The following is a 112962-nucleotide window of genomic DNA, read 5'->3' as shown; positions in this document are numbered from 1 at the left end:
GTCCACGAACCCGCCACCGTGATCGCGGAGACGGCCCGGCAGATCGGCGTCCACCACCCCGGCCTCCGCACCTCCTTCGAGGCGCTCGCGGACGAGTGCGAACGGACGGCGGCGGCCCAGCGCGGCGAGCGCACCGAACTGGACGAACTCCGCGGTCTCGCCGGCACCCGGGCCACGCTCGCCCGCGACTACTCGTCCGACTTCCACACCCGTGCCAGCGCCCGCGAGCAGGAACTCGCCCACCGGCTCGCGTCCCTGGTCGCCGAGGCGGTGCGCCCGGAGCCCGGTGGGCACCCGCCGCCGTTCGTCGTCGTGATCGACTCCTTCGAGGAGGCCATGTACCGCGGCTCCCCCGTCATCACCCGGATGTGGGCGATCTGGACGGCGCTCAGGGCCGCCTACTCGCGCCTGCGGTTCATCGTCTCCGGGCGCGCTCCGATCGACCACCCGGCCCGGGTGCTCACCCCGCGCTCGATGGAACTGACCGAACTCGACCACCAGGCGTCGGTGGACCTCCTGATGTCGTCCGGGGTCCTCGACGAGACCCTCGCGGAGGACCTCGCGGACCGGATCGGCGGCCATCCGCTGAGCCTCAAGCTGGCGGCCCGCACCGCCGTCGCCCTCGGCACCGGCTCCCCCGCGCTCGGTGGTCTCCTGCGCGGACTGCCGTCCCGGCGGCGGTACTTCGACCGCCAGGTCGACCAGATGCTGATCCAGGGCACGCTGTACGACCGCATCCTCAAGCACATCGCGGAGGACGACCTCAGGGCCCTCGTCCAGGCGGGTCTCGCCCTCCGCTTCATCACCCCCGACCTGGTCCGGGAGGTGCTCGCCGGTCCGGCGGGGCTGACCGTCACGACGGCCGGGGAGGCCCGCCGGCTGTACGGTCTGCTCACCTCGCGGGTCGACCTGATGGAGTCGGCGGGGCCGGACGCCATCAGGCACCGGGCCGATCTGCGGGCCATCATGCTGCGCCTCTCGGACAGCGCGCGGACCGACCTGATGCGGGCCGTGGACCGCGGCGCCGTCGCGTACTACGCGGTCCGCGAGGGGGCGGGGAACCGCGCCGAGGAGATCTACCACCGGCTCCGGCTCGGCGAGAACCCCCGTACCGTCGAGGAGCGTTGGGAACCCGACGTCGCCGCCTACCTCGGCGGGGAGACGCACCGGGAGATGGCTCCCCGCTCGGCCGCGTTCCTGCTCGGCAGGATCGGCGGCCACGTACCCGACCAGATCATGATCGAGGCCGACCAGGAGGACTGGGAGCGGATCGCCGCGCGCGAGGTCGAGGACCTCCTCACCCAGGGGTACGTGGAGGCCGCCTCGCAGCGCCTCGCGGAGCGGCGCCCGTGGACACCGTGCAGCCGGCTGCACGCACTGCTCGCGGAGACCCTCGCCCGCTCCGGGCGGACGGCGGAGGCGCGCGCGGGCGCCGAGCGGGCCGTGGACGGGGCGGCGGAGGCGGGCTGCGCGGAGACCCAGCTCGAACTGCTCCAGCTGTCCGCGCGGCTGGCGCAGGACACGGGCGATCTCGCGGCCGCGGACCGGAACCTCCAGGAGGCGGAGGAGATCGCGGCGGGGCTCGGGCTGCGGTACGAGTCCCTGGGCGTGCTGGTCGCCCGCTCACGGCTCGCGGCGCTCGCGGACGTCGACGCCGCTCCGGCGCGGGAGCGGCTGGCCCGGACGCTGCGCGGGATGCCGGACGCCGACCTGGCGCGGCAGCCCTCCCTGGCCCGTACGGCGGCGGCCGCCGCCTGCCGATCGGACCCCCAACTCCTGGAGCACACCCTGAGGTTGGTGGGGCTACCGGCGGACGAGGACACGGTGGTGACCGAACTCGCCCACTGGATCGACACCACCCTCACCGACGAGCCCGGCCTCCGCGAGCCGCTGACCCGCATCCTGGAGGAGGCGGCGGGCGGGGCGTCGACCGCCGGGGAGCGTTACCCGTCGACCGCCGGGGACCGGTACCCGTCACCCGCCGGGGACGCGTATCCGCCGGCGGCCGGGCCGGGCCACCCGACGGCCGCCGAGGAGGCCTATCCCGTCCCCGGGACGGCCGCTCCGGGGACGGACGCCCCGCTGGACCTCGCCCGGATCGAGCGGGACCTGGCGGAGGCCCGGCGCCGCGGCACTCTGGACAGTGTCGCCCGGCAGGTGCTGACGCTCCGGGACGGCAGCGGGGACCTGCTGCTCGGGGTCGCCGCGGCGATGGACTCGGGTCCGCTGCCGCGGGGCGCGGCACGGCGGGCCGCCGCCGGCCGCGGCGCGTCCTCGCGCGGCCTCTCGTCGACCGGCGGGGAGCCGGGCCCCTGGGCATCCACCCGCCCGGGCCACGACGGCGCGGGCCTGTGGACCCGGCCTCCCCCGAACGCCGCCGGAGCCGCGCTCCGCTCGGAGCCGTTCCTGCCGCAGCGGGAACTCGTCCGCCTCCGGAACGCCGCCATGGAAGCGGGGCTCGCGGACCGGGCCCTGCGCGCCGCCCTGCACAAGGGCATCCCCCGCTACTTCACGGCCACGCTCGAACCGCTGGACGACCCCCGGGAGCAGGTCCACGCCGACCTGAACGCGATGAACCAGGTCGAGCGGCTGATCGACGGCCTCGTCCCGCTGGAGATCTGGCTGCACAACGCGATCGAGAACACCCATGAACCGGGCCCGCGCGCCGTCCTCCAGGGCGCCCTCGACACCGTGGCCCGCGCGATCACCGGCGAGGCGGAGCTGCCGGCGGACATGATGCCCGGGGAGATGAAGGAGGAGATCGTCCTCCAGGACGACACCGTGCCGTACGAGTTCCTGCACGGCGGCATCCGGGCCGGGGCCTGCGTCGCACTCCTGCGGATCCCCCCGTACGAGTCGGGCGCCCCGCTCCTCCCCTCGTATCCGCACGGCGGTACGGGCTGGATGATCGCCCCCGGCCTGCTGATCACCAACCACCATGTGGTGATGGCCCGTTCGCACGAGCCGGGTGTCCGTCCGTTCGTGAGCGACGAGGACCTACGGCTCCAGGCGCTGATGTCCCGCTCCCGCTTCGACTTCGTCGAGAACGCGGCGGCGGCGCCGGAGGCGACGGCCGGTGAGCTCGCCGCGTGGGACGCGACGCTCGACTACGCCATCGTGCGGCTCTCCCCCGACCAGGAGCAGCGCCCGATGCTCAGGGTCGCCACCCGGCCGCTGCTCGTCCGGGAGCGGCAGCGCGTCCCGGTCAACATCATCCAGCACCCGGGCGGCCTGCCGAAGCGGGTCGCGCTGCGCAACAACCTGGTCTACCGGGCGGACGAGCACGACATCCTCTACTTCACCGACACCCGCGGCGGCTCCTCCGGCTCGCCGGTCTGCCTCGACGACTGGACGGTGGTGGGGCTGCACCGGGGGACGCGGAAGGTCGACGAGGTCGAGTTCCAGGGCGCGCGGACGCGGTTCGTGAACGTCGGGACCCAGATGAGCAGCGTCCTCGCCCATCTCCGGGAGTTCCGGCCGAAGTTGTACGAGGAGATCATGGCGGCCCAGTCGGGGCGGCCCGGCCCCACGGGCGCGACGAACGGAAGGCCGAGGTGAGGGACCATGCCGAGCGGATCACGGAGGGTGTCGCCGGTCGCGACCGCCACCGAGCAGATCTTCGGTGACCTGCGGGAGGTCGCCGCCCGGGTGCGCGGGGACCTGGAGGCGGAGATCGCCGAGTCCACGTTCGAGCTGCCCGCCGACGTGGCACCGGCGGCCGAGTTCTCCCGCTTCGCCCGTGAGGAGCGGGCCCGCGTCCTGGAGGCCGGGGTCAGCGGTCTGGAGAAGCTGGCCGCGCACCGGGAGGACGAGCTCGACGGGGACGAGGTCTTCGGGGTGGAGGCGATCGTCCTCCTGGAAGGCCGTCCCGCGATCCTGGTCCAGCGCCAGGACTTCGCCCCCCAGCGCGACGAGTGGGCCGTCCTCGACGCCCAACGGCCCTCCATCCGCGAGTCCCTGGCGCGGGTCGGCCGGGTCGAGGTCACCGGGCACCCGCGGCTCGACTGGGTCGGCACGGCCTTCCTCGTCGGCCCGCGCACGGTGATGACGAACCGTCATGTGGCGGTGGAGTTCAGCCGTCTCCAGGGCGACGGTGCCCCCTGGGTCTTCGAGTACGGCATGTCGGCGCGGGTCGACCCGGCGGAGGAGCTGCCCGTCGACGGCGGGCCGCCGGGGGCCGCCGCCCCGTACGAGATCACGGAGATCATCGGCATCCACGAGGACGTCGACATGGCCGTGCTGCGGGTCGAGCCCTCGGCCGACGGCGGCCTGCCCACCCCGCTCGCGGTCGCGGCGGACGCCCCTGCGAGCGTCCCTGGCCGGCCGGTGTACGTGGTCGGCTATCCGGCCTGGGACGGCCGGCGCAACGAACCGGAGTCGATGCGCCGGATCTTCATGGACGTCTACAACGTGAAGCGGCTGCAGCCGGGTGTGGCGACCGAGTTCACGCCGGGCGGTCTGGTGCTTAAGCACGACTGCTCGACGCTCGGCGGCAACAGCGGGTCCCCGGTCTTCGACCTCGGTGACCACCGCGTCCTCGGCCTCCACTTCGGCGGCCGCTACCGGACGGGGAACTTCGCCGTCCCGCTCTGGGAGCTGGTGGACGATCCCCTGCTCGCCGCGGCGGAGGTCAACTGGGTCTGAGGACCGCGCGGACGGTCACCCCTGCCCGGCGTCGGTGAGGACGACGGCGAACTCGCCGCGGGCAGTGGTCCCGTCGGGGAGCAGCCACTCTGCGACGACCCGGCCGGCGCCGTCCGCGGCCGGGACGGTGCCGGCGCGGAGGACCCGCCGTACCCGCACGGTCAGCGGGGCGGCCGCGCCGGGCGCCCGTACCACCACGTCGGTGTGGTCGGCGCCTTCCGTGACCCGTACGACCTCCACGTCGTCCGCGTCCTGCGCCGGGATCGGCGAGACGGCGACGGTGGGGTCGGGGACGCCGGTCTCGGACTGGGCCTGGGCCTGCGCCCGGCCGGTGAGGAGCGCGTACAACTGGGTGACGAACACCGGGTCGTGGGTGGCGTCGTGGACCCAGCGCTTGCCGAGGACGCCGTGCTCCATGGTCCCGATCAGGGCGTGCTCGGCGCCCGCCACGGGCCCGGAGCGGTACGTCATGGGGGCGAGGTACGTGACGGCCGCGTCGCCCTCGCCGTCGGTCACCACCATGATTTCGATGCCGACCTCGCCCGCCGGGTCGTCGAGCCGGAAGCCCCCGGCCTTCACCGGGCGCGCCTCCGTGCCGGTGTACCACTCGCGGGCGGGGAGCCACTCCGTGAGCAGTTCCAGCTTGGTGGGCTGCAGGGTGGTCTGGTGGATGACGGCCATCGTGCGGTCTCCCTCTCCTCCGTGATCCGGGCCTCCGCAACGTAACAGAACGCGTCGGGGGGTCCAGCCGACCCCGTCGACCGTGCTCGTGGCAGAGTCTTGGGGGTACGGCCGAACCGTTGGAGGAGCGAATCATGGGGCGAGTGACCGTGCGGCGGCGCGTCCTGCGCGTGCGGGAAGGAGAAGCCTCCTACCGCCCGGACACGCTGGCCGCCGAGGAGCCGATGGAGATCCGCGTCGGCGGACGCCCCCTGACCGTGACGATGCGGACCCCCGGCGACGACTTCGACCTCGCCGTCGGATTCCTCGTGAGCGAGGGCGTGGTGCATTCCGCGGAGGACGTGGCCGGAATCCGCTACTGCGCCGGCGCCACCGCCGACGGGAGCAACACCTACAACGTGGTCGACATCGGCCTCGCCCCCGGCGTGGCCGCTCCCGACGCGTCACTGGAGCGGAACTTCTACACGACCTCGTCGTGCGGCCTGTGCGGCAAGGCCAGCCTGGACGCGGTCCGCACCACCGCCGCCTGGACCGTCGCCGAAGACCCCCTGCGGATCAGCACCGACACCCTCGCGGCGCTCCCCGACAAGCTACGGGCGGCCCAGCGCGTCTTCGACACCACCGGCGGCCTCCACGCCGCCGCGCTCTTCGCGCCCACCGGCGAACTCCTCTGCCTCCGCGAGGACGTCGGCCGCCACAACGCCGTCGACAAGGTCGTCGGCCACGCCCTCCGCGAGGGACACCTGCCCCTCCGCGGCACCGTCCTCATGGTCAGCGGCCGCGCCTCCTTCGAACTCGTGCAGAAGGCCGTCATGGCCGGCATCCCCGTCCTCGCCGCCGTCTCGGCCCCCTCCTCTCTCGCCGTCGACCTCGCGGCCGAAACCGGACTCACCCTCGTCGGCTTCCTCCGCGGCGCCTCCATGAACGTCTACACCCACGACGACCGCCTCGACACCGCATAGGCCCCTGGCATGTACGCCGTCATCCGGCGGGGTACATTTCCGTGTTACGGCGCGTCGAGCGGGGGGTCCCAGCTCCGCGCCGCACATCGGAGGGAACGAATGCGCATATCTCTGCACCGACGCATGGCCACGGCGGCCATGGCGCTCGGTCTCACCACGCTCGGCGTCCTCGGCGCGGGCGCGGCCCCCGCTCAGGCGGCACCAGCCGACTGCCCGGTGGGCTACTACTGTGCCTGGAAGACCGAGAACGCCACGGGCACGATGTTCAAGACGAACAAGTCCCTGGCGACCCTGGGCACGTGGAACAACACGTTCAGGTCCCAGATCAACCGCACCTCGAAGATCGCCTGCCTCTACGACCTGGCGAACTACGAGCTCGGCACCCACTGGTCGCTCGACCCGAACCAGGACCCCCGCCACGGCTACGACATCGACGTGAACCCGACCACGAGCTCGGTGGAGCTCGTCGCCACGGAGCGCGAGTGCGGCGGCGACGCCTACCCGACGTGGTACGCGGAGACGTCGCCGAAGGCGGCCGGGTTCGGCGACCTGAACGGCGACCGAAAGGCGGACGTCCTCGTCCGCGACCGCGTGGGCCGGCTCTGGTACCTGCCCGGCGACTTCACCGGCAAGCTCGTGGGCTCCGGCGGCTGGAACACCCTGAACGCCATCGTCCGGCACGGCGACTTCAGCCGTGACGGCAAGGAGGACGTCATCGCCCGCGAGGCGTCCACGGGCAAGCTCTGGCTGTACCCCGGCACGGGCACGGGCTCGCTCGGGGCCCGCAAGCTGATCGGCGCCGGCGGCTGGAACACCATGTCCAGGATCGCCGCCGTCGGCGACCTCTCCCGCGACGGCCGCGCCGACCTCCTCACCGTGGAGAAGTCCACGGGCAAGCTGTGGCTGTACCCCGGTACGGCCGCCGGCGGGCTCGGCGCGCGCAAGCTGATCGGCTCCGGTGGCTGGAACACCATGAACGCCCTGAGCGGACCCGGCGACATGAACAGCGACGGTCGCGTCGACCTGATCGCCCGCGAGGCGTCGACCGGCAAGCTGTGGCTGTACCCCGGTACGGCCACGGGCACCCTCGGGGCCCGCAAGCTGATCGGCTCCGGCGGCTGGAACATGATGGGCACGTTCCTCTCCGTCGGCGACTTCACCGGCGACGGCAAGGTCGATCTGGCGACGATCGCCAACGACCCCCGGCTGACGCCCGAACACCAGGGCGAGCTGCGCTTCTACCGAGGCCTCGGTACGGGCGCCCTGGCGGCCGACTCCCAGATCGACGGCAACTGGTGGGGCCTGAACGGCGCTTTCTGACGGACCGGACACCCGGAGGGCCTCCCTCCCGGCTTCGCCTCCTCCGGGAGGGGAAGCCGGGAGCGGGCTACCGCCAGTCGTCCCAGGGCGGCGGCTCCTCCATCCCGTCCAGGTCGTAGGGCGGCTCCTCGTCGTACGGCGCCGCGGACTCCGAAGCCGCGGGTACGGGCTCGGCAGCGGCGACGCCTGACGAGTGCGTGGCGGTGGGCGCGGCGGCGGGCGCGGGCTCGGGACCAGCGGTGGCACCGCACTCCGCCAAGGCAGCCAGGACGCCCTCGGCGTACTTGGTGAGCTTGGCCTCGCCGACGCCACCGACGGTGCCGAGTTCCTCGACCGTGGTGGGCAACCGCGTCGCGACCTCCCGCAGTGTGGCGTCGTGGAAGACGACGTACGCCGGTACGCCCTGCTCGCGTGCCGTCGCGGCCCGCCAGGCGCGGAGGGCCTCGAAGACCGGCACGGCGGCCGCCGGCAGGTCGACCGGCACCCGGGCGCCCTTCCCGGAGCGCCCCCCGGACTCCTTGCGGGCGGGGGCGGCCTGCGCCTTCTCCTTGCGCATCGTGACGGTGCGGCTCCCGCCGAGCACCTCGCCGCTGTCCTCGGTGAGCACGAGCGTCCCGTAGTCGCCCTCCACCGCCAGGAGCCGCAGTGCGAGCAGCTGACGGACGACCCCGCGCCACTCCGCCGTACCCAGGTCGGCGCCGACGCCGAACACCGAGAGGGCGTCGTGGTCGAACTGGATGACCTTGGCGGTCTTCTTGCCCTGGAGGATGTCGATGATCTGTCCGGCGCCGAACTTCTGGCGCCGCTCCTTGGCGAGGCGCCACACGGTGGAGAGCAGCTTCTGCGCCGCGACGGTGCCGTCCCAGGACTCGGCCGGCGTCAGACAGGTGTCGCAGTTGCCGCAGGGCTCGCCCGTCTGCCCGAAGTACGCGAGGAGCCGTACGCGGCGGCAGTCGACCGTCTCGCAGAGCGCGAGCATGGCGTCCAGGTGCATGGCGAGTGCGCGCCGGTGCTGCTCGTCGCCCTCGGAGCCGTCGATGAGCTTGCGCTGCTGGACCACGTCCTGGAGGCCGTACGCCAGCCATGCCGTCGCCGGTTCGCCGTCACGTCCGGCGCGGCCGGTCTCCTGGTAGTAGCCCTCGACCGACTTCGGCAGGTCGAGGTGGGCCACGAAGCGCACGTCCGGCTTGTCGATGCCCATGCCGAAGGCGATCGTCGCCACCACGACGACCCCGTCCTCGCGCAGGAAGCGGGCCTGGTTCGCCGCGCGCGTACGGGCGTCCATGCCGGCGTGGTACGGCACGGCGTCGATGCCGTGCTCCACGAGGAGGGCCGCGGTCTTCTCCACCGAGGCGCGGGAGAGGCAGTAGACGACTCCGGCGTCCCCGTCGTGCTCGGTCCGGATCAGTTCGAGCAGCTGCTTGTGCGGGCTGTTCTTCGGGACGATGCGGTACTGGATGTTCGGCCGGTCGAAGCCGGCGACGAAGTGCCGGGCGTCCTCGAGGCCGAGCCGCGCCGCGATCTCCTTGTGCGTGGCCTCGGTGGCCGTCGCGGTCAGCGCGATGCGCGGCACCTTGGGCCAGCGCTCGTGCAGCATGGACAGCGCGAGGTAGTCGGGGCGGAAGTCGTGGCCCCACTGGGCGACGCAGTGCGCCTCGTCGATCGCGAACAGCGACACCTTGCCCCGGTCGAGCAGCCGCTGGGTGCCCTCGGTGCGGAGGCGCTCGGGGGCCAGGTAGAGCAGGTCGAGCTCGTCGGCGAGGAAGGCCTGCTCGACGGCCTGGCGCTCGTACGGATCCTGCGTCGAATTGAGGAATCCGGCCCGCACCCCGAGGGCCCTGAGCGCGTCCACCTGGTCCTGCATCAGGGCGATGAGCGGCGAGATCACGACGCCTGTGCCGTCTCTGACCAGGGCCGGGATCTGGTAGCACAGCGACTTGCCGCCGCCGGTCGGCATCAGCACGAGGGCGTCGCCGCCGCCGACGACCTGCTCGATGATCTCCTGCTGCTCCCCTCGGAAGGAGCTGTAGCCGAAGACGCGGTGGAGGGCGCCCGCTGCCTCGGAGATCTCGGCGGAATCGTCGGTAAGGACCATTCACCCACCCTATCGGCCGACACGGACACCCTCGGCGCCTCCGCGGGAACCTGTGGACAACCGGAACCTGTGGACAACTCTCCGGGCGGCAGGTCACCCTCTGAGGCAACGTGCGGGGCCAACCCCGCGTCCTTCCGGACAGGGACGCGTCGGCCGACACGACACCCCGGCCCCACGGAAGAGGACACACCATGAGCGACAAGGCCCGCACTCTCTTCGACGCGCTCGACCTCGACCACGACGGGACGCTGACCCGCGCCGAGGTGATCAGCGCCCTGCTGGCCAAGGGCCCGACCCTCGCCGCGCAGGGAGTGATCCCCGCCTGGGGCGTGGGGAACGCCGACGACTCCTCGGCCCTGTTCGACGCGGCCGACCAGAACGGCGACCGCGTCCTGTCGTTCGAGGAGTTCGCCGCCCTGGTCGACCGCCGCTTCGGCTGGTGACCCGGGGACGCCGTGCACCACCGCCCGCTCACCTGCCCGGGAGCGTGTACGTATTGACCGGAGCGGCACCTCAGGGGCTACAGTCCTAAAAACTTGCGCCGCTAGTTTAAGGCCTTCGCCACCCCTTGGAGCCGTGACCATGCGCCCCGTGTACTTCGCCGCCGCCAGACGCACCCCGATCGGCCGCCTCCGTGGCGCCCTCTCCGGCGTCCGGCCCGACGACCTCGCCGCGACCGCCGTCCGCGCGGTCCTGGACACGGTGCCGGCGCTCGACCCGGCGCGGATCGACGACGTCTACTGGGGCGCCGCCAACCAGTCCGGCGAGGACAACCGCAACGTGGCCAGGATGGCGGTGCTGCTCGCCGGACTCCCGGACACCGTCCCCGGCGCCACCCTCAACCGGCTCTGCGCCTCCGGCCTGGAGGCGGTCACCACCGCCGCCCGCGCCATCGCGTCCGGCGAGGCCGACATCGTGCTGGCCGGCGGCTCGGAGTCGATGAGCCGCGCCCCCTTCGTCCTCCCCCGGGCCGAACAGGCGCTCCCCCACCACCAGACGATCCACGACACCAAGCTCGGCTGGCGGATGACCAACCCCCGGATGGCGGAGCTCCACGGGGTGCTGTCCATGGGCGAGACGGCCGAGGAGGTCGCCGCCCGGTACGGCGTCAGCCGCGAGGACCAGGACGCCTTCGCCCTGCGCAGCCACCGGCTCGCCGCCGCGGCCCGCAAGGACGGCCTGTTCGACGCCGAGACCGTCCCCGTCACCCTCCCGGACGGCACCGTCGTCACCCACGACGAGTCGATCAGGCCCGACACCACCGCGGAGAAGCTGGCCGCCCTCAAGCCGGTCTTCCGGCCCGACGGCACCGTGACCGCCGGCAACGCCTCACCGATGAACGACGGCGCCGCCGCGCTGCTGCTCGTCACCGAGGACGTCCTCCACGAGCTGGGCCTCGAGCCGCTCGGCCGCTACGTGGCCGGCGCCAGCGCCGGCGTCCACCCGGACGTCATGGGCATCGGCCCGGTCCCCGCCGTGCGGCGGGTGCTCGCCCGGACGGGCCGCGCCCTCACGGACATCGACACCGCCGAGTTCAACGAGGCCTTCGCCGCCCAGGCCCTGGCCTGCGTCCGCGAGCTCGGCATCGACCCCGACCGGGTCAACCCCCAGGGCGGCGCGATCGCCCTCGGCCACCCGCTGGGCGGCTCCGGCGCCCGCCTGCTCACCACCCTCCTCCACCGCATGCACCGCACCGGCGACCGCCACGGCCTCGCCACCATGTGCGTCGGCGTCGGCCAGGGCACCGCCGTCCTGGTCGACCGGGACTGAACGGCCCCGCCCCTGCGGTGTGACGGGGCTCACGCACCCTCTTCGGGATCGCTGTAGACCGTCGAGGCCCTGCCAGGCGTATGCCCGGTGAAGCGAGAGACCCGGGAGTTGCCGTTGACCGTCGAAGAGTTCGAAGCGTTCTACGTCCAGGCGGTCGGGCGGCTCACCGGGCAGCTCTACGTCATGCTCGGCGACCTGCAGGAGGCTGAAGACGTTGTCCAGGAAGCGTTCATCAAGGGCTGGAACCGGCGACGGCAGCTCGACCGCGACGGCGGACCGGAGGCGTGGGTCCGGAAGGTCGCCTGGCGTCTGGCCGTGAGCCGATGGCGCTTTCGGCGCCGTACGGCCGAGGCCTGGAGCCGCCGAGCGGCCCCGGCCGACATGCCAGGCCCTGGGCCGGAGCACGTGGTGCTGGTCGAGGCACTGCGCACGCTTCCGGCCCAGCAGCGGCGCACCATCGCCCTCCACTACCTGTGCGACCTCACCGTCGAGCAGATCACGGGCGAGACCGGGCTGTCCGCCAGCACGGTCAAGACCCACCTCGGCCGCGGGCGCGCCGCCCTGGCCGACCGGCTGCGGGACAACGTGCAGGAGGCTCCCGGTGCATGACGACATCGACGACCCGTCCCTGAGGAACCTGTTCCGGGCAGCCGCCGATCACGGCCGACGGCACGCCGCGCCCCTGCCCGTCGCGCAGGTCGTCGAGCGGGGCAGGCGATCCCACCGGCGTCGCGTGACCCTCGCCCTGGTCACGGCGAGCGCCGTCGCCGCCCTCGGCGTGGTCACGGCGGTCGGACTCGTGCCCGCGGACCCCGGCCCCACCCTGCCGGCGACCAGTCCTTCCCCACCTCAGCCGGGATCCACCACGACTCCCCCGGGGCCCCGGCCCACGGAGACGGAGGCGGACCGCTCGTTCCCGCCCACGACCCCGGGCACGACGACCCTCCACAGCTGACACCTCGCGCCCCCGCTTCCGGACGACCCACACGTGTGGCGCCGCCCGGCCCTTCCCCGTACCCACGGAGAGACCTCACCCATGCCTGTCACGGCACCCGCCTCCCCGAGGCATGCCCCCGTAGGGGCGGACCCCGCAGCACCCCGCGGGGAGACGCTGCCCGGACCCGCCCTGTCCCGTCTGCGGCCGGTCGACCGCGAGGTCCTGGGGCTGTACCTGCTGACAAGAGCGGCCCTCTGGACGACCGCGTACTGCACCCGCTGGCTGTTCCCCTCCGACGGCGACGCCCGAGCGCCCGAGCCGGTGCTCGCGTCCTTCGAGCGCTGGGACTGGGGGCACTTCCTCCACATAGCCCGGGACGGCTACTTCCCCGGCGAGGACGGAACCGGCCCCGGCCCCGGCCCCGGCCACGGGGACAACAGGGAGGCCTTCTTCCCCGGCTTCCCGCTGCTCCTGCGGGCGGTGCACACCGTGGTCGCCGACTGGACCGTCGCCGGTCTGCTCATCTCCTTCGTCGCCGGCGCGGTCGCCGTGGTGGCGCTGGCCCGGATCGCCGAACTCCACCTGCCCGGCGCGCACGCGGGAAGACGCGCCGCCCTGTTCCTCCTGCTGTCCCCCTGCGCGGTCTTCCTCGCCGCCGGATACAGCGAGGCCCTTTTCCTGGCTTTCGCCCTGCCCGCGTGGCTCGCCGCCCAGCGGCACCGCTGGCCGCTCGCCGCACTCCTCGCCGCCGGTGCCACGACCGTCCGCATCAGCGGTCTCTTCCTCGCCGCCGCCCTCGCCGTCCACTTCCTCATGACCGTACGCACGCGGCGGCGGCGCGCGGCACTCCTCGCGCTGCCGGCACTGCCGGCGCTCCTCTACTTCTGGTACCTGTACGAGCGGACCGGCGACTGGACGGCGTGGAAGCACGCCCAGGAGCGCGGCTGGTACCGCCACTTCCGCGCCCCCTGGGAAGCCTGGGCCCAGACCTGGCACGAGGCCTTCGCCCACACCCAGGCCACCGGCTACGCCGCCCTCTTCCAGGCGGACCTCGCCGCCATGGTCCTCGGCCTGGTGCTCCTGGCCCTTCTCGTCCGCCGGCGCCGCTGGCCGGAAGCCGTGTACATCGCGCTGACGCTGTGGGCGCTCGGCACCTCGTACTGGTACATGTCCGTCGCCCGCAGCACCCTGCTGTGGTGGCCCCTGTGGATCGGCCTCGCCGTCGGGACCCTGCGCGGCAGAACGACGACGACGGTGTACGTCTGCCTGGTCGCCCCCCTGAGCACGGTCCTCACCCTCACCTTCCTGACGGGCCGCTGGGCCGGCTGACGGGACATCCCCGCAGGTTCAGACCGGCTGATGCGACACAGCCGCAGAGGCCGTCACCTCCCGCCGATCGAGCTTCTCCGCCACGCGGTCGCGGAGAAGCTCGTACTCCTGACGAAGCCTGCGCCATTCGGTCACGGGCGGGCGGGCGATCACGACGCCTCCCGTGACGGTCTCCTCCGGCCCGAACTGCTCGCGGGTGAGGTCGATCTCGACACCCATGCCCAAGCGGTTCCACCAGTGGTAGTCCACCCGCTCCCCGTCGACGTGGACCTCCCCCCGGATCAACTCACCTCCCGACAAGTCGTTGAGCACCATCCTGCCAGCGGGCACTGACGACGCCCCGGCCGTGACCGGACTCGGCGACAACAGAGGCGCGGTCGGACCGGACGAGGGAGAGGTCGCGTTGATCAACTGCGATGGCTCATGACAAGGTGTTCGCACTTGCATTCCGCGAACAGACGTACGCACGGGGGAATTTCCATCATGGCAGTCACGGTGCCGGACTGGGCGGACACACTGCTCGACCTGGTGGGGGTCAACTGGCCCAACGTCGACGAGGACGCCTACCGGGAGATGGCGGACGCGCTCCGGGAGTTCGCGGACGACCTCGCCGACGACGGCCAGCTCGCCAACAACCATATGGAGCGTCTGCTGTCGTCGGGCCACGGCGAGGCGATGGACGCGCTGAACGAGCACTGGGGCAAGGTCAAGGGCAAGCACCTCAACGACATGGTGTCCGCGGCCCGGACGATCGCGGGCGCGCTGGACATGGCGGCCGGTGCGATCGAGGCCATGAAGTGGAAGGCGGTCGCGGAGCTCGGGGTCCTGGCGGGCCAGACCGGCCTGGCCATGGCGCTGATCCCGGTGACCGGTGGCCTGTCGGCACTGCTGGGTGCCGGTGCGATCGCCTTTACGAAGAAGCAGCTGCTGAAGTTCATCACGGGCGCGATGGAGGAGGCGGTCGGTCACATCGTCGGTGTGATGACCGAGCCGGCCGTGGCGGCGCTGGAGAACATGGCCGCGGACCTGGTGGTCCAGGTCAGCATGGACGCCCTGGGTGTCCAGAACGGTGTGGACCTCGACCAGACGAAGCAGGCCGGGAAAGAGGGTCTGAACCTCGCCTCCGCCGGAAGCGGCGCCGGAGGCGGAGGCGGAGGCGCCAAGGGCAAGGGCTTCCACATCGAGCACGACGAGCACGACAACGCCGGCACGAAGCTGAGCGGCGTGAGCGTCGGCATCCACGGCAAGACCACCGGCAAGCTCACCAAGGCGAAGTCCGCGCAGGGCCGTAACAAGGGCCGCGACGACATCGCCAACGCCCTCGACCCCGTCATCGAGAAGGCCATGGGCGCCCTCGTGAAGTCCGCCAAGACCATGGGCGACCACGTCGGCGAAACCCTCCCCAACGCCGTCAAGCGCATATCCAAGGATCACAAGAGCAACGACGACGCCGTCCGCGACCGCCTCGCCCGCGAACGCAAGGACGACGACGGCAAGGGCAAGGACTCCACCGGACACGGGAAGGGCGGCAAGGGGCCCGGCTCCGACACGCGCGCCAGGCCGGAGCCTCTCAAGGACAGCACGTCCGACCCCCGCGGCAAGAGCATCGAGATGCGCGACCGCACCTGCGAAGGCGACCCCGTCGACATCGCCTCCGGTGAGATGACGATGGAGCAGGTCGACCTGTCCTTGGCGGGCGTCCTGCCGCTGCTCCTGCGGCGCACCCATCTGTCGACGTACCGCTACGGCCACTGGTTCGGTCCCAGTTGGGCCTCGACCCTCGACGAGCGGCTCGAACCGGCCCCGTCCGGGCAGGGCGCCTTCTGGGCGCGCGAGGACGGATCGGTCCTGTGGTTCCCGGCGCTCCCCGCGCCCGGTGCGGCGGACCCGGTCCTTCCCGTGGAGGGTCCCCGCGTGGCCCTCCGGCACGGCGACCAGGACGATGCCGTGACCACGTACCGCGTCACCGACCCGCGCACCGGAGTGATCCGCACCTTCGCCGGAAGCCCGTACCACGAGTCCTCGGCGTACTGGCTCACCGAGATCGAGGACCGCGGCGGCAACCGGATCACCATCAGCCGGCGGGGCGACGGCGCGCCCACCGCCGTGTCCCACTCCGGCGGATACCTGGCGACGCTCGCGTCCGAGGACGGCAGGCTGCGGGAACTCGCCCTCCGCACGCCCGACGGCCCCCGGACCGTGATGCGCTACGGCTACGACGAGTCGGGCCGGCTCACCCAGGTCATCAACTCCTCCGACCTGCCGATGCGGTTCGGCTACGACCCGGACGGCCGCATCACCTCGTGGACGGACCGGAACGGCTCCACGTTCCGGTACGAGTACGACGTCGAGGGCAGGGTCGCCCGTACGATCGGCCCGAACGGCTATCTGTCGTCGACGTTCGCGTACGACGTCCACCCCTCCACCGGCGACCGGATCACCCGGTTCACGGACTCCACCGGCGGGTCCAAGGTCTACGTCCTCGACGACCGCCTCCGCGTCCTCTCCGTGACAGACCAGTCCGGCGGCACCGTCCGCCAGACGTGGGACCGCCATGACCGGCTGGCCACCCGCACCGACCCGGCCGGGCGGACCACGGCGTACACCTACGACGAGCGCGGCAACCTCACCGGCGTCGCGCACCCGGACGGCAGCTCGGCCGGGGTCGAGTACAACGAGCTGAACCAGATCACGGTCGTCACCGGCCCGGACGGTTCGGTGTCCCGGCAGGAGTACGACGAGAACGGCAACCCGGCCCTGTTCACCCGCCCCAACGGGACGACGACCAGACTCAGTTACGACTCCCGCGGCCGACTCACCGGGGTCGACGACTCGCTGGGCGCCGTGGACCGGGTGGAGAACGACCCTGCGGGTCTCCCGCTCGCGGTGCGCGGTCAGCACGGCGGGGTCACCCGTTACCTCCGCGACGCGTTCGGCCGGCCCGTGCGGATCACCGACCCGCAGGGCCGCAGCACCGAACTGGAGTGGACCGTCGAGGGCCGGCTCGCCCGACGTACCGAACCGGACGGGGCCACGCAGACCTGGGCGTACGACGGCGAGGGCAACTGTGTCCTGCACATCGACGCGATGGGCGGCGAGACCCGCTTCGAGTACACCCACTTCGACCTGGTGAGCGCCAGGACGACACCGGACGGGGCGCGCCACGAGTTCACGCACGACACCGAACTGCGCCTGACGCACGTCACGAACCCGCAGGGCCTCACCTGGTCCTACAGCTACGACCGTGCCGGTCTGCTGACCGCCGAGACCGACTTCGACGGGCGCACCCTCGGCTACACGTACGACGGGTTCGGGCGGCTCGCCTCACGGACCAACGGGGCGGGGCAGACGGTCCGTTACGTGCGGGATGCCGGCGGCCGGCTCGTCGCGAAGGACGCCGAAGGGGCGGTCACCCGCTTCCGCTACGACGCCCTGGGCCGTCTGGCCGGTGCCATCGGCCCCGACTCCGAGTTGTCGTACGTCCGCGACGTCTCGGGCCGGGTGCTGGAGGAGACGGTCGACGGCCGGACGCTGACCCGCGCGTACGACGCGGCGGGGCGCACTGTGCGGCGCACCACGCCGTCCGGGGCGGTCAGCTCCTGGTCCTACCCGGCCGGCTCCACCGCGCGCCTGGACGCCTCGGGGTACCGGGTCGACTTCGAGTTCGACGCGTCCGGTCTTGAGACCACGCGGCGCGTCGGCGCCACGCTCACCATCGACCACGCCTATGACGCCGTGGGCCGCCTCACCGGCCAGCACGTCCGGACGGCCGAAGCCGGGCTCGTCCAGCAGCGCGCGTACACCTACCGTCCAGACGGCCACCTCACCGCCGTCGACGATCGTCTGGCCGGTCACCGGCAGTTCGAACTGACCGCACAGGGCCGGGTCACCGGCCTCAGGGCCGAGAACTGGACGGAGCGGTACGCCTACGACGAGGCCGGCAACCAGACGCACGCCTCCTGGCCCGGCGCGGGAACGGCCGATGGCGCCCGGGAGTACAGCGGCACCCGCATCGTCCGCGCCGGCGCGATCCGCTACGAGCACGACGCCCAGGGCCGGGTGGTGCTGCGGCAGAAGGCCCGCCTCTCCCGCAAGCCGGACACCTGGCGTTACGACTGGGACGCCGAGGACCGGCTGATCGCCGTCACCACCCCGGACGGCACACGCTGGCGGTATCTGTACGACGCGCTGGGCCGGCGCGTCGCCAAGCGGCGCCTCGCGGACGACGGGGTCACCGTCGTCGAGGAGACGCTGTTCACCTGGGACGGCGACACCCTCTGCGAGCAGTCGACCCGCGCTCCGGGCGCACCGGAGAGCGTCGCGATCACCTGGGACCACGACGGCTCCAAGCCGCTCACCCAGGTCGAACGCCGGTTCCTGGACAGCGCGGAGGTCGACCGCCGCTTCTTCGCGATCGTCACGGATCTGGTCGGCACTCCCCGCGAACTCGTCGACGAGTCCGGCGGCATCGCCTGGCGCACCCGCGCGACCCTGTGGGGAACCACCACCTGGAACCGGGACGCGACGGCGTACACCCCGCTGCGCTTCCCCGGCCAGTACTTCGACCCGGAGTCCCAGCTCCACTACAACCGCCACCGCCACTACGACCCCGCGTCGGGCCGTTACGTCTCCCCGGACCCGCTCGGCCTCGTACCGGCGCCGAACTCGGTGTCGTACGTGGAGAATCCGACCAGGTGGATCGACCCGCTGGGCCTGGCAGGATGCCCGCACCGGGGCGCGGACAAGCCCCGGCACAGCGTCGTCCTCGGGCCGAACCGGCCGCCCACCCACGCGTCGAACGAATTGGCCCGGTATCTGCGCAACGACCCCGACGACCCGGATCACGACCCCGAGCGCGAGAGGGATCCGGGGGCCCACACGTACAACGGCAACGACTACGCGTACGGCACGCCGCCGGACTGGATGACCAATGTCTCCGGCGCGGTCGCCGACCGGGGGACGAGGCTGTCCATCACGCTCGACGGGATGCCGAACAGCCGTGGCGAGGTGGGGAATTGGAACACGCCGGAAACCATCGTGGAGGCCTTCCGGGAGGCCGCGGTCTTCGGCTCCCAGTTCAACATGAGCCACGAGGACAACTACCCGCCCGCCGGTGTGGGCGGAACCGCGTGGGAGATGAGTGTGGTCGCCCGTGCCGTGCGGCAGTACGACGGGGACGCGGCCTGGGGGGAGCCGGACGAGGAGCGTCTCGGCCGCCCCTGGGAGGAGATCGACTGGTACTCGAACAATGAGAGGATCGAGGTTCCCAAGCCGGATATCCCGGAAATCCAGCCCGACCTTTCGAAGCTTCCGAAGCACATGAGATGAGAGCGGAGAGATGACGGACGACGCCGACACGCGGAGTGCCGCGGAGATCGTGGCCGAGGAGTGGCGCTTGCTCCTCGACGGAGGCCAGGACCTGATCGACACGGAGACCGTCCGCGCGGCTCACGCGCGGCCGCGGCTGCGGCAGCTCTTCCCTCTGGTCAGTCATGGAGTCATGTACTTCAGCAGCTGCACCGGGATGCCGGCCGCCCACGTCGGCGGGCAGGTCCATCCGCGGGGTGCCGACGGGCGGTACCGGGTGGCCGGCCCCAAGGGCGTGGGGACCCTCGGCAGGGCGGAGACCCTGGAGGAGGCGTTCGCCCTGGTCGTCGGCAACCTCCCGGAGGAGTGCGGGCCGGCCGCGCTCGGAGGCGCGGGCCGCGTCTGACCGCGGGGCCGAGGTGCGCCCGGCCCCGAAAACGATCGAGGGGCCGCTTCAGATCACTCTGAAGCGGCCCCTCGATCTACGACTCTTTCGAGTCGGGACGACAGGATTTGAACCTGCGACCCCTTGACCCCCAGTCAAGTGCGCTACCAAGCTGCGCCACGTCCCGTTACCCGCCTGACCTGGGGTTTCCCCCGGCTGAGCGCGCATGAGAACAATACCGCACTTTCCCTGGTGGTCACGAACCCTTTCCCGGCGCCCGGAAAGGGGCGCGCGCCGGGTACCGGACGTTCACTCTCCGTGACGCGCCTTCACGCCGGGGGGTGCGCCCGCGCGCCCGCCTCGGCGGGCCCGGAAGGGCGTGCGGGAGGTCGTGAGGGCGTTCCACCTGGGCAGGAAGAGGGCGTGCGGATTCCGGAATCGAGGGTTCCTTGGGGACGAAGGTGCTCATGTGGTGATCCGGACGCTCTCATGGCCATATGACCGCCGGTTCGTTGCCGTTGGCATGTGGCAGAAAGATGCCCACGGGGAATGGACTGCGGATCGGGCCGAGCAGGCCAAGACCACGCGAAACACAGTCAGTATCAATCGTCAACCGCTCGGGTTTCGGACAAATCTCGTGGCGATATTGATCCGTCCCGGAAAGATCAACACCATGAAGTGGTCGGCCTGTTCGGGACGGGACCACTGCCGATGCACCACCTGGTCGGACAACCGATCAGGCGTTTCGCAGGGGAGGGACTCGTAATGGACGGCTACTTCAGCAGTCGACTGCATCATCAGCTCAGGGAGACGGTCCGTGACTTCGCAGAGCGTGAGGTTCGGCCACGGATAGCCGAGATGGAGGCGTCCCGCACGGTCCACCACGAACTGTCACGGCTGATCGCCGAGCAGGGCTGGCTGGGCGCGACTATCGGCCAGGAGTACGGCGGCATGGGCGCGGGCCATCTGGCCAAGACCATCATCATCGAGGAGCTGTCCCGGGTCAGCGGCGCCATGGGTGCCATGGTCCAGGCCTCTCAGCTGGGCACCGCCAAGATCGTCCACTTCGGCAGCGACGAGCAGCGGAAGACCTGGCTCCCGGCGATCGCCGCCGGTGAGTGCCTGCCCACCATCGCGGTCACCGAGCCCGAGTCCGGCGGACACGTCCTCGGTATGAGCGCCAGCGCGGTGCGCGACGGTGACGACTACGTCCTCAACGGCAGCAAGGTCTTCGTCGGCAACAGCCACGTAGGCGATCTGCACGGCGTCGTGGTCAGGACCGGTCCCGGTTCGAAGGGACTCACGGCCTTCCTGGTCGAATCCGATCGCCCGGGGTTCAGGACCGGTCCCCAGCAGCAGGCCATGGGACTCCACGGTTTCAGCTTCGGCGAGCTGATCTTCGAGAACTGCCGGGTTCCGGCCTCGAACCGACTCGGCGACGAGGGCGACGGCCTCTCCGTCGCGTACTCCTCCAGCGTGCTCTACGGCCGGGCCAACCTGACCGCGGTCTCGCTCGGCATCCACCAGGCGATCCTCGAGGAGACCACCCGGTTCGCCTCCGAGCGCATCCGGTACGGCAAGCCGCTCCACGACCTGCCCACGGTCAAGCTGAAGCTGGGCCAGATGCAGTCCCGGCTGATGACCGCCCGGCTCGCCGCGTACCACGCCGTGCACCTGCTCGACCAGGGTCTTTCCTGCGACGCCGAGCTGATGAACGCCAAGCTCGTCAACGTCGAGTCGGCGATCGACTCCGGCCGCAACGCCATGGAGATCCACGCCGCCGCCGGTCTCTTCACGGACCGGGCCATCGAGCGGTACCTCCGGGACGCGCACCACATCTTCGCCCCGGCCGGCACCTCCGACATCCAGCTGCTGCGCCTGGCCGAGGTCGCCCTCGGCCAGGACAAGGGCAGCTGGTCGGAGCGGCTCTCCGAGCTGGTCCGCACGCCGGAACTGGAGCCGGTGCACGCCTGACACCCGTGCGCGCCCGGCACCCGGGCCCGACATCCGTGGAACGCCGGGAGCCCCGGTACGGCGTCGGCCGTACCGGGGCTCCCGGCATCTCGGGTGGAACCGGTCAGAACATGCCGTCCTCACGGCGGTGGATCTGCTCCATCAGCTCGGCGGCCATCGCCTTGATCGTCTCGAGTCCGGCGCGCCCCCACGGCCGGACGTCGGTGTCGACGACGCAGATGGTGCCGAGGGCCACTCCGGTGCGGTCGATCAGCGGCGCCCCCATGTAGGAGCGGATGCCGATCTCGTCCACGACCGGGTTCCCCGCGAAGCGCGGGTAGTCGCAGACGTCCTCGAGGACGAGTGCCTTGCGCCGCACGACGACGTGCGGGCAGTAGCCGTGGTCGCGGGCCATGAACCGGCCGACGCCGCCGGCGCCCGCGGCGGCCGCGCCCAGGTCGCTGCCCGAGTGGGTGCCCTCGGGGGTGTGCAGGCCGGCGAAGAACTGCCGGTTCTCGTCGATGAAGTTGACCATCGAGAACGGGGCCCCGGTCACGTCGGCGAGGCGGTGGGCGAACTCGTCGAACGCCGGCTCCGGCCGCTCCCCGAGACCGAGTTCACGCAGCCGCTGCACACGGGCGGGCGCGTCCTTGTCGACGGGGGTCAGCAGGAGGTGACCGGTCGGGTCGTACGTCATGGCGTGGCTCCATAGCTCGGCACGGTGGCCGGGATGGTGGTGAGGAGATGCTGGACGAGGGTCAGCAGGGTGCGGATGCCGGAGCTGGAGATCCGGGCGTCGCAGAGGACGACCGGCACCTCCGGCTTGAGGTCGAGCGCGGCCCGTACCTCGTCCGGTTCGTAGCGGTAGGAGCCGTCGAACTCGTTGACCGCCACGACGAACCGGATGCCCCGCCGCTCGAAGAAGTCCACGGCGGAGAAGCACTCCTGGAGCCTGCGGGTGTCGGCGAGGACGACCGCCCCGAGCGCGCCCTCGGAGAGTTCGTCCCACATGAACCAGAAACGTTCCTGGCCCGGGGTGCCGAAGAGGTAGAGCACATTGCGGTCGTCGAGCGTGATGCGGCCGAAGTCCATGGCGACGGTGGTCGTGGTCTTGGACTCCACGCCCTCCAGGCTGTCGGTGGCCGCGCTGACCGAGGTCAGCAGCTCCTCGGTGCTCAGCGGTTCGATCTCGCTGACGGCGCCCACGAGGGTCGTCTTGCCCACCCCGAATCCTCCCGCCACGAGGATCTTGAGCGCGGTGGGGAAGGGGTCGGCGGCGAAACTGTCGTGGCGCTCAGAGCCGTTGTCGTAGGCCATCGAGCACTGCCTCCAGCAAGGAACGGTCGGTTGGGTTGGCGTGGAACCGGGGGGCGCGGGCGGTGAGCGCCCCGCAGTCCACGAGGTCGGAAAGCAGGACCTTGGTCACCACGGCCGGGAGCCGTAAGTGCGCCGCGATCTCGGCCACCGAGGTGGGCCCGTCGCACAGCCCGAGGGCCAGGCTGTGCTCGGGGCCCATGTGCGCCTGGGGTGACGATCCGGTCGCCATCACCATCGACAGCAGGTCCAGGGCGGTGGTCGGCTTGGTCCGGCCACCGCTGACGGTGTACGGGCGGATCAGCCGGCCGGCCGCGTCGTCGAGCCAGGGGCCTTCCTGAGGGGACGTCACGTTCACTGCCCGATGCCACCCACCGCTCCGGCGGCCTGCCGGGCGGGGGTGACCAGGTACGGCCGGACGCTCTTGACGAGCATCGCCATCTCGTACCCGAGGACCGCGGCGTCCGCCTCCCGCCCGGCGAGGACCGCCAGGCAGGTGCCGGATCCGGCGGTGGAGACGAACAGGAGGGTGGAGTCGAGCTCCACGACCACCTGCCGGACCTCACCGCCGTCGCCGAACCGGGCGCCCGCGCTGCGACCGAGCGAGTAGAGCCCGGAGGCGAGGGCCGCCATGTGGTCGGCGGCGTCGGGGTCGAGACCGTGGACGGATTTGACGAGGCCGTCGGAGGAGAGCAGAACCGCGTTGCGGGTGTACGGGACCCGCTGGACCAGTCCGCTCAGCAGCCAGTCGAGGTCCGAGGAATGGCCGGTCGGCACATTGCTCGCCATGGTGCATCTACTCCTTGTGCGCGTCGCCGGGACGCAGCGGTTCATGGGGGGCGGGCTGGGATTCGGCGAGACCGATACCGCGCTGGAACGCGGCCATCAAGCCGGGGTCGTGCAGGGCGTGCTCCTCGGGCTTGCGGGCCGCGGGCTCGTCGCGCAGCTGCGGGACGAGATGCTCCTGGGCTCGCCGCTTGGGGAGCAGGGGCCGGCCGTTGGCCTCGGGCGCCGGGGGGAGCGGCGACAGGAGGGAGGCCGGCGGGCCCGTGGGTGCGGCGCCGGCCGACTGGGCCGGTATCACGGGGGTGCGGTCGGAGTCCGCGTACCCGTTCGACCGCTCGCTCGTACGGGGGTAGGTGAGCGGGTCGGCGGCGGGGCTCTCCGCGTGGCGGGCGGTGGCCCGCTCCGGGGAGGGGGCCGGCTGCGGTACGGGTGCGGTGGCGGCCGCACTCATGGCCGCGGGCACGGGGGCCTGGGGGTGGGCCGGTGCCGGGGCCGTCATCGGAGCCGTCGTCGGAGCCGTGAGAGGGGCCGTGAGGGGGGCCGGGGCCGCCGTGGGGGCGGTGACCGCGGGCGCGCTCGTGGCCGGCTGGTGCGACGGCGACTGCGTCGCCTGCTGGGGCTGCAGCTGCACCTGGTTCGGCGGGACCGCGGCGGAGCCCGCGGCCGCGGCGACCTGGCGCTCGTGCTGGGCGAGTCCCTCGGGGTCGGCGCCGAGGAGTCCCTGCGGTAGCACGAGGACGGCCTGGACCCCGCCGTAGATGTTGGACTGGAGGCGTACGGCGATGCCGTGCCGGCGGGCGAGCGCCGAGACGACGAAGAGGCCGATCCGGCCGTCCTGGAGCAGATGCGCGACGTTGACCTGGTCGGGATCGGCGAGCAGGGCGTTCATCTTGTTCTGCTCGGTGACGGGCATGCCGAGGCCGCGGTCCTCGACCTCGATGGCGAGGCCGGCCGTGACGTACTGCGCGCGGAGCAGCACCGTGGTGTGCGGCGCGGAGAACAGCGTCGCGTTCTCGACGAGTTCGGCGAGGAGGTGGATGACGTCGGCCACGGCATGGCCCCGGAGCGTACCGTCGATCGGCGGCACGAGCTTCACGCGCGGGTACTGCTCGACCTCGGCGATGGAGGAGCGCAGCACCTCGGTCATGGTGACCGGGTTGGACCACTGGCGCCGGGAGATGGCGCCACCGAGCACGGCGAGGTTCTCCGCGTGCCGGCGGATACGGGTGGCCAGGTGGTCGACGTGGAACAGGCCCTTGAGCAGCTCCGGGTCCTCGACCTCGTTCTCCAGCTCGTCGAGGAGCTGGATCTCGCGGTGGACGAGGGACTGCAGGCGCCGGGCGAGGTTGACGAAGACCTCGACCTTCTGTTCGTTCCCGACGCTGCTGGAGAGTCGTGACGCCTGCACGACGGCCGCGACCGCGGCTTCGTGGGAGCGCGTCAGCTCGTGGGAGAGCAGGTCGAACTCGTCGCCGGAGGGGGTGCCGGCCGGCGGCGCCGGGCGGGGCGGCGGCCCCTCTCCCCTGCGCAACTGTTCGACGACGGTCCGCAGTTCGCTCTGGCCGCGGGCGCTGGAGCGGCGCAGGGCGTTGCAGCGGTCCAGCACCGACTTGGCGACCCTGTCCGCGCCGAGCGCGGCGGCCGTCACGGAGGCGACGGTGAGGGCGGCGGCGCCGGTGAGCGCGGCCCAGAGGCCGGGCGTGGGGGTGGCGCCGGTGGAGCGGATGGTGAAGAGGACGGCCGCGGCCCCGCCCAGTGCCACCGCGACGGCGGGGAGCACGGAGGTGCGCAGGAGTTGGGGGCGTATGCGGGCTTCCGTCGTGTGCTGCGCGGACGGCGGTGCCGGGGGGTTGGTGTGGGTACCGGGGGCGGAGCGGGCGCCTGACCGGCCGTGCCGCCCGCCCTCGCGTCGATCTGACCGCGAGGCGGGTGCGCGAAGTTGAGACATGAGTGTCCTTGGTACGTGCCCAGGAATCGGTGTACTGCGGGGTGTGCTGCGGGGGTGGTTCCGGAGGTGATTCGGGGGGACTTCAGGGGGTGGACGACAAGGGTGCGATGAGCCTATCGATGATCACCGACCACACACTGTAGTCGTCAACCGTTCATGTGCGGTGCGCAGTTGGCAAACTTACCCGTACAGCGGCCCGGTCTGGTATCGCCCGTCGCACGACAGGCCGAGAACGTTCGGCCGAAAGTCGATGCCGCGGCGGGAAAACGTGGGCGGGATCCGGGAACGGAAGAGGGCGGAGGCGCTCCCGCGCCCCCGCCCTCTGCGGAAATCGACCCCTACCGGAATCCCCCGGAGGGGTACGGACCGCCGCGGTCCGCTCGCGCCGTCAGGGTGTCCGTGCGGTCTCCGGCGTACCCAGGCCGCCGTCCGCGCCGGGCTCCCCGGACACCCGTCCGGTGTCCGCGCGGGTGTTCAGGTCCGCGGTCACGTCGGCCGCGCCCGTCAGCGGCATGTGACCGTCGGTGAGAGCCGGGACTCCCCAGCCGCCGGCCGGGATCCGGGCGACCGGACGCCACCAGGGAGTCTCGGGCAGCCGCTCGGCGCCCGGCTCGAAGGGTTCGCCGGGAACGGGCAGGGCGACCCGCTGGGAGGCGCCGGCGGCGGCCTCGACGGTGCCCTCCCCCGGCTCGGCCCACGGGTGCGGGGCCAGGTTGAAGGTGCCCCAGTGGATCGGCAGCATCACACCGGCCGGCCCGCCGCCCTGGAGGTCCAGGTGGGCCCGCATGCCCTCCGCCGGGGTCATGTGGATGTCGGCCCAGAACTCCGAGTAGGCACCGATCTGGATCATGGTGGCGTCGAAGGGGCCATGGGTCGCGCCGATGTCCTTGAAGCCGGAGAAGTAGCCGGTGTCCCCGCTGTGGAAGATCCGGTGGGCGGGCCCCGTCACCACCCACGAGGCCCAGAGCGTCATCTGCCGGTTGCGCAGCCCGCGGCCGCAGAAGTGCCGGGCCGGGGTGGCCGTGAGCCGCAGCTCGCCGACCTCGGTCGACTCGTTCCAGTCCAGTTCGCGCAGGCGGGAGGCGGGCACGCCCCAGCGCTCCAGGTGCGCGCCGACGCCGAGGGGCACCGCGAAGAGCGTGTCGGTGGTGGCGAGCGCCTTGATCGTCGGCAGGTCGAGGTGGTCGTAGTGGTCGTGCGAGATCACGACCACGTCGACCGGACCGAGCGCGGCGAGCGGCGCGGGCACCGGGTGGAGGCGCTTGGGCCCGGCGAAGGGGAAGGGGGAGCAACGCTCGCCCCAGACGGGGTCGAAGAGGACCCGGTGGCCGTCGATCTCCGCGAGGACGCCGGAGTGCCCCATCCAGGTCAGGCGCAGGCCCGTGACCGGCGGCCTGGCCAGGTCGGCCAGGGTCGTGGGGTGGACGGGGATCGTGCCGGTGGGGGCGCGGCGCGACCGTCCGTCCTTGTCGAAGTAGATCTTGGCGAACTCGACGCCGGAGCCGGAGGGGCCGCGTCGGGCCGGTTCGGGGTTCTGGAAGATCCCGTCCGCGAAATTCGGCGAGCGGCGGATGCGGGCGAGGCGCTCGCCCGTGGGATCCGCGCCGAAGGACTCGGGGCGCAGCGCGCGCAGCCGGGCCCGCGGCGAACGGTCGGAGCCGGTACCGGTCACAGGACCTCCTGATCCATCGGGTCGTTCCATTATGGGCGGCCCGCGCCGGAACGGCCGGGGCGGCCCGTCATACTGAACGGTGGTTCAGTACGACCTTCCGGTCCCGGCCCCCTTCCCGAGGAGACGCACGATGAGTTCCGCCCCCCTGCTTTCCGTCGGCTGGACCGACCACGTGACCGGCCGCCGGGGCCATCTGGTGGTCGACCGGCTGGTGCGCGGAGTGGCCAGCGGCGGCCTCCGGATGCGGGAGGGGTGCACGGCCGAGGAGGTCGCGGGACTCGCGCGGGGCATGACCATGAAGGAGGCCCTGCACTACGACCCGAGCGCCCGGTACGTGCCGCTGGGCGGCGCCAAGGGCGGCATCGACTGCGACCCCCGCTCCCCCGAGGCGTACGGCGTCCTGGTGCGCTACCTGCGGGCCATGCGGCCGTACGTCGAACGGTTCTGGACCACCGGCGAGGATCTGGGGCTCACCCAGGACCTGGTGGACCGGGCGGTGTCCGAGGCCGGTCTCGTCTCCTCGGTGCAGGCCGTGTACCCGCTCCTGGACGACGAGGCGGCGGCCAGGAAACGGCTCGCCGACGCCTTCGCGATCGAGGTCGACGGCGTCGGGCTCGACGAGCTGGTCGGCGGCCTCGGGGTCGCGGAGTCCGTGCTCGTCGCCCTCGACCGGGCCGGCCGCGAGTACGCCGGGACCCGGGTGTCGATGCAGGGCTTCGGCACCATGGGCGCGGCCACCGCCCGGTTCCTCGCGCGGGCCGGGCTGCGGGTGGTGGCCGTGGCCGACGTCCGCGGCACGATCGCGAACCCCGACGGCCTCGACGTCGAGTCGCTGCTCGCGGCCCGCGACGCCCACGGGACCGTCGACCGCTCCGCGCTCCGGCCCGGCGACCGGGAGGAGGCCGGGGACGCCTGGCTCGCGGCCGAGGCGGAGGTCCTGGTCCCGGCGGCCGTCTCGTACGCCGTCGACGCCGGGAACCAGGGACGGATCACGGCCCGCTGGATCGCGGAGGCCGCCAACATGCCGGTCCTGCCGGAGGCCGAGGAGGCGCTCTCCGCACGCGGGGTGACCGTGCTGCCCGACGTGGTCGTGAACTCCTGCACCAACGCCTGGTGGTGGTGGACGCTGTTCGGCGACATCGAGGCCGACGCCGGCCAGGCCTTCGACCGGGTACGGCGGGCCATGCGGGTACTCGTCGGCGGGATGCTCGACCGGGCGGAGGCGGACGGCACGAGCCCGCGCGCCGCGGCGCACGCACTGGCGGAGGAACGGCTGCCGCTGATCGCCGAACGCTACGGCTGGTACTGACTCCCCCACGGAGCACGACCATGGACGATCATGCCCACGTCATGTGCTGCTGTGTAGGCTGCACGGCGTGGCAAGAGTGCGGTTGAGCGTGGCCGAGCGGCGGGAGGAGCTGCTGCGGGCCGCCGTCGAGCAGATCGAGGCGCGCGGTGTCGCGGCCGTCCGGATCTCCGACGTGGCCTCCGCGCTCGGAGTGAGCAACGCCCTGGTGCTCTACCACTTCTCGTCCAAGGAACAACTGGTCGCCGCGGCCTTCGCGCACGCCGCCGAGGCCGACCTCGCCCACCTGCGCAGGCTCCTCGGGCGCCGCTCCACGGCGGTGCGGCGACTGCGGGCGGCGGTGCGCTGGTACGCGCCGACCGGTCAGGCCAAAGGCTGGCGGCTGTGGATCGAGGGCTGGGCGGCCTCCCTGCGCGACCCGGAGCTGCGCCGGGTCGCCGCCTCCCTCGACCAGGAGTGGAAGGCCGCGCTGACCCGGGTGATCGCGGAGGGGTCCGCCGCCGGGGAGTTCCGCTGCCCGGACCCGGCCGCGGCGGCCTGGCGCCTCACCGCCTTCCTCGACGGCCTCGCCGTCCAGACGACGGCCTACGCCGGCTCCCTCTCCCGCCCCGCGATGCTGCGCTGGGCGGACGCCGCCCTGGCCCGGGAACTGAACCTGCCGGAGGAGGACGGGGACGCGGGCGGGGACACCGACGGGGACACGGGCGCGGTCGGCGAACAGGACGGAGACACGGGCCAAGGCGGCGAACCGGGCGGCGGCGACCGGTCGGGAGAGCGCTGACCGGCCTGATCACACCGTCAGGGACCGACCCGGCGGGCGGCGTTGTCAGTGCCGCTTGGTAGAACTCTCGGCATCAGCCGATCCACGCCAGTTCGCCGTCCGGGAGCGCAGTCATGACCGTTGGCCACCACATGCGGGAATTCCACGACCTGCCCGTGTTCGACTTCCCGGCCGAGGACGCGCGGGTCGAGCTGCCCGACGCGGCGGCCGTCGCCTGGCGGATCTCCTCGCCGACCTACTGCGAGCCCGAGGACGAGCAGTGGGGGCCGCTGTTCGAGCGGTTCCTGAAGACGGTCGACACGGGGCGGGTGCGGGCGCTGGTCGTCGGCGGCTGGGACGAGGCGTACGAGACCTCGTCGGCCGGCATCGTGGCGGCGCTCATCGGCGCCAACGACCGGCTCACCGCTCTGGAGGCGGTCTTCCTCGGGGACATGACGTCCGAGGACTGCGAAATTTCGTGGATCATCCAATCCGATGTGACACCGCTGCTCGCCGCCTACCCGGCGCTGCGGGAGTTCGCGGTGCGCGGTGGCATGGGACTGGTCTTCCCCTCCGTCCGGCACACGGCGCTCGAGACCCTCGTCGTGGAGTCGGGTGGCCTGGGCGCCGAGGTCGTGCGCGGGATCGCCGGCAGCGACCTGCCCGCCCTGGAGAACCTGGAACTCTGGCTCGGTACCGACACGTACGGCGGCGACAGCACCCCGGCGGACCTGGCGCCGCTGCTCTCGGGAGCGGCGTTCCCCGCTCTGCGCAGTCTCGGCCTGTGCAACAGCGTGGTCCAGGACGAGATCGCCGCCGCCGTGGCGAGCGCCCCCGTCGTCGCCCGGATCGAGCGCCTCGACCTCTCCATGGGCGTACTCACCGACGAGGGCGCGGCGGCCCTGCTCGACGGCCGGCCGCTGACCCACCTCTCCCACCTCGACCTCTCCCACCACTTCCTGTCGGACACCATGCGGGAGCGGGTGCTCGCCGCGCTCGTCCCGCACGGTGTGACCGTCGTCCTCGACGACCCGCAGGAACCCGATGAGTACAACGGCAAGGTCTACCGGTACGTCGCGGTCGCCGAATGACCGCGGCCCCGCGTCTCGTGGTCGTCGGCGATCCGGCGGGCCGCCGCGTGGCGTTCTTCCAGGACGCGCTGCGGACCGCCGGGCTGCCCGAGGCGCGGGTGGTGTCCTGGCCCGAGGTGCTGCGCGGTCGCGCGCGGTTCGCGGTGGGCGAGACCGTACGCCTGGACTCGCCCGGCGAGGACGCCGAGGCCGACCGGCTGCTGCGGGGCGTGGACGATCCGTCCCGGGTCGAGGGCTCCGACCGCTGGTACCAGCGGTTCGTCGAGGCCGTGGCGGGTCTGGCCAGGTCCGTCACCGAGGCGGGCGCCGTCCTCGTCGACGACCCGGCCGAACTCGCGGGCCTGTTCGACAAGCGGCTGAGCCACGGCCTGCTGCGCGCGGCCGGGGTGCCGGTGCCCGACTCCCCGACCTCCGGGCCGTCCGCCCCGGTGGTCCGCGGCTGGGAGCACCTCGGGTCGCTGACCACCGAGGCCGGGCTGCGCCGGTTCTTCGTGAAGCCCGCGCACGGTTCCTCCGCCTCCGGAGTCCTCGCCGTGGAGACGAACGGCGCGGGCCGGGTCCAGGCCACCACCTCGGTGGAGCGCGGGCCCGGCGGACGGCTCCACAACTCCCTGCGGGTACGGCGCTACACGAGCGAGCGCGAGGTCGCCGCCCTCGTGGACGCCCTCGCCCCCGACGGTCTGCACGTCGAGCGCTGGCTGCCCAAGGCCTCCCAGGACGGCCGGGCGGCGGATCTGCGGGTGGTGGTGATCGACGGGCGGGCCACCCACGCCGTGCTCCGCACCAGCCGCTCCCCCATGACCAATCTGCATCTGGGCGGCGCCCGGGGCGACCTGGACGCGGCCCGCGCCGCGATCGCCGCGGCCGGCGGGCGGTGGTCGGACGCGCTCGACGTGTGCGAGCGGGCCGCCGCCGTGTTTCCCGGCACCCGGTGCGTGGGCGTCGATCTGCTGCCGGCGACGGGCTGGCGCCGCTTCGCCGTCGCCGAGGTCAACGCCTTCGGCGATCTGCTGCCGGGCCTCACGGGCCTGCCCGGCAGCGGCGCCGAGGGACTCGACACGTACGCGGCGCAGGTCGCCGCGCAGTTCCCGCACCCCCCTCGGCCCCTGAAGACCCCGCACCACCGCCCCACCCCCCGCGCCACAGGAACGAGCACCGCGTGAACCAGCAGCCCGACATGAACGCGATCGTCGGCAGCCACGACCTGCTCCTGGTCACCCTCGACACCCTGCGGTACGACGTGGCGGCGGAGCTCGCGGCCGCGGGCCGGCTCCCGAACCTGGCCCGTCATCTGCCCGGCGGCGTCTGGGAGCAAAGGCACGCCCCCGGGAGCTTCACCTACGCCTCCCACCAGGCGATCTTCGCGGGCTTCCTGCCGACCCCGGCCGCCCCGGGGCCCCACCCGCGCCTGTTCGCCGCGCGGTTCGCGGGCAGCGAGTCGACCGCCGGCGGCACCTACGTCCACGACACCCCGGACCTGGTGTCCGCGCTCGCCGGCGAGGGGTACCGGACGGTCTGCGTCGGCGGTGTCGGCTTCTTCAACAAGCAGCCGCCCCTCGGCGCCGTGCTCCCCGGCCTGTTCCAGGAGAGCCACTGGGAGCCCGCCTTCGGCGTCGCCTCCCCGACCTCCTTCGAGTCCCAGGTCACGCGCGCCGAAGAGGTCGTCGCCGGTCTCCCCCACGGGCGCCGGCTCTTCCTCTTCGTCAACGTGTCCGCACTGCACCAGCCCAACTGGTTCCATCTGCCGGGGGCGACCCGTGCGGCGGGTGACTCCCGGGCCACCCACGCGGCGGCCCTGGAGTACGTCGACCGGCACATCGGGCGGCTCTTCGCCGCGATGAGCAGCCGGCGCCCCTGCTTCGCGATCGTCTGCTCCGACCACGGCACGGCGTACGGGGAGGACGGCCACACCGGGCACCGGCTCGGTCACGAGGTCGTGTGGACCGTCCCGTACGCGCAGTTCGTCCTCGCCGGCCCGGAGCGGGGGGCTCTGGCATGAGCGACGCCATCCGCCCGTACCGCAGCTACGTCTACGCCTACCCGCACAAGACGGCGTACCGGCCGCTCCCCGACCCCGCGCCGGCCCTGTCCGCGCTCTGGCGGGACGAGCCGAAGGACGCACTCTCCCTCTACGCGCACATACCGTTCTGCGAGGTCCGCTGCGGCTTCTGCAACCTCTTCACCCGGATCGGCGCCCCCGACGAGCTGACCGGCCGGTACCTCGACGCCCTCGACCGCCAGGCCACGGCCGTGCGCGAGGCCCTCGGGGACGCGGCGCCGGTGCGGTTCGCGACGGCCGCGTTCGGCGGGGGGACGCCCACCTTCCTCACCGCCGGCGAGCTGGAGCGGCTCTGCGACATCGCCGAGAAGCGGATGGGCGTGGATCTGCGGGCGGTGCCGCTCTCCGTGGAGACCTCGCCCGCGACGGCGACCGCGGACCGGCTCGCGGTCCTCGCCGACCGGGGCGCGACCCGGCTCAGCATCGGCGTGCAGAGCTTCGTCGAGGCCGAGGCACGGGCAGCCGTCCGGCCGCAGCGGCGCGCGGACGTCGAGGCGGCGCTCGGCCGTATCCGGGACACGGGTGTCCCCGTGCTCAACATCGACCTGATCTACGGGATCGACGGCCAGACCGAGGAGTCCTGGCGCTCCTCGCTCGACGCGGCCCTCACCTGGCGCCCCGAGGAGCTCTACCTGTATCCGCTGTACGTGCGTCCCCTCACCGGCCTCGGCCGGATCTCCCCCGCCGACCGGCTGCGGGCCGACCGGGCGTGGGACGAGCAGCGGCTGCGTCTGTACCGGCACGGCCGGGACCATCTCCTCGCGCACGGCTACGAGCAGGTGTCCATGCGGATGTTCCGGCGGACCGACGCGGCACCGCTCGGCCCGGACGACTACGCCTGCCAGACGGACGGCATGATCGGCCTGGGCTGCGGGGCCCGGTCGTACACGTCGGCGCTCCACTACTCCTTCGACTACGCGGTGGACATGCGGGAGATCCGCTCGATCATCGACTCCTACACGGAGACCGAGGACTTCTCCCGCGTCGAGGTGGGCCGCTGGGTCGACGCCGGGGAGGCCCGCCGCCGTCATCTGCTCCAGTCGCTGCTCCAGGCCGGGGGCATGCCGGTCGCGGGGTACGAGGAGCGGTTCGGGTCCTCGCCGTTCGCGGACTTCCCCGAGGAACTGGGCCGGTTCGAGGCGCTCGGCTGGCTGGACGCGGAGGCCCCGGAAGGGATCCTGAGGCTGTCGCCGGAGGGACTCGCGTACTCGGACGGGCTCGGTCCCGAGCTGTTCTCCCCCTCGGTGCGGGCCGCGATGGCCGCGTACGAGCCGAAGTAAGGGCCGGCATGGATCTGACGCTGCTCTACCGGGGGCCGCTCTCCTCCTGCGACTTCGACTGCCCGTACTGCCCGTTCGCCAAGCGGCGGGACAGCCGTGAGCAGTTGCGCGCGGACCGGGCCGCGCTCGAACGGTTCACCGGCTGGGCCGCCGGGCAGACCGGCGACCGGCTGCGGATCCTCTTCACCCCGTGGGGCGAGGGCCTGGTGCGCTCCTGGTACCGGCGGGCGCTCGTCGAGCTGTCGCGGCTGCCGCAGGTCGAGCGGGTGGCGATCCAGACGAATCTGAGCTGCCGGACCGACTGGCTGGCGGAGGCGGACCCGGAGCGCGTGGCGCTCTGGTGCACGTACCACCCCGGGCAGACGGCTCCCGAGCGTTTCCTCGCCAAGTGCGGGGAACTGGCGGAGCGGGGCGTCCGATTCAGTGTCGGCGTGGTCGGTCTGCCCGAGCACGCGGAGCACGCCCGGCGGCTCCGCGCCGCGCTGCCGCCGCACGTCTACCTCTGGGTGAACGCGGCGGAGGGGCACACGTACACCGACGCGGAGGCCGGGGAGTGGACGGCGATCGACCCGCTGTTCCCGTACAGCCGCCATCCGCACCGCTCGGCGGGGCTGCCCTGCCGGACCGGGGAGTCGGTGATCTCGGTGGACGGTGAGGGGACGGTGCGGCGCTGCCACTTCGTCAAGGCCGAGCTGGGGAACCTGTACGACGGTTCGTACCGTGCCTCCTTGCGTCCCCGGGCCTGCCCCCTCGCCGTCTGCGACTGCCACATCGGCTATGTCCACCTGGAGACGCTGCCGCTGTACGACGTGTTCGCCGGCGGGGTCCTGGAGCGGATCCCGGCCGGCGGTCCGTCGTCCCTCAGAGGGGCATGAGGTCGGGGCGCTTGGCCTCGACGTGGTCGCCGGAGCTCTCGCCGCGCAGCCGGCGCCCGATCCACGGCACGAGGTACTCCTTCGCCCAGTTGATGTCGTCCCTGCGCAGCTCCAGCGAGCCGCGCGGGGGCACCGGCGGCCAGGCCTGGTCCGGGTCGGCGGGCACCGGCAGGCCGAGGACCTGGGCGGCGCGGAGGGCGACCCGGGTGTGCCCCTCGGCGGAGAGGTGCAGCCGGTCGAGGTCCCAGGCACGACGGTCCTGCACGGACCTGAGGGACCACAGGTCCAGGACCGGGCAGTCGTAGCGGTCCGCGATGGCCCGGACGTGGGCGGTGTAGGTGGCGATCTTGCCGCGCAGGTGCCTGAGCACGGGCACGTCACGGGTGTCGAAGCCGGTGGTCACCATGACGGTGCCGACGGCGGAGGTCAGTTCGGCGACGGCGCGCTCGAAGCGCTCGGCCACGTCGTCGGGGTCCGAGCCGGGGCGGATGATGTCGTTGCCGCCGGCGCAGAAGGTCACCAGGTCGGGGGCGAGTTCCTTCGCCCGGGGGACCTGTTCCGCCACGATCTGGTCGAGGAGGCGCCCGCGTACGGCCAGGTTGGCGTAGCGGAAGGCGTCGTGCTCCGGCAGCTGGTCGGCGAGCAGGACCGCGAAGCGGTCCGCCCAGCCGACGTACGCCCCGTCGGGACCGGGGTCCCCGACGCCCTCGGTGAAGCTGTCACCGATCGCCGCGTACGACCCGAATGCGTTCTTGTCTCTTGATCTCGAATCGTCTGCCACGGGAGCACATCCTTCCCTTTTGGATGTGACCTACGCGACCGTAAGGAGGGGTTGACGCCGGGTGACATATGCCACCGATAAAGAAATTGCCAAGCCGGAATAGATGGGGAAACGCCGGTGGCCCGGCACAGGAGTGCCGGGCCACGCGGGGTGTCGGTGCGTCAGAGGGAGACGCCGTGCTGGCGGAGGTAGCCCAGCGGGTCGATGTCGGAGCCGTAGCTCGGGGAGGTGCGGATCTCGAAGTGCAGGTGCGGGCCGGTGGAGTTGCCGGTGGAGCCGGAGAGGCCGATCTGCTGGCCGCCGGTGACGGTCTGGCCGGACGAGACGGAGAGGGAGGAGAGGTGGGCGTACTGGGAGTAGTTGCCGTCGGCGTGCTGGATGACGACCTCGTTGCCGTACGAGCCGCTCCAGCCGGCCGAGACGACCGTGCCGGCGCCGACGGCGCGGACGGTGGTGCCGGAGGAGGCGATGAAGTCGGCACCGGTGTGGTAGCCGGAGGACCACATGGAGCCGGAGGCGCGGTACGGGGTGGAGACGCCGCCGTCGACCGGGGCGACCCAGCCGGCCGCGGAGGTCGAGGCGCCCGTGGACTCCTGCGAAGAGGAGGACGAGCCGGAGTCCGACGACGTGCCGGCGTCCGAGGACGGGGCGGCGGTGGCCGGGGCGGCGACGCGCTCGCTGCCGCGGGAGGCGCGCGGGGTGTCGCCGTTCTTCGAGGAGGTCTCGGCGGACGGCTTCGGGGCGCTCTCGGGGGCGGCCGCCCGGGGCTCGGCGCTCTTCGGGGCGGCGGCCTTGGCGGTGCTCTTGGCGCCGAGCGTGAGCTTCATGCCGGGCAGGATGAGCGAGGGGTCCTCGCCGACGACCTGGCGGTTGTCGGCGTACAGCTTCTGCCAGCCGCCGGCGACGCGGTGGTCGGCGGCGATCTTCGACAGGTAGTCGCCCCGCACGACGGAGTACGTCTTCGGCGCGGCCTTGGCGGCGGGCGCGGCCTTGGCGGCGGCGGGGGCCTTCACCTGGGCAGCGGCGGTGACGGCCTGGCCGGCGGCGGCCGTCTGCTCGGCGGCGTGGGCCCCGGTGGCGCCGAAGAGCGGGAGGGCGACGACGGCGCCTCCCGTACCGGCGGCGGCGATTCCGCGGGTCAGTCGGTTGGTCTTGGTACGGCGGTGCTTACCCGTCGCGGGCATGGCGAATTCCTCTCCGGCGCCTACGAGGTGAGCTGTCGGGTTCGGACTGGAGATGCCCGGCCGCGTTCTCACGCGGCTTCACCCCAAGCCGTCCTGCGTCGCGGGACCGGCGTTTTCCTGGGTCCCCCGCTCCTGCCACACATGGGATGAGTGGGAATTCCGGACGGTGGCAGGATTCGGCGGTCCGACCGGATTGACGGTGACGCTAGACGAGGGGGTCGGCACGGACAAGCCGCTGATTTCCACCGGCTTTCCCCGCCCCGTCTTCCGGCCGGAATTCCGGTCACCCTCTGTGGATGACGGTCCTTCGACGTCCTTTTTCCGTACGGCAATTGGTTCCGGCCGTCGGCCACGATCCGTCACTTCTATGACCCTGCTCACGCGTCCTTGCTCATCTCGCCTGTAAACAGGGCGCGTTATATGTAAGGCCTCAATTCGGACAGATCACCCATTCCCGTCCAGGGGGCTGCGCCGACACCCTCGCGCCTGGATGATTGCCCCAGGAACCGATCTCGCTTCGGGCACCCGAACGCCGACCACCAGGAGCATCCGTGACGCAGCAGCTGCCGCAGGTCCCGCCCATCGAAATGACCGAGCCCGAGCTGGCCGAGGTCCGCAACTTCCGGGACGTGGGCGGCCTGCCGACGACGGACGGCCGGGCCGTCCGCACCGGGCGCCTCTTCCGCAGCGGCCACCTCGCCCACGCGACGGCGGCGGACGCCGCCTTCCTCGACTCGCTGGGGCTGCACACCGTGTTCGACTTCCGGAACGTGGCCGACCGGAAGGTCGAGGGTCCCGACGTCGAGCTGCCCGGCGTACGGAACGTGAACATTCCCCTCAACGATCCGGCGGAGGGCAAGGAGTTCTGGAAGCTGGTGCGCGGCGGCGACATCGCCCAGCTGCGGGAGATCCTCGGCGACGGCAAGGCGGCCGCCAATATGTCCGACTCGTACCGGAAGATGGTGATCGAGCGGACCGCGGAGCACAGCCGGATCCTGCACGCCATGGCGGAGGACAGCCTCCCCGCCCTGATGCACTGCGCGGCCGGCAAGGACCGCGCCGGGCTCTCCATAGCGATCACCCTGCTCGCCCTCGGGGTCGAGCGGGCGGCGATCGAGGCCGACTACGTGAAGTCGAACGACCCACACCGCCGCTACAAGGTGCGCCGCAGCTCCACCGCCCCCGACGCCATGTCGCCCGAGGTGATGGAGCTGCTGAGCCCGCTCTTCGACGCGCGGGTGGAGTACCTGCGGGGCGCCTTCGAGACGATCGAGGCGACCTGGGGCTCGGTGGACGCCTACCTCACCACGGGCCTGAAGCTGGCCCCGGAGACCCGCGAGCGCCTGCGGGAGCGTCTGCTCACCGAGGTGTGAGCCCGCCGCCTACTGGTTCTGGCCGCCCAGCGCGAAGAGCAGGTAGAGGAAGCCGGCGAAGAGGTGGCCGGCGACCAGGTAGGCGAAGAGGCGCAGCACGAGCCCCTTGGGGAACTTGCCCTCCCCGCGCTCCTCACCGGTGACCGGTCGGGACTTGTCGGACATGTCGGTCCTCTCGAAGGAATGAAGAGCCACGAGGAAGGATGCGCCACGGGGCTCAGCGCCGGTGCGGGGTCCCGTCGCCGAGGCACAGCTCGGCCGCGGGGCTCTGCATCAGGGTGTGGACGAACAGCAGCTCCGCCCCGCCGGGGGTGGCGGCGCCGATCCGGTGCGGGGTGAGCGAGTCGAAGTGCGCGCTGTCCCCGGGGTCGAGGACGTGCACGGCCTCGCCGAGCGCGAGCCGCACCCGGCCCTCCAGGACGTGGATCCACTCCTCCCCCGGGTGGACGCGCACGATGTCGGCCCTGGTGGCGTACGGCACGTGGACCCGCAGACACTGCAGGGCGCGCCCGGCACCGCCCGCCTGGCGGTAGACCCAGCCGTCGGCCTCGACGGGTTCGGAGCGGCCGGCCCGGACGACGGGGTCGCGCTCGGCCGGTGCCTCACCGAGGAGCTCGGAGACCGTCGTACCGTAGATGCGGGCGAGGGCGAGCAGCATCGGCAGCGAGGGCTGCCGGTTCCCTGTCTCCAGGCGCGAGAGGTGGGCCGGCGAGAGGCCGGCCCGCTGGGCGGCGGCCTCCAGGGTGAGGCCCCGGCGGCGGCGCAGGCCCCGCAGCTGCGGGGCGACGTCCGGCAGGGCACTCGGGGCGGCGACGTCCGGCAGGCCGCCGGTGGCCGCGACGTCCGGCGGTGCGCCGGAGACGGCAGGGTCCGGGGAGATCTCCCCGGGGACGTGGTCCATGCGTCCATTCCGCCAGCTTCGTGCCTCTGAGGCAAGTTTCTTGCCTCAGAGGCAAAAGCCGCGAGCTCGCGGTGTCAGCGCTGCGCCACCGCCTGCTTCACCAGAGTCTTCCCGAAGTCCCACATCAGCCCGCCACCGCCGTGGGCCTCGTCCATGACCGCCGTGAAGGCGGTGACGAACCGGTCCACGTCCGCCTCGTCGATGATCAGCGGCGGGATCAGCTTGATCACCTCCAGGTGGTCCCCGGAGACCTGGGTGAGGATCCGGTGCCGCTGGAGCAGCGGGACGACGACCATCTGCGCGAAGAGCCCCTTGCGGGCCGCCTGGAGCATCGTCCAGCGCCCGCGGAGCCCCAGCGAGGACGGCCGGCCGAACTCGATGCCGATCATCAGCCCGCGCCCGCGGATCTCGTGGAGCAGTTCGTACCGGGGCACGAGCTCCTCCAGGCGGGAGCGGAGCAGGCCGCCGATCCGCCGGACGTGGGCGATCGTGTCCTCGCTCTCCATGACCGAGAGGACGGCGAGCCCGGCCGCCATGGCCTGCGCGTTCGACCCGAAGCTCGCCGAGTGGACCAGGACCCGGTCCATCGACGAGTAGACCTTCTTGAAGATCCAGTCCTTGCCGAGGGTGGCGCCGACCGGCACGTAGCCGCCGGAGAGCGCCTTGGCCACGCAGACCAGGTCCGGTTCGACCCCCTCCTCGTGCTGGTACGCGTAGAAGTCGCCGGTCCTGCCGAGGCCGGTCTGCACCTCGTCGGCGATCAGCAGCGCCCCGTGCCTGTGCAGCAGCTCCTGGGCGGCGCGCAGGAACCCGGGCGGCGCCTCGTGGACGCCCTTGCCTTGGATCGGCTCCACGACGAAGGCGGCCACGTCGCCCCGGCGCAGCTCCCGCTCCAGGGCTTCGAGGTCGCCGAGCTCGATCGCCGTGTCGGGCAGGAGCGGGGCGAAGCCGTCCCGGAAGCCCTTCTCCCCGTTGACGGAGAGGGAGCCGGTGGTCAGGCCGTGGAAGGCGTGGGAGCAGTAGAGGACCCTGGGCCGCCCGGTGGCGTACCGGGCGAACTTGAGGGCGGTCTCCACGGCCTCCGTGCCGCTGTTGCCGAAGAAGACCCGGTCGAGGTGCGGGCTGTGGCCGAGCAGCCGTTCGGCGAGGAGTCCGGGCAGCGGCGGGCAGTCGAAGCGGGTGAGGTCGGCGAGCTGGGCGTCCAGGACGTCGTGGAGGGCCTTGCGGACGACGGGGTGGTGCCGTCCGAGGCCCATCACGCCGAAGCCGGCGAGCATGTCGAGGTGGTCGACGCCGTCGGCGTCCCAGAAGTGGGCGCCCTCGGCCCGCTCGTACACCTTGTCGAAGCCGATGGTGTGGAGCATCCGCGGCAGCTGGTGGTTGAGGTGCTTGGCGTGCAGCTCGTACCGCTCGCCGCCGCGTTCGGAGAGGAGCGCCCGCAGGTCGAACGCGCCCTTCGCCAGACGCTCGTCCTCACCCTTCACCACACGCTCGTCCTCGCCCTTCACGGGGCACTCACCCCTTGTCCCCGGACACGGTCTCCCTGATCGCGCGCAGGGACTCCTTGAGGGAGCCCATGGTGGCGAGGACGGCGGTGGGCTCGTAGCCGCAGTGCGCCATGCAGTTGGCGCAGCGCGGGTCCTTGCCGCGGCCGTACTTGTCCCAGTCGGTGTCCTCGATGAGTTCGCGGTACGTGGGGACGTAGCCGTCGCTCATCAGGTAGCAGGGTCGCTGCCAGCCGAAGAGGGAGTAGTTCGGAATGGCCCAGGCGGTGCAGGGGAAGTCCGCTTTCCCTTCCAGGAAATCCAGGAAGAGCGGCGAGTGGTTGAGCCGCCAGCGGCGCCGGTTTCCGCCGGCGAAGGCCTTCTTGAAGAGTTCGCGGGTCTGCTCGACGCCGAGGAAGTGCTCCTGGTCGGGGGCCTTCTCGTACGCGTAGGCGGGCGAGATCATCATCTCGTCGACCTGGAGGTCGTCGTTGAGGTAATTGAGGACCTCGATGATGGTCTGCGGGGTGTCGGTGTTGAAGAAGGTCGAATTGGTGGTGACGCGGAATCCGCGTCGCTTCGCCTCCTTGATGGCCGCCACCGCCTCGTCGAACACGCCTTCCTTGGCGACGGATTCGTCGTGCCGCTCGCGCAGGCCGTCGATGTGCACGGCGAAGGCGAAGTACGGGGAGGGCGTGAAGTCCTCCAGCTTCTTGCGCAGCAGCATGGCGTTGGTGCACAGGAAGACGTACTTCCTCTTCGCCACCAACTGGCGGACGATCTCGTGGATCTGAGGGTGCATCAGGGGCTCGCCGCCCGCGATGGACACCATGGGGGCGCCGGACTCCAGGACCGCGCCGACCGCCTGGGCGACCGGCATGCGCTGCTTGAGGACGCCCGCGGGGTGCTGGATCTTCCCGCAGCCCTCGCACTTGAGGTTGCACGCGAAGAGCGGCTCGAGCTCGACGATCAGCGGGAACTTCTCGCGCTTGCGGAGCTTCTGTTCGAAGAGGTAGGTCCCGACCCGGATGGACTGACGGAGCGGCATGGCCATAACTCGTTCACCTCCTGGGGAGCAGCAAAGAACGGTGCCATTCGAAGAAAGCGGGAAGGACGGCACGAAGAACACGGAAGGCCGATATTCCCCCGCGTACCGTGCCGATCCGGACCAGTTCATGTTCTGGAGCGTCCACGACCACCCGGACGGCCGCAACCGGGCGGGCGTCCGGCCCCTCGCCGACGCCCGCGAAGGCTCCCCGGGCCGTCCGGAGCGTCGCGGCGGACTCCATGTCGACGGCGATCGCGCCGGTGGCCCGCAGCGCGGCGCGCTCGGGGCCGCGCACCACGTGGTCGGAGCCGGTCAGCGGCCCGGTGTGCACGGCCCGCCCCGGAACCGCCCTGACCAGGGCCTTCACCAGGAGCTCGGTCCCGGTGCAGACGGTCGTGCCGTCGGGGCCGCGGGTCTCGTCGGCGACGATCAGGTCCCCCGGGTGCATGCCGGGGGCGAGCCCCGCGCAGAAACCGGAGGCGATGACGGCGGCGTCCCGCCACCGCTCCTCGCCGAGTGCCCCGGAGACCGCCCGGCGGGCCCGGTCGGGACCCATGCCCGTACGGAGCACGGTGACGGGTCCCGGGGCGCCGCCGCGGTCCCCGCTGCGCAGGGCGAGCTGCTCGATGCCCAGCGCGCAGGCGATGAGCAGCGGTGGTGGGGCGCCGGGGCCCGGCTCGCGCCCCATCAGCGTCCCTTGCCGGGTGCCGGCTCCCCGTACACGTAGCGTCCGAGCGCCGTGAGGGGGAACACCTGCCGGTAGAGGTGGTAGTTGATGGAGAAGTCCCAGGGGAACCCGGTGCCGGTGAAGTACGGCTCGTCCCAGGAGCCGTCCTCGCGCTGGGTCTCCGCGAGCCAGGCGACTCCCCGCCGTACCGGCGCGGAGTCACGTTCGCCCGCGGCGAGCAGGGCGATCAGCGCCCAGGCGGTCTGGGAGGCGGTGGAGGCGCCGCGCCCGATCCACTGCGGGTCCGAGTAGGAGCGGAGGTCCTCGCCCCAGCCGCCGTCCTCGTTCTGGGTGGAGCCGAGCCAGTCGACGGCCCGGCGGATCGCGGGGTGGGAGACGGGCAGCCCGGCCGCGGTGAGCGCGGGGAGCACCGAACCGGTGCCGTACACGTGGTTGACGCCCCAGCGGCCGAACCAGGCGCCGTTCGGCTCCTGTGCGGCGAGCAGCCACTCGATGCCGTCGCGGGTCCGGGGGTCCTGGGCGAGTCCCTCGTACGCCAGCATCTCCACCACGTGGGCGGTGACGTCGGCGGAGGGCGGGTCGATCACCTCGCCGAAGTCGCAGAAGGGCAGTTTGTTGGGGAAGGCGCTGGTGTTGTCGGCGTCGAACGCGCCCCAGGCGCCGCCGCGCGACTGCATGCCGAGCGTCCAGCGCGTGCCCCGGGCGACGGCCGCCTCCACCCGGGCGGGCTCGGGGTGTCTGACCCGGCGCAGGGCGAGCACCACCTCGGCGGTGTCGTCGATGTCGGGGTAGTTGTCGTTGTGGAACTCGAACGCCCAGCCGCCCGGGGGAAGTTGGGGACGCCGTACGGCCCAGTCCCCGGTCCGGGTGATCTCCTCGTCGAGCATCCAGTCGACGGCCTTCACGAGGGCGGGGTGGTCCGGCGGGAGCCCCGCGTCCGCGAGGGCGATCGTGGCGAGGCAGGTGTCCCAGACGGGCGACTGGCAGGCCTCGACCATCCGGGAGCCGTCCTCGCGCCACACCGCGAACCGGTCGAGCGACTCGAGGCCGGCCCGCATGACGGGGTGCTGGAGGTCGTAGCCGAGGAGGTGGAGGGCGATCACCGAGTAGACGGCGGGGGGCTGGATGCCGCCCCAGCAGCCGTCGTTCTCCTGCCGCTCGACGATCCAGCGCGCGGCGAGGTTCATGGCGGTCCTGCGCAGGGCGCGCGGCGCGACCCGGTGGTAGACGTGCAGCGCCTTGTCGAGCCGCTGGAAGATCCCGTCCCAGCCGGTCGCCGGGGCGAGGGGCCGGGGCGGGTTCGGCCGGGCCGGGTCGGTGTGCAGCTCGTCGAGGGGGAAGGGCGCGGGGCGGACCGGGCGCTTCGCGGAGACGACGGTGAGCGGCACGATCGTCTGCCGGGCCCAGCAGCCGAAGTCGTAGATGTTGAGCGGGAACCACTTCGGCAGGAAGAGCAGTTCCGGGGGCAGCTCGGGCAGGTCCTCCCAGCGCCACCAGCCGAAGAGGGCGAGCCAGATCCGGGTGAAGACCCGGGCGGCGGCGATCCCGCCCCTGGCCCGGACCCAGGCGGCGGCGCGTGCCATGTGCGGGGCCTCGGGCGGGTCTCCGGCGAGCCGGAGGGCCACATAGGCCTCGACGGTGGCGGAGACCTCGCCGGGTCCGCCGTAGAAGGTGGCCCAGGCGCCGTCCTCGCGCTGCTCGCGGCGAATGTGGAGGGCCGCGGCGCGGGCGGTGTCGGCGTCGAGGACGCCCAGGAACTGGCGGAGGAGGAGGTCCTCGGCGTCCATGGTGACGTTGGTCTCCAGGTCGCCCTTCCACCAGCCCTCGGGGTCCTGCCGGGCGAGCAGGTGCTCGACGGCCCGTTCCGCGGCCCGTGCGGCGGCTTCGTCGAGGTCAGGAGCTGAGGCGTCGGTGTGGTGCGTGGTGCTGGCCGCGGCCGCCCGGGGGCCCACGGCCCCGGCGTTCCCGTCGGTCGTCGCTGTCATGGCTTCCCCTTTGGCAGTAGGTTCATCTGCTTCTACGGGTCTGCCGTCGGCCGGCGCCGAAAGGCACCGGCCGGCGACCGCGCACTCATATCAGGGTGATGGTGATCATCTCTTCCGTACGACCACGAAGTCGGCGAGCGCGGTGAGCTGCGCCCGGACGCGGGCGGGCATGTCCACCTCGTCCAGGGCCTCGATCGCGACGGCGTGCTGCCTGCGGGCCTCCTGGGAGGTCCACTCGCGTCCGCCGGCCTCCTCGATGAGGGCCGCCCGGTAGGCGAACTCCTCCTCGGAGAAGGTGTCGAAGTCGTTGGACTTGGCGTCGGCGGCGAGCAGTTCGCCGAGCCGCTCGGAGGCCTCGCCGCCGGCGGCGAGGGCGGCGACGACCGGCAGGGACTTCTTGCGCTGGCGCAGGTCGCTCCAGGTCTGCTTGCCGGTGGCCTCCGGGTCGCCCCAGATGCCGAGGAGGTCGTCGACGGCCTGGAAGGCGAGGCCGAGGTGGTAGCCGTACTCCTCCAGCTTGTCGGCGGTGCGGTCGTCGGCGCCGCCGAGCACGGCGCCGATGGAGACGGCGCAGGCGAGCAGGGCGCCCGTCTTGTTGCCCTCCATCTCCAGGCACTCCTCGACGGTGACCCGCTCGCGGTGCTCGTACGAGATGTCCTGGGCCTGCCCGTCGATGAGCTTGCGGGAGGCCGTGGTGAGCCGGCGGGTGGCCCGGCCTGCCTCGACGGTGCCCAGTTCGAGGAGCAGCTCGTTGGCGAGGGCGAACAGGGCGTCGCCGACGAGGATGGCCTGCGCGGGGCCGTGCACCTTCCACACGGTGTCGCGGTGGCGGCGCTGCTCGTCGCCGTCCATCAGGTCGTCGTGGAGCAGCGAGAAGTTGTGGACGAGTTCCACGGCGACGGCGCCGGGGATCCCGACCTCGGGCGCGGCGCCCGCGGCCTCGGCCGACAGCAGGGCGAGCGCGGGGCGTACGGCCTTGCCGCCGTCGCCGTCGGCGGGGTTGCCCTGCGCGTCGATCCAGCCGAAGTGGTAAGCGGCCACGGTGTCCATGGGCGGCGCGAGGCGGTCGACGGCCGCCCGCAGTACGGGGGTGGACAGGGTCCGCCCCCGCTCCAGCAGTGCGGACACGTCCGCGGTGTCGACGGCCGGATTACCCGGCGGCACAGTCGGCACGGTCTCTCCTCTTGTTCCGGTACTCACACTCATGCCGCCTCCTGCAGCGGATGGTCATGGCGGCGGCCGAGGGCGGAGAGCGCGGCGCCCGCCGCGCTGAATCCGCTGCGGACGGCACCCTCCATGGTCGCGGGCCAGCCGGTGGCGGTCCAGGCTCCGGCCAGGTAGAGGCCCGGGGCCCGGGTGCGGGCGCCGGGGCGGAGCCGGCCGACGCCCGGGGTGGGGGCGAACGTGGCCGTCCGCTCCCTGGTGACGAAGAAGTCGCGGATCCCGGCGCCGCGGGCGGCGGGCAGCAGCCGCTCGAGCTCGGGGAGGTACTTCGCGCGCAGGGCGGCGACGGGTTCGTCGATCTCGTCCTGGGCGGCGGACTGGGAGACGGCGAGGTACTGGCCCCCGCCGGTGAGCCCCGAGGAGTCGGTGCGGTCGAAGACCCACTGCACCGGGGAGCCGAGCGTGGTGAAGAAGGGCTGCTTGAGGACCTTGCGGTCGTAGACGACGTGCAGGTTGAGGATGGGCGCGACGGTGATGTCGAGGAGCCGGTCGGGGTCGTCGAGGGCGCCGTCGGGCAGCAGGCCGTGGGTTTCCTGCTGGGGTACGGCGAGGACGACGGCGTCCGCCGTGAGCGTCTCGCCGGGTACGTCGACGGCCCAGCGGCCGTCGTCCGTACGGGAGATCCGCTCGGCCTTGGTGCGGAGCAGGGTGCGGACGCCGAGGGCGTCGAGCTCCTTCGCGGCGCGGGTGTCGTGGAGTTCGCCGAGGGGGACGTGGGCCCAGCCGATGTCGGCGGCGCCGGGCTCGGTGAGGAGCGCGGTCTTGAAGACCATCGCGGCCAGTCCCATGGAGGCCTCGGGGGCGGGGGCGTTGAGGGTGGGGATGCCGATCAGGTCCCAGAGGGCCTCGACGGCCCGGGGGGACTGTCCGTGCCGGCCGAGCCAGGTGCCGAAGTCGATGCCGTCGAGCGCGGGGTCGGCGGGGTCGAGCTTCTTCAGGGCGAGCGCGGCCCGGCCGACGGAGGCACGTTCGGCGAGGGAGAGGTGCGGGTACATGGCGAGGGTCCGCGCGAGGTGCAGCGGTACGGGGAGGTTGTCGCGGCTGATCCGGCCGAGCCTCGGTCCGCGGGGGTGGCCGACGTCGAGGACGGGGACGTCGAGGCGGTCCTGGAGCGGCGCGAGCCGGGCGCCGTCGATCCGGTCGAGGAACCAGCGGTACGCGGTGCAGCACCGCAGGTAGACGTGCTGGCCGTTGTCGACGGTGAGGTCGCCGCGGCGGAAGGAGAAGGCGAGGCCGCCGAGCCGGGGGCGGCCTTCGAGGAGGGTGACGCCGGTGCCCGCCTCGGCGAGCCGGAGCGCGGCGGTGATCCCGGCGAGCCCGCCGCCGACGACGACGGCGTGGGGCTGCCGGGCGTTCTGCTCGGTTCCGTCGTGGGTCACGCGGCCTCCGCTCGGGTCGTCTCGGGCAGGGACGCCGGAACGGCGCCCGGGGTTGCCCGGCGCTCGGTGGCGTACGGGCTCATCAGGCTCGCCCCCTGACGGTACGGCGGGCGATGTGGCGGGTGTCGAGGCCGGAGAGGCCGCGGACGGCGACGTACGCCTTCTCGCGGCCCGGCAGCGAGACCCGGCCGCGCAGCACGGCGCCGGGGTCGCGTTCGATCCGGTCGAGGAGGCGGCGGTAGATGCCGGCCATGGCGGCGACGCAGGCGCCGCTGCGCCGGTCGAGCATGGGCAGCAGCCGGTAGCCCTCGGCGAACAGGGCGCGGGCGCGCCGTACTTCGAAGTGGACGAGGCCGGCGAAGTCCGCGCCGGGGGGCGGGGTGTCGCTCCCGAAGCCGTCCCCGCAGCCGAACTTGGCGAGGTCGTCGGCGGGCAGATAGGTCCGCCCGTTGGCCGCGTCCTCGCGTACGTCCCTGAGGATGTTGGTGAGTTGCAGCGCGAGGCCCAGGGTGTCGGCGTACTCGGGAGCCCGGTCGGCGCCCGCGGCGCCGGGCTGGGTGCCGAAGACGCCGAGGGAGAGCCGGCCGATCGCCCCGGCGACGCAGCGGCAGTAGACCTTGAGGTCGTCCCAGGTCTCGAAGGTCGCGCCGTGCACGTCCATGAGGACGCCGTCGATGAGTTCGTCGAGGCCGTCGAGCGGGAGCGGGAAGCGGCGGGCGGAGTCGGCGAGGGCGACGGCGACGGGGTCGGTGTCGTCCTCGTCGACCTCGCCGGCGCGGACCCGGCCGAGCAGGGCGCGGGTGGCCTCCAGGCGTTCCCGCTTGACCTCGGACGCGAGGGTGCCGTCGCCGATGTCGTCGACGCGCCGGGAGAAGGCGTAGAGGGCGGACATGGCCTGGCGCTTCTCGGTCGGCAGCAGCCGGATCCCGTAGGCGAAGTTGCGTGCCTGCTGTCCGGTGACCGCCTCGCAGTAGCTGTAGGCGGCCTGTACCGGTGCGGACGGCTGGGGCTGTGCCTCCACGGTCGCGCTCACCCCTCTCTCCGCGCCCGGAGCAGTACCGCTCCCACCTGGCGCATCAGGCTCGGCTTGGTGGATTTCGGTGCGCCGCTCAGTACGTCGAACCCGGCGTCGGTGACCGCGTCGAGCGCGGCGAGTCCCCCGGCGGTGAATCCCGCGAGGAGGAGGCGGAGCCGGCCGTGGACGCTGCCGACGAGCGGGGTGCCCGCGTGGAGCAGTCCGCGGGCCCGCTCGGCCTCGAAGGCGACCAGGGCGCGCACGGCGGCGCCGGCGGTGGGGCGGGCGAGGTCGGCCTCGGTGACGTGGAACCGCTTGAGGTCCTCGGCGGGGAGGTAGATCCGGTCGGCGCGGAGGTCCTCCGCGACGTCCTGGAGGTGCTCGACGATCTGGAGGGCGGTGCAGATCTCGTCGGAGCGGCGGATCCGCTCGGGGGTGTCGGTGCCGGTGATCGCGAGGACGAGGCGGCCGACGGGGTTGGCGGAGAGCTCGCAGTACGCGAGGAGGTCGTCGTACGTCTCGTAGCGCGTGACGAGCTGGTCCTGGCGGTTGGCCGCGATCAGCCCGAGGAAGGGCTCGGGGGTGAGCCGGTGGCGCTGGACGGTCGGCCGGAGGGCCCGCAGCAGGGGGTGGCGGGGGGCGCCGTCGAAGACGCGGCGGAGGTCGGCCTCGAAGGCGTCGAGGAGCGCGAGCCGGTCCTCGGCGGCCTCGGGGTCGAGGCCGAGGTGGCGGGCGTCGGCGCCGCCGGGGGCGAGGTCGCCGTCACCGATGTCGTCGACGAGGCGGGCGAAGCCGTAGACGGCCATCAGGTCGTCGCGCCAGGCCCGGGGCAGGAAGAAGGGGGCCACGGGGAAGTTCTCGTCCGCGGCCTTGCCGAGTGTGGCGCGTGAGGAGGCGTCGGGGCGCCCCTGCCGCGTGTCCGTCACAGGTCACTGCCCGACGGAGGGACGGCGACACCCTCGTGGAGCTGGAGATTCTGCGTCATGGCCGTCACGTCTCCCGTTCTACACTGCCGATCCAATCCATCCTATTTCGGACACGCCGCCGACCCCTGCCCATAGGGCCGCCGCCCGGAGGCCCGATGGTCGTGGGGTATCGCCCTACTTGCCGCGAAACAGACCGCTCCAGCTTACGTTGCACAGCGGCTGCCGCAGTTCCGGGGTGGCCCGCGCCGGGAAGCTCACCCGTACGGGTCGTCAACCCACCCGTACCGCAAGGGAGTTCGGTGGGGAGTACGACTCAGAGGGCACGTGCGCCGGAGACCACCATGGCGAGGGTCGTCTCGACGACGGCGTTCCTGCGCTGCGCGGGAAGGCGGCGGAGAGGGCCGTCGACCAGGAGAAGTGACAGTCCGTGCACGGCCGACCATGCTGCGGCGCCACTGGCGGCTCGTGCGCCCTGCCGGGCGGCGCCGCGCCGGGTGAGCGCGTCGAGCGCCTCCCCGAGCAGGGTGAACGCACGGATCTCGGGCTCGGCGGGCGGCCGCTCCGCCGCAGGTCGGCCCGCCTCGGCCTGCCTGGGGACGCAGAACGCGGCCCGGTAGAGGCCGGGCTGCTCCACGGCGAAGCCGACGTATCCGCGGCAGAGGGCGGCGACCCGGCGTTCGGCCGCGAGGGCGGGGTCGTCGGCGCCGGGCTCGCCGGCGGCGGCCCGCTCCATCGAGTCGGCGAGCTCCCGCCGGGCGTGCGTCCTGACGGCGCGGAGGAGTTCGCCGCGTCCGTCGAAGTGCCGGTAGGCGGCGGTGGGCGAGACACCCACCCGGCGGGCCGCCTCGCGCAGGACGACCCGCTCGGGGCCTCCTTCGGTGGCGAGATCGACGGCCGCGCAGATCAGCGCGTTGCGCAGATCGCCGTGGTGGTAGGTCTTTCCCCCCGAGATCGCTGCCATGGGCTCATCCTGCCCGATGTTGACCGCATGAACATTCCAGGTGGTGGCGCGACGCGCGGAAAGCGGAACCGCCCCCACCGAAAAAGGGCGGGGGCGGCGCGGAAGGACTCGGGTCAGCGGGCGGTCTCGCGCTCGTACGCCTTGAGGACCTCGTCCGTGGGGCCGTCCATCAGGAGCTGCCCCTTCTCCAGCCAGAGCACCCGGTCGCAGGTGTCCCGGATGGACTTGTTGCTGTGGCTCACCAGGAAGACCGTGCCGGCCTCCTTGCGGAGCTCGCGGATGCGCTCCTCGGAGCGGATCTGGAACTTGCGGTCACCGGTCGCCAGCGCCTCGTCGATGAGGAGGACGTCGTGGTTCTTGGCCGCCGCGATGGCGAAGCGGAGCCGGGCGCCCATGCCGGAGGAGTACGTGCGCATGGGCAGGCTGATGAAGTCGCCCTTCTCGTTGATGCCGGAGAAGTCGACGATCCCCTCGTACCGCTCGCGGACCTCCTCGCGGCTCATGCCCATGGCGAGGCCGCCCAGGATCACGTTGCGCTCACCGGTGAGGTCGTTCATGAGGGCCGCGTTGACGCCCAGGAGCGAGGGCTGCCCGTCGGTGTAGACCATGCCGCTCTCGGTGGGCAGCAGACCGGCGACGGCGCGCAGCAGCGTCGACTTGCCGGAGCCGTTGGAGCCGATGAGGCCGATGGCCTCGCCCCGGTAGGCGGTGAAGGTGACGCCGCGGACGGCGTGGACCTTGCGGACGCCCCGGGAGACCTCGGCCTTGCCGCGGCCGAGGATCCGGCTGAGCGCCGCGGTGGCGCTGCCCTTGCCTCCGCCACCGGTGTTGACCCGGTAGACGATGTGGACGTCGTCGCAGATGACGGTGGGGACGTTGCCTTCGTCGATGTCAGCCACGGCCGTACCTCTCCTCGGCCTTCCAGAAGTAGACGAAGCCGCCGATGCCGACGACCAGCGCCCACGCGAGGGCGGTCATCCAGACGTGGTCCGGCAGGTTGCTCGCGCTGTAGCCGTCGATGAGGGCGAAGCGGATCAGGTCCATGTAGACCGAGGCCGGGTTGTACATGAGGACGTCGGCGATCCAGGCCGGCTTGTCGGCGAGCATCACCGGGATCGAGAACATGACGCCGGACGCGTACATCCAGGTCCGCATGATGAACGGCATCAGCTGGGCGAGGTCGGGCGTCTTGGAGCCCATCCTGGCCACGATCATCGCGAGGCCCACGTTGAACACGAAGTGCAGGAAGAGCGCCGGGATCACCAGCAGCCACCGGAGGGAGGGGTAGCTGCCGAAGGCGATCACGATCGCCACGAGGACGATCATCGAGAACAGCAGCTGCTGGAGCTGCTGGAGGGAGAAGGAGATGGGGAGGCTGGCCCGCGGGAAGTGCAGGGCCCTGACGAGGCCGAGGTTCCCCGAGATCGCCCGGACGCCGGCCATGACCGAGCTCTGGGTGAAGGTGAACACGAAGATGCCGGTGACCAGGAAGGGGATGTAGACGTCCTCGGACATCCCCTGTCCCGCGCCCAGGATGAGCCCGAAGATCAGGTAGTAGACCAGGGCGTTGAGCAGCGGGGTCGCCACCTGCCACACCTGGCCCAGCTTGGCCTGGCTGTACTGGGCGGTCAGCTTGGCCGAGGAGAAGGCCAGGATGAAGTGGCGGCGGCTCCACAGTTCACGGACGTACTCGAACAGTCCGGGCCGGGCGCCGCTGACGGAGAGGCCGTACTTCGCGGCCAGCGCGGCCGGGGCCAGGCCCTCGTCGACGGACGGGGGCGCGCTCGTCGCGACCGCCCCGCCCTGGTGTGTGTCACTCACAGTCGAAACTTTCGTGTTCAAGATGCGCGGCACGTCGGTACCACGATGTCAGACGACCGGGGGGCGACCCAGCCGGGTCAGCCGCCACACCGTACGCCACCTCATGGGGCGGCGCGGTCCGCAGGGGGTCGTCCAGCCCTCGCGGAAGCCGCCGCACCACGCCTTCAGCGCGGAGAGGGAGGGCCGCCGGGCCAGGGTGAGCAGAAGCCAGACGCCGAGATAGACCGGCACCAGGGGCGCGGGCAGATTGCGACGTGCCAGCCACACTCGGTTGCGGGCCACGTTGAAGTGGTACGAGGCGTGCCGGGACGGGGCTGTGGTGGGGTGCAGCAGCACCATGTCGGAACGGTAGTCGATCATCCAGTCGGCGTCGAGCGCGCGCCAGGCGAGGTCGGTCTCCTCGTGCGCGTAGAAGAACTCGCCCGGGAGCGCGCCGACTTCGGCGAAGACCTTGGTGCGGACCGCGTTGGCGCCACCGAGGAAGGTGGTGACCCGCGAGGAGCGCATCGGGTCGGAGGCGCGCAGGCGCGGCACGTGCCGGCGCTGGGTGGTCCCGGTCTCCGGGTCGGCGATGCGGAAGGTGATGATGCCGAGGCGCGGGTCGGCGGTGAAGGCCTGCCGGACCAGTTCGGCGGTGTCCGTGTGCGCGAGGAGTCCGTCGTCGTCGAGGAACAGCAGGACGTCGACGTCGGTGCCGCCGGGGCCGAAGGCCTCGATGCCGATGTTCCGGCCGGCCGGGATGCCCACGTTCTCCGGCAGGTCGACGGTCCGCACCCAGTCGGGCAGCCCGGTGACCGGGGTGCCCTGTCCGACGACGACGACCTCGACCCGGTCGCCGTCCTGCGCGGCGACCGAGTCGATCAGCGCGCGCAGGTCGTCGGGGCGGTTGCCCATCGTGATGACGACGGCTCCCACCGTGAGCGGCGCACCGGGGGACGGCCTCACTTCAGCCTGCTGGAGACCATGATCGACACCAGGTGGAGCACGGTCTGGAGCAACGCGATGCCGGCGAGGACGGCGACGCCGACCCGGGAGAAGAACAGATCGCCGCGGACGTGGTCCACGATCGCCAGGGCCACGATGAGGAGCGAGGCCTCGATGCCGAGGACGAGCCGGTGGAACTTGAGCGCCGCGGCGGCCCTGCGGGCCAGCGCCATGCCGGAGGAACGCGGCTCGGACGCCGCCTCCTTGACCGGCGGCAGTCCGCCCTGGTGGCGGGCGACGCCGACGAGGTCGGTCTCGGCCTTGATCAGGATGGCGCCGAGGGCGGCGAGCGTGCCGAGGAAGGCCCACAGCCAGTCGATCCGGCCCGTGCCCCACAGGTCGGCGGCGCGCAGGCCGAAGCCGACGAGCACGGCCGCGTCGCACAGGTAGGCGCCGACCCGGTCCAGGTACACCCCGCCGAGCGAGAACTGCTTCTTCCAGCGGGCCACCTCGCCGTCGACGCAGTCGAGCAGCAGGTAGAGCTGGACCATGAGCGCGCCGAGGAGCGCCCCCGGGATCCCCGGCACGAGCAGCGCGGGGGCCGCGAGGACGCCCGCGAGGGTCATGACGTAGGTGAGCTGGTTCGGTGTGACCCGGGTGCCGACGAGGTGGCGGGTGATCCGGAGCGAGATCTCCCGCATGTACAGACGGCCGCCCCAGTGCTCACCGCTGCGCCGGTCCTTCACGCCCGGGGGGTGGACGACCGGTCGGAGCTCAGCTACCGATGGCTTTTGCATAGTCGGCGTACGCGTCCCTGATCTGGTCGTCGGACAGGTCGAGGTGTTCGAGGATGGTGAAGCGACCCGGCCGGGTCTGCGGGGCGAAGGACACCGCCTGCACGAACTCGTCCACGGTGAAGCCCATCTCCTCCGGTCGGACGGGCAGCCCGTGCCGGCGGAGGGTCTCGACCATCTGCGCGGATCCCTCGAGGGCGCCGCGCAGGTGCATGGCGAAGGCCGCTCCGAGGCCGCACTGCTCGCCGTGGCTGGCGGCGCGGGCCGGGAAGAGCAGGTCGAAGGCGTGGCTGATCTCGTGGCAGGCGCCCGAGGAGGGGCGGCTGTCCCCGCTGATCGACATGGCGATGCCGGACATCACCAGGCCCTCGGAGAGGGAGACGAGGAAGTCGTCGTCGCCGACGCCGCCGGGGTGGCGGAGCACGGCCTCGCCGGCGCTGCGGGCCATGGCGGCCGCGAGGCCGTCGACGGGCTCGCCGTTGACCTGGTGGGAGAGCTCCCAGTCCGCGATGGCGGAGATGTTGGAGATGGCGTCGCCGATGCCGGAGCGGACGAAGCGGACCGGCGCCTCCCTGATCACGTCCAGGTCGATGACGAGGGCGATCGGGGTGGGGACACCGTAGGAGCCCCGGCCGTTGTCGTTGTCCAGGGTCGAGATCGGGGAGCAGATCCCGTCGTGCGACAGGTTGGTGGCGATGGCCACCAGCGGCAGCCCGACCCGGGCCGCCGCGTACTTGGTCACGTCGATGATCTTGCCGCCGCCGAGGGCGACCACAGCGTCGTACCGCTTGCCGCGCATGGCGTCGGCGAGCTTCACGGCCTCGTCGATGGTGCCGCCCGCCACCGGGTACCAGTCGGCACCCGGCAGCTCGGCGGCGAACTGCTCACGCAGCTTGAGGCCCGAGCCGCCGCTGATGGCGACGGCGATCTTGCCGTTGCTGGAGATCCGCTGGTCCGCGAGGAGCGCGGACAGGTCGTCCAGCGCTCCCCTGCGGATGTCGACGACGACCGGCGAGGGGATCAGCCGAGTCAGTACTGGCACGCGATCTCACGGCCCTTCGCGAGGTCGTCGTGGTTGTCGATCTCGACCCACTTGACGTCGCCGATGGGGGCCACGTCGATGGTGAAGCCGTCGTCGACGAGCTTCTGGTAGCCGTCCTCGTAGTAGAGGTCCGGGTCGCGCTCGAAGGTCGCCTTGAGGGCGTCGGCGAGCGCCTCTGCGGCCTCGGCCTCGATGAGCGTGACGCCGATGTACTCGCCGGTCGCGGTGGCCGGGTCCATGAGCTTGGTGATGCGCTGGACGCCCTTGCCCTCGGCGGTGATGACCTTCATCTCCTCGTCGGCGAGGTTCTTCACCGTGTCGAGGGCGAGGATGATCTTCTGGCCGTTGCCGCGGGCGGCGAGCAGGGTCTCCTCGACGGAGACCGGGTGGACGGTGTCGCCGTTGGCGAGGATCACACCGCGCTTGAGGACGTCACGGGCGCACCACAGGGAGTAGGCGTTGTTCCACTCCTCGGCCTTGTCGTTGTCGACGAGGGTGATCGTGAGGCCGTACTTCGCCTCCAGGGCCTCCTTGCGGGCGTAGACGGCCTCCTTGCGGTAGCCGACGACGATCGCGACCTCGGTGAGGCCGATCTCGGCGAAGTTCTTCAGCGTCCCGTCGAGGATCGTGGTCTCGCCGTCGACCGGCACGAGGGCCTTCGGAAGGGTGTCGGTGTAGGGGCGCAGACGCCGTCCGGCACCGGCTGCGAGTACGAGGCCGATCATGCTGTTTCTCCTTCGTCGTGAACGGCGGGTGCTCCGGAGGAGACCCAGAAGCGGATGGACTCCACGAGCACCACGAGCGCGACGGCTGCCGCGAGAGCGGTCAGTGCCAGGGTGAAGTCGTCACCGCGGTCCGCCAGGAGGGCGGCGAGGACGGTCACCAGGAGCGTGCGCCCCTCGTGTCCGCCGGTGACGCGCACCAACCACGCGGGCGGCGCGCCGGTGCCGCCGCGGATGCGGTACACCGTGTCGTAGTGATGGTAGGCGACCGCCGCGACCAGGCCGAACGCCGCGGGAAGGGCTCCCGGGGCGTCGGAGCGGGCGGCGAGGACGAGGACGGTGGTGTACTCGGCGGCGCGGAAGAGCGGCGGTACGAGCCAGTCCAGGGAGCCCTTGAGGGGGCGGGCGACGGCCGCGCCGGCGAGTACCACGTACAGGACCGCGACGACGACGGTCTGCCGGTCCCCGAAGGGGCGGGCGAGGACGCCGGCGAGCAGTGCGCCGGTCGCGATCACGGCGAGGACGACGCCGGGGGCGAGCGGGCCGGTGCGGCGGAGAGAGCGGGCGACGACGCCGGCGAGCGGGCCGGAGTCCGCGAGGTCGGCGAGGGCCTGGGCGGCGCGGTCGGTGCGCTTCGCCTTGCGGGTGAGGGAGCGCAGGACGCGGCCCGCCGTGGTGTAGCAGGCGCCGAAGGCGCAGCCGATGATCAGCGCCCAGAAGACGATCCGGGGGCTGGTGACGGCGGTGAGGACGGCGATCATCGCCCAGCGCTCGCCGATCGGCAGGATGATCATGCGGCGGGCCCAGACGGTCCAGCCGAGGCTGTCGAGCCGGTCGGAGAGGGCCGCGGTGGGGCTGGTGTTGGCCGTGGCGTCGTGATTGGCCTCGTTGAACGAGAAGTCCACGACGTGCCGGCAGGTCATCAGCACCATCGCGCCGAGCGCCAGGGCCCAGACGTCGTCGCCGTTGCGGGCCGCGCCGAGGGCGAGGCCCGCGTAGAAGGCGTACTCCTTGGCGCGGTCGAAGGTGGCGTCGAGCCAGGCGCCCATCGTCGAGTACTTCAGCGCGTACCGGGCGAGCTGCCCGTCGGTGCAGTCCAGGACGAAGGAGACGAGGAGGAGGACGCCGGCGGCGACGTAGCCGCCGCGCTCGCCGGTCGCCGCGCAGCCGGCCGCGATCAGGGCGGTGAGCAGCGAGGCGGTGGTGACCTGGTTGGGGGTCAGTCCGCGGCGCGCGCACCAGCGGGCGATGTAGCGCGAGTACGGGCTGATGAAGAAGGTGGTGAAGAAGCCGTCGTGGGCCTTCACGGCCGAGCGGAGGCGTACGGCCTCGTCGTCGACCGCGTCCACGGCGGCGCGTGCCTCGTGGCGGGCCTCCGGATCGGCGGGGACGGTGGCGACGAGGGTGCCGAGCTGGGGCCGGTGCACGGCGACGCCGTCGGCGTCGAGGGCGTCGGCGACCGTGCCGGGGAGGTCGCCGGTGGCCGGGGCGTCCTTCAGCGCGCGGGCCAGCGCGGGGCGGGCCCCGCTCTGCGCGGTGAGGGCGCCGGGTACGGCGGCCGCCGGGAACCGGGGGTCGGTGAGGGCGAGGCGCAGCGCGTGCAGGTGGCCGACGAACCGGGGGTCGACGAGCGCGACGCGCTCGCCCGCCGGGACGGCGGCCAGCACGGCGGCGGCCTCGTCGGCGCCGGATGCTGCCCTGACGTCGAAACCGAGCGACCGCAGATCACCGTCGAGCGAGGATCCGGGTGCCGGCGGGCCGGTGAGGATGGCGGTCGACAGACGAACTCACTCCTTGGAGCTGACGGAGGGGCCGGCGGGGCCCATGGCGCCCCGGGCGCGGCGGTGCGGCCCGGCACCGGGCGGCGGCACGTCGGCTGAGGCTATCGGATGAACAGAGCGCGAGTTCACCGAGGCTTCGCGGGCAGGACTCCCCCGGGCCCACCCGTGTCCTCGTGGGTGAGCCGCGCCCTGCGGAGATCATCATGGGCGATCGGCGGCCCGCCCCACAACCGGCGGCCCGCCCCGCGAACCGCGGTCGGGCGCCGCCGCGTGGACCCTGAGCGCCGGGTTCGGGCCACGGCCGGACAGCCTGACATCATCGCAGGTCAGAGCATATGACAACGGTGTTCAGTACCGTGTTGCACATACCCCCCACCCGTAGTTGACTTGCTGATCGGGGCACCTGCGACCACATGATCTGGAGGCCATTCCATGGGGGCTGGACACGACCACGGGCACAGTCACGGCGGCCCGCCGCCGACCGGTACCGCCGCGGCCGCGTACAAGAACAGGCTGCGGATCGCACTCGGCATCACGCTCTCCGTGATGGTGATCGAGATCATCGGTGGTGTGCTCTCCGACTCGCTCGCCCTGATCGCCGACGCGGCGCACATGGCGACCGACGCGGTCGGCCTCGCGATGGCACTGCTCGCGATCCACTTCGCCAACCGGCCGCCCTCGGGGAACCGCACCTTCGGGTTCGCGCGGGCCGAGATCCTGGCGGCGCTCGCGAACTGCCTGCTGCTGCTCGGCGTCGGCGGTTACGTGCTGTACGAGGCGATCCAGCGGTTCATCGAGCCGGCCGAGACCAAGGGCGGCCTGGCGATCGCGTTCGCGGTGGTCGGCCTGGTCGCCAACGTGATCTCGCTGTCGCTGCTCATGCGGGGCCAGAAGGAGAGCCTCAACGTGCGCGGGGCGTACCTGGAGGTGCTCGCGGACGCCCTGGGCTCGGTCACCGTGATCGTCGCGGCCGGCATCATCCTGGCCACGGGCTGGCAGTACGCCGACCCGATCGCCTCGATCGTGATCGGCCTGATGATCGTCCCGCGCACGGTCAAACTGCTGCGCGAGACCCTGGACGTGCTCCTGGAGGCGGCCCCCAAGGGTGTCGACATGGCGGAGGTACGGGCCCACATACTGGCCCTGCCGGGGGTCGAGGACGTGCACGACCTGCACGCCTGGACGATCACCTCGGGGATGCCCGTGCTCTCGGCGCACGTGGTCGTGGACCAGGGCGCGCTGGACTCCGTCGGCCACGAGAAGATGCTGCACTCCCTCCAGGGATGCCTGGGTTCGCACTTCGACGTGGAGCACTGCACCTTCCAGCTGGAGCCGGTCGGGCACGCGGAGCACGAGGCGAAGCTCTGCCTCTGAGCCCCGGACGCAGGCCCACCTGTTAGTCTTTTCGTACGAACGTGTGGTGAGAGGAGCTGAGGTTGATGACCGTCGCGATGGAGGCTGCCCGCAGCGGCAGCGCCCGGTCGTCCCTCAGCCTCCGGGTCTCCGGCTGACCTGATCCCGGTTCCCACCGGTTCGTCACGTCGTCGGCCGGGGCCCTCTCACCAAGGGTTTCCCACGTTGTCCGACAACGCACTGCACGACTCCTTCTTCGCCCTGCACCACGGTCTTCCGCGGCAGGGCCCCGGCTCCGACACCACGACCCGTCGGCTCCTCGCGCTCGCGGGGACGCTTCCGGAGCGCCCGCGCGTGCTCGACCTGGGCTGCGGCCCCGGCCGTTCCGCGCTGCTCCTGGCCGCGGAGGCGGGCGCCGACGTGACCGCCGTCGACACCCACGAGCCGTTCCTCGCGGAGCTGCGCGAGTCCGCCGCGGCCCGCGGGCTCGACGGCTCGGTCCGTAGCGACAGTTCGCCGATCCGTACCGGCGGCTCGGTCCGTACCCTCCGCGCGGACATGGGCGCGCTGCCGTTCCCCGACGGCTCCTTCGACCTGGTCTGGGCCGAGAGCTCGGTCTTCGTCCTCGGCTTCGACCGGGCGCTCGCCGAGTGGCGCCGGCTCCTCGCACCCGGAGGCACGCTGGTGCTCACCGAGTGCGTCTGGACCACCGGGGAGCCGGGCCCGGTGCCCCGCGCCTTCTGGGAGGAGCACTACCCGCTCCGCAGCATCACCGGGAACGCCGAGGCCGCGGTCAAAGCCGGTTACCGGGTCCTCGGGACCTTCACCCAGCCCGAGAGCGACTGGGACGAGTACTACGGCCCCCTGGCCGCGCGCGCCGAGGCGGCGGACACCACCGTGCCGGGCATGGCCGAGGCCGTGGCCGGGGCACGGGCCGAGATCACCCTGCGGAGTGAACACGGCTCCGACTACGGGTACGCCGGATTCGTCCTGCGGCCCGCCGACCCCCGCTGGCACACCCGTCCGGAGACCGCGGAGGACGCCCCGGCGGTCCGGCGGATCGTCGCCGAGGCCTTCGGGTCGGACGCGGAGGCCGAGCTGGTCGACGCGCTCCGGCGGGACCCCGGGGCCTGGCTACCGGGCCTGTCGTACGTGGCCGAGGCCACGGACGGCTCGGTCGCGGCGCACGCCCTGGTCACCCGCTGCCGGGTGGGCGACGCCCCCGCGGCGGCGCTCGCGCCGGTCTCGGTGGCTCCTGAGCACCAGCGGACGGGGGCCGGGCAGGCCGTCGTCCGGGCGGTGCTCGACGCGGCCCGGCTGCGGGGAGAGTCGCTCGTCCTCGTCCTGGGCCATCCGGAGTACTACCCGAGGTTCGGGTTCGCACGCGCGTCCGCGTACGGGATCAAGCCAGGTTTCGAGGTCCCTGACGAGGCGATGATGGCGCTCGTCCTGGACGACTCCGTGCCCGTTCCGCCGGGCACGATCGCCTATCCGGCGGCTTTCGGGGTCTAGCCTCCTCGCGCCGTCCCTCCGCTCCCGCCCACCGGTGGTACTCCGGTGCGGCGGGAGCGGCCGCGTCCGGCCGCCGAAGTACGGACAAGCCGGGTTTGTACGGCAGACTGAGGTGGCCCTACCGGGCCGAGGACCGATGCGAAGGATGGGTATGCCGACCACACCAGCCACCGCGGCTCAGATCTCGCCGGAGATCATGTCGAACGGTGTCCAGCCGTCCGGAGTCCCGGCGCCGATCATGCTCGAACTGGTCGACGAGGACGGGACGACGATCGGTACGGCCGAGAAGCTCGCCGCGCACGAGGCGCCCGGGCTGCTGCACCGCGCCTTCTCCGTCTTCCTCTTCGACGAGTCGGGCCGGCTGCTCCTCCAGCGCAGGGCGCTCGGCAAGTACCACTCCCCCGGCGTCTGGTCGAACACCTGCTGCGGCCACCCCTACCCGGGCGAGGCGCCGTTCACGGCGGCCGCCCGGCGGACCTTCGAGGAGCTGGGCGTCTCGCCCACGCTGCTCGCGGAGGCGGGCACCGTCCGCTACAACCACCCCGACCCGGCCTCGGGCCTGGTGGAGCAGGAGTTCAACCATCTCTTCGTCGGTCTCGTGCAGGCCGCGCCCCGGCCCGACCCGGAGGAGGTCGGGGACACGGTGTTCGTGACCGCCGCCGAGCTGGCCGAGCGCCACGCCGCCGCGCCGTTCTCCGCCTGGTTCATGACGGTGCTCGACGCGGCGCGTCCGGCCGTCAGGGAACTGACGGGTCCGTCCGGGGGCTGGTGACGACCGGCTGGTGGATCACTGCCTCCGGCCCCGGTGCCATCGGGGCCAGGGGCAGTGCCGCCCAGATGATCTTGCCGCCGCTCGCGGTGTGCTCGACGTCGCAGGCGCCGCCGGACTCCTGGGCGATCTCGCGGACCAGGAGCAGCCCGCGGCCGCCCGTCTGCCCGTAGTCCGCCACGAGAGCCTTGGGGCGGTACGGGTGGTTGTCCTCGACGGACACCCGGATCCACTCGGGGCCGATGGCCACCTCCACCGCTATCTCCGGCGACAGCAGCGCCGCGTGCCGCACGGCGTTGGTGACCAGCTCGGAGACGATCAGCAGCAGGCCGTCCATGATCTCCTCATGGACGGGCACGCCCTGGCGTACCAGCAGGTCGCGTACGGCGTGCCGGGCCTGCGGGACGGAGACGTCGACCGCGGCAGCGGTGAAGCGCCAGACTCCTTCGTAGGACGGTTGCCGGGCGGGGCCACCGCCGTGGGTCTCCACGGTCCGGTTCCCACCCTCGTGCTCGATTCTCGCCACGGATCGAGTCTTGGCAATGCGCGCGGGCGGACCGGCCTACTGACCAGAAGTCGACACTTATCGGCCGCTTTCCGATCGGTTGATTATGCCCATGTCAGTTGTTCGACTGATCGGTCGCGCTTTCTGACGGATCCGGGGCGGGGGCCGTGGCCGGTGTCACCATACTGACGATCCTCCGCCCGCCGACGCCGATCGCGATCAGGCCGAGTCCGTCGAAGAGCAGCGCGAGTGAGAAGAAGACCCCGAGGACGTACCGGCTGCTGTCCGGCCAGTCGAACAGGACGAGCAGACCGAGGAGCAGACCGAAGGCGCCCTGGAGGAGGGTCCAGCCGAACTGCGGCCCGCGCACCACCACGCTGCCGACCAGCCGGAAGACACCACCGGTCAGGAAGAGCAGGGCGGCGAACATCGTCAGTGCCTCCGCCGAGCCCTCCGGGTGGCGGATCACCACGAGACCGGCGGCGATGTTCAGGGCGGCCACCACCACGGCGAGCCAGAAGTAGCTGGTGCCCCGCGACTGGATGGCCTGGAGAAGGCCCACGGCACCGCCGATCAGCAGCAGCCAGCCGAAGAGCAGCATCGAGGTCAGGGTGGCGACGCCCGTGTAGACCAGGCCGACGACGCCGCCGACGACGAGCAGGACGCCGAGCACGGCCAGCCAGCTGAAGCTCCTGTTGAGCCGTTTCCCCTCGCGTGCCATCTCGCGGACCGGGTCCGGTGCCTCGTGCGGCTCGTGGGCGTCCTTGGCCATGCGGTGCCTCCTCGGGACGGCCCCTTCCTGATCGTACGTTCGGGTACGGCGGATAGCATCCGGCCCATGGAGCCGCAGCTGAAGGCCAGCGCCACGGACGGGATCGCCACCGTCGCCATCGCCAACCCCGCCAAGCGCAACGCGATGAGCGCGGCCATGTGGCGCGCCCTGCCCGGCGTCCTGGAGCGGCTCGCCGCCGACCCCGCGGTGCGGGTCCTGGTCCTGACGGGCGAGGGCGACACCTTCTGCGCCGGGGCGGACATCTCCGCGCTGCGCGAGCCCGGGGACGAACAGCAGGCGCTCGCGGTACGGGCCGAGGAGGCCCTCGCGGCCTTCCCCAAGCCGACCCTCGCCGCCGTCCGGGGCTTCTGCGTCGGGGGCGGCAGCCAGCTCGCCGCCGCGTGCGACCTGCGGTTCGCCGAGGAGGGGGCGCGTTTCGGGATCACCCCGTCGAAGCTCGGGATCGTCTACCCGTCCTCCTCGACCCGCAGGCTCGCCGCCCTCGTGGGCCCTTCGACCGCCAAGTACCTGCTGTTCTCCGGTGAGTTGATCGACGCCGAGCGGGCACTGCGGACCGGGTTCGTGGACGAGCTCCATCCCGTGGGCGAGCTGGACAAGCGGGTGGCCGAGTTCGCCCGGGTGCTGGCCTCGCGCTCGCTCCTGACGCAGGCGGCGGCCAAGGAGTTCGCGGACGGGCGCCTCGACCGGGACGCCCACTGGGCCGAGCAGGCACGCGGCAGCGGCGACACCGCGGAGGGTGTCGCCGCCTTCCTCGAGCGCCGCGCGCCCCGCTTCACGTACGGGCTCTGAGCCTCGGTACGGGCTCTGAGCCTCAGCTCACGTACGGCCTCCGCGGCTCAGCTCGCGTACGGGCTCCGGGCCTCAGCTCTCCCGCGCGAGCGACTCGACCGGCTGTCCGCGCCAGTGCGCGACGATCGCGGCCGGGGCCTTCTCCGGCGAGCCCGCGTCGTACGGGGGCTGCGGGTCGTACTCGGTGAGCAGCTGGATCGTCTGGGCGGCCTCGTCGCCCGCGATCCGGCCGATCAGGTGCAGGGCCATGTCGATGCCGGAGGAGACGCCGGCGGCCGTGACGTACTTGCCGTCGAAGACGACCCGCTCGCCGGTGGGTTCGGCGCCCAGCGCCTTGAGCTCCTCGTAGGCGAGCCAGTGGGTGGTGGCGCGGCGGCCGCTCAGCAGTCCGGCGGCGCCCAGGAGCAGCGATCCGGTGCAGACCGAGGTGGTCCAGGTGCTGGTCTCGTCCGCGGTCCGGAGCCAGGCCTGGATCTCCGGGTCGTTCATGGCCTGCCGGGAGTCGGGGCCGCCGGGTACGAGGACGATGTCCGGGTGCGGGACGTCGGCGAGGGACTTGTCGGCGACGAGCGCGAGGCTGCCCTGGTCGTTGCGGACGGGGCCGGTCTCCTTGGCGACGAAGACGGTCTCGGCTCCGGGCAGCCGGGCGAGCAGCTCGTACGGGCCGACGGCGTCGAGGGTGGTGAGGCCCTCGTAGAGCAGGACGGCGATCTGCATGGTGATCCTTTTCAGTCGACTCGGTGGACAGGTGCGTGGAAGCGGCGGCGGTACTCCGCCGGGGCGGTCCTCAGGGCCTTCAGGAAGGCGCGGCGCATCGCCTCCGAGGTGCCGTAGCCGGAGGCGCGTGCGACCTCCTCGACACCGCGCGAGGTCTCCTCCAGGAGCCGGCGGGCGTGTTCCAGCCGGACCCGGTCGACGTAGCGGCCGGGCGGGGTGCCGGTCTCCGCGTGGAAGGCGCGGGCGAAGTGACGGGGCGAGAGCCGGGCGCGGGCGGCGAGCGCGTCGACGGAGAGGTCCGACTCGGGGTGCTCGGTGATCCATTGCTGGAGGTCGCGGAGTGGCTCGCGGCGGGCGGTCTGGGCGGACAGCTGGGCGCTGAACTGGGCCTGGTTTCCGGGGCGGCGCAGGAAGACGACAAGGTGGCGGGCGACGGTGAGGGCCACGTCCCGGCCGAGGTCCTCCTCGACCAGGGCGAGCGCCAGGTCGATGCCGGCCGTGACCCCGGCGGAGGTGGAGAGCCGGCCGTCCCGTACGAAGATGGGGTCCGGGTCCACCTCGACCTCGGGGTAGCCGCGGGCGAGGTGGTCGCAGGTGGCCCAGTGGGTCGTCGCCCGGTGCCCGTCGAGGAGTCCGGCCTCGGCCAGGAGCAGCGCCCCGGTGCAGACGGAGACCAGGCGCCCGGCGGCCGGGGCGTGGGTGCGCAGCCAGTCGATCAGGGCGGGGGCGGGGTCGCGGGTGCCCTCGCCGCCGGGGACGACGAGCGTGTGCGGGGCGCCGCCGGCGACGGCTTCGGCGAGGGTCGTGTCGGGGAGCAGACGCAGGCCGCTGTGCGTACGGACCGGGCCGCCGTCCAGTGAGGCGGTGGTGAGCGTGTACGCGGACGGGTCCCCGGCGGCGCGGGCGGCACCGGCGAACACCTCGAAGGGGCCGGTGACGTCGAGGCTCTGGACGCCGTCGAAGAGGACGACGAGAACGGTTCGCTGCGTCATGCGCTCCATCCTTCGCGGGTCCCGCGGCGTCCGCAACGACGTGGAACCCACCTTTTCTGCCATCGGGGTGGTCGACTGCCTCGGCCTGCCTGTTCCCGTCGTACCGACCAGTCGGTAACATTCAGCCATGACGACCTCGCTCCCCCCGCGCGCCGGACGCCGCTGCCACAACGCCGTCAACACGACGCACACCACGCTCTACTTCTCGCCCGACCTCGACCGCGAGTTCGGTGCCCTCGGCATCACCGACGGCGCCGCGGCGCGGCTCGCCGCCCGCAGCGCCCCCCTCGGCGCCGTCGGCGCCGGCACCGTCGCCGCGACCTTCTACAACTACAACCACGAGCTGCTCGCCCAGCATCTGCCCGCCGTCTGGGAGGCCGCATCGCCCGTGGCCGTCCTCGACGCGCGGCTGCGCGCCGCCGACGCGACCCTGCGCCGGCTCCTCGGCAAGGAGACGCTCGCCTCCCCGGAGATGGCCGAGGCCGCCGAGCTGGCCCTGCGCGCCACCGAGGCCTGCACCCGGCACGCCCGGCCGCTCTACTCCGCCAACGCCGACCTGCCGGTGCCGGAGACCCCCCACCTCGCCTACTGGCACGCCGCGACCCTGCTGCGCGAGCACCGGGGCGACGGCCACCTCGCGGCCCTGCTCGCCCTCGGCCTCGACCCGATCGAGGCGGTCGTCTCGCACACCGCGACCGGCAGGGCCATGAGCCCGCGCTGGTTCCTCGGCAGCCGCGGCTGGCGGCGCGCGGACTGGGAGGCGGCGGCCGAGCGGCTGCGCGAGCGCGGCCTGCTCGACACCGACGGCGAGCTGACCGAGACCGGAATCCGGCTGCGTGAGGAGGTGGAGGAGATCACCGACCGGCTGGACTCCGCCCCGTACGAGCACCTCGGCGCGGCCGGCGTCGAGCGGCTCACCGAACTGGCCCGCGGCTTCGCCGTCTCGGCGGCCGGCGCGGGCGGTTTCCCGGCGGACCTGCTCGGCAAGGGCTGAGGCACGGGGTCCCGGCGCGCGCGTCATCGGGTCGGATGCCGCGTACGGGTGACCGACCCGGCACAATGCACTCGCAAGCTTGAGGCACGAGAAGGCGAGTCGGGACACCGTGACCACGTCCATCGAAGCAAGGATCGCCGAGGAACTCGGCGTACGCGAGCGACAGGTGAAGGCGGCCGTCGAGCTGCTCGACGGCGGTTCGACCGTGCCGTTCATCGCGCGCTACCGCAAGGAAGCGACGGAGATGCTCGACGACGCGCAGCTGCGCACCCTGGAGGAGCGGCTGCGCTATCTGCGCGAGCTGGAGGACCGCCGGAAGGCGGTCCTCGACTCGGTACGTGAGCAGGGCAAGCTGACGGAGGAGCTCGAGGCCCGGATCCGGGCCGCCGACACCAAGGCGCGCCTGGAGGACATCTACCTGCCCTTCAAGCCGAAGCGCCGGACCAAGGCCCAGATCGCACGGGAGGCCGGTCTCGAACCGCTGGCGGAGGGGCTGCTCACCGATCCGTCGGTGGAGCCGGCGTCCGCCGCCGCGGCCTTCGTGGACGCGGACAAGGGCGTCGCGGACGCCGCCGCGGCTCTGGAGGGCGCGCGCGCGATCCTCGCGGAGCGGTTCTCCGAGGACGCCGACCTCATCGGGGAGCTGCGCGAGCGCATGTGGGGCCGGGGCCGGCTGGTGGCGAAGGTGCGGGACGGGCAGGAGGAGGCGGGGTCGAAGTTCGCCGACTACTTCGACTTCGCCGAGCCGTTCACGGCGCTGCCCTCGCACCGGGTGCTCGCCATGCTGCGCGGCGAGAAGGAGGACGTGCTCAGCCTCGATCTGGAGCCGGAGGAGCCCGTCGAGGGACCTTCCTCGTACGAGGGGATCGTCGCGCACCGCTTCGGCGTGGCCGACCGGGGGCGCCCCGGGGACAAGTGGCTCCAGGACACCGTCCGCTGGGCCTGGCGGACCCGCATCCTGGTCCACCTCGGGATCGACCTGCGGCTGCGGCTGCGGACGGCCGCCGAGGACGAGGCGGTCCGGGTCTTCGCGGCGAACCTGCGCGATCTGCTGCTCGCCGCGCCGGCCGGTACCCGGGCGACGCTCGGCCTCGACCCCGGCTTCCGTACGGGGGTGAAGGTCGCCGTGGTCGACGCGACCGGCAAGGTCGTCGCCACCGACACGATCTACCCGCACGTGCCCGCCAACAAGTGGGACCAGGCGCTCGACAGGCTGGCGCGCCTCGCGAAGGAGCACGCGGTCGAGCTGGTCGCGATCGGCAACGGCACGGCCTCCCGCGAGACCGACAAGCTGGCGGCCGAACTCCTCGCCAAGCACCCCGAGTTGAAGCTGACCAAGGTGATGGTCTCGGAGGCGGGCGCCTCGGTCTACTCGGCCTCCGCGTTCGCCTCGCAGGAACTGCCCGGTCTCGACGTGTCGTTGCGCGGGGCCGTCTCCATCGCCCGGCGGCTCCAGGACCCGCTCGCGGAGCTGGTGAAGATCGACCCGAAGTCCATCGGCGTCGGCCAGTACCAGCACGATCTGGCCGAGGTGAAGCTCTCGCGCTCCCTCGACGCGGTCGTCGAGGACTGTGTGAACGGCGTCGGCGTCGACGTCAACACGGCGTCCACGCCGCTCCTTTCGCGGGTCTCGGGCATCAGCTCCGGTCTCGCGGAGAACATCGTCGCGCACCGGGACGCCAACGGCCCCTTCCGCTCCCGCCGGGCGCTCAAGGACGTGGCCAGGCTCGGCCCGAAGGCGTACGAGCAGTGCGCGGGCTTCCTGCGCATCCGGGACGGCGACGACCCGCTCGACTCCTCGTCGGTGCACCCCGAGGCGTACCCGGTGGTACGCCGGATGGTGAAGGCGACGGGCGGCGAGGTCGCGGCGCTCATCGGTGACACGGGCAGGCTGCGCTCGCTCCGGGCGGACGACTTCGTCGACGAGACCTTCGGTCTGCCGACGGTCACGGACATCCTGCGCGAGCTGGAGAAGCCGGGCCGTGACCCGCGTCCGGCGTTCAAGACGGCCACCTTCAAGGAGGGCGTGGAGAAGATCGGGGACCTGGAGCCCGGGATGGTCCTCGAAGGGGTCGTCACCAACGTGGCCGCCTTCGGGGCGTTCGTGGACATCGGTGTGCACCAGGACGGTCTCGTCCACGTGTCGGCGATGTCGAAGAACTTCGTCAAGGACCCGCGCGACGTGGTGAAGCCCGGCGACGTGGTCAAGGTGAAGGTCCAGGACGTGGACATCCCGCGCAAGCGGATCTCGCTGACGCTGCGGCTCGACGACCAGGCCGGCACCGAGACCACGGACGGAGCGCCCCGGCGCGAGCGGGGCGAGCGCTCCGGACGCCCGCCGCAGCAGCGGCAGGGCGGCGCCGGCGGCGGCCGGGGCGAGGGCGGGAACCAGGGCGGGCGGTCCGAGCGGGCCGGGCAGTCCGACCGCGGCGGCCGGGACAACCGGGGCGGCGGCGGTCAGGGCGACCGGAACGGCCGGGGTGGCCAGTCCGGCCGGGGCGGGCAGTCCGAGCGGGGCGGCCGGGACCGCGCCTCCGCTCCCGCGCCCGGGAACAGCGCGATGGCCGACGCCCTGCGCAAGGCAGGCCTGCTGGGCGAGGGCGGCGGCAAGCGCCGCTGACCGCGCATGCCGCACGAGGCCACAGCCCGATGGGCTGTGGCCTCGTCGTATGAGGAAGCTCCTCCGCGGCGCTCGCGGCGCTACGGCAGGAAGCGCATGGCCCAGTCGGCGCGGTTGGCGACGGACAGGTCGTCGTCCGCCGTGAGCGGCTGGAGGAGGGCGCGGGCCGTCTTCGGGTCCGCCTGGACCAGGTCGACGATCTCGGCGGCCAGGCCGTCCTGGTCGTCACCGAGGTCGACGGCGGAGGCACGGATCAGCGCGGGGAGGGCGTCCGGGCCGCCGACGGCGGCGAGGACACCGCCGAGGAGTTCACGGGCGTAGGCGTTCCGTTCGGTCAGGGCCCGGTCCAGCTCCGCCTGGAGGCGCGGCAGGAGACCGGCGTCGCCCGAGGCCGCGATCTCGTCGGCGAGGTCGATCGTCTCGTCGACGTCCGCGTCCAGATCGTCCAGCATCTCGGTCAGCCGGGTCAGTAGGTCGGTCATGGTGCCTCCTGGAAAGCGCCGTCCACGAGGACGGGGACGGCCGTCGAGCTGTCGACCTCCGCCGCCACGGCCACGTCCTGCGGAAAGCCGTACTCGTACAGTTCACGGCCCGAGTCACAGCCGTGCAAGGCGGCGACCGGGTCCTCGGTGGCCGACCACAGCGTGGCCGCCGCGGTCGCCTCCGGAGTCAGGGTGTGCGGGCCCACGAGCCCGGCGAGGACGGCGCCCGCGCCGAGCAGGTCCTCGAGCGCCGGGCGCAGCGAGCCGTCGGGCCACCGCTCGCCGGAGGCGATGACGGCGAGCGGGCGTCCGGCGGAGCCGTAGCCCCGGTCCGTGAGCCAGCGGGCGACGGCCGAGTGGTTGCGGAGGGAGGCGGCGACGACGGTGGTGTCGGCGGCCGCCGCCGCGATGGTGGAGCCGTTCGGCGAGGGCAGGACCAGGCGCGGCGGCATCGGGGCGGCGCGCAGGGCGGCTGCGGAGAGTGTCCACGGGTGCGTCGCCGTGGCCTCGCTCCGGCCGACGGCGAGGACGGCGTTCTGCTGTTGCGCGTACGCCTCGGCGGTCGCGTCCCGCCAGCGGTACGGGTACACGGCCGCGCCGCCCTCCACGGCGACGCCCACCGCCGTGGTGAAGGACAGCACGTCCACGACGACCACGCAGGCGGCCGAGGGGGCGAGGGCCCGCGCCGCGACGGGCCCCCAGCCGAAGGAGACCGTCATCGCGGGCCCCGGTCGGACGAGAGCGCCGCCGGAGCCGGGCCCCGGTCGTGCGAGACCGTCGCAGCCGTCACGCCCCGGCCGGACGCCACGGCCGTCTCCCTCGGGCCCCGGCCGTGCGGGACCGTCATCAGAGTTCGGTCACCTTGCCGGCGGCGACCTCGATGCGCCGGGTGGTGCGGACCGCGTCGAGCATCCGCCGGTCGTGGGTGACGAGCAGCAGAGTGCCGGTGTACGAGTCGAGCGCGGCCTCCAGCTGCTCGATGGCCGGCAGGTCCAGGTGGTTGGTCGGCTCGTCGAGGACGAGCAGGTTCACGCCCCGGCCCTGGAGCAACGCGAGCGCGGCCCTGGTCCGCTCACCCGGAGACAGGGTGGTGGCGGGCCGCATCACATGGACGGCCTTGAGACCGAACTTCGCGAGGAGGGTACGGACCTCGGCGGGCTCCGTGTCCGGCACGGCCGCGCAGAACGCCTCCAGGAGCGTCTCCGTACCGTGGAAGAGCTTGCGGGCCTGGTCGACCTCGCCGACGACGACGCCCGAGCCGAGGACCGCGTCACCCGCGTCGAGCGGCAGCCGGCCCAGGAGGGCGGCGAGCAGGGTCGACTTCCCGGCGCCATTGGCCCCGGTGACGGCGACCCGGTCGGCCCAGTCGATCTGGAGGGTGACGGGCCCGAAGGAGAAGTCGCCCCGGCGCACCTCGGCCTCGCGCAGGGTCGCGACGACCGAGCCGGAGCGCGGCGCCGCGGCGATCTCCATGCGCAGCTCCCACTCCTTGCGGGGCTCGTCGACGACGTCGAGGCGTTCGATCATGCGCTGCGTCTGGCGGGCCTTCGCGGCCTGCTTCTCGCTGGCCTCGCTGCGGGCGTTGCGTCCGAGCTTGTCGCCGTCGGTGGCCTTGCGGCGGGCGTTCTTGACGCCCTTGTCCATCCAGGACCGCTGCATGTGGCCGCGCGCTTCGAGGGCGGCCTTCTTGCCGGCGTACTCGTCGAACTCCTCGCGCGCGTGGCGCCTGGCGGTGTCCCGCTCCTCCAGGTACGCGTCGTAACCGCCGCCGTACAGGGTGATCTGCTGCTGGGCGAGGTCCAGCTCGAGGACCTTGGTGACGGTACGGGTGAGGAACTCGCGATCGTGGCTGATGACGACCGTCCCGGCCCGCAGCCCCTTCACGAACGCCTCCAGGCGCTCCAGGCCTTCGAGGTCCAGGTCGTTCGTGGGCTCGTCGAGCAGGAAGACGTCGTAGCGGGAGAGGAGGAGCGAGGCGAGTCCCGCGCGGGCGGCCTGGCCGCCGGAGAGCGAGGTCATCGGCTGGTCGAGGCCGACGGTGAGGCCGAGGGAGTCGGCGACCTCCTCGGCGCGCTCGTCGAGGTCGGCGCCGCCGAGGTTCAGCCAGCGGTCCAGCGTCTCGGCGTACGCGTCGTCGGCGCCGGGCGTGCCGTCGACGAGGCCCTGGGTGGCCTCGTCCATGGCCGTCTGGGCGGCGGCGACGCCGGTGCGCCGGGCGAGGAACTCACGGACGGTCTCCCCGGGGCGCCGCTCCGGCTCCTGCGGGAGGTGGCCGACGGCGGCGGTGGGCGGGGAGAGCCGGAGCTCGCCCTCCTCCGGGGCGTCGATCCCGGCGAGCAGCCGCAGCAGGGTCGACTTGCCGGCGCCGTTGACGCCGACGAGGCCGATCACGTCGCCGGGGGCGACGACGAGGTCGAGGCCGGCGAAGAGGGTGCGTTCGCCGTGGCCGGCGGCGAGGTCCTTGGCGACGAGGGTTGCAGTCATCAGGGAACGAATTCTAGGGCCTGTCCCGAACGGCGTGCGGAGGCGTCGAGGAGCCGGAGCAGTACGGCCCGGTAGACGGCGCCGTGGAAGCGGTACGGGCCGACGCCGGGGTACCCCTCGCGGACCGGGTCGGCGGCGGGGCCGGTCTGCCAGGCGAAATCGCGCCAAACGACGACCTCGCCGTGCTCGCCGTCGCGCTCGACGACGGCCGTGACGGCTCCGCAGCCGGGGTCCGCGCAGTCGGGGCAGGAGTAGATCACCTGGCGGCCGTCCGCGGGCGCGGGGACGGCTTCGGGGAGGCGCCCGGGCGCCGGCGCGGGGGCGGCGGCGAGCAGGCGGTGGATGTGCTCGGCGCGGAGGGTGGGCGGCAGGTCGGCCGCGAGGGGCGAGACCGCGTCGGTGCCGTCGGCCTCGTCGAGCCGGTGGAGGAGCGGTCTGCCGTCGACGACGAGGTCGACGTCGTCGGGCCGGGGGCGGGCGAAGCCGCACGGAAGGACACCGTCCGGGAGGACGGCGGGGGCGAGGTCGAGGGTGGTGTACGCGGCCGACATGACTACGAGCATTCCCCGGTCGGGGGCGCCGTTCCATGGCTGGGCCGTCCCGGAAATGTACCGGTCCCGGTACGGCCCGCCCCTGGGGAGCGCTGTGGGCGGCCCGGTCGTCGTCCGACGACCGCGGGGCGGGTGCCGGTCTCGCCGACCGGCCCCGCCCCGCTCACCTCGCTCCGACTACTTCCACAGCGGCGGCTTGCTGTTGTTGTCGGCGTCGGCGCACTGGCGGGCGCGTCGCTCGAGGGCGTCGGCACGGGCGATGGCCTTGCGGGCCTCCGCCGTGGCGCCGAGGCGCTTGAGCTGGGCGGCCCGGTCGCGCTCCTTGCGGGCGTCGGCCTTCAGCTTGTTGACGTTGCAGGTGATGGTGCCGGCGGCGGCGGGCTCCGCGGTCACCGTCTGGCCGAGCAGCACGCCTCCGGCGAGCAGCGTGGTGGCGAGCAGTGACGTCAGGGTGCGACGTGCGGTCTCCGTGTTACGCATGGTGGTTCTCCAACTTCCAGGCCGTGGGGACCTGTTCGAGGCATGGTCAGTACCAGTCGGTAACTTTACCTCGGCAAACGTCGGATCCACGCCGTCGCGGCCGTGCGGCACGTGATCGTCAACACCTCTCCACAGGACTGCCACTGACGAGGTGATAGGTGGCCCGCGCGTCCAGGAGCAGCGGGACGAGCGCCCGCCGCGACTGGCGCAGCGGCACGAACGCGCCCGATCCCTCCGCGCGCACGGTGACGCCGTGCAGGGCGAGTTCGTCGCCCACCTCGGCGTACTGGGCGGCGTCGAGGCGGTAGCCGCACGGCGGGTCGGCGATGATCTCCCCGGGCTCCGGCGGATCGTTGTCGGCGCCGCCGAGGTGGACCGGGCCCCGGTCGGCGAATCCGGCGCTGCGGGCGGTGGCGGTGGCCGCCGTGAGCCGTCCGTGCCGCTCCTCGACGTAGGCGAAGGCGCCTTCGAGAGCGACGTGCTGGGTGGCGACCCGGCGCCGGTGGTTGCGTGCGGGATCGTTCTGCTCGGCCTCGTCGAGCGCGTCCACCCGGGTCTCGACGAGCAGGCCCACGGAGTGTTTGATGCCGGCCGTGTTGCGCAGGATCCGTTCCTGGCCGTCACCGGCGACCTGCTTGAGCGGCTTTCCGGTGAGGGGGTCGGTCCAGATGCCGTAGATGCCGCTGCTGTAGCCGGCGAGCCCGGCGGCGGGCCTGACGTAGGCCTCGGAGAGGGTCCGGGCCTCGTCGTGGACGTGCGGGTCGGTGTCGAGGCTGCGCGGCCAGAGGGCGAGCAGGTCCTTGTCGTAGTAGCGGGGGGTGGCACCGTACTCGTGCAGGTCGTAGACGAGTTCGGGGCGCCGGTCGCGGATGACGGCGGCGACCGCCCGCGCCTCTGCGGTCCGCAGGGCGATGTGGTCGCGGTTGACGTCGACGCCGTCGCCGTTGCCGCGGGTGTCGGCCTCCCGGCCGTCGGGGTTGGCGGTGGGGACGACGAGGAGGGTCGTACGGGCGAGGAAGCGCCGGGTCTCCCCGTCCTGGGCGTGGGCGAGGTCGCGCACCGTGCTCAGACAGGCCTCGCGGCCGGCCGGCTCGTCGCCGTGCTGACTGCAGACGAGCAGCACGGTGGTGCGGCCGGTGCCGAGGGTGGCGAGCCGCAGCGGACGGCCCTGCGCGGTGGTACCGATCACACCCACCGACAGGCGTGCGCTCGCCCGGTCGACGGCCGCGAGGAAGTCCCGCTCCTCGGCCTCCGTGGTCCACCGCGCCCCCCGGGTCTCCTCGAATCCGGTGCGTGGCAGCGGCTTCGCGGGAGCGCTGTCCGCCGCCTTGGCGGGGACGGTGACCAGCGGCAGGGCGAGGGCGGCGGCGCCGGCCACGAGGGCGAGGGCGCGCCGCGAACTCCGGAGCGTGGCAGGGGGTGTCATCGAGTGGCTCCAGATCCGGGAAGGCGCGGGCCCGTGACGGCGGCCGGCGGTTCGGCGCCGTTCAGGGACGGTGGGGCAGTGGGCGTCGGCACGGTCGGGTAGGGCCCCGAGGTGGCCCCGGCGAAGGCCGCGGGCCCGCCCACCAGCGGGAGCTCCGCCCAGGTGCGGGCGAGGTCGAGGGTGAGGGTCGGGGTGGTGGACGGGGGGTCGAGCAGGTCCTTGTCGGTACCGCCGACGATCAGGGCGAGCCGGTGTCCGGCCGGGACGACGTGGTCGGTGGCGGCGAGGTCCAGGGTCATCGTGTACGCCCTGCCGGGGGTCAGCGGGCGTTCCCGGCGCGGGTCGGCCCAGGTGCCGAGATCGGCCCAGCCCCGGCTGACGACCGTGTACCCGACGGCCGTCGTACGGGCCTCGGTCTCCTTGAAGCAGGCGCTGTCGCCGGGGGTGCTCGCGCCCCAGCAGGTGCGGTCGGTGCGGGTGGTGATGCCTTCGCCGGGGGCGCCGTAGTCGCGGATCGTGTCGGGTCCGAGGTCGACGAGGACGGCGGAGAGGTGCGCGGTGGCGGTGCTCGGGGTGGCGGTGACCGTCACCTTCGAGGAGCCGGCGATCCGCAGGTCACGGGAGAGGGGGCGGGTGACGAACCCGGCCTTCTCGGGGGTGGCGCTGTCGATCCGGGCCGCCCAGTCGAGCTCGCCGAGGCCGGGATCGTCGGTGAAGGTGGCGGTGGAGCCGGGGGCCGCGGGGGCACGGCCGAGGACGCCGGGGCCCGCGGCGGCGCCGGGGGCGGGGCGCAGGGTGGTGCTCGTGGTGGCGCGCGGCGGCCAGTGCCGGTCGGTGGTCCAGCGGTCCGGGGCGCGCTCGATGTCGGCGACCGGCTCGCGGTCGATGCCGTTCTCGTAACCGAGGAGGTGGTGGTCGAACCAGCGGTGCAGGGTGCGGACCCAGTCGGCGCGGCGGAAGTCGAAGGGGTCGACGTGGCCGGTCTGGGAGAGCCATATCTTCCGCTCGACGCCGTGGGCGGCGAGCGCGTCCCACCACTGGCCGAACTGGTTGGCCCGCACGTTGAGGTCCTGCTGTCCGTGCACGACGAAGACGCTCGCCTTGACCTTGCCCGCGTTCCGCACGTGGTCGCGCTCGGTCCAGGCCCGGGTCCAGTCACCGCTGTAGGGGGTGCCGGCGGCGACGCGGTCCTGGACGGCGCCGCAGCGGGCCCGCGCCTCGGGGCTGTTGACGTACTCGGAGAGCCAGCTCGGGTTGGCGTTGTAGAGCGGGGCGCCCTGCGAGTGGAAGTAGTCGTACCAGGAGGAGATGGCGCCGATCGGGACGATCGTCTTGAGCCCTTCGACGCCGGTGGCGGCGACGCCGTTGGCGACGGTGCCGTCCCAGCTCTTGCCGATCATGCCGACGTTGCCGGCGCTCCAGGTGGTGGCGCGGGCGCGGGTGTCCCCCGTACGGGAGGTGTAGCCGCTGGCCCGGCCGTTCAGCCAGTCGACGACGGCCTTGGCCGACTGGACGTCGGAGCGTCCGCCGACGTCGTCGCAGCCGTCGGAGCGGTTGGTGCCCGCGAGGTCGACGGCGGCGAAGGCGTATCCGCGGGGGACGAAGAAGTTGTCGTAGTAGAGCGGGAACTGGACGGGGTTCCCGTCGGCGTCGTAGGTCTTCTTCTGTCCCTCGTTGCCGCGTCCGCAGCAGGCGTAGTACGGGCTGGCGTCCATGATGACCGGGATCTTCCGGCCGGTCGCGGCGGTCTCCCGGGGGCGCACGATGTCGACGGCGACCCGGTCGGCGCGCCCGTCGCCGTCGCCGTCGAGTCCGGTGTCGACCCAGACGGACTCACGGATGGCGTCGGCGTACGAGTGGACGGGCCGGGACTCGCGTACGGAGGGCGTGGCGGGCCCGGACACGGCGGAGGGCCCCGTGGGCTCCGGCTGTGCGCCCGCGGGGGTGACCAGGGTCGCGAGCAGGGCGGCGGCGGCCGCGGCCACGAGGGTTCCGTACGGCAGTCGGGCTCCGCGGGTTCTCCGCATTCGCATCGGCATGGGCGGGAAGTTACTCCGGTCAACTCCCGTGCAAAAGAGCGCCTGTTCCCAGGGGAATGATTGATCATGACCGAATGGACTCTCGTTTCCTTGGTATCCCTGAGCTGGTCGACACCCCGTCCGTGGCCGTCGTGGTCGACGTCATGCGTGCGTTCACCGTGGCCGCCTGGGCCTTCGGCCAGGGGGCGGAGAAGATCGTTCTCGCCGAGTCGCTGGACGGAGCCCTGGCGCTCAAGGCTCGCCACCCGGACTGGGTGGCGCTGAAGGACGGTCCGTCCGCGCCCGGGTTCGACGCCGTCAACTCACCGGGCCTGCTGCGCTCTCTCGACCTCGGCGGACGGACCGTCGTGCAGAAGACCACGGCGGGGACGGTCGGCGCCCTCGCGGTCAAGGACGCGTCGCTGGTGCTGTGCGCCGGCTTCGTGGTGGCGGAGGCGACGGCTCAGCTCTTGCGGACGCGCGGGAGTGACACGGTCACGTTCGTGGTCACCGGCGAGGACGGGCAGGCCGATGAGGACCTGGCGTGCGCTCAGTACATCGCCCGGAGGGCCGCCGGGGCCGCGACGGACGCCGCCGGGTTCCTCCGCCGCGGTGCCGAGTCGCGCGCCGCCACCGAACTGGCGGAGGGGGTGCGCCAGGGAGCCCACCCCGATGACGTCGCCCTCTGCCTCGAACTCGACCGGTTCCCCTTCGCGATGGTGGCGACCTCGGAAGGCTCACTGATGGTCCTGCGTCCGACGACAGGCGCCTGAGTCGCGGTGACCCCGGAGACGCAAGGGGTTCATGTCGGCCGAATGGCGATCGTGTGACAGGGGGTCCTCTGGACGTGACGGTGCGTCGGGGCGCTGAATAGTGTCCGGACTAAGGACCGACGCCCACCCGCGCGTCTTACGTTTCCTATGACTTGGGGAGCACCCGTGCACCGCAGAATCATCGTTCCGAGCGCCCTCGCCGCCTCCCTGCTGCTGGCGATCCCGGCATCGGCGGCCGACTACTCCCCTGGGGCCCCGGGCATCGGCGACTCCTACTACCCCGCCAGTGGCAACGGCGGCTACGACGTCTCCCATTACGACCTGCGCCTCAAGTACCGGCCCGACACCGACCTCCTGGAGGGCACGGCGACGATCATCGCCACCACCAGGCAGAACCTGTCCCGGTTCAACCTCGATCTGGGTCTGGAGGTCAGCGAGGTCCGGGTCAACGGCCGCCTCGCGAGGTTCACCACCTCGGGCGACCACGAGCTGGAAGTCACCCCGGCCACACCCCTGGAGCGGAACAAGCCGATCTCGGTCGTCGTCCGCTACGCGGGCAAGCCCTCCGAGGTGAAGATCGACGGCTGGTCGGCCTGGGCCCGCACCCCGGACGGCGGTGTCGCCGCGCAGGAGCCGGATTCGGCCGTCTGGTGGTTCCCGTCCAACGACCATCCGCTCGACAAGGCCACCTTCGACGTCTCCGTCTCGGTGCCGGACGGCCACCAGGCCATCAGCAACGGCGTGCTGCAGTCGCAGTCCTCGCGCCTCGGCTGGACCCGCTTCAACTGGCGCTCCGACAAGCCGCAGGCCACGTACCTGGCCACGCTCGCCGTCGGCAGGTTCGACATCACGACGGACAGGACGGCGAACGGGCTGCCCGTCCTCAACGCGTACAGCAAGGACCTCGGCGGCAACGACGGCGCGGCGCGCGCCTCGATCGAGCGCACGACCGAGGTGGCGGAGTGGCTGGAGTCGGTCTTCGGGCCGTACCCCTTCAACTCCCTCGGCGGGTACGTGCCGAACGTGACCAGCGGTTACGCCCTGGAGACCCAGACCCGCCCGTTCTACAGCCCGCGCCAGTTCGCCAACGGCGCGAACGTGTCGGTGGTCGTCCACGAGCTGGCACACCAGTGGTACGGCGACAGCGTGTCCGTCCGCGACTGGAAGGACATCTGGGTCAACGAGGGCTTCGCCCGCTACAGCCAGTGGCTGTGGTCGGAGAAGGAGGGCGAGGGCACGGCCCAGGAGCTCGCGGACTACGTGTACGCCATCCGGACCGCCGACGACCCGTTCTGGAAGGTGAAGCCGGGTGACCCGGGCGCGGAGAACCAGTTCCACATCGCCGTCTACGACCGGGGCGCGCTGGCGCTCCAGGCCCTGCGCAACGAGATCGGCGACGAGGACTTCTTCGCGATCCTGAAGGGCTGGCCGCAGGAGTTCGCCTACGGCAACGCACGGGTCTCCGACTTCGTGCGGTACGCGGAGCGGGTCTCCGGCAAGCCGCTGGCCGAGCTCTTCGACACCTGGCTGTACCAGCCGTCGAAGCCGTCCGCACCCACGGCGGCCGCGGCCGGCCTGTCCGCCCCGGCCGCGCGGTCGACCGCTCGGGCGACGGTGCGGCCGCAGCCGGTGGCGCCGAAGTCGTGGAAGAGGATCGCGGAGACGAACACGATCCATGAGACCGGGCACGAGACCGGGGAGCACCACCCGCACTGACCGGTACGCCGACCGGGGCCGTCCGTCAGCGCGATGCGCGGCGGGCGGCCTCGCGGGCTTTGCGGGCCAGCGGCAGGTAGCGCAGCCGCTCCGGCAGTACGGGCACGACGAGCCGGACGACCCGGGCGAAGCGGCGCAGGGTGCGCTCCTGGGCGTCCGTCCACTCCAGGCCGATGGCCTCCCGGGCGTCCGGCGGCATCAGGCCCACGGTGAGGAAGGCCCGCAGCCGCAGGAACGGGCGGCGCAGGGCGGGCCAGAGCAGCCGGAGGGCGAGCCTGAGCGGCAGCGGGCCCCGGTCGGGGGCGGGCACCGGCTGGTCGGGGTCGAGCAGTTCCCGGACGACGACGGTCGCCTCCAGCTCGTCCGCCAGGACCTTCCGGTAGTACGGCCAGAACTCCTCGATCGTCTGCGGCATGTCCCGGTCGTGGATGCCGAGGATCCGGCCGACCTGGAGCCATTCCGTGTACAGCTGCCGTTCCTGCGCCTCGGTGAGGGGGCGGGCGAGGAGGCGGAGCCCCCAGGTGTAGACGGGGAAGCCGGTCGCGTGGACCCATGAGTAGTAGGCCGGGGTGAGGGCGTGGTAGCGGCGGCCGTGGGCGTCGGTGCCCTGGATGGTGCGGTGCAGTTCCCGCAGGCGGCGCCCTTCCCGTGCGGCGTCCTCGCCGCCGTAGATCCACAGCTGGACCGAGCGCAGGGAGCGTTCGCCGCGGCCCCAGGGGTCGGTCCTGAAGACGGAGTGCGCGTCCACCCCGGCGCCGATCGCCGGGTGCGCGACCTGCATGGTGAGGGCGGCGGGCAGCATCAGGAGCGCCCGGATGTCACCGGCGACGCTCCACAGCACTCCCCCGATGGGGGGCGGCGCGGGGTCGGCGGGGGCGGGGCCGGTGGGGTCGGTGGGGTGTACGTGTACGTGTTCCATGGGGCTCTCCTCACCCTCCAGGCTGCACCCACGGCGAAGGGGCCGTCACCCGGGCCCTGTGGACCCTGGTGACGGCCCCTTCCGGGGAAGTACGGATCAGGCGCGGTCGGCGCCGACCGGCTCGCCGACGATACGGGCGGCGAGGGCGTGGGCCCAGGCGTCGACGTCCGCGGTGAGCTCGCGCTCGGCGGCGACGCGCTCGGCGGCGATCTTCTCGGCACCGGCGGTGACGATCGCGTCCCGCTCGGCGATGCCCTCGGCGCGGGCGGCCGCGATGGCGACGGAGCCCTCCTCGACGGCCTTGGAGCGGATACGGGCCGCGTCGTGGCGGGCCTCGGCGAGCTCGGCCTCGTACTGCTCACGGATCTGCGTGGCCTCGGCGCGCAGGTCGTCCGCACGGTCGGTGCCGCCTTCGATGGCGTCTTCGCGCGCGTCGAGGGTGCGGCGGATCTTCGGCAGGATGCCCTTCGCAAGGAAGAGGAAGGTGAGACCGAACAGGACCACGCCGAGGATGAGCTCGGCCCAGACGGGGTTGAGCGGACCGAGGTCCATGTCGAAAATCAGTGAGTTGCTCGCGAGGGTCATGCGCGCATTCTACCTGGACAAAAACACCACAAATCAGACAGCAGCCAGAGAGTTGGCGCGCTTGTGCGAGCCCGGCAAGATTCCCGGCATCCAAAGGCTACCGGAAGGTAACCCTGACTGATTGTATGTGCGGCGCCAGGTCAACCCCCCACCCTCTTTTGGGAGTTCACGTGTCGTTCGCCGCGCTCCGCCGTGCACCCGGCGCCGCCCTTTCGCTCGCGCTCGCCGCCGCCACCCTGGCCGCGACCGCGCCGGGCGCGACCGCAGCCTCCACCACGGCCGCCGAGGCCCCGCGGCTGAAGGTGCTCTCGTACAACGCGTTTCTCTTCAGCAAGTCCCTCTATCCGAACTGGGGCCAGGACCACCGGGCCAAGGCGATCCCCGCCGCCTCCTTCTTCCAGGGGCAGGACGTCGTCGTCGTCCAGGAGGCCTTCGACAACGCCGCTTCGGACGCGCTCAAGGCGAACGCCGCGGACCGGTACCCGCACCAGACCCCCGTCATCGGCCGCGGCAAGACCGGCTGGGACGCCACCGGCGGGGCGTACTCCGCGACGACGCCCGAGGACGGCGGCGTGACGATCCTCAGCAAGTGGCCGATCGTCCGCAAGGAGCAGTACGTCTACAAGGACGCCTGCGGCGCCGACTGGTACTCGAACAAGGGCTTCGCGTACGCCGTCCTCGACGTGAACGGCAGCCGGGTCCACGTCGTCGGCACCCACGCCCAGTCCACCGACCCGGGCTGCTCGGCGGGCGAGGCGGCGCAGATGCGCAGCCGCCAGTTCAAGGCGCTCGACGCCTTCCTCGACGCCAAGAACATCCCGGCGAACGAGCAGGTGATCGTCGCCGGTGACATGAACGTCGACTCCCACACGCCCGAGTACGGCACGATGCTCGCCGACGCCGGCCTGGCGGGCACGGACTTCCGCACCGGCCACCCGTACTCCTTCGACACCGACCTGAACTCGATCGCCTCCGAGCGCTACCCGGACGACCCGCGCGAGGACCTCGACTACGTCCTCTTCCGCGCCGGGAACGCCCGCCCCGCCGGCTGGACCAACCACGTGGTCCTGGAGCAGAGCGCTCCGTGGACGGTCTCCAGCTGGGGCACGCGGTACACGTACACCAACCTCTCCGACCACTACCCGGTCGTCGGGTACTGACGTCCCCGACCCGGCGACCGGCGGCGGGCGCGGCTCAGTACCCGTACCTGCCGAAGAGGCTGTAGAGCCAGGCGCCGAGGACCCCGGCGACACAGAGCAGCACGAAGAGGGAACCCAGGCTCGTGTGCCGCTGCTTGCGGGGCCGGCGGGGTCGGGCGGCAGGAGCCGCCCGACCCTGCTTTCTCTGCTTGCCGGGCGCCCGCCCCGAAGGCCGGGGAGCCGGCTCTGCGGCCGCGGCGACCTCGGCGAGGAGACTCCGGCAGACCGCGGCCAGCTCCGCCGTCCCGGCCGTCAGGTCCACGACCACCTCGGTCCGGGCCGGGGCGGTGGTCCCCCCGTCGAGGAGCCGCCCGGCGCGCAGCAGCGCCTGGTCCTTCCCCCCGGTCGGACCGAGACTGATCCAGCGCTCCACATGCTCGCCCCGTATCACCACACCGCCGCCCCGCTCCCGGTAGACGGTGTGCTCCCGCCACAGGACCGCGGCCAACTCGTCGGCCGTCTCCCTGAGTTGCGTGTACATCTGTATCCCCTGTCCCCGAACCCCCCGGCCCGATCAGCCGCAGACTCTAGCCCGCGCCGATCTTCGGGGTCGCGGTGGGGTGACTACGGGCGGACGTAGCGGCGGATGCGGTAGCGGAGGGCGGTGGTGGAGTGCTGCCAGTCCGTGTCTTCGGTGAGCTGCCAGGTGGGGTCCACGGCGGGGGCGTAGGTGTCGCCGGTGATCCGGGTGTCGACCTCCGTCACCGAGAGGGTGGCCGCGTGTGGGAGGGCCGCGCGGTAGATCTCGCCGCCGCCCATCACCCACGTCGTGCCCGTGCCGGCCGGGTCGGACGCGAGGCGCAGCGCCGTTTCGATCGAGTCGGCGCGCTCCGCGCCTTCGGCCGTCCAGTGCGGATCACGCGTCACCACGATGTTGCGCCGGCCGGACAGCGGGCGGAACCGCGCGGGCAGCGAGTCCCAGGTCTTGCGCCCCATGATCACGGGGTGGCCGAGGGTGGTCGCCTTGAAGTGCGCCATGTCCTCGGGGAGGCGCCACGGGATCGCGTTGCCCGCGCCGATGACGCCCTCTGAGGTCTGCGCCCAGATCAGTCCGACGGTCATGCCGTCGGGGGTGCCGGTGGTGCCGGTGCTCATACGGCGACCTGCGCCTTGATCGCCGGGTGGTGGCGGTAGTCCGCGATCTCCACGTCGGGGTACGTGTACGCGAACAGCGAGTCGGCCTTGTGGAGGCGCAGCTCCGGGAAGTCGAACGGGGTGCGCGAGAGCTGCTCGGTGACCTGCTCCACGTGGTTGTCGTAGATGTGGCAGTCGCCGCCGGTCCAGATGAAGTCGCCCGGCTCAAGACCCGTCTGCTGCGCCACCATGTGGGTGAGCAGGGCGTAGCTCGCGATGTTGAACGGGACGCCGAGGAACAGGTCCGCGCTGCGCTGGTACAGCTGGCAGGAGAGCCTGCCGTCGGCGACGTAGAACTGGAAGAAGGCGTGGCACGGGGCGAGCGCCATGCGGTCGAGTTCGGCGACGTTCCAGGCGGAGACGATCATCCGTCGGGAGTCCGGGTCGTCGCGCAGGGTGTCGAGGACCTGGCTGATCTGGTCGATGTGCCGGCCGTCGGGGGCGGGCCAGGAGCGCCACTGCACACCGTAGACCGGCCCGAGCTCGCCGTCCGCGTCGGCCCACTCGTCCCAGATGCTGACGCCGTGCTCCCGCAGCCACCCGACGTTCGAGTCGCCGCGCAGGAACCACAGCAGCTCGTACACGATGGACTTGAGGTGCACCTTCTTGGTGGTGACCAGCGGGAACCCCTGGGAGAGGTCATAGCGGAGCTGGTGCCCGAAGACACTTCGGGTGCCGGTCCCGGTCCGGTCGGCCTTGGCCGTCCCGGAGGTGAGTACCAGTCGCAACAGGTCTTCGTACTGTGTATCGGCCACGGGCGTCGAGTTTACCGCCGGCCGCGGGTCGTCCCGTACCCGCGCTCTTCTACAGCGGTGGTGAGACAGCAATACTGTTCAAGCGACCCGGACCGGCGGGTCGGCCCGCAGGGGAAGTGAGGGCACGCTGTGCCGAGTGAAGACGTGCCGAGCTACACCGTCGACGAGCTGGCCGCACGGGCCGGTGTCACGGTGCGGACCGTACGGTTCTACGGGACACGGGGGCTGCTGCCGCCGCCCGTGATCGGGGCGCGGCGGGTCGGGCACTACGGGCCGGGGCACCTGTCGCGGCTCGCGCTCATCGAGGAGCTCCAGCGGCGGGGCATGACGCTCGCGGCGATCGAGCGGTACGTGGAGCAGCTGCCGCCCGACCTCAGTGCCCAGGACCTCGCCATCCACCGGGCCCTCGTGGCCTCCTGGGCCCCCGAGTCGGCCGAGGTCATCACCCGGCGCGAGCTCGAACGGCGCGCCGGGCGGCCGCTCACGGCCCAGGACGTCGACCGGCTCGCCGCGATGGGCGTACTCGACCGGGGCGACGGCGACACGACCGGCGACGGCCGGACCGACGACGCCCGGACCGACAGCGGCCGGACCGGCGACGCCGACACCTTCCGGCTCGACGGGTCCCTGCTGCGGCTCGGCGTCGAGCTGCTCGACGTGCCGATCGAGCACGAGACGATCCTCGCCTCCCGGACCGTGCTCCTTGAGCACGCCCGCGCCGCCGCCCAGGAGCTCTCGCGGCTCTTCCAGGAGCAGGTGTGGAACCCGTACCGGGAGAGCGGCGAGGACCCGGACCACCTGACCGCGATGAGGTCGCTCTCGGCGCACATGCAGCCGATGGTGGTCCAGGCCCTCGTCACCGCCTTCCAGCGCTCGCTGAGCGAGGAGCTGAGGGCCGCGTTCAGGAGTCGGTGAAGACCTCGCCCCGGTCCGCCTTCTCCACCAGGAGGGCCGGGGGCTCGAACCGCTCCCCGTACGCGGCCGCCAGCTCGCGGGCGCGTGCGACGAAGCCCGCGACACCGCCCTCGTAACCGTTGACGTACTGGAGGACGCCGCCGGTCCAGGCCGGGAAGCCGATGCCCATGATGGAGCCGATGTTGGCGTCGGCGACCGAGGTCAGGACGCCCTCCTCCAGGAGCCGGACGGTGTCCAGGGCCTCGGCGAAGAGCATCCGCTCCTGCATGTCGCGGAACGGGATCTCGTGTCCGGGCTTGGCGAAGTGCTCGCGCAGGCCCGGCCACAGCCTGCCGCGCTTCCCGTCCTCCCCGTACTCGTAGAAGCCCGCGCCGCCGCTGCGTCCGGGCCGCCCGAACTCGTCGACCATGCGGTCGATGACGGCCTCGCCGGGGTGCGTGACCCAGGTCCCGCCGGCCTCCTCGACCGCCCGCCTGGTCTCGTTGCGGATCTTGCGGGGCAGGGTGAGGGTCAGCTCGTCCATGAGGGAGAGGACCTTCGCCGGGTATCCGGCCTGGGCGGCGGCCTGCTCGATCGAGGCGGGCTCGATGCCCTCGCCGAGCATGGCGACGCCCTCGTTGATGAAGTGGCCGATCACGCGCGAGGTGAAGAAGCCGCGCGAGTCGTTGACGACGATCGGCGTCTTGTTGATCTGCCGGACGAGGTCGAAGGCGCGGGCGAGTGCCTCGTCGCCGGTCCGCTCGCCCTTGATGATCTCGACGAGCGGCATCTTGTCGACGGGCGAGAAGAAGTGCAGGCCGATGAAGTCGGTCTGGCGCTCCACGCCCTCGGCGAGGACGGAGATCGGCAGGGTGGAGGTGTTGGAGCAGAGCAGCGCGTCGGGGGCGACGACGGCCTGGACCTCCTGGAAAACCTTGTGCTTGAGCGCGGTGTCCTCGAAGACCGCCTCGATGACGGCGTCGCAGCCCGCCAGGTCGCGGACCTCGGCGGTCGGCGTGATCCGGGCCAGGAGCGCGTCGGCCTTGTCCTGGGTGGTACGGCCCCGGGAGACGGCCTTGGCGCAGAGTGCCTCCGAGTAGGCCTTGCCCTTGGCGGCGGACTCGGCGGAGACGTCCTTGAGGACGACCTCGATGCCGGCGCGGGCGCAGGAGTACGCGATGCCGGCGCCCATCATGCCGGCGCCGAGGACGGCGACCTTGCGGACCTGGCTCCGCGCGATGTCCTTCGGGCGGCTCGCGCCCGAGTTCACGGCCTGGAGGTCGAAGAAGAAGGCCTGGATCATGTTCTTCGCGGTCTGGCCGGTGACCAGCTCGGTGAAGTAGCGCGACTCGATGGTGAGCGCGGTCTCGAAGTCGACCTGGGAGCCCTCGACGGCGGCCGCCATGATGTTGCGGGGGGCCGGGTAGGGGGCGCCGTTCAGCTGCTTGCGCAGGTTGGCCGGGAAGGCCGGCAGGTTGGCGGCGAACTTCGGGTTCGACGGGGTCCCGCCGGGGATCTTGTAGCCGGGTACGTCCCAGGGCTGCCGCGACTCGGGGTGCGCGTCGATGAAGGCGATGGCCTTGGCCATCATCTCCTCGGGGCCGGCGGCGACCGCGTCGACGAGGCCGTTCTCCAGGGCCCGCTTCGGGGTGTACTGGGTGCCCTGGAGCAGCACCTTGAGGAGGGCGTCGGTGATGCCCATGAGGCGTACGGTGCGGGCGACTCCGCCGCCGCCCGGCAGCAGGCCGAGGGTGACCTCGGGCAGGCCGATCTTGGAGCCGGGGGCGTCGAGCGCGACACGGTGGTGGGAGGCGAGCGCGATCTCGTAACCGCCGCCGAGCGCGGCTCCGTTGATCGCGGCGACGACGGGCTTGCCGAGGGTCTCGATGCGGCGCAGCGCCTTCTTCATCTCCATGGCGGCGTCGAAGATGGACTCGGCGTGCTCGGGGCCCGCCTTGACCATGTCCTTGAGGTCGCCGCCGGCGAAGAAGGTCTTCTTTGCGGAGGTGTAGATGATGCCGCGGATGGAGTCCTGCTCGGCCTCCACCCGGTCGGCGACGGCGGTGATCGAGGCCCGGAAGGCCTGGTTCATGGTGTTGGCGGACTGGTCGGGGTCGTCCAGGACGAGGGTGACGATCCCGGTCTCGTCCTGCTCCCAGCGGATGGTGGTGCGCTCGCTCATGACTGATGCTTCTCCGTTTGAGGGGTTCGGACGGGACGGTCAGACGCGCTCGACGACGGTGGCGATGCCCATGCCGCCGCCCACGCAGAGGGTGGCGAGGCCGTAGCGCTTGTCCTGCCGCTCCAGCTCGTCGACGAGGGTGCCGAGGATCATCGCGCCGGTGGCGCCGAGCGGGTGGCCGAGCGCGATGGCTCCGCCGTTGACGTTGACCTTGTCCAGGGAGATCCCCATGTCCTTGACGAAGCGGAGGACGACGGCCGCGAAGGCCTCGTTGATCTCGATCAGGTCGATGTCGTCGATGGTGAGGCCGGCCTTGGCGAGCGCCTTGCGGGTCGCGGGGGCGGGGCCGGTGAGCATGATGGTCGGCTCGGAGCCGGAGACGGCGGCCGAGACGATGCGGGCGCGCGGCGTGAGCCCGTACCGCTCACCGACCTCCTTGGAGCCGATGGCGACGAGGGAGGCGCCGTCGACGATGCCCGAGGAGTTGCCCGCGTGGTGGACGTGGTCGATCTCCTCGACCCAGTGGTACTTCTGCAGCGCCACGGCGTCGAAGCCGCCGAGTTCGCCGATGTCGGCGAAGGAGGGCTTGAGGCGGGCGAGGGAGTCGGCGGTGGTGCCGGGGCGCAGGTGCTCGTCGTGGTCGAGGACGACGAGTCCGGCGCGGTCGCGGACGGGGACGACGGAGCGGGCGAAGCGCCCGTCCTTCCAGGCGGTGGCGGCACGCTCCTGGGAGAGTTCCGCGTACTCGTCGACGTCGCGGCGGGTGAAGCCCTCGATGGTGGCGATGAGGTCGGCGCCGATGCCCTGGGGGACGAAGTTGGTGTCGAGGTTCGTCATCGGGTCGGAGAACCACGCGCCGCCGTCGGAGGCCATCGGCACCCGGGACATGGACTCGACTCCGCCGGCGAGGACAAGGTCCTCCCAGCCGGAGCGGACCTTCATGGCGGCCATGTTGACCGCTTCGAGGCCGGAGGCACAGAAGCGGTTCTCCTGGACGCCGGCGACGGTGTCGGGGAGTCCGGCGGCGATGGCGGCGATCCGGGCGATGTCGGAGCCCTGGTCGCCGACGGGGCCGACGACACCGAGGACGATGTCGTCGATCGCGGCGGGGTCGAGGCCGGGGTTGCGGGTCTGGATCTCCCGGATGAGGCCGACGACCAGGTCGATGGGCTTGGTGCCGTGCAGGGAGCCGTTGGCCTTGCCGCGTCCGCGCGGGGTGCGGATCGCGTCGTACACGTACGCTTCGGTGCTCACGGAAAGCCTTTCGCGATGAGGGTGGGAGAAGTCGGGCGGCGGGAGATCAGCCGAGGAGGGAACGGCCGATGATCTCCTTCATGATCTCGGTGGTGCCGCCGTAGATGGTCTGGATCCGGCCGTCGGTGTAGGCGCGGGCCACCGGGAATTCGCTCATGTAGCCGTATCCGCCATGCAGTTGCAGGCACCGGTCGGCGACCCGCTTCTGGAGCTCGGTCGCCCACCACTTGGCCATGGAGGCGTGGACGGCGTCGAGTCCCCCCTCGTCGTGCTCGGCGATGCAGCGGTCGACGAAGGTGCGGGTGACGGCGCACTCGGTGGCCATCTCCGCGATCTCGAAGCGGATGTGCTGGAGCCGGGCGAGGGGCCGGCCGAAGGCCTCCCGCTCCTTGACGTACCGGGTGGTGATCTCCAGGAGGTGCTCGGCGCCCGCGATGCCGGCGACGGCGATGGCGAGACGCTCCTGGGCGAGGTTGGTCATGAGGTGGACGAAAGCGCCGTTGAGCTCACCGAGGAGGTTCTCCTTGGGGACGCGGACGTCCGTGAAGAACAGCTCGGCGGTGTCCTGGGACTTCTGGCCGATCTTGTCCAGGTTCCGGCCGCGTTCGAAGCCCTCGGCGCCGCGCTCGACGACGAGGAGGGAGAGGCCGTGCGCGCCGCCCTCCGGGGTGGTGCGGGCGACGACGACCACGAGGTCAGCGAGGATGCCGTTGGAGATGAAGGTCTTGGAGCCGTTGAGGACCCAGTGGTCGCCGTGGTCCTCCGCGGTCGTACGGATGCCCTGGAGGTCCGAGCCGGCGCCGGGTTCCGTCATGGCGATGGCGGTGATCAGCTCGCCGGAGCAGAAGCCGGGGAGCCACCGCCGCTTCTGCTCCTCGGTGCCGAGCGAGGTGAGGTAGGGGCCGATGATGTCGTTGTGCAGGCCGATGGCGAGTCCGGGGGCACCGGCCCGGGTGAACTCCTCGGCGAGGACGGCGCCGTAGCGGAAGTCGGGGTTGCCGCCGCCTCCGTACTCCTCGTCGACGGCGAGGCCGAGCAGTCCCTGCCGGCCGGCGGCGAGCCAGACCTCGCGGGAGACGACGCCGTCCTTCTCCCACTGCTCGTAGTGGGGCAGCACCTCCTTCTCCAGGAAGGTGCGGACGACTCCCCGGAAGGCCTCGTGGTCGGCGGTGTAGAGCTGACGCTTCATGCTTCGGTCTCCTGGGTCTGCGGGGCCTGCGGGGTGGGCTGCGTCTGCTGGGCCGGCCGGTCCCGCTTCGGGCTTTCGAGTGCGGGTACGGCCCAGTCGCGGGCGACGGCCGCGGTGTCGGCGCCGGGCAGGGCGGGGCCCGTACGCAGGCTGCCGGGGGTGACGGAGAAGCGGGGCGCGGGGGCGGGCTGGGCGATGCCGCCGTGCTCGGTGAAGGTGGCGCGGGCGGCGAGGTGCGGATGGGCGGGCGCCTCGCGCAGCGAGAGGACGGGCGCGACGCAGGCGTCACTCCCGTCGAAGACCGCTGTCCACTCCTCGCGGGTACGGCTCCGGAAACGCCCGGCGACGGCCTCGCGCAGCTCGGGCCAGCGGGCGAAGTCGCGGCGTGCGGGGGCGACGTCCTCGACGCCGAGGAGGCGGACGAACTCCCCGTAGAACTGCTCCTCGAGGGCCCCGACCGCCATGTGGCCGCCGTCGGAGGTCTCGTACACGCCGTAGAAGGGGCAGCCGCCGTCGAGGAGGTTGACGCCCCGCCGGTCCTGCCAGCCGCCGGCCGCGAGCATGCCGTGGATCATGGTGGTGAGGTGGGCGGTGCCGTCGACGATGGCGGCGTCCACGACCTGGCCCTCGCCGTGCGCGCGGGCGTGCTGGAGCGCGGCGAGGACGCCGATGACGAGGTAGAGGGAGCCGCCCGCGTAGTCGCCGACGAGATTGGCCGGGACGGTGGGCGGGCCGTCCGGGTCGGGGCCGATCATGCCGAGCGCGCCGGTGATCGCGATGTAGCCGATGTCGTGGCCGGCGGTCGCGGCGAGCGGGCCGTCCTGGCCCCAGCCGGTCATCCGCCCGTAGACGAGCCGCGGATTGCGGGCGAGGCAGGTGTCGGGGCCGACGCCGAGGCGCTCGGCGACGCCGGGCCGGTAGCCCTCGATCAGGATGTCGGCCCGCTCGACCAGGTCGAGGACGGTGGCCGGGCCGCCGTCGGCCTTGAGGTCGACGAGGACCGAGCGCTTGTTGCGGTTGGTGAGGTCGCGGGCCGGGTCGATGCCGAGACCGGCACCGCCGGGGCGGTCGACGCGGACGACGTCGGCGCCCAGGTCGGCGAGGAGCATGGCGGCGAAGGGGCCGGGGCCGATGCCGGCGAGTTCGACCACGCGTACCCCGGCGAGCGGGCCGTCGCCGGTGGTGTGTGTCGTGCTCATCGAGCCCCCAGGCGTGTGTGACACCAATGATGTAACACCGGAGATGCTAGGAACGTGTTCCACTCCGCACAAGCCCCCCGGCCGAGCAAGCGCTTGGAAATTACGGCACCCGGGGCGCGGGCCGCGCCCGGCGCCGGAACCGCTATCCTCCGCCGACGACGACAACCGCGCTCGGCGGCGCGGTACGGCCGAAATGAGGGGCTGGATGGAGACAGGGGCGGCGGGCGTGGGACGCGAGGGCGGGGCCGGGGCGGGGTCGGGGTCGGGGGCTGGGCCGGGGATCGGATCGGGGTCGGGGATCGGATCGGGGTCGGGGGCGGTTCCCGCGGCCGGGGCGGTTCCCGCGGCCGGGGCCGAAGGAGAAGCCGGGGCCGGGCGTGAGGGGGGCAGGCCGTACGACGTGGTGCTGTTCGGGGCGACGGGATTCGTGGGCGAGCTCACCGCCGCGTACCTGGCCGAGCACGCCCCCGCGGAGTGCCGCTGGGCACTCGCGGGCCGCAACCTGGCCGGCCTCACCGCCCTGCGCGAACGCCTCGCCGCCCGCTGGCCGCGCTGCGCCGGGCTGCCGCTCGTCGTCGCCGACGCCGCCGACCCCGGCTCCCTGCGCGAACTCGCCGAGTCCACCCGGGTGGTGGCCACCACCGTGGGCCCGTACGTCTGGTACGGCGACGGGCTCGTCGCCGCCTGCGCGGAGGCCGGGACGGACTGCGTGGACCTCACCGGTGAGGCCGAGTTCGTCGACCTGACGTACGTCCGGCACGACGCCCGCGCCCGGGAGACCGGCGCCCGGATCGTGCACGCCTGCGGATTCGACTCCGTCCCGCACGACCTGGGCGTGTACTTCACCGTCCAGCAGCTCCCGGAGGGCGTACCGCTCCGGGTCGACGGCTTCGTCCGGGCCGGGGCGACCTTCTCCGGCGGCACGTTCGCGTCGGCGCTGACCGCGTTCGGCCGGGGCCGGGAGATCCTGCGGGCCGCCCGTGAACGGCGCCTGCACGAACCGCGGTTGGTGCGCCGCCGGGCCAGGGCGCCGCTGGGGGCACCACGCTTCAGCCGGGAGACCGCGACGTGGGCACTGCCGCTGCCCACGCTCGACCCGCAGGTCGTGGCGCGCTCGGCCGCGGCCCTCGAACGGTACGGGCCGGACTTCCGCTACCGGCACTACGCCTCCGTGAAGACGCTCCCCATGGCCCTCGGAGGCGCCGCCGCCGTCGGCGCGAGCGTGGCGGCGGCTCAACTACCCCCGGTTCGGCAGTGGCTGATGGGGCGTTACCAGGCAGGCGAGGGGCCGTCCGAGGAGCGGCGGGCCCGCAGCTGGTTCTCGGTGCGCTTCGTCGGCGAGGGCGGCGGACGCCGGGTCTTCACCGAGGTGTCGGGCGGCGATCCGGGGTACGACGAGACGGCGAAGATGCTCGCCGAGTCGGCCCTCTGCCTCGCCTTCGACCCGCTCCCGAAGACGGCGGGCCAGGTGACGACGGCGGCGGCGATGGGCGACGCGCTCACCGCGCGGCTGAGTGCGGCGGGGATCCGCTTCCGGGTCGCGCACCGCGGCTGAGGGCGTACGACCCCGATCAGGGCCGTACGAGCCGGAACGGGTGCCCGGCCGGGTCGGCGTAGACACGCCAGGCCGGGTCGGCACCCCCGTCGTCGACCCCTCCCCCGCCGAGCAGTACGGCTCCGATCGCGAGGACGGCCTCATGGGCGGCCGCCAGGTCGTCGACCCGCACATCGAGGTGGAACTGCTGCTCGGGCGCTCCCCAGACGGGCGGGCGATGGTCCGCCACGCCCTGGAAGACGAGGGCCTGCCCCCCGTCGCCGCGCAGCACGGCGGCACCCTCACCGACAGCCCACCGCGGATCGGAACTCTCCACCGCCCCACCGATCAACTGCCGGTAGAACTCCGCGAGTTCCCGAGCATCGGGACAGTCGAGAACGAGGCACCGCAGCCGCCCGATCACGCGAGGACCCAAGCGGCGACGACGTACAGCATGGCCCAGGACCAGGCGAGGGCGACAAGCCCGACGCAGACGAGAACCAGATTCAGGCCGCGCCCGGCGGAACGCGGCGGAGCGGAAAGGGGAGTTGTCATGGCCCACACTCTGCCGGTCGGGACGATGCCTCGATATCCGTACAGGTACTCAGTTGCCGTTTCACCCGTGACGTCGAACGGTGGCTCGTGCGTGGTCCCCCGCCTCCGGCACCGAACCCGACGAACTGCTTGAACGGCAAACCCCGTGGTCCCACACGCCGACCACCAGGCACTATGGGTCCCGTGAAGGACCTACCCCCCGGGCTGCCGCCCGCAGACTCACGCAAGTGGCACAGCCGCCGGTGGTGGGATGAACTGGGATATCTGCGCGTTCGCTCCTTGGCGAACCCGAGCTGGTCCCGGGACATGCCGTGGCTGATCGCATGGTTGCGACGTGAGCGGTCGAACGCCCTCCCGGCGGATCGCGACCTCTACGACATGGCGATCGCCGCGGCTCAGGGCTATGTACGAACTGCCGACGGGTCACCGGGCGTTGAGCGCGCATGGGATCGGGTTCTCGAACCCATCGACGAGTTGCTTGTGCGGCGGCAGGCCAGGCACCTCGACCACGTCCGCAGGGCTCGGGCCGAGCAAGGTGACGTGAGCCCCTGACACGGGGCCCGCGTCCAGGCGTTGCACGACACGCTCAGGTACCGCTCACTCCTCCCCCAGCGCCTCCTTCAGGGCGCGGCGGCAGAGGGAGTCGGCGTGGCGGGTGGTCTCGGGGAGGCGGTAGCGCGGGGTGAGGTGGAGGGTGTGGGCGCAGGCGTTGGCGAGGGAGACGCGGTGGCCGACGGAGACGAACACCGGCTTCACCCCGGCCTGGGTGCGCAGGGCGCGTCCCACTTCTTCGTCGTCGGCGAGGAGTGGGGCGAACTCGCCGCGTGCCGCGCCGGGTTGCTCGTACGTGAAGGTGAAGGGGTTCTTCGCGACGCCGACGGAAGGCCGGCCCGTGAGCACTCCCAGGTGGCTCGCGAGCCCGAAGCGGCGGGGGTGGGCGAGGCCGTAGCCGTCGCAGACGAGGAGGCCGGGGTCGACGGTGAGGCGGTCGAGCGCGGCGAGGACGGTCGGGATCTCGCGGAAGGCGAGGAGGCCGGGGACGTACGGGAACGAGACCCGGCCGACCGCCGTGGTCTCCGCCACCACCTCCAGGGTCCGCGCGTCGAGGACGACGGCCGCCGCCGCGACCAGGTCGCGCTCGTCGTCGTAGGCCACGTCGAGCCCCGTGACATGCCCTTCGCCGACCGCGGGCCCTTCCTCTTCGCGTACGAGGCGCCCGCGCAGCTCCTGTTGGACGGCTCGGGCGGCGGTCTCGTCGGCGGGCCAGCCCGCCGGAATCTCGATGATCGTCATGATGCGGGCCACCCTATGTTCGCCCGTGGGCCGGCTCCCAGGCGGAGGGCACCGGGTAGCCTGCGATCATGTTCGTACTGGAATTGACCTACACCGCGCCCGTCGAGCGGGTCGACGCGCTGCTCGACGCGCACATCGAGTGGCTGGACGCGCAGTACGCCGCCGGCGTGATCGTCGCCTCGGGGCGCAAGAACCCGCGTGACGGCGGGGTGATCCTGGCCGCCGGGGTCGACCGCACGGAGATCGAGAAGATCGTGGCGGCCGACCCGTTCAGCGTCGAGGGCGTGTGCGCGTACCGGATCACCGAGTTCTACGCGACCAAGACGGCCGAGGGCCTGGCCGCTTTCCGGGAGCAGCTGCCCTCGTAGGCGCCCGGCCTGGACGGCCGGCCCGGGTTCCTACCGGGCCGGCCGCGCCACCGCTATCCGGCCCTTCTCGCCCGAGGCCCAGCAAGAGCCGTCGGGCGTGCAGTCCACCGTGTCGTACGAGCCGGTGTCGACCGTGCGCCAGGTGCGGCCGCCGTCGGTGGTCAGGTCCGTGCCGGTCGGGCCGACGGCGAGCGCCGCGCTCCGGCTGTGCGGGAGCCAGGCGACGCCGGAGCGGTACGCGGGCGGGGGCGTGGCCGAGGCGCGCCAGGTACGACCCCCGTCGCCGGTGACCGCGGCTGCCTGCGGGGACGGCTGGTCCTTGCGGTAGTCGCCGCCGACGGCGATGCCGTGCGTACGGTCCCGGAAGGCGAGCCCGAAGACGCCTCGGGCCGGGTCGCCGGCCGGAACGGGCGAGACGGTGGCGGTCCAGGTCAGCCCCCGGTCGGCGGAGTGGAGCACGCGCGCGGTGGCCCCGCCGCCCGTCGCCAGCCACACGTCCCGCGGCCCGGCCGACACCAGGCACTGGCCGCTCGCCGCGAAGCCCGCCTCACCGGGGAGCGCGTCCGGCATCCCGGCGCTCGGCAGCACCTGCCAGGAGCGGCCGCCGTCGCGGGTGGCGAGGATCCGGTACTTCCCGTCGACGGGGTCGCTCATGGCGAGTCCGTGCCGGCGGTCGAAGAACGTCATGCAGTCGTAGAAGGCGCGCGGATCGGTGTTGCGGAAGGACTCGGTCCAGGTGGCTCCGCCGTCCTCGGTGCGCAGCACACGCGAGGCCTCCCCCTCCCCGATGGCGAGGACGACGGCCCGGCGGGCGTCGAAGGCCTCCACGTCCCGGAGTTCCAGCTCGGCCGCACCGGGTGGTGAGACGTTTCGCCAGCTCCGGCCGCCGTCGGTGGTGCGCAGCACCGTGCCCTTGGAGCCGGCGGCCCAGGCGGTGCGGCGGTCGACCGGAGCGAGGCCGCGGAAGCGGACGTCGGTACCGGTCGGCGTCAGCTGCCACCCGGGCGACTCCTGTCCGTCCGGGGCCGGTTGGCCACCTGCCCCGGTCGCGGTCACCGTCGCGGTCGCGGTCGCGGTCGCGGTCGCGGTCACTGTCGTGGGCGCGGTCGTGGGGGTCTCCCCGGCGCGCGCCGGGGAGGTCAGGGTCAGCGTCAGCGCCGCCCCGATCAGCCCCGTCGACATCATTCGTCTCGTCTTCCCCATGGACGTCATGGCGCCGGAAGCTATTACCCCCGGCCGCTCCCGTCCAGGGTGCCTCCCGCGCCCCGCGTCACCTTCGAGCCCCGCCGATGCCGCCAAGCGGGCGATGGCGTACGGCATCCGGGCCCCCGGAATCCAGCCGTACTCCGATGGCCCCGGGAGGTGCACCGCGGTCCCCGGTGGCCTGCTCCCACCACGCTGACCTGCGCCGCCCGTCCCCGACACCCTCGGGGCGACCGCTTCGGTGACGCAACTCACGTGGGTCCCGAGTGCACGTTCCGGCCGCCTCACTCGTCTTGCCAGGTGTCAGGTGCCCTGGTGTCGGGGAGACGCACAGGATCCGAAGCCCGCGTGAGAGGAGCCGGTCTTGTCCGCCGTCATCGAACAAGCCGTTGAGGCACGAATGGTCGCATCCACTCCGCGGATGGAGACGGTCCCCGCGACTCTGCGGTACGACCGCGAGGACCCGTACGCCGTGAGCATGGCCTTCCCGCCGCCCGCGACCCTGGAGGGCGTCGAGGTCTCCTGGGCCTTCGCGCGTGAACTGCTCGTCCAGGGCGTCGAGCGCCCGGCCGGGGACGGGGACGTACGCCTGCGTCCGTACGGGTACGACCGTACGGTGGTCGAGTTCCACGCCCCGGAGGGAGTGGCCATGGTCCACGTCCGGACCTCGGAGCTGCGCCGCTTCCTCGAGCGCTCGGAGCACCTGGTGCCGGCGGGGCGCGAGCACCAGTACCTGGACTGGGACGAGGACCTGGCGAAGCTGCTGCACGGGCGCCCGTAACGGGGCCCAGGGGCTCCTCCCGTAAATCGTTTGCCGCCCTCCCGCGCCGATGCGTACGGTCAGTACCGACCCAGTCGTCATCTGATCGGAGAAGGACATTGCTCGTCTGAGGCTGCGAGACACCGTGCCGCGCGTGCCCCCTGTGCCGCGTGTGCCGTGCTCCACCTCGGCGTACGAGCCGTACTTCTCACTGCCCGCGCCCTCGGTGTCTCCACGCGTCGCATCCAGTCACGCTCGCGCTCGCACCCCGGGAGGCCCCTATGGCGCATCACCCCACTTTCATCACCTGTACCTCCGTCTCCTTCTCCTGGCCGGACGGCACCGAGGTCCTCGACGACTTCCGTCTCGCGGTCGGCCCCGGCCGCACGGGGCTCGTCGGGCTCAACGGCTCCGGCAAGTCCACCCTTCTGAAGCTGATCGCGGGTGAGCTGACCCCGGTCTCCGGCACCGTCCGGGTCACCGGCGAACTCGGCTACCTCCCGCAGAACCTGGTCCTGGACACCTCACGCCGGGTGGACGAGATCCTCGGCATCGCCGCGAAGCGGGCCGCCCTGCACGCCATCGAGGCGGGGGACCCGGCGGAGGAGCACTTCACCGCGCTCGCCGACGACTGGGACGTGGAGGAGCGGGCCCGTGCCACGCTCGACCAGCTCGGGCTCGGTGCCGTCGGTCTCGACCGGACCGTCGGTGAGGTCTCGGGCGGCGAGTCCGTACTGCTGCGCCTCGCCGCCCTGCTGCTCGCCAGGCCCGACGTCCTGCTGCTCGACGAGCCGACGAACAACCTGGACCGGCAGGCCCGGGCGCGGCTGTACGAGGCCGTGGAGGGCTGGTCCGGTGCCCTGGTCGTGGTCAGCCACGACCGGGAACTCCTGGAGCGGGTCGACCAGATCGCCGATCTCCGGGACGGCGCCGTCGCCTGGTACGGCGGCGCCTGGTCCGCCTACGAGGAGGCACTCGCCGCCGAACAGGAGGCGGCGGAGCGGATGGTCCGGGTCGCGGAGGCCGACGTGCAGCGGCAGAAGCGGGAACTCACCGACTCACAGGTGAAGTTGGCGCGCCGCAAGCGGTACGGCCAGAAGAGCTTCGAGAACAAGGTCGTCCCGAGGATCGTGGCGAACAACCGCAAGAGCGAGGCGCAGGTCTCGGCCGGCAAGCACCGGGCGCTGCACACGGAGCGCCTCTCGGAGGCCCGGGAGCGGCTCGACGCGGCCGTGGAGGCGGTGCGGGACGACGACGAGATCCGCGTCGAACTGCCGCGCACCTCCGTGCCGCCGGGCCGCGAGGTGCTGTTCCTGCGGAATCTGGAACTGCCCTACGGGGCCCGGGTGAACGGCGAGTTCGAGCTGCGCGGGCCTGAGCGGATCGCCCTCGTCGGCCGGAACGGCGCCGGGAAGACGACGCTGCTCCGGACGATCGCGGGGGAGCTGCTTCCGCTGTCGGGCGAGGCGGAGGCGCGGGTGCCGCTCCGGTTCCTGCCGCAGCGGCTCGACGTCCTGGACGACGGGCTGAGCGTGGTGGAGAACGTGGCCCGGTTCGCGCCCACGGCGACGGGGAACGCGATCAGGGCCCGGCTGGCACGGTTTCTGTTCCGGGGGGCGCGGGCGGATCAGCCCGTGGGCACCCTGTCGGGCGGGGAGCGGTTCCGGGCGACGCTCGCGGCGCTGCTCCTCGCGGAGCCGGCTCCGCAGCTGCTGATGCTGGACGAGCCGACGAACAACCTGGACATGGCGTCGGTACGGAAGCTGACGGCGGCCCTCGACGCGTACGAGGGCGCGTTGGTCGTGGCGAGCCACGACGTGACGTTCCTGGAGTCGCTCGGGATCACCCGCTGGCTGCTGCTCGACGGTGAGCTGCGGCCGACGACGGCGGAGGAGGTCAGGGGTCTGTCCGGGGGACGTCGCTAGCGGTGCAGTAACGCCCAGGACTTCGTGCCGCCGCCGGGGGTGAGGACGGGGGCGAGGCCCCAGTCCCCTCCGTGCGCGTCGACCGCCGCGGCCAGCAGCCACATGCTGCGGCTGCGGCGGTCGCGGCATTCCTCGGCGGCGGTGGGCGAGGCATGGGCGGGATGCTGGTCGTAGAGCACGATCCGCAGCGCCTCGAACTGCCAGCGGACCCTGAGGATCATCTCCCGGTCGGGGGTGAACCGGTAGGCGGCGGAGACGAGTTCGGAGGCGGCGAGGGTAGCGGTCTCGCAGAGGTCGGAGAGGCCGTGCCGGCCGAGGAGCGACTCGACCGACCGGCGCGCGAGTCCGGCGCAGTAGGCGCCTCCTGGGAGGAGCATCGAGTAGCTGAGGTTCTCCGTGGCGGGGGGTATGGGCCCGGCCGCGGCGGCGGTCGGGAGGCAACGCAGGGCGCCCTTCATCGGGTTGCTCACTTTTCCTGTACGGGGGTAGCTCCACACGGGTGGTAGCCCCGTGTGAGACTGGCGCTACCGACCGTAGCGCACACATGGAGCACAGTGCTACTACTTGCGGGTACTCATGCCATTTCGGCCATATCGCCGTCACAGAACGAAGGGGAGACCGAGCGTGCCACCCAGGAGCAGTCCGACCGCGCGGCAGCAGCGACTCGGGAGCGAACTGCGCAGACTGCGTGAACAGTCGGGGATGTCGGCCCAGCAGGCCGCCGCCCTCCTGGGCGTCGACCGCACCCGCATCCCGCACATCGAGTCGGGCCGCTTCGGGATCAGCGCCGAGCGCGTCCGGACGCTCGCCTTCAACTACGGCTGCCCGGACACCGGACTCGTCGACCTCCTCGCCGGCATGGCCCACGAGCGGGACAGGGGCTGGTGGGAGGAGCACCGCGGACTACTGCCGCCCGCGCTCATCGACATCGCCGAACTGGAGTTCCACGCCTCGGCGTTGCACACCGCCGTCACCACCCACATCCCGGGCCTCCTGCAGACCGAGCAGCACGCGCGGGCCGTCTTCGACACCGCCGTCCCCCCACTGCCGGGGCCCGACCTGGAAGCCCGGCTGGCACTCCGCCTCCGCCGCCAGGAGGTCCTGGAGCGGGACCGGCCCGTACGCTACGAGGCCGTGATCCACGAGGCGGCGCTGCGGATGCAGTTCGGCGGGCCGAAGGTCGCACGGGGACAACTCGAGCACATCCTGGCGTACTCCGAGCGGGACTCCGTCGCCGTGCGCGTCATCCCCTTCGCCGCGGGTGGTTTCCCGGGGGCGGGGCAGTCGTTCACCTATGTGGCAGCGCCCGTGGCGCAGCTCGACACCGTGCAGCTCGACTCCTCCCACGGCTCCCTCCTCCTCGACGCCGACATGCAGCTGCGGCGGTACCGGGGCCTGCTGGACCGGCTGCGCGGGCTCGCCCTGCCCGCGGACGAGTCACGCGCATTCGTCCGCACCATCGCCCAGGACCTGTGAGGGACCCCCACCATGAACGTCACGACCGGCACCACGAGCGTCACGACCGGCACCGGCGGCACCTCCGCCCGGCCCGGCGGCCCCGCCGTCGAGATCGACTGGAGCGAGGCCTTCTGCAGCGAGGGCGCCAACTGCTTCCGTTTCGGACTCGACGACGCGGGCCGGGCCTACATCGGCTCGACCCTCTCCCCCGGCGCGTACGTCAGCGACTCGGTGGAGGCGCTGCGGGCCCTGATCCAGGCGGTGAAGGCCGGCGCGGCCGACCATCTGCTCTGAGCGGTCGGGCATCTGCGCTGCGTAGCGGACCGGGCAGCGCCCGAGCGGCGTCCACGACGTGACCTGCGTCTCCGCGACCCCGCCCGAGCAGCGCGCATAACGGAACGTAACCGGACATCGCCAGGACGGGCTTGGCCGACGCCTTACGGAGCCTTAACCTACGGTCTCGTAACCTACGAATCCGTAGGTACATCTGTATGCCCTTCCCCTCCGTCCCCAGGAGTACTCGTGACGCTCACCTCTCCCCACCTCGACAGCTCGGCAGGGTGGACCGACGCCCGGCTGCTCTACGCGTTGGAAGAGGTCGTGGAGAAGGAGCTCAACCGGCACCTCAAGGTCACCAAGGACTGGATGCCGCACGAGTACGTGCCGTGGTCCGACGCCCGGAACTTCCCCGGCCTCTTCGAGGACGGCGAGGCCTGGGACCCGTCCCAGTCCAAGGTGACCGACATCGGCAAGATCGCCCTCGTGGTCAACCTGCTCACCGAGGACAACCTGCCGAGCTACCACCACGAGATCGCCAGCCTCTTCGGCCGTGACGGCGCCTGGGGCACCTGGGTGCACCGCTGGACCGCCGAGGAGGGCCGTCACGGCATCGTGATGCGCGACTACCTCCTCGCCTCGCGCGCCGTCGACCCGGACAAGCTGGAGCAGTTCCGGATGGCGCACATGAGCGAGGGCTTCGAGTCGGACAACCGGCACTCGATGCTGCACTCCGTGGCGTACGTCGCCTTCCAGGAGCTCGCGACCCGCATCTCGCACCGGAACACCGGCCACCAGTCCGGCGACCCGGTCTGCGACCGGATGCTCTCCCGCATCGCCACCGACGAGAACCTGCACATGGTCTTCTACCGCAACCTGCTGGGCGCGGCCTTCGAGCTCGCCCCCGACCTGACCATGCAGGCCGTGCGGGACGTCGTGGTCAACTTCCGGATGCCCGGACACGGGATGCCCGGCTTCGAGCGGGCGGCTGCGCAGATGGCGATCGGCGAGATCTACAACATGCGCATCCACCACGACGACGTCCTCCAGCCCGTCCTGCGCTTCCTCAAGGTCCTCCAGATCGAGGGCCTCGGCCCGGAGGGCCTGCAGGCGCAGGAGGAGCTGGGCCTGTACATGAACGGGCTCGACAGCGAGGCGAGCAAGTTCGACGAGAGGCTCGCGGCCCGCAAGGCCCGCATGGCCGCGCGCGCGGCCGGCTGAGTCACCGGCGACGCGACGGGGGCGGGCTCGCGCCGCACCGGGCGCCCGCGGCTCAGTGGCTCTGCCGCTTGAGCCGTACGCGGCTCAGTGGCTCTGCCGCTTGAGCCGTATGCGGCTCAGTGGCTCTGCCGCTTGAGCCGTATGCGGCTCAGTGGCTCTGCCGCTTGAGCCGTATGCGCTCCTTCTCGGAGAGTCCGCCCCACACGCCGAACCTCTCGTCGTGGCTCAGCGCGTACTCCAGGCACGCCAGGCGCCCCTCGCACGCCCCGCACAGCTGCTTCGCCTCGCGCGTCGACGAGCCGGGGGCCGGGAAGAAGAACTCCGGTCCCGCCTGGGCGCACAGGGCGTCCTCCCGCCAGGAGAGGTCGGGGGCGGTCAGCACGTCGGTATCCATCCGCGGGTTCATGTCCATCCGCATGTCCATCTGCATGAGAGACACACTCCCGTAGTGCTGTAAACACGCCATCAACGTTCGATCAATGGCGGATACCGGACTCTGCGGGCCGCGCACCGGGGAGATATCCGTACGGTCGTGCGGTCAGTACCATGGGCGCATGAGCGGCAGCACCGGCAGCGGCACCGGAACCAAGACGGACGGGCGCGTCGAGCGCGGCAACCAGACCCGGCGCCTCGTGCTCGGCCGGACCATGGACATCGCCTCCATCGAGGGACTCGAAGGGCTGTCCCTGGGACGGATCGCGACCGAGCTGAACCTGAGCAAGAGCGGCGTCTTCGCGCTGTTCGGCTCCAAGGAGGAGCTCCAGCTCGCGACGATCAGAGCGGCCGTCGCCGTCTTCGCCGACCGCGTGGTCACTCCGCTTGAGGACGTACCGCCGGGTGCACCCCGGGTGCGCGAGCTGTGCCGGAACTGGCTGACGTACTCCTCGGACCGGGTGTTCGCCGGCGGATGCTTCTTTTACGCGGTCTCGGCCGAGTTCGACGCCCGTACGGGTCCGGTGCACGACGCCGTCGCCCGGACCCGCCACGACTGGACCGCCTACATGGAACGGGCCCTGACGGAAGCGCGGGCCGTGGGCGACTTCGCGGAGGACTTGGACGTGGAACAGCTGGCGTTCGAGGTGATCGCGCTCATGGAGGCGGCGAACGCGCAGTCCGTGCTCTTCGGCGACACCCGGACCTACGCCCGCGCCGAGCGGGGCATCACGGCCCGCCTGCGGGCCTCGGCCACGGACCGGGGCCTGGCCGGCATGGACAACGCCTAGAAACCGTCCTCCGCCCCTCGCCTCAGCCAGCTGTGACCGGCGCCTCCGACGGCGACGGCTCGTCCGCCGGAGCCGTCAGGAACTCCACCGCCTCGGCCACGACCGCCGGGTCCGTCAGGATGCGGCGGTGGCCGAGCCCCCGCGTGACGACGAGCCGGGCCCGGTCGCCGTGCGCCCGGGCGAGCAGGCGGGCCTGGGCGAGGGGCACCATGTCGTCGCCCTCGTCGTGGAACAGCAGGACGGGTGCGCCGAGTTCGCCGGGGTCCCGGTCGGCGCCGAAACGGTCCCAGATGCCGGGTTCGCCGGGCGCGATCCGCCGCTCGACGTGGTCGCGCATGCACCGGACGACCCGCTCGTCCAAGCCGAGCCCGGCCCGGAAGCCCGCGAGCAGCAGGTCGAAGGAGCCGACGCCGCCGAGGCCGACGAAGCGGGCCGTACGGACTCCGTCCCTGAGGGCGAAGAGGGCGGCGAGAACGCCGAACGAGTGCGCCACGACGGCCTCGAAGTCGCCGTGCCTGGCGTGCAACTCCCGGATGGTCTCCCGGTATTCGACGATGTTGCTCGCCCGCCCCGATGAGTCGCCGTGGCCGGGCGCGTCGAAGGCGACCGGGCTGTAGCCGCACGCGAGGAGCGCCTCGATGAGGGCGGTGAGGCGGGAGGCGCGCGAGGACCAGCCGTGGACGACGAGGACGGGCCGGCGGCCGTCGCCCCAGGCGTAGGTGACGACGTCCTTGCCCCGGACCTGGAGGTGTCCGGTGCGGGCCGAGGCGAGGAGGGGCTGCTCCTCGGGCCTGACACGCGCCCGGCCGAGCGGGCGGACGAAGAGGTGGAAGGCCCAGCGTCCGGCCGGTCCGGGGGCGACGCGGGCGGTGGCGTTCAGGGCGGTGCGGATGAGCGGAGCCATCGGGTACATGCCGGATCTCCTCGGTCGTCCTGGGTAGGCAAAAATGCTAGCACGACCGTTCGTGTTGTTTCATGGCCAGGAATGAGGCGGACCGGTGGGGAACGACGGTCCGGGTCACAGGTGAAGCAGCCCGGGGGAACATCGCCCACCCTCCTCCGGTCAGCCACTCTCCTTCTTCGCCCGGCTCGGCTGGACGCGCTTCGGCTCGCCCGGCATCTTCGGGTACTCCGGCGGGTACGGCAGGTCGCCGAGGCCGTGCTCCGCCTCGTCCCGCCGGGCCAGTTCGAGCAGGGACTCCAGGCTGAAGCGCTCGTCGTCCATGTCGGCGTGGACGTCGCCGACCTCCGCGTACCGGACCGGCATCTTCTTGATGTCGAAGTCCTGGGGCACGGCGTCGTCGACCTCCTCCCACCGCAGCGGTGCCGAGACGGGGGCGTGCGGACGCGGGCGCACGGAGTAGGCGGAGGCGATCGTGCGGTCCCGGGCCGTCTGGTTGTAGTCGACGAAGATCCGCTCGCCGCGCTCCTCCTTCCACCACTTGATGGTGACCCGCTCCGGCATCCGCCGCTCCAGCTCCCGGCCGCAGGCGATGGCCGCCCGCCTGACCTGGGTGAACGTCCACTGGGGCAGGATCGGCACGAAGACATGGAGCCCTCGCCCGCCGGAGGTCTTCGGCCAGCCGCGCAGTCCGTGCTCGTCGAGGACGGCGCGCAGTTCGTGGGCGGCGCGGACGGCGTCGGCGTAGTCGGTGCCGGGCTGCGGGTCGAGGTCGATGCGGAGTTCGTCGGGGTGGTCGGTGTCGTCCCGCCGTACCGGCCAGGGGTGGAAGGTGACGGCGCCCAGGTTGGCGGCCCAGAGCACGGCCGCCGGTTCGGTGGGGCACAGCTCGTCGGCCGACCGGCCGCTGGGGAAGGTGATGTGGGCGGTCGGGATCCAGTCGGGCAGGTTCTTCGGCGCCCGCTTCTGGAAGAACGACTCGCCGGTCACCCCGTCGGGGTAGCGCTCCAGCGTGGTGGGGCGGTCGCGCAGGGCGCGGGTGACGCCGTCCCCCACGGCCAGGTAGTAGCTGACCATGTCGAGCTTGGTGTAGCCGGGTTCGGGGAAGTAGACCTTGTCCGGATTGGACACGCGCACGGTCCGGTCGCCGACTTCCAACTCCACCGCTGCCGCCTTGCCTGCCATGCCGGTCAGCCTAGGGCTCGCAGACAACTCCCGCATACCGGACAATCGCCTCATGGATCTTCCGGTGATGCCGCCCGTGAAACCGATGCTCGCCAAGTCCGTGAAGAACATTCCGCCCGGGATGCAGTACGAGGCGAAGTGGGACGGCTTCCGGGCGATCGTGCACCGGGACGGGCCGGAGCTCGTCATCGGCAGCCGTACCGGAAAGCCACTCACCCGCTACTTCCCCGAGCTGGTCGAGGCGCTCGCGGCCCGGCTGCCGGAGCGGTGCGTGGTCGACGGGGAGATCGTCATCGAGCACGAGGGCAGGCTCGACTTCGACCGGCTCAGCGAGCGGATCCATCCGGCCGACTCCCGGGTCCGCATGCTGGCCGAGACCACCCCGGCGCGGTTCGTCGCCTTCGACCTGCTCGCCCTCGGTGACGTCTCCCTGCTCGACGCTCCCCTGAGCGAACGCCGGGAAGCGCTGGAACGGATGCTCGCCGGGGTCGACGCGCCGGTCCATCTGGCCCCGGCGACCCGGGACGCCGAGCTGGCCGGCAGCTGGTTCCAGCAGTACGAGGGCGCGGGGCTCGACGGGGTGATCGCCAAGCCCCTCGACCTGCCGTACCGGCCGGACGCCCGGCTCATGTACAAGATCAAGCACGAGCGGACGGCCGATGTGGTGGTGGCCGGCTACCGCTTCCACAAGAGCGGGCCGGTGGTCGGCTCGCTGCTGCTCGGCCTGTACGACGACAGGGGCGCCCTCCAGCACGTCGGCGTGTGCGCGGCGTTCACCGCGGTCCGGCGTGCCGCGCTGATCGAGGAGCTGGAGCCGCTGCGGATGGACCCGCCGGACGGGCATCCATGGGCGGCGTGGGCCGAGGAGGCCGCGCACGAGGGAGCCCGGCTGCCGGGTGCGCCGAGCCGCTGGTCGGGGAAGAAGGACCTGTCGTGGGTGGCGCTGCAGCCCGAGCGGGTCTGCGAGGTCGGGTACGACCACATGGAGGGTGACCGCTTCCGCCACACGGCGCAGTTCAAGCGGTGGCGGCCGGACCGGACGCCGGAGTCCTGCGGCTATGACCAGCTGGACGAGCCGGCCTCGTACGACCTGTCGGAGATTTTCCGGTAGGCACGGCGTCCGCCCTCGGCAAGGATCGAGTCGGCAGCTGTCCGGAATACGCCATTCCGCCGAGTGAGATGCTTCACATTCGCTCGGAGCCCGACCGCGCCCCAACGTCCCCCCGTCGGCCACGCGTTCGCCGTACGCGCGCGCGAAACGCAGGAGCGCTGCGCCACACGGCGGCGGCCACCCGCCCCCGTACCTGCGGGAACGTCCCCGCGCCCGCCCGGAGCCCGCGCCCACTCCCCCCGCCCCGGCGCCCGCGCGCGCCCCCGCGGGGCGGTCCCGTCGTTGCCCCACCGCGACATCGCCGTACCGGAACCCGTACGGCGATCCGGTACGTATGGAGAGAACACCCTTCCCCACCCCTTTCCGTACCCTTCCCCGAACCGCTAGGACTGACCCGTGATCACCTCGCCCTCGCGCCTCGTCCCCGTCCCGATCCCCGACCGTGTGGCCGCGCTGATCGGTGCCTGCCTGCCGCTGCACGTCCTCCAGGCCGAGGTCGACGCGGACTGCGCGGCGCGCGAGGTGTACCGGTTCCGGGGGCCGCTGTGCACCGAGGACCGGGCCGACCGCGAGCACGCCCTCGCCGCGCTCGCGCGGGCCAACAAGATCCTCGCCAAGCACCACCCGAAGCTGCCCGTCACTCCCTGAGGGAGCCGGGCCGGCGCACGCCCCGGCGGTCCGGCTCCGTCACCCCCTGACGGCCCGCCCGTTCGGCGGACCCCCGCATGCACCCGGACAGGGCCGGTGTGACGCTGCGAGAGTGACCACGACCAGCGACGCAGCGCCCGCGCCCCCGGCCGCCACCGAGCCGCCCGTCCTCGACAGCCGCCGCCGCAACATCGTCTTCGGCACGATCATGCTGGGTGTCCTCCTCGCCGCCCTCGACCAGACGATCGTCGGCACCGCGCTGCCCACGATCGTCTCGGACCTCGGCGGCGCCGCCCACATGTCGTGGGTGGTCACCGCCTATCTGCTCGCCGAGACGGTCGCGACCGTCCTCGTCGGCAAGTTCGGCGACCTCTTCGGCCGCAAGGTGATCTTCCAGATCTCGGCGGTCGTGTTCATCACCGGCTCGTTCCTCTGCGGACTCGCCTCGAACATGACGCTGCTCATCCTCTGGCGCGGCCTCCAGGGCATCGGCGCGGGCGGTCTCATGGTCACCTCTATGGCGCTCATCGCCGATGTGATCCCGCTGCGCCAACGCGGCAAGTACCAGGGCGCGATCGGGGCCGTGTTCGGTGTCTCCACCGTCATCGGCCCGCTCCTCGGCGGCTTCTTCACCGACCACCTCAGCTGGCGCTGGGCCTTCTACGTCAACGTGCCCATCGCGATCCTCGTCGTCATCGCCGCCGCCCGCACCATCCCCTCCGTACGCTCGGCGAGCCGGCCCGTCATCGACTACGCGGGCATCGCGCTCGTCGCCGCCGGATCCAGCGCCCTGATCCTGGCCACCAGTTGGGGCGGCAACGAGTACGCCTGGGGCTCCGGAGTCATCATCGGCCTGTTCGCCGGCGGCATCATCGCCCTCGCGCTCTTCTGCTGGGTGGAGACCCGCGCCGCCGAACCCATGCTGCCCATGCGGCTGTTCGGCAACCCCGTCTTCACCGTGTGCTCCGTGCTGAGCTTCGTCGTCGGCTTCGCCATGCTCGGCGCGATGACGTTCCTGCCGACCTACCTCCAGTACGTCGACGGGGACTCGGCCACCGTCTCCGGCATCCGCACCCTGCCCATGGTCGTCGGCCTGCTCATCGCCTCCGTCTTCAGCGGCAACGTCGTCAGCAAGACGGGCCACTACCGGATCTTCCCGATCGCCGGCTGCCTGGTGATGGGCCTCGGGCTCTACCTGCTGTCCCTCATGGAACCGGGGACCAGCACCTGGCTCGCGTCGCTCTACATGTTCGTGCTCGGCGTCGGCATCGGCCTGTGCATGCAGGTCCTGACCATCGCCGTGCAGAACACCGTCGACTACGCCGACCTCGGCACCGCCACCTCCGGCGTCACCTTCTTCCGTACGCTCGGCAGCTCCTTCGGCACCGCCGTCTTCGGCACGATCTACGTCAACTCCCTCAAGCCCAACCTCACGGCCGGGGTCGCCGAGGCCTCGGCGGTCGCGGGGAGCACCGGCGCGGACCCGGCCGGAGTCGGGCAGGCGGCGCAGAGCCCGGCCGGAGTGCACGGCCTGCCGGCCGAGGTCGCGGAGCCCATCGTCCACGCCTACGCCGACACCCTGCACACCGTCTTCCTCTGGACCGTGCCGGTGGCCGCCGTCGGCTTCGTCGTCGCGCTCTTCCTCAAGCAGGTGAAGCTCCGCGACTCGGCGCGCGCCGCCGCACCCGACATGGGTGAGGGCTTCGCCTCCCCCACCACGGCGGGCGACTCGGCGAAGCTCCTCGAACTGTCCGTGGGCCGGATCCTGCGCCGGACCGACGTCGACACGGCCCGGCGGGTCGTCGCCGACTCCGACACCCGGCTCGACCCGGCCGGGGCCTGGGCGGTCATGCAGGTCGAGCTCTTCACCCGGACGGTCGGGCACGCGAGCCTGGGTCTGATCTCGGCGCGTCGCCGGGTTCCGCCCGAGGTGCTCCTGCCGGTCTTCGACCGGATGGTCGACGAGGGGTTCCTGACCCGCGACGGCAATCTGCTCTCCCACACGCCGGCCGGCAAGCGCGAGGCGGACGTCATCACGCACGCGTGGGGCGACTGGCTGTCCGACCGGGTCGAGCAGGAACGCGGCCGGCCGAGCGGACCCGAACTGCGAGTCGCGACGGACGCCATCGCGAAGAAGTTCGTCGCCGAGGACCTCGCGGGCGGCCTGCCGTCCGCAGGACGGCAGACGGTCAAGGCGGGGCTGCGTTGAGCGGCTTTGCCGCTACGGGGCGACGTCGCCGTCCACGTACACCCAGGCGCCCTCATGGCGGGCGAAGCGGCTGCGTTCGCTCAGTGCGCCGGGCTCGCCGTCGTGGAGGTAGCGCGCGGTGAAGGTGACGGTGCCTCGCTGGTGGAACGCTGTGCCCTCGGTGGCTTCCTCGATCTCCAGGCCGGTCCAGCGCAGGCCCGGGTCGAAGTCGACCTCGGCGGGACGGGTCTCCGGCGCCCAGGTGCGGAGCAGATAGGCCTCGTCGCGGACGACGAAGGCGCTGTAGCGGGAGCGCATGAGCAGTTCGGCCGTGGGCGCCGTGCCGCCCGTCCCCGCGTGGAACCGTCCGCAGCACGCGCCGTACGGGGTGTCGAGGCCGCAGGGGCAGGGCGAGGCCGCGGTCACGGCGGGGGCCGTGACGGCGGTCGTACGGGGGCGGGGCTTGCGTCGGGACATGCCGCCATTGTCCCCCACGGGCACCGCGGAACCGTGCCCGGCATGTGGACGCCTCCGTGGACGCCCGGCCGGAATCCCGCTGCTCAGCGGGTGTGTCCGAGTAGCGTACGAGCATGAAACTGACGATTCTCGGAGGCGGCGGGTTCCGGGTGCCGCTGGTGTACGGGGCTCTCCTCGGCGACCACGCCGAGGGACGGGTCACCCACGTCACCCTGTACGACCTCGACGAGGGGCGGCTCTCGGCCATCGCCAGGGTCCTCGCGGAGCAGGGCGAGGGGGTGCCGGACGCACCCGGGGTGACGGCGACGACGGACCTGGACGAGGCGCTGCGCGGGGCGGACTTCGTGTTCTCCGCGATCCGGGTCGGGGGCCTTGAGGGCAGGGCGGCCGACGAGCGGATCGCGCTCGCCGAGGGGGTGCTCGGCCAGGAGACGGTGGGGGCGGGCGGCATCGCGTACGGCCTGCGGACCGTGCCCGTGGCGGCGCACATCGCCCGCAGGATCGCCGAACTCGCCCCCGACGCCTGGGTCATCAACTTCACCAACCCGGCGGGCCTGGTCACGGAGGCGATGTCCCGGATCCTCGGCGACCGGGTCGTCGGCATCTGCGACTCCCCCGTGGGGCTCGGCCGCCGCGTCGCCCGCATCCTGGGCGCCGATCCGGACGAGGCCTGGATCGACTACGTGGGCCTGAACCACCTGGGCTGGCTGCGGGGGCTGCGGATCGGCGGCCGGGACGAGCTGCCGAGGCTGCTCGCCGACGAGGAGGCGCTCGGCTCGTTCGAGGAGGGCAGGCTGTTCGGCGCGGAGTGGCTGCGTTCGCTCGGCGCGATCCCCAACGAGTACCTGCACTACTACTACTTCAACCGGGAGGCGGTGCACGCCTACCGGACCGCCGAGCGGACGCGCGGCGCCTACCTCCGCGACCAACAGGACGGTTTCTACCAGCAGATGGGGAAGCCCGACACACCCGCCCTGGCCGCCTGGCACCGTACGCTCGCCGACCGCGAGGCCACCTACATGGCGGCCAACCGGGAGGCCGCCGGGACCGGTGAGCGCGACGAGGAGGACCTGGAGTCGGGCGGCTACGAGAAGGTGGCGCTCGCCCTCATGCGGGCGGTGGCGCGCGACGAGCGGACCACACTCATCCTCAACGTGCGCAACGGCACGACACTCGCAGCGCTCGACGCGGACGCCGTGATCGAGGTGCCGTGCTTCGTGGACGCGAACGGCGCCCATCCGGTGGCGGTGTCCCCGCTGCCGTACCACGCGGTCGGCCTGGTGACGGCGGTGAAGGCGGTGGAGCGGGAGGTCCTCGCGGCGGCGGAGAGCGGCTCACGGGCGACCGCCGTCAAGGCCTTCGCCCTGCATCCGCTGGTCGACTCGGTGGCCGTGGGCCGCCGGCTCGTGGACGGCTACACGGCGGAGCACCCGGGGCTTGCGTACCTGCGGCACTGAGCCGACACCCGCCTGTACGGCTGACGAACATCTTTACGACGTCGGGGGCGCGGCCTAGGCTCGCGCCCCATGACCTCACAGAACAAAGGTGTTCGACGAGAGGTGGTCCGCCTCGCCGCCGCCCGCCCGGTCACCGCTCGCCTCGTCACGGCCTGCCTGCTGGCCGCCGCTCTGGTGGGTACCGCCCCCGCGGCGGCGGAGACACCGACGCGCGGGGACGGTCCGGTCGTCGTCCCCGTCCAGACCACCGGGCCCGCGGACCGGCGGTTCAACCTGGTGTTCATGGGCGACGGCTACACCGCGGCGGAGATGCCGGCGTTCCGGGCGGACCTCGAACGGCATCTGAACACCCTGTGGAGCATCGAGCCCTTCGCCTCGTACCGCTCGTACATCAACGTGTGGGCGGTGGAGGCGCCTTCGGCCGAGTCGGGCGTGGACTGCGACCCGGAGCTCGACGCCCCCACCCGTGACACCGCGCTCGACATGGGGTTCTGGGGCGGCTGCAATCCGGACAGCGTGCGGCGGCTGCTGACCGTCGACAGCCGGAAGGCCGCCGCGCTCGCCGACCTCGTCCCCGGCGCGAGCCGAGCCAACCGGCAGGTCGTCGCGCTCGCGCACAGCTCCACCTACGGCGGCGCGGGCGGGAGTTACGCCACCGCCTCCGGCGGCAACGCGCTCTCCTCGCTCATCACCCCGCACGAGATCGGGCATTCGCTCGGCGGCCTCCAGGACGAGTACGACTACTACGCGCGCGGCGTCCCCGGCGAGGCGTACTCCGGCCCCGAGCCCTCCTCCTCCCACCACACCCTCATGACGGAGGGTCAAATGCGGGAGCGGCGGGCCAAGTGGTGGCGCTGGCTGGGTGAGGAGAGCGAGTCGGGCGGGGTCATCGGACGTTACGAGGGCGGCCTGTACAGCACGAAGGGCGTCTGGCGCCCGAGCCGGCACTCGCTCATGAAGACCCTCGGCTACTCCTTCGACCAGGTGGAGCGCGAGGTCATGGTCCAGGCGATCTCCGCGAAGGTGGACCTGGTCCAGGACCACACGCCGAACAGGGCACCCCTCGGGGCGGACCGGACGGTGTGGGTGGACACCCTGCACCCGGTCGGCGGCCCCCTGACCGTGACCTGGCGCCTCGACGGGCGGTCCCTGCCCACGCACGGCGCCCGCACCGTCGACCTACGGAAACTGCGGCTCTCCCCCGGTCAGCACACCCTCACGGCGACGGTCACGGACCCGACGCCCTTCGTCCGCGACCCGGCGGTCCGCGCCTCCGCCGCCCTCACTCGTACGGTGAGCTGGACGGTGGACCCGTCCCTCACGACCGAGCGGGACGGGACCGGGGCCGCGTTCACCGGCCACACCCCCACCGGTTCGCCCGTCGGCGCCCGGACCGTCGTCCACGCGGACACCACCCACCCGGTGGACGGCACCCCGGCCGTACGGTGGCGGCTCGACGGACGGCCGGTGGCGACCGGCCCCAACGACCGCGACCTGGACCTGCGTCGGCTCCGCCTGACTCCCGGGACCCATACCCTGACGGCGCGTCTCGCGGGCGGGGACGAGGAGTTGAGCTGGACGGTCGACGCCCGTCCGGCCACTTCCGCGTACGAACTGTCCGAGCCGCTGCGTACGGAACGGCGCCCCGGCCGACCCGTGGAGTACGTCTACGACGGCCCGTTCACGATGCGGCTGACCGCCCGGGACGACCAGGAAGGCGCGGTGGTGAGCCAGTTCCGGGTGAACGGCGACGGCTGGTACACGTACTACGGCTGGCCGACGGACGCGGACGCGCCGTTCCGCTTCACGCCGGGCGGCACGGTGATCGACGACCTCGTGTACGGGAAGCTGGGCCGGAGCCGGGCGGTGCCGTGGGACGACGCGACCCCGGACTACGGCACGCACACGATCGAGTACCGCACGATCGACGCGGCCGGCAACGTGAGCCCGGCACGGAGCTTCCGGGTGACGCTGGTGGAGCCGTAGAACGCGAGGAGGCCCACCGACAGGTCGGCGGGCCTCCTCCGTACGGAGCGGGTCAGGGCTTCCGGGCCACGCCGGCCCAGCCCGGGATGGGCTCGTCGCCCGGGACCGGGACCGGCTCGCCCAGCTCCGGGTGCCACTCCGCGGTGAGCGAGACGCCGGGCTCGACGAATTCCAGGCCGTCGAAGAACGCGGCCAGTTCGTCGCGCGAGCGGGGCCGCAGGGTCAGGCCGCGCGCCTTGTACATCGCCGCCGCCTGCGCCGCGCCCTCGGGGTTGAAATCCCCGGTGACATGGGAGAGGACCAGGTAGCTGCCCGGTGCCAGCTGGTCCACGAGCTTGCGGACCAGCTCGTACGCGCCGTCCTCGTCCCCGACGAAGTGCAGCAGGGCGAGCATCGACAGCGCGATCGGCTTGTCGAAGTCAAGGACCTTTCCGGCCCTTTCGAGGATGACCTCGGGGTCGCGGGCGTCCGCCTGGATGTACTCGGTGGCCCCCTGTGGGGTCGAGCGCAGCAGCGCGGCCGCGTGCGCGAGCACGATCGGGTCGTTGTCGCAGTAGACGATGCGGGACTCCGGCGCGGCCTCCTGCGCGATCTGGTGCAGGTTGGGCTCGGTCGGGATGCCCGTACCGACGTCCAGGTACTGGCGGACGCCGTGGGCGCTGAGCCAGCGGATGGCGCGGTGCATGAAGGCCCGGTTGACGCGGGCCATGTCCCGGCCCCGGGCGTCGACGGTGAGCAGCTGGCGGGCCATCGCCTCGTCGACCGGGTAGTTGTCCTTGCCGCCCAGGAACCAGTCGTACATGCGCGCCGGGTGCGGCGTGCTGGTGTCGATGCGTATCTCGCTCCGCTGGGCTGCGGGGTCCTGGGTCATCGGCTCTCCTGGTCGGGGTGAACGAGTGGCGCTGGAGCAAGAGTTACGCGACGGTAGGGGTGGGGCGGAAGGGGTCAGGTGAGGAGAAAGTCAGCCTGACCGGATTTTGCCCCCTGGATGAAGGCGGCGATCTCCCCGTGGGTGTAGATGAGCGCGGGTCCTTCAGGGTCTGCGGACTGTCGCACGGCGACTCTGCCGTCGGCCAGCTTCATGGCCTCCACGCAGTTGCCCCCGTTCCCGCCGCTCCAGGGCTTGTGCCAGCCTTCGGCACCGAGCTCAGCGGCGGGCATGCCGTTGTATATGCGATCCATTCACAGCTCCTTGCGGAGATTCAGGAGAATCTCCTTCGTGCGTTGTGCAGTCGCGGCCTGAGCCGCCATGCGGTCCATGACCTCCAGGTGGGATGCCACCTCGGGGCGCGCGTCGAGATAGACGGCGCCGGTCAGGTACTCGCTGTAGACCATGTCCGGGAGCTCCGGCATGGCGAAGCGGAAGAGGACGAACGGTCCGTAGGTGCCGGGGTGGTGGCCGGACGCGAACTCCGCGATCTGCAGGGTGACGTTCGGCAGCTCGGACGCTTCGAGCAGCCGGTCGAGCTGGTCGCGCATCACTTCGGGCCCCGCGCCGACCGGTCGGCGGAAGACCGTCTCGTCCATGATCACCCAGAACTTCGGGGCGTCCTCCCTGGTCAGCAGGGACTGGCGCTCCATCCGCAGGGCTACATGCCGTTCGGTCTCCTCGTCCTTGTCGGCATCGCTGCCGCCACCGACCGCCCCGCCGCGCAGAATGGCACGGGCGTAGTCGCCGGTCTGGAGCAGACCGGGGATGAACTGGGGTTCGTACGCCCGGATGAGGCTGGCGGCCCCCTCCAGGCTCACGTACATGGAGAACCAGCCGGGCAGCACGTCATGGAACCGCTGCCACCAGCCGGGGAGGTTGGCCTCCTCCGTGAGGGCGATGAAACCCTCCGCCTCGGAGTCCGTGATCCCGTACTCCTTCAACAGGAGCTGCACGTACGGAATCTTCAGCGCGACCTCGGCGGTCTCCATCCGCCGGACGGTGGCCGGGGCCACCCGGAGGATCTTCGCGGCCTCTTCCCTCTTCAGGCCGGCTCGCTCCCGCAGATCCTGCAGGCGCCTCCCGAGAACGACCTGTCCCACCGTGGGGGCGGACCGCGGCTCGCTCACTCTCAGACCTCCCCGACGCACTGTTTCGACGAGTGTGACACGAAGCCGCGCCAGAGAGAACACAGCACTCTGCAATTTTCAGAGTGCCACTTGCCAAGTGTCCGACTCAGGAGGACAGTGATCCGGTGAACCAGTACACGCTGTCGCCGTGCGCCGCCGCGCCACGGCGACGGCGCCGTACGGCAGTCCTGCCCACTGTTGTGAGGAACCGGTCGTGGCTTCTGGTAACGCGCAGCCTTCAGGTCTCATGAGCCCTCGAGCACCCAGGGTCATGGCCCAGCGCCCACAGCCGCACACCGATACCGTCCGCCGCTTCGCCTTCGAACTCCCGGCCCTCACCGCCT

105 protein-coding genes, 1 tRNA gene and 1 riboswitch (2 of these 107 running past the window's edge) are annotated in these 112962 nt (G+C 72.3%); of the genes, 44 read left to right on the top strand and 62 right to left on the bottom strand.

Annotation, left to right across the window (positions count from 1 at the left end):
• Positions 1 to 3558, top strand: the 3' portion of a protein-coding gene (locus ABT034_RS06745; RefSeq protein ID WP_351211957.1) for a trypsin-like peptidase domain-containing protein. It extends 1953 nt beyond the left edge of the window; the window shows 3558 of its 5511 coding nt (coding positions 1954-5511); its start codon lies off the left edge, out of view; it ends in the stop codon at positions 3556 to 3558.
• Positions 3559 to 3564: 6 nt separating this feature from the next.
• Complete coding sequence (locus ABT034_RS06740) at positions 3565 to 4644, top strand: trypsin-like serine peptidase (protein ID WP_351211955.1); 1080 nt, start codon at positions 3565 to 3567, stop codon at positions 4642 to 4644.
• 15 nt (positions 4645 to 4659) lie between these two features.
• Here ABT034_RS06740 and ABT034_RS06735 read toward each other — a convergent pair whose 3' ends face one another.
• The gene (locus ABT034_RS06735) at positions 4660 to 5325 is read right to left on the bottom strand and encodes a maltokinase N-terminal cap-like domain-containing protein (RefSeq protein ID WP_351211953.1); all 666 of its coding nucleotides are present in this window, start codon (positions 5323 to 5325) and stop codon (positions 4660 to 4662) included.
• A 134-nt stretch (positions 5326 to 5459) separates the two neighbouring features.
• On the opposite strand from ABT034_RS06735, the gene fdhD reads away from it, so the two are divergent.
• Positions 5460 to 6287 (top strand): formate dehydrogenase accessory sulfurtransferase FdhD, encoded by an 828-nt coding sequence (fdhD, locus tag ABT034_RS06730; RefSeq protein ID WP_351211951.1) that lies wholly within the window; start codon positions 5460 to 5462, stop codon positions 6285 to 6287.
• A 99-nt stretch (positions 6288 to 6386) separates the two neighbouring features.
• Positions 6387 to 7607 (top strand): FG-GAP-like repeat-containing protein, encoded by a 1221-nt coding sequence (locus tag ABT034_RS06725; protein WP_351211949.1) that lies wholly within the window; start codon positions 6387 to 6389, stop codon positions 7605 to 7607.
• 67 nt (positions 7608 to 7674) lie between these two features.
• Here the strand turns inward: ABT034_RS06725 and recQ are convergent, their stop codons facing one another.
• Positions 7675 to 9702, bottom strand: a complete 2028-nt coding sequence (gene recQ / locus ABT034_RS06720; protein WP_351211947.1) for a DNA helicase RecQ — start codon at positions 9700 to 9702, stop codon at positions 7675 to 7677.
• Between the two features lie 191 nt (positions 9703 to 9893).
• Between recQ and ABT034_RS06715 the strand changes: the two genes are divergently transcribed.
• The 5 genes from ABT034_RS06715 to ABT034_RS06695 all read left to right on the top strand — a co-directional run bounded on the left by ABT034_RS06715 (position 9894) and on the right by ABT034_RS06695 (position 13738).
• The gene (locus ABT034_RS06715; protein ID WP_351211945.1) at positions 9894 to 10145 is read left to right on the top strand and encodes an EF-hand domain-containing protein; all 252 of its coding nucleotides are present in this window, start codon (positions 9894 to 9896) and stop codon (positions 10143 to 10145) included.
• Between the two features lie 139 nt (positions 10146 to 10284).
• Positions 10285 to 11472, top strand: a complete 1188-nt coding sequence (locus tag ABT034_RS06710) for a thiolase family protein (protein WP_351211943.1) — start codon at positions 10285 to 10287, stop codon at positions 11470 to 11472.
• 114 nt (positions 11473 to 11586) lie between these two features.
• Entirely contained in the window at positions 11587 to 12081 is a 495-nt protein-coding gene (locus tag ABT034_RS06705; RefSeq protein WP_351211941.1) for a SigE family RNA polymerase sigma factor, read from the top strand.
• A complete protein-coding gene (locus ABT034_RS06700) occupies positions 12074 to 12427 on the top strand; it encodes a hypothetical protein (RefSeq protein ID WP_351211939.1) in 354 nt (117 codons plus the stop codon). Before ABT034_RS06705 ends, ABT034_RS06700 begins: the two co-directional genes overlap by 8 nt.
• A gap of 81 nt (positions 12428 to 12508) precedes the next feature.
• Positions 12509 to 13738 carry a mannosyltransferase family protein gene (locus ABT034_RS06695; RefSeq protein WP_351211937.1) on the top strand — a complete coding sequence of 410 codons (1230 nt, stop codon included), beginning with the start codon at positions 12509 to 12511 and terminating at the stop codon, positions 13736 to 13738.
• Between the two features lie 18 nt (positions 13739 to 13756).
• Here ABT034_RS06695 and ABT034_RS06690 read toward each other — a convergent pair whose 3' ends face one another.
• Positions 13757 to 14185: a YunG family protein gene (locus ABT034_RS06690; protein WP_502972811.1), complete on the bottom strand. Its 429-nt coding sequence runs from the start codon at positions 14183 to 14185 to the stop codon at positions 13757 to 13759.
• Between the two features lie 36 nt (positions 14186 to 14221).
• On the opposite strand from ABT034_RS06690, the gene ABT034_RS06685 reads away from it, so the two are divergent.
• Together ABT034_RS06685 and ABT034_RS06680 are read left to right on the top strand one after the other, a co-directional pair.
• Positions 14222 to 19066, top strand: a complete 4845-nt coding sequence (locus ABT034_RS06685; RefSeq protein WP_351211935.1) for an RHS repeat-associated core domain-containing protein — start codon at positions 14222 to 14224, stop codon at positions 19064 to 19066.
• 10 nt (positions 19067 to 19076) lie between these two features.
• Positions 19077 to 19451 (top strand): DUF6193 family natural product biosynthesis protein, encoded by a 375-nt coding sequence (locus ABT034_RS06680; protein ID WP_351211933.1) that lies wholly within the window; start codon positions 19077 to 19079, stop codon positions 19449 to 19451.
• A 92-nt stretch (positions 19452 to 19543) separates the two neighbouring features.
• Here the strand turns inward: ABT034_RS06680 and ABT034_RS06675 are convergent.
• Positions 19544 to 19617: transfer RNA gene (locus ABT034_RS06675), tRNA-Pro, on the bottom strand.
• A gap of 578 nt (positions 19618 to 20195) precedes the next feature.
• On the opposite strand from ABT034_RS06675, the gene ABT034_RS06670 reads away from it, so the two are divergent.
• Positions 20196 to 21404, top strand: coding sequence for an acyl-CoA dehydrogenase family protein (locus tag ABT034_RS06670; RefSeq protein WP_351211931.1), 1209 nt, complete (start codon positions 20196 to 20198; stop codon positions 21402 to 21404).
• A gap of 103 nt (positions 21405 to 21507) precedes the next feature.
• Here the strand turns inward: ABT034_RS06670 and ABT034_RS06665 are convergent, their stop codons facing one another.
• The 6 genes from ABT034_RS06665 to ABT034_RS06640 all read right to left on the bottom strand — a co-directional run bounded on the left by ABT034_RS06665 (position 21508) and on the right by ABT034_RS06640 (position 27133).
• Positions 21508 to 22080, bottom strand: a complete 573-nt coding sequence (locus ABT034_RS06665; RefSeq protein ID WP_351211929.1) for a GAF domain-containing protein — start codon at positions 22078 to 22080, stop codon at positions 21508 to 21510.
• A complete protein-coding gene (locus ABT034_RS06660) occupies positions 22077 to 22700 on the bottom strand; it encodes a GTP-binding protein (RefSeq protein WP_351211927.1) in 624 nt (207 codons plus the stop codon). Before ABT034_RS06660 ends, ABT034_RS06665 begins: the two co-directional genes overlap by 4 nt.
• Entirely contained in the window at positions 22678 to 23049 is a 372-nt protein-coding gene (locus ABT034_RS06655) for a DUF742 domain-containing protein (RefSeq protein ID WP_073812833.1), read from the bottom strand. Before ABT034_RS06655 ends, ABT034_RS06660 begins: the two co-directional genes overlap by 23 nt.
• Before the next feature lie 2 nt (positions 23050 to 23051).
• A complete protein-coding gene (locus tag ABT034_RS06650) occupies positions 23052 to 23486 on the bottom strand; it encodes a roadblock/LC7 domain-containing protein (RefSeq protein WP_030313740.1) in 435 nt (144 codons plus the stop codon).
• 7 nt (positions 23487 to 23493) lie between these two features.
• Positions 23494 to 25431: an ATP-binding protein gene (locus tag ABT034_RS06645; RefSeq protein WP_351211925.1), complete on the bottom strand. Its 1938-nt coding sequence runs from the start codon at positions 25429 to 25431 to the stop codon at positions 23494 to 23496.
• Positions 25432 to 25819: 388 nt separating this feature from the next.
• Positions 25820 to 27133 (bottom strand): MBL fold metallo-hydrolase, encoded by a 1314-nt coding sequence (locus tag ABT034_RS06640; RefSeq protein ID WP_502972810.1) that lies wholly within the window; start codon positions 27131 to 27133, stop codon positions 25820 to 25822.
• A gap of 100 nt (positions 27134 to 27233) precedes the next feature.
• Between ABT034_RS06640 and ABT034_RS06635 the strand changes: the two genes are divergently transcribed.
• The 7 genes from ABT034_RS06635 (at position 27234) to ABT034_RS06605 (ending at position 34474) form a co-directional block, all read left to right on the top strand.
• Positions 27234 to 28412, top strand: coding sequence for a Glu/Leu/Phe/Val dehydrogenase dimerization domain-containing protein (locus tag ABT034_RS06635; protein ID WP_351211921.1), 1179 nt, complete (start codon positions 27234 to 27236; stop codon positions 28410 to 28412).
• A gap of 67 nt (positions 28413 to 28479) precedes the next feature.
• The gene (locus ABT034_RS06630; RefSeq protein ID WP_351211919.1) at positions 28480 to 29190 is read left to right on the top strand and encodes a TetR/AcrR family transcriptional regulator; all 711 of its coding nucleotides are present in this window, start codon (positions 28480 to 28482) and stop codon (positions 29188 to 29190) included.
• 113 nt (positions 29191 to 29303) lie between these two features.
• The gene (locus ABT034_RS06625) at positions 29304 to 30260 is read left to right on the top strand and encodes an STM4015 family protein (protein WP_351211917.1); all 957 of its coding nucleotides are present in this window, start codon (positions 29304 to 29306) and stop codon (positions 30258 to 30260) included.
• On the top strand, positions 30257 to 31423 hold the full coding sequence (locus ABT034_RS06620; protein WP_351211915.1) for an STM4014 family protein: 1167 nt from the start codon (positions 30257 to 30259) through the stop codon (positions 31421 to 31423). The genes ABT034_RS06625 and ABT034_RS06620 overlap by 4 nt, the downstream gene beginning before the upstream one ends.
• A 14-nt stretch (positions 31424 to 31437) precedes the next feature.
• Positions 31438 to 32259, top strand: a complete 822-nt coding sequence (locus ABT034_RS06615; protein ID WP_351212083.1) for an STM4013/SEN3800 family hydrolase — start codon at positions 31438 to 31440, stop codon at positions 32257 to 32259.
• Entirely contained in the window at positions 32256 to 33599 is a 1344-nt protein-coding gene (locus tag ABT034_RS06610) for an STM4012 family radical SAM protein (RefSeq protein WP_351211913.1), read from the top strand. Before ABT034_RS06615 ends, ABT034_RS06610 begins: the two co-directional genes overlap by 4 nt.
• An 8-nt stretch (positions 33600 to 33607) precedes the next feature.
• Positions 33608 to 34474 carry an STM4011 family radical SAM protein gene (locus ABT034_RS06605; RefSeq protein WP_351211911.1) on the top strand — a complete coding sequence of 289 codons (867 nt, stop codon included), beginning with the start codon at positions 33608 to 33610 and terminating at the stop codon, positions 34472 to 34474.
• On the opposite strand, the gene ABT034_RS06600 is transcribed toward ABT034_RS06605, so the two are convergent.
• Both ABT034_RS06600 and ABT034_RS06595 read right to left on the bottom strand, forming a co-directional pair.
• Positions 34461 to 35255 carry an SGNH/GDSL hydrolase family protein gene (locus ABT034_RS06600; RefSeq protein ID WP_351211909.1) on the bottom strand — a complete coding sequence of 265 codons (795 nt, stop codon included), beginning with the start codon at positions 35253 to 35255 and terminating at the stop codon, positions 34461 to 34463. The genes ABT034_RS06605 and ABT034_RS06600 overlap by 14 nt on opposite strands.
• 161 nt (positions 35256 to 35416) lie before the next feature.
• A complete protein-coding gene (locus ABT034_RS06595) occupies positions 35417 to 36439 on the bottom strand; it encodes a LysM peptidoglycan-binding domain-containing M23 family metallopeptidase (protein WP_351211907.1) in 1023 nt (340 codons plus the stop codon).
• Between the two features lie 2 nt (positions 36440 to 36441).
• A riboswitch (cyclic di-AMP (ydaO/yuaA leader) is annotated at positions 36442 to 36602 on the bottom strand.
• A 388-nt stretch (positions 36603 to 36990) separates the two neighbouring features.
• Here ABT034_RS06595 and ABT034_RS06590 point away from each other — a divergent pair.
• Entirely contained in the window at positions 36991 to 37812 is an 822-nt protein-coding gene (locus ABT034_RS06590) for a tyrosine-protein phosphatase (protein WP_502972809.1), read from the top strand.
• A 9-nt stretch (positions 37813 to 37821) separates the two neighbouring features.
• Here ABT034_RS06590 and ABT034_RS06585 read toward each other — a convergent pair whose 3' ends face one another.
• From ABT034_RS06585 to ABT034_RS06500, 18 genes are all read right to left on the bottom strand, one after another.
• Positions 37822 to 37977: a DUF6126 family protein gene (locus ABT034_RS06585; protein ID WP_351211905.1), complete on the bottom strand. Its 156-nt coding sequence runs from the start codon at positions 37975 to 37977 to the stop codon at positions 37822 to 37824.
• A gap of 52 nt (positions 37978 to 38029) precedes the next feature.
• On the bottom strand, positions 38030 to 38713 hold the full coding sequence (locus tag ABT034_RS06580; protein ID WP_351211903.1) for a helix-turn-helix domain-containing protein: 684 nt from the start codon (positions 38711 to 38713) through the stop codon (positions 38030 to 38032).
• A 74-nt stretch (positions 38714 to 38787) separates the two neighbouring features.
• Positions 38788 to 40176 carry an aspartate aminotransferase family protein gene (locus tag ABT034_RS06575; protein ID WP_502972818.1) on the bottom strand — a complete coding sequence of 463 codons (1389 nt, stop codon included), beginning with the start codon at positions 40174 to 40176 and terminating at the stop codon, positions 38788 to 38790.
• A 52-nt stretch (positions 40177 to 40228) separates the two neighbouring features.
• Complete coding sequence (gene hpnH / locus ABT034_RS06570) at positions 40229 to 41251, bottom strand: adenosyl-hopene transferase HpnH (RefSeq protein WP_351211899.1); 1023 nt, start codon at positions 41249 to 41251, stop codon at positions 40229 to 40231.
• 7 nt (positions 41252 to 41258) lie between these two features.
• Positions 41259 to 41933, bottom strand: a complete 675-nt coding sequence (locus ABT034_RS06565; protein ID WP_351211897.1) for a phosphorylase family protein — start codon at positions 41931 to 41933, stop codon at positions 41259 to 41261.
• On the bottom strand, positions 41933 to 43918 hold the full coding sequence (gene shc, locus ABT034_RS06560) for a squalene--hopene cyclase (protein WP_351211895.1): 1986 nt from the start codon (positions 43916 to 43918) through the stop codon (positions 41933 to 41935). Before shc ends, ABT034_RS06565 begins: the two co-directional genes overlap by 1 nt.
• 105 nt (positions 43919 to 44023) lie before the next feature.
• Entirely contained in the window at positions 44024 to 45124 is a 1101-nt protein-coding gene (locus tag ABT034_RS06555) for a polyprenyl synthetase family protein (RefSeq protein ID WP_351211893.1), read from the bottom strand.
• Positions 45121 to 46521 (bottom strand): hydroxysqualene dehydroxylase HpnE, encoded by a 1401-nt coding sequence (gene hpnE / locus ABT034_RS06550; RefSeq protein ID WP_351211891.1) that lies wholly within the window; start codon positions 46519 to 46521, stop codon positions 45121 to 45123. Before hpnE ends, ABT034_RS06555 begins: the two co-directional genes overlap by 4 nt.
• Before the next feature lie 82 nt (positions 46522 to 46603).
• Positions 46604 to 47554, bottom strand: coding sequence for a presqualene diphosphate synthase HpnD (gene hpnD / locus ABT034_RS06545; protein WP_351211889.1), 951 nt, complete (start codon positions 47552 to 47554; stop codon positions 46604 to 46606).
• Positions 47551 to 48462: a squalene synthase HpnC gene (gene hpnC, locus ABT034_RS06540; protein ID WP_351211887.1), complete on the bottom strand. Its 912-nt coding sequence runs from the start codon at positions 48460 to 48462 to the stop codon at positions 47551 to 47553. The genes hpnD and hpnC overlap by 4 nt, the downstream gene beginning before the upstream one ends.
• 313 nt (positions 48463 to 48775) lie before the next feature.
• Positions 48776 to 49423 (bottom strand): TetR/AcrR family transcriptional regulator, encoded by a 648-nt coding sequence (locus tag ABT034_RS06535; protein ID WP_351211885.1) that lies wholly within the window; start codon positions 49421 to 49423, stop codon positions 48776 to 48778.
• 113 nt (positions 49424 to 49536) lie between these two features.
• Positions 49537 to 50322: an ABC transporter ATP-binding protein gene (locus ABT034_RS06530; protein WP_351211883.1), complete on the bottom strand. Its 786-nt coding sequence runs from the start codon at positions 50320 to 50322 to the stop codon at positions 49537 to 49539.
• Positions 50315 to 51244: an ABC transporter permease gene (locus tag ABT034_RS06525; protein WP_351211881.1), complete on the bottom strand. Its 930-nt coding sequence runs from the start codon at positions 51242 to 51244 to the stop codon at positions 50315 to 50317. The genes ABT034_RS06530 and ABT034_RS06525 overlap by 8 nt, the downstream gene beginning before the upstream one ends.
• A 48-nt stretch (positions 51245 to 51292) precedes the next feature.
• On the bottom strand, positions 51293 to 52138 hold the full coding sequence (locus tag ABT034_RS06520; RefSeq protein WP_351212079.1) for a glycosyltransferase family 2 protein: 846 nt from the start codon (positions 52136 to 52138) through the stop codon (positions 51293 to 51295).
• A gap of 47 nt (positions 52139 to 52185) precedes the next feature.
• Positions 52186 to 52965 (bottom strand): CDP-alcohol phosphatidyltransferase family protein, encoded by a 780-nt coding sequence (locus ABT034_RS06515; protein ID WP_351211879.1) that lies wholly within the window; start codon positions 52963 to 52965, stop codon positions 52186 to 52188.
• Positions 52943 to 54004 carry an iron-containing alcohol dehydrogenase family protein gene (locus ABT034_RS06510; protein WP_351211877.1) on the bottom strand — a complete coding sequence of 354 codons (1062 nt, stop codon included), beginning with the start codon at positions 54002 to 54004 and terminating at the stop codon, positions 52943 to 52945. The genes ABT034_RS06515 and ABT034_RS06510 overlap by 23 nt, the downstream gene beginning before the upstream one ends.
• Positions 53992 to 54729 (bottom strand): phosphocholine cytidylyltransferase family protein, encoded by a 738-nt coding sequence (locus tag ABT034_RS06505; protein ID WP_351211875.1) that lies wholly within the window; start codon positions 54727 to 54729, stop codon positions 53992 to 53994. The genes ABT034_RS06510 and ABT034_RS06505 overlap by 13 nt, the downstream gene beginning before the upstream one ends.
• Positions 54726 to 56507, bottom strand: a complete 1782-nt coding sequence (locus ABT034_RS06500; protein ID WP_351212077.1) for a DUF5941 domain-containing protein — start codon at positions 56505 to 56507, stop codon at positions 54726 to 54728. Before ABT034_RS06500 ends, ABT034_RS06505 begins: the two co-directional genes overlap by 4 nt.
• A gap of 432 nt (positions 56508 to 56939) precedes the next feature.
• Here ABT034_RS06500 and ABT034_RS06495 point away from each other — a divergent pair, with 432 nt between their 5' ends.
• From ABT034_RS06495 to idi, 3 genes are all read left to right on the top strand, one after another.
• The gene (locus tag ABT034_RS06495; RefSeq protein WP_351211873.1) at positions 56940 to 57881 is read left to right on the top strand and encodes a cation diffusion facilitator family transporter; all 942 of its coding nucleotides are present in this window, start codon (positions 56940 to 56942) and stop codon (positions 57879 to 57881) included.
• 204 nt (positions 57882 to 58085) lie between these two features.
• On the top strand, positions 58086 to 59372 hold the full coding sequence (locus tag ABT034_RS06490) for a bifunctional class I SAM-dependent methyltransferase/N-acetyltransferase (RefSeq protein WP_351211871.1): 1287 nt from the start codon (positions 58086 to 58088) through the stop codon (positions 59370 to 59372).
• Between the two features lie 151 nt (positions 59373 to 59523).
• On the top strand, positions 59524 to 60144 hold the full coding sequence (gene idi, locus ABT034_RS06485) for an isopentenyl-diphosphate Delta-isomerase (RefSeq protein ID WP_351211869.1): 621 nt from the start codon (positions 59524 to 59526) through the stop codon (positions 60142 to 60144).
• Here the strand turns inward: idi and ABT034_RS06480 are convergent.
• Together ABT034_RS06480 and ABT034_RS06475 are read right to left on the bottom strand one after the other, a co-directional pair.
• Positions 60110 to 60667, bottom strand: a complete 558-nt coding sequence (locus ABT034_RS06480; protein ID WP_403597993.1) for an ATP-binding protein — start codon at positions 60665 to 60667, stop codon at positions 60110 to 60112. The two genes, idi and ABT034_RS06480, sit on opposite strands and share 35 nt — an antisense overlap.
• 94 nt (positions 60668 to 60761) lie before the next feature.
• A complete protein-coding gene (locus ABT034_RS06475) occupies positions 60762 to 61418 on the bottom strand; it encodes an HdeD family acid-resistance protein (protein ID WP_351211867.1) in 657 nt (218 codons plus the stop codon).
• Positions 61419 to 61484: 66 nt separating this feature from the next.
• Between ABT034_RS06475 and ABT034_RS06470 the strand changes: the two genes are divergently transcribed.
• A complete protein-coding gene (locus tag ABT034_RS06470; RefSeq protein WP_351211865.1) occupies positions 61485 to 62228 on the top strand; it encodes an enoyl-CoA hydratase/isomerase family protein in 744 nt (247 codons plus the stop codon).
• A gap of 72 nt (positions 62229 to 62300) precedes the next feature.
• Here the strand turns inward: ABT034_RS06470 and ABT034_RS06465 are convergent, their stop codons facing one another.
• Together ABT034_RS06465 and ABT034_RS06460 are read right to left on the bottom strand one after the other, a co-directional pair.
• Positions 62301 to 62945, bottom strand: a complete 645-nt coding sequence (locus tag ABT034_RS06465; protein WP_351211863.1) for a DJ-1/PfpI family protein — start codon at positions 62943 to 62945, stop codon at positions 62301 to 62303.
• 11 nt (positions 62946 to 62956) lie between these two features.
• The gene (locus ABT034_RS06460) at positions 62957 to 63937 is read right to left on the bottom strand and encodes a GlxA family transcriptional regulator (protein WP_351211861.1); all 981 of its coding nucleotides are present in this window, start codon (positions 63935 to 63937) and stop codon (positions 62957 to 62959) included.
• A gap of 127 nt (positions 63938 to 64064) precedes the next feature.
• Between ABT034_RS06460 and ABT034_RS06455 the strand changes: the two genes are divergently transcribed.
• Positions 64065 to 64931, top strand: a complete 867-nt coding sequence (locus ABT034_RS06455) for an SCO6745 family protein (protein WP_351211859.1) — start codon at positions 64065 to 64067, stop codon at positions 64929 to 64931.
• Positions 64932 to 65040: 109 nt separating this feature from the next.
• The gene (locus ABT034_RS06450) at positions 65041 to 67551 is read left to right on the top strand and encodes a Tex family protein (protein WP_351211857.1); all 2511 of its coding nucleotides are present in this window, start codon (positions 65041 to 65043) and stop codon (positions 67549 to 67551) included.
• 80 nt (positions 67552 to 67631) lie between these two features.
• Here the strand turns inward: ABT034_RS06450 and ABT034_RS06445 are convergent, their stop codons facing one another.
• The 7 genes from ABT034_RS06445 to ABT034_RS06415 form a co-directional block, all read right to left on the bottom strand.
• Positions 67632 to 68033 carry a hypothetical protein gene (locus tag ABT034_RS06445; RefSeq protein WP_351211855.1) on the bottom strand — a complete coding sequence of 134 codons (402 nt, stop codon included), beginning with the start codon at positions 68031 to 68033 and terminating at the stop codon, positions 67632 to 67634.
• Complete coding sequence (locus tag ABT034_RS06440) at positions 68030 to 68752, bottom strand: 2-phosphosulfolactate phosphatase (RefSeq protein ID WP_351211853.1); 723 nt, start codon at positions 68750 to 68752, stop codon at positions 68030 to 68032. Before ABT034_RS06440 ends, ABT034_RS06445 begins: the two co-directional genes overlap by 4 nt.
• 127 nt (positions 68753 to 68879) lie before the next feature.
• Entirely contained in the window at positions 68880 to 70517 is a 1638-nt protein-coding gene (locus ABT034_RS06435) for an ABC-F family ATP-binding cassette domain-containing protein (RefSeq protein ID WP_351211851.1), read from the bottom strand.
• Positions 70517 to 71068 (bottom strand): hypothetical protein, encoded by a 552-nt coding sequence (locus ABT034_RS06430; protein ID WP_351211849.1) that lies wholly within the window; start codon positions 71066 to 71068, stop codon positions 70517 to 70519. Before ABT034_RS06430 ends, ABT034_RS06435 begins: the two co-directional genes overlap by 1 nt.
• Positions 71069 to 71245: 177 nt before the next feature.
• Positions 71246 to 71548 carry a hypothetical protein gene (locus ABT034_RS06425; protein ID WP_351211847.1) on the bottom strand — a complete coding sequence of 101 codons (303 nt, stop codon included), beginning with the start codon at positions 71546 to 71548 and terminating at the stop codon, positions 71246 to 71248.
• Positions 71549 to 71666: 118 nt separating this feature from the next.
• Positions 71667 to 72974 (bottom strand): M14 family metallopeptidase, encoded by a 1308-nt coding sequence (locus tag ABT034_RS06420; protein WP_351211845.1) that lies wholly within the window; start codon positions 72972 to 72974, stop codon positions 71667 to 71669.
• On the bottom strand, positions 72971 to 75007 hold the full coding sequence (locus ABT034_RS06415) for a Xaa-Pro dipeptidyl-peptidase (protein WP_351212073.1): 2037 nt from the start codon (positions 75005 to 75007) through the stop codon (positions 72971 to 72973). Before ABT034_RS06415 ends, ABT034_RS06420 begins: the two co-directional genes overlap by 4 nt.
• Positions 75008 to 75087: 80 nt before the next feature.
• Here ABT034_RS06415 and ABT034_RS06410 point away from each other — a divergent pair, with 80 nt between their 5' ends.
• Positions 75088 to 75765, top strand: a complete 678-nt coding sequence (locus ABT034_RS06410) for a 2-phosphosulfolactate phosphatase (RefSeq protein WP_351211843.1) — start codon at positions 75088 to 75090, stop codon at positions 75763 to 75765.
• Between the two features lie 165 nt (positions 75766 to 75930).
• Positions 75931 to 77481, top strand: a complete 1551-nt coding sequence (locus ABT034_RS06405; RefSeq protein WP_351211841.1) for a M1 family metallopeptidase — start codon at positions 75931 to 75933, stop codon at positions 77479 to 77481.
• A 25-nt stretch (positions 77482 to 77506) separates the two neighbouring features.
• Here ABT034_RS06405 and ABT034_RS06400 read toward each other — a convergent pair whose 3' ends face one another.
• Complete coding sequence (locus ABT034_RS06400) at positions 77507 to 78400, bottom strand: oxygenase MpaB family protein (RefSeq protein WP_351211839.1); 894 nt, start codon at positions 78398 to 78400, stop codon at positions 77507 to 77509.
• A 96-nt stretch (positions 78401 to 78496) separates the two neighbouring features.
• A complete protein-coding gene (locus tag ABT034_RS06395) occupies positions 78497 to 78985 on the bottom strand; it encodes a F0F1 ATP synthase subunit B family protein (protein ID WP_351211837.1) in 489 nt (162 codons plus the stop codon).
• A 125-nt stretch (positions 78986 to 79110) separates the two neighbouring features.
• Here ABT034_RS06395 and sph point away from each other — a divergent pair, with 125 nt between their 5' ends.
• The gene (gene sph / locus ABT034_RS06390) at positions 79111 to 80145 is read left to right on the top strand and encodes a sphingomyelin phosphodiesterase (protein ID WP_351211835.1); all 1035 of its coding nucleotides are present in this window, start codon (positions 79111 to 79113) and stop codon (positions 80143 to 80145) included.
• Positions 80146 to 80179: 34 nt separating this feature from the next.
• Here sph and ABT034_RS06385 read toward each other — a convergent pair whose 3' ends face one another.
• The 3 genes from ABT034_RS06385 to ABT034_RS06375 all read right to left on the bottom strand — a co-directional run bounded on the left by ABT034_RS06385 (position 80180) and on the right by ABT034_RS06375 (position 82073).
• Positions 80180 to 80665: a hypothetical protein gene (locus ABT034_RS06385; protein ID WP_351211833.1), complete on the bottom strand. Its 486-nt coding sequence runs from the start codon at positions 80663 to 80665 to the stop codon at positions 80180 to 80182.
• 83 nt (positions 80666 to 80748) lie between these two features.
• A complete protein-coding gene (locus ABT034_RS06380; RefSeq protein ID WP_351212071.1) occupies positions 80749 to 81246 on the bottom strand; it encodes a dihydrofolate reductase in 498 nt (165 codons plus the stop codon).
• Between the two features lie 29 nt (positions 81247 to 81275).
• Positions 81276 to 82073: a thymidylate synthase gene (locus tag ABT034_RS06375; RefSeq protein ID WP_351211831.1), complete on the bottom strand. Its 798-nt coding sequence runs from the start codon at positions 82071 to 82073 to the stop codon at positions 81276 to 81278.
• A 129-nt stretch (positions 82074 to 82202) separates the two neighbouring features.
• On the opposite strand from ABT034_RS06375, the gene ABT034_RS06370 reads away from it, so the two are divergent.
• Positions 82203 to 82988 (top strand): MerR family transcriptional regulator, encoded by a 786-nt coding sequence (locus ABT034_RS06370; RefSeq protein ID WP_502972807.1) that lies wholly within the window; start codon positions 82203 to 82205, stop codon positions 82986 to 82988.
• On the opposite strand, the gene ABT034_RS06365 is transcribed toward ABT034_RS06370, so the two are convergent.
• From ABT034_RS06365 to ABT034_RS06350, 4 genes are read right to left on the bottom strand one after another with little or no spacing between them, the layout of a single operon-like run.
• Complete coding sequence (locus ABT034_RS06365) at positions 82975 to 85149, bottom strand: 3-hydroxyacyl-CoA dehydrogenase NAD-binding domain-containing protein (RefSeq protein WP_351211827.1); 2175 nt, start codon at positions 85147 to 85149, stop codon at positions 82975 to 82977. The genes ABT034_RS06370 and ABT034_RS06365 overlap by 14 nt on opposite strands.
• Positions 85150 to 85188: 39 nt before the next feature.
• Entirely contained in the window at positions 85189 to 86403 is a 1215-nt protein-coding gene (locus tag ABT034_RS06360; RefSeq protein WP_351211825.1) for an acetyl-CoA C-acetyltransferase, read from the bottom strand.
• Positions 86404 to 86449: 46 nt separating this feature from the next.
• Complete coding sequence (locus tag ABT034_RS06355) at positions 86450 to 87592, bottom strand: acyl-CoA dehydrogenase family protein (protein WP_351211823.1); 1143 nt, start codon at positions 87590 to 87592, stop codon at positions 86450 to 86452.
• Positions 87589 to 88791, bottom strand: a complete 1203-nt coding sequence (locus ABT034_RS06350; protein ID WP_351211821.1) for a CaiB/BaiF CoA transferase family protein — start codon at positions 88789 to 88791, stop codon at positions 87589 to 87591. The genes ABT034_RS06355 and ABT034_RS06350 overlap by 4 nt, the downstream gene beginning before the upstream one ends.
• A 400-nt stretch (positions 88792 to 89191) precedes the next feature.
• Between ABT034_RS06350 and ABT034_RS06345 the strand changes: the two genes are divergently transcribed.
• Positions 89192 to 90346, top strand: a complete 1155-nt coding sequence (locus ABT034_RS06345; protein ID WP_351211819.1) for a saccharopine dehydrogenase family protein — start codon at positions 89192 to 89194, stop codon at positions 90344 to 90346.
• A gap of 16 nt (positions 90347 to 90362) precedes the next feature.
• On the opposite strand, the gene ABT034_RS06340 is transcribed toward ABT034_RS06345, so the two are convergent.
• From ABT034_RS06340 to ABT034_RS06330, 3 genes are all read right to left on the bottom strand, one after another.
• On the bottom strand, positions 90363 to 90749 hold the full coding sequence (locus ABT034_RS06340; protein WP_351211817.1) for a VOC family protein: 387 nt from the start codon (positions 90747 to 90749) through the stop codon (positions 90363 to 90365).
• Entirely contained in the window at positions 90746 to 90880 is a 135-nt protein-coding gene (mmpA, locus tag ABT034_RS06335) for a morphogenic membrane protein MmpA (RefSeq protein WP_351211815.1), read from the bottom strand. Before mmpA ends, ABT034_RS06340 begins: the two co-directional genes overlap by 4 nt.
• Positions 90881 to 91477: 597 nt before the next feature.
• Positions 91478 to 92173 (bottom strand): endonuclease V, encoded by a 696-nt coding sequence (locus tag ABT034_RS06330; RefSeq protein WP_351211813.1) that lies wholly within the window; start codon positions 92171 to 92173, stop codon positions 91478 to 91480.
• Between the two features lie 68 nt (positions 92174 to 92241).
• On the opposite strand from ABT034_RS06330, the gene ABT034_RS06325 reads away from it, so the two are divergent.
• Positions 92242 to 92541 carry a YciI family protein gene (locus ABT034_RS06325; protein WP_351211811.1) on the top strand — a complete coding sequence of 100 codons (300 nt, stop codon included), beginning with the start codon at positions 92242 to 92244 and terminating at the stop codon, positions 92539 to 92541.
• A 30-nt stretch (positions 92542 to 92571) separates the two neighbouring features.
• On the opposite strand, the gene ABT034_RS06320 is transcribed toward ABT034_RS06325, so the two are convergent.
• Positions 92572 to 93753, bottom strand: coding sequence for a WD40/YVTN/BNR-like repeat-containing protein (locus ABT034_RS06320; protein ID WP_351211809.1), 1182 nt, complete (start codon positions 93751 to 93753; stop codon positions 92572 to 92574).
• Positions 93754 to 94108: 355 nt separating this feature from the next.
• Here ABT034_RS06320 and ssgD point away from each other — a divergent pair, with 355 nt between their 5' ends.
• Positions 94109 to 94525 carry a spore wall synthesis regulator SsgD gene (ssgD, locus tag ABT034_RS06315; protein WP_351211808.1) on the top strand — a complete coding sequence of 139 codons (417 nt, stop codon included), beginning with the start codon at positions 94109 to 94111 and terminating at the stop codon, positions 94523 to 94525.
• Between the two features lie 260 nt (positions 94526 to 94785).
• Positions 94786 to 96429 (top strand): ABC-F family ATP-binding cassette domain-containing protein, encoded by a 1644-nt coding sequence (locus ABT034_RS06310; RefSeq protein ID WP_351211806.1) that lies wholly within the window; start codon positions 94786 to 94788, stop codon positions 96427 to 96429.
• Here ABT034_RS06310 and ABT034_RS06305 read toward each other — a convergent pair.
• Positions 96426 to 96899, bottom strand: a complete 474-nt coding sequence (locus ABT034_RS06305) for an ATP-binding protein (protein ID WP_351211804.1) — start codon at positions 96897 to 96899, stop codon at positions 96426 to 96428. The genes ABT034_RS06310 and ABT034_RS06305 overlap by 4 nt on opposite strands.
• Positions 96900 to 97053: 154 nt before the next feature.
• Here ABT034_RS06305 and ABT034_RS06300 point away from each other — a divergent pair, with 154 nt between their 5' ends.
• The 3 genes from ABT034_RS06300 to ABT034_RS06290 all read left to right on the top strand — a co-directional run bounded on the left by ABT034_RS06300 (position 97054) and on the right by ABT034_RS06290 (position 99384).
• A complete protein-coding gene (locus tag ABT034_RS06300) occupies positions 97054 to 97905 on the top strand; it encodes a helix-turn-helix domain-containing protein (protein ID WP_351211802.1) in 852 nt (283 codons plus the stop codon).
• Between the two features lie 12 nt (positions 97906 to 97917).
• Positions 97918 to 98181, top strand: coding sequence for a hypothetical protein (locus ABT034_RS06295; protein WP_351211800.1), 264 nt, complete (start codon positions 97918 to 97920; stop codon positions 98179 to 98181).
• Between the two features lie 228 nt (positions 98182 to 98409).
• On the top strand, positions 98410 to 99384 hold the full coding sequence (locus tag ABT034_RS06290; RefSeq protein ID WP_351211798.1) for an acyl-ACP desaturase: 975 nt from the start codon (positions 98410 to 98412) through the stop codon (positions 99382 to 99384).
• 148 nt (positions 99385 to 99532) lie between these two features.
• Here ABT034_RS06290 and ABT034_RS06285 read toward each other — a convergent pair whose 3' ends face one another.
• Complete coding sequence (locus tag ABT034_RS06285; protein WP_502972817.1) at positions 99533 to 99808, bottom strand: WhiB family transcriptional regulator; 276 nt, start codon at positions 99806 to 99808, stop codon at positions 99533 to 99535.
• 130 nt (positions 99809 to 99938) lie between these two features.
• On the opposite strand from ABT034_RS06285, the gene ABT034_RS06280 reads away from it, so the two are divergent.
• The gene (locus ABT034_RS06280; RefSeq protein WP_351211796.1) at positions 99939 to 100607 is read left to right on the top strand and encodes a TetR/AcrR family transcriptional regulator; all 669 of its coding nucleotides are present in this window, start codon (positions 99939 to 99941) and stop codon (positions 100605 to 100607) included.
• Positions 100608 to 100629: 22 nt separating this feature from the next.
• Here ABT034_RS06280 and ABT034_RS06275 read toward each other — a convergent pair whose 3' ends face one another.
• Complete coding sequence (locus tag ABT034_RS06275; RefSeq protein ID WP_351211794.1) at positions 100630 to 101520, bottom strand: alpha/beta fold hydrolase; 891 nt, start codon at positions 101518 to 101520, stop codon at positions 100630 to 100632.
• A 150-nt stretch (positions 101521 to 101670) separates the two neighbouring features.
• Positions 101671 to 102693 (bottom strand): non-homologous end-joining DNA ligase, encoded by a 1023-nt coding sequence (gene ligD / locus ABT034_RS06270; protein WP_351211792.1) that lies wholly within the window; start codon positions 102691 to 102693, stop codon positions 101671 to 101673.
• A gap of 52 nt (positions 102694 to 102745) precedes the next feature.
• On the opposite strand from ligD, the gene ABT034_RS06265 reads away from it, so the two are divergent.
• From ABT034_RS06265 to ABT034_RS06255, 3 genes are all read left to right on the top strand, one after another.
• Complete coding sequence (locus ABT034_RS06265) at positions 102746 to 103804, top strand: ATP-dependent DNA ligase (protein ID WP_351211790.1); 1059 nt, start codon at positions 102746 to 102748, stop codon at positions 103802 to 103804.
• A gap of 396 nt (positions 103805 to 104200) precedes the next feature.
• Positions 104201 to 104452, top strand: coding sequence for a hypothetical protein (locus ABT034_RS06260; RefSeq protein WP_403598111.1), 252 nt, complete (start codon positions 104201 to 104203; stop codon positions 104450 to 104452).
• A gap of 112 nt (positions 104453 to 104564) precedes the next feature.
• Positions 104565 to 106661, top strand: coding sequence for an MDR family MFS transporter (locus tag ABT034_RS06255; protein WP_351211788.1), 2097 nt, complete (start codon positions 104565 to 104567; stop codon positions 106659 to 106661).
• A 12-nt stretch (positions 106662 to 106673) separates the two neighbouring features.
• On the opposite strand, the gene ABT034_RS06250 is transcribed toward ABT034_RS06255, so the two are convergent.
• Positions 106674 to 107117, bottom strand: a complete 444-nt coding sequence (locus ABT034_RS06250; RefSeq protein ID WP_351211786.1) for a YchJ family protein — start codon at positions 107115 to 107117, stop codon at positions 106674 to 106676.
• A 113-nt stretch (positions 107118 to 107230) separates the two neighbouring features.
• Between ABT034_RS06250 and ABT034_RS06245 the strand changes: the two genes are divergently transcribed.
• A complete protein-coding gene (locus ABT034_RS06245; protein WP_351211784.1) occupies positions 107231 to 108574 on the top strand; it encodes a 6-phospho-beta-glucosidase in 1344 nt (447 codons plus the stop codon).
• Between the two features lie 69 nt (positions 108575 to 108643).
• The gene (locus ABT034_RS06240; protein WP_351211782.1) at positions 108644 to 110560 is read left to right on the top strand and encodes a M64 family metallopeptidase; all 1917 of its coding nucleotides are present in this window, start codon (positions 108644 to 108646) and stop codon (positions 110558 to 110560) included.
• 52 nt (positions 110561 to 110612) lie between these two features.
• Here ABT034_RS06240 and ABT034_RS06235 read toward each other — a convergent pair whose 3' ends face one another.
• The 3 genes from ABT034_RS06235 to ABT034_RS06225 form a co-directional block, all read right to left on the bottom strand.
• The gene (locus ABT034_RS06235) at positions 110613 to 111431 is read right to left on the bottom strand and encodes an SAM-dependent methyltransferase (RefSeq protein WP_351211780.1); all 819 of its coding nucleotides are present in this window, start codon (positions 111429 to 111431) and stop codon (positions 110613 to 110615) included.
• Between the two features lie 74 nt (positions 111432 to 111505).
• Positions 111506 to 111742, bottom strand: coding sequence for a DUF397 domain-containing protein (locus tag ABT034_RS06230; protein ID WP_015037566.1), 237 nt, complete (start codon positions 111740 to 111742; stop codon positions 111506 to 111508).
• Positions 111743 to 112618 (bottom strand): Sco1979 family transcriptional regulator, encoded by an 876-nt coding sequence (locus ABT034_RS06225; RefSeq protein WP_351211778.1) that lies wholly within the window; start codon positions 112616 to 112618, stop codon positions 111743 to 111745. It lies immediately after the preceding gene.
• Positions 112619 to 112889: 271 nt separating this feature from the next.
• Here ABT034_RS06225 and ABT034_RS06220 point away from each other — a divergent pair, with 271 nt between their 5' ends.
• On the top strand, positions 112890 to 112962 hold the 5' portion of the coding sequence (locus ABT034_RS06220) for an ATP-binding protein (protein WP_351211776.1). It continues 359 nt past the right edge of the window; only the first 73 of its 432 coding nucleotides appear in the window; the start codon lies at positions 112890 to 112892; the stop codon falls past the right edge of the window.

The sequence above is a fragment of the Streptomyces sp. NPDC002773 genome (assembly GCF_040295605.1).
In the GTDB taxonomy this organism is placed as follows: Bacteria; Actinomycetota; Actinomycetes; order Streptomycetales; family Streptomycetaceae; genus Streptomyces.
The sequence above is the reverse complement of the archived record's forward strand: the minus strand, read 5'-3'. Positions and strand labels throughout refer to the sequence as shown.

Coding starts and splice junctions, on each gene's coding strand:
- ABT034_RS06740 (WP_351211955.1), top strand. CDS start 3,565: ATGCCGAGCGGATCACGGAGGGTGTCGCCGGTCGCGACCGCCACCGAG.
- ABT034_RS06735 (WP_351211953.1), bottom strand. CDS start 5,325: ATGGCCGTCATCCACCAGACCACCCTGCAGCCCACCAAGCTGGAACTG.
- fdhD (WP_351211951.1), top strand. CDS start 5,460: ATGGGGCGAGTGACCGTGCGGCGGCGCGTCCTGCGCGTGCGGGAAGGA.
- ABT034_RS06725 (WP_351211949.1), top strand. CDS start 6,387: ATGCGCATATCTCTGCACCGACGCATGGCCACGGCGGCCATGGCGCTC.
- recQ (WP_351211947.1), bottom strand. CDS start 9,702: ATGGTCCTTACCGACGATTCCGCCGAGATCTCCGAGGCAGCGGGCGCC.
- ABT034_RS06715 (WP_351211945.1), top strand. CDS start 9,894: ATGAGCGACAAGGCCCGCACTCTCTTCGACGCGCTCGACCTCGACCAC.
- ABT034_RS06710 (WP_351211943.1), top strand. CDS start 10,285: ATGCGCCCCGTGTACTTCGCCGCCGCCAGACGCACCCCGATCGGCCGC.
- ABT034_RS06695 (WP_351211937.1), top strand. CDS start 12,509: ATGCCTGTCACGGCACCCGCCTCCCCGAGGCATGCCCCCGTAGGGGCG.
- ABT034_RS06690 (WP_502972811.1), bottom strand. CDS start 14,185: ATGCAAGTGCGAACACCTTGTCATGAGCCATCGCAGTTGATCAACGCG.
- ABT034_RS06685 (WP_351211935.1), top strand. CDS start 14,222: ATGGCAGTCACGGTGCCGGACTGGGCGGACACACTGCTCGACCTGGTG.
- ABT034_RS06680 (WP_351211933.1), top strand. CDS start 19,077: ATGACGGACGACGCCGACACGCGGAGTGCCGCGGAGATCGTGGCCGAG.
- ABT034_RS06670 (WP_351211931.1), top strand. CDS start 20,196: ATGGACGGCTACTTCAGCAGTCGACTGCATCATCAGCTCAGGGAGACG.
- ABT034_RS06665 (WP_351211929.1), bottom strand. CDS start 22,080: ATGACGTACGACCCGACCGGTCACCTCCTGCTGACCCCCGTCGACAAG.
- ABT034_RS06660 (WP_351211927.1), bottom strand. CDS start 22,700: ATGGCCTACGACAACGGCTCTGAGCGCCACGACAGTTTCGCCGCCGAC.
- ABT034_RS06650 (WP_030313740.1), bottom strand. CDS start 23,486: ATGGCGAGCAATGTGCCGACCGGCCATTCCTCGGACCTCGACTGGCTG.
- ABT034_RS06645 (WP_351211925.1), bottom strand. CDS start 25,431: ATGTCTCAACTTCGCGCACCCGCCTCGCGGTCAGATCGACGCGAGGGC.
- ABT034_RS06640 (WP_502972810.1), bottom strand. CDS start 27,133: ATGGAACGACCCGATGGATCAGGAGGTCCTGTGACCGGTACCGGCTCC.
- ABT034_RS06635 (WP_351211921.1), top strand. CDS start 27,234: ATGAGTTCCGCCCCCCTGCTTTCCGTCGGCTGGACCGACCACGTGACC.
- ABT034_RS06625 (WP_351211917.1), top strand. CDS start 29,304: ATGACCGTTGGCCACCACATGCGGGAATTCCACGACCTGCCCGTGTTC.
- ABT034_RS06620 (WP_351211915.1), top strand. CDS start 30,257: ATGACCGCGGCCCCGCGTCTCGTGGTCGTCGGCGATCCGGCGGGCCGC.
- ABT034_RS06615 (WP_351212083.1), top strand. CDS start 31,438: ATGAACGCGATCGTCGGCAGCCACGACCTGCTCCTGGTCACCCTCGAC.
- ABT034_RS06610 (WP_351211913.1), top strand. CDS start 32,256: ATGAGCGACGCCATCCGCCCGTACCGCAGCTACGTCTACGCCTACCCG.
- ABT034_RS06605 (WP_351211911.1), top strand. CDS start 33,608: ATGGATCTGACGCTGCTCTACCGGGGGCCGCTCTCCTCCTGCGACTTC.
- ABT034_RS06595 (WP_351211907.1), bottom strand. CDS start 36,439: ATGCCCGCGACGGGTAAGCACCGCCGTACCAAGACCAACCGACTGACC.
- ABT034_RS06585 (WP_351211905.1), bottom strand. CDS start 37,977: ATGTCCGACAAGTCCCGACCGGTCACCGGTGAGGAGCGCGGGGAGGGC.
- ABT034_RS06580 (WP_351211903.1), bottom strand. CDS start 38,713: ATGGACCACGTCCCCGGGGAGATCTCCCCGGACCCTGCCGTCTCCGGC.
- hpnH (WP_351211899.1), bottom strand. CDS start 41,251: ATGGCCATGCCGCTCCGTCAGTCCATCCGGGTCGGGACCTACCTCTTC.
- ABT034_RS06565 (WP_351211897.1), bottom strand. CDS start 41,933: ATGGGGCGCGAGCCGGGCCCCGGCGCCCCACCACCGCTGCTCATCGCC.
- shc (WP_351211895.1), bottom strand. CDS start 43,918: ATGACAGCGACGACCGACGGGAACGCCGGGGCCGTGGGCCCCCGGGCG.
- ABT034_RS06555 (WP_351211893.1), bottom strand. CDS start 45,124: ATGAGTGTGAGTACCGGAACAAGAGGAGAGACCGTGCCGACTGTGCCG.
- ABT034_RS06535 (WP_351211885.1), bottom strand. CDS start 49,423: ATGGCAGCGATCTCGGGGGGAAAGACCTACCACCACGGCGATCTGCGC.
- ABT034_RS06520 (WP_351212079.1), bottom strand. CDS start 52,138: ATGGGCAACCGCCCCGACGACCTGCGCGCGCTGATCGACTCGGTCGCC.
- ABT034_RS06515 (WP_351211879.1), bottom strand. CDS start 52,965: ATGCAAAAGCCATCGGTAGCTGAGCTCCGACCGGTCGTCCACCCCCCG.
- ABT034_RS06505 (WP_351211875.1), bottom strand. CDS start 54,729: ATGATCGGCCTCGTACTCGCAGCCGGTGCCGGACGGCGTCTGCGCCCC.
- ABT034_RS06495 (WP_351211873.1), top strand. CDS start 56,940: ATGGGGGCTGGACACGACCACGGGCACAGTCACGGCGGCCCGCCGCCG.
- idi (WP_351211869.1), top strand. CDS start 59,524: ATGCCGACCACACCAGCCACCGCGGCTCAGATCTCGCCGGAGATCATG.
- ABT034_RS06475 (WP_351211867.1), bottom strand. CDS start 61,418: ATGGCCAAGGACGCCCACGAGCCGCACGAGGCACCGGACCCGGTCCGC.
- ABT034_RS06470 (WP_351211865.1), top strand. CDS start 61,485: ATGGAGCCGCAGCTGAAGGCCAGCGCCACGGACGGGATCGCCACCGTC.
- ABT034_RS06465 (WP_351211863.1), bottom strand. CDS start 62,945: ATGCAGATCGCCGTCCTGCTCTACGAGGGCCTCACCACCCTCGACGCC.
- ABT034_RS06460 (WP_351211861.1), bottom strand. CDS start 63,937: ATGACGCAGCGAACCGTTCTCGTCGTCCTCTTCGACGGCGTCCAGAGC.
- ABT034_RS06455 (WP_351211859.1), top strand. CDS start 64,065: ATGACGACCTCGCTCCCCCCGCGCGCCGGACGCCGCTGCCACAACGCC.
- ABT034_RS06445 (WP_351211855.1), bottom strand. CDS start 68,033: ATGACCGACCTACTGACCCGGCTGACCGAGATGCTGGACGATCTGGAC.
- ABT034_RS06440 (WP_351211853.1), bottom strand. CDS start 68,752: ATGACGGTCTCCTTCGGCTGGGGGCCCGTCGCGGCGCGGGCCCTCGCC.
- ABT034_RS06435 (WP_351211851.1), bottom strand. CDS start 70,517: ATGACTGCAACCCTCGTCGCCAAGGACCTCGCCGCCGGCCACGGCGAA.
- ABT034_RS06430 (WP_351211849.1), bottom strand. CDS start 71,068: ATGTCGGCCGCGTACACCACCCTCGACCTCGCCCCCGCCGTCCTCCCG.
- ABT034_RS06425 (WP_351211847.1), bottom strand. CDS start 71,548: ATGCGTAACACGGAGACCGCACGTCGCACCCTGACGTCACTGCTCGCC.
- ABT034_RS06420 (WP_351211845.1), bottom strand. CDS start 72,974: ATGACACCCCCTGCCACGCTCCGGAGTTCGCGGCGCGCCCTCGCCCTC.
- ABT034_RS06415 (WP_351212073.1), bottom strand. CDS start 75,007: ATGCGAATGCGGAGAACCCGCGGAGCCCGACTGCCGTACGGAACCCTC.
- ABT034_RS06410 (WP_351211843.1), top strand. CDS start 75,088: ATGGACTCTCGTTTCCTTGGTATCCCTGAGCTGGTCGACACCCCGTCC.
- ABT034_RS06400 (WP_351211839.1), bottom strand. CDS start 78,400: ATGGAACACGTACACGTACACCCCACCGACCCCACCGGCCCCGCCCCC.
- ABT034_RS06395 (WP_351211837.1), bottom strand. CDS start 78,985: ATGACCCTCGCGAGCAACTCACTGATTTTCGACATGGACCTCGGTCCG.
- sph (WP_351211835.1), top strand. CDS start 79,111: ATGTGCGGCGCCAGGTCAACCCCCCACCCTCTTTTGGGAGTTCACGTG.
- ABT034_RS06385 (WP_351211833.1), bottom strand. CDS start 80,665: ATGTACACGCAACTCAGGGAGACGGCCGACGAGTTGGCCGCGGTCCTG.
- ABT034_RS06380 (WP_351212071.1), bottom strand. CDS start 81,246: ATGACCGTCGGACTGATCTGGGCGCAGACCTCAGAGGGCGTCATCGGC.
- ABT034_RS06365 (WP_351211827.1), bottom strand. CDS start 85,149: ATGAGCGAGCGCACCACCATCCGCTGGGAGCAGGACGAGACCGGGATC.
- ABT034_RS06355 (WP_351211823.1), bottom strand. CDS start 87,592: ATGAAGCGTCAGCTCTACACCGCCGACCACGAGGCCTTCCGGGGAGTC.
- ABT034_RS06350 (WP_351211821.1), bottom strand. CDS start 88,791: ATGAGCACGACACACACCACCGGCGACGGCCCGCTCGCCGGGGTACGC.
- mmpA (WP_351211815.1), bottom strand. CDS start 90,880: ATGACAACTCCCCTTTCCGCTCCGCCGCGTTCCGCCGGGCGCGGCCTG.
- ABT034_RS06330 (WP_351211813.1), bottom strand. CDS start 92,173: ATGACGATCATCGAGATTCCGGCGGGCTGGCCCGCCGACGAGACCGCC.
- ABT034_RS06325 (WP_351211811.1), top strand. CDS start 92,242: ATGTTCGTACTGGAATTGACCTACACCGCGCCCGTCGAGCGGGTCGAC.
- ABT034_RS06320 (WP_351211809.1), bottom strand. CDS start 93,753: ATGACGTCCATGGGGAAGACGAGACGAATGATGTCGACGGGGCTGATC.
- ABT034_RS06310 (WP_351211806.1), top strand. CDS start 94,786: ATGGCGCATCACCCCACTTTCATCACCTGTACCTCCGTCTCCTTCTCC.
- ABT034_RS06295 (WP_351211800.1), top strand. CDS start 97,918: ATGAACGTCACGACCGGCACCACGAGCGTCACGACCGGCACCGGCGGC.
- ABT034_RS06285 (WP_502972817.1), bottom strand. CDS start 99,808: ATGGACATGCGGATGGACATGAACCCGCGGATGGATACCGACGTGCTG.
- ABT034_RS06280 (WP_351211796.1), top strand. CDS start 99,939: ATGAGCGGCAGCACCGGCAGCGGCACCGGAACCAAGACGGACGGGCGC.
- ABT034_RS06275 (WP_351211794.1), bottom strand. CDS start 101,520: ATGTACCCGATGGCTCCGCTCATCCGCACCGCCCTGAACGCCACCGCC.
- ligD (WP_351211792.1), bottom strand. CDS start 102,693: ATGGCAGGCAAGGCGGCAGCGGTGGAGTTGGAAGTCGGCGACCGGACC.
- ABT034_RS06265 (WP_351211790.1), top strand. CDS start 102,746: ATGGATCTTCCGGTGATGCCGCCCGTGAAACCGATGCTCGCCAAGTCC.
- ABT034_RS06250 (WP_351211786.1), bottom strand. CDS start 107,117: ATGTCCCGACGCAAGCCCCGCCCCCGTACGACCGCCGTCACGGCCCCC.
- ABT034_RS06245 (WP_351211784.1), top strand. CDS start 107,231: ATGAAACTGACGATTCTCGGAGGCGGCGGGTTCCGGGTGCCGCTGGTG.
- ABT034_RS06240 (WP_351211782.1), top strand. CDS start 108,644: ATGACCTCACAGAACAAAGGTGTTCGACGAGAGGTGGTCCGCCTCGCC.
- ABT034_RS06235 (WP_351211780.1), bottom strand. CDS start 111,431: ATGACCCAGGACCCCGCAGCCCAGCGGAGCGAGATACGCATCGACACC.
- ABT034_RS06230 (WP_015037566.1), bottom strand. CDS start 111,742: ATGGATCGCATATACAACGGCATGCCCGCCGCTGAGCTCGGTGCCGAA.